Origin of the sequence: Nocardioides albus (genome assembly GCF_014648255.1) — a bacterium.
In the GTDB taxonomy this organism is placed as follows: Bacteria; Actinomycetota; Actinomycetes; order Propionibacteriales; family Nocardioidaceae; genus Nocardioides; species Nocardioides albus.
On sequence record NZ_BMQT01000002.1, the window covers coordinates 341,894 to 454,440 of the forward strand.

The following is a 112,547-nucleotide window of genomic DNA, read 5'->3' on the forward strand; positions in this document are numbered from 1 at the left end:
GGGCGCGAAGCCTGCAACGGCAGATCGCCCGCGGCCGTCGGTTCGCGGCGACGATGCATCGCGCCCACCCGGTGCCCGCCGGCTGGCAGGACTGGCTCGAGCCGGACACCACCGTCTGCCGATGCGAGGAGACGACGCTCGGCGAGATCTGCGCCGCCACGAAGGAGCTCGGCGCCACCGACGCCCGCACGGTCAAGCTGCTGGCCCGCCCGGGGATGGGCTGGTGCCAGGGCCGGGTCTGCGGTTTCGCTGCGGCGAAGCTGGCCATACCGGTCGGCGAAGCGCTGACCGCATCGGACCTCGCTCCGCTCGCCAAGCGTACGTTCGCAGCGCCCGTGTCCCTGGAGACGCTCGCAACCACGCCGACCGAGAGCGACAGTGCCACGTCACATGACAATGACGCATAGGATCTCCCTGTCCGGAACCAGGAGATGACAGTGTCGGTGCACATCAAGAATCTGCAGCAGCTCGAGAAGGTCAGCCTGCGCGAACGCGTCTCGCGGGCGCTCCGCGCGGCGATCGTGTCCGGCGAGCTCGAACCCGGGGAGGTCTACTCCGCTCCGGCGCTCGGGGCAAAGTTCGGTGTCTCGGCGACTCCGGTGCGTGAAGCGATGCTCGATCTGGTGCGGGAGAACCTGGTGACGACGGTGCCCAACAAGGGTTACCGCATCACCACGATGGACGAAGCGGACCTGGACGACATCACCGAGCTGCGGATGCTGATCGAACCTCCGCTGGCTGCCAAGGTCACCGCGGAGATCCCGGCCGAGGACATGCCGAAGCTGCGGGACCTGGCGCGCGCGATCGTGGACGGTGCGCTCGCCGGCGATCTGGTGGCCTACACCGATGCCGACCATGCCTTCCATCTCCAGCTCCTGGACTACGTGGGGAACGCACGCGTCAGTGCCCTGATCGCCGACCTTCGGGCGCACACCCGCCTCTACGGCCTGTCCTCCCTGGATGGTGGCGAGCTCGAGGAGTCAGCCAGGGAGCACGACCTCATCCTGGACGCGATCGAGGCGAACGACCCAGACGCGGTCGAACGGCTGATGCGGGCACACATCAGTCAGACCCGCGGCCGCTGGGCGCGACCCGAAGGGTCCTGACCCCGACCGCGCCGGTGTCAAGCGGCCCCACGCGCGACATAGCGCGGTCATGCGGCGCCGATCACAGTCAAACGCGGTCTACGGGTTAGGTTCTGCGGCGGAAATCCCCCAGATCTTGGAGTTTTGATGTCAGACCTGTCGTACCAAATGCTCACGCTGGTGGCCTACATGGTCGCCATGCTGGGCATCGGCGCCTGGGCATACCGGCGCACCTCGAATCTCGACGACTACATGCTGGGCGGCCGTGATCTCGGCCCGATGGTGAGCGCGTTGAGCGCGGGTGCCTCGGACATGTCCGGGTGGTTGCTCATGGGCCTTCCCGGCGCGATCTATGCGACCGGGCTGATGGAGGGCTGGATCGCTGTCGGTCTGACCGTCGGTGCCTGGCTCAACTGGAAGATCGTGGCGCCGCGGCTGCGGACGTACACCGAGGTCTCGGGTGACTCGATCACCGTGCCCAGCTTCCTGGAGAACCGGCTCAAGGACTCCTCGCGTCTGCTGCGGATGGCCTCCGGGGCAGTCATCCTGGTGTTCTTCACCTTCTACGTGTCCTCGGGCATCGTCGCCGGCGGCGTCTTCTTCGAGAGCTCGTTCAACACCGACTTCCACACCGGCATGCTCGTGGTGACCGCTGTCGTCGTGGCGTACACGCTCTTCGGTGGCTTCCTCGCGGTCTCCTACACCGACTTCGTGCAAGGCACGATCATGCTGCTCGCCCTGATCCTGGTGCCGGTCGTCGGTGTCTTCGCGACCGGCGGACCCGCCGAGACTCTGGACAGCATCCGTGCCGTCGACCCGTCGCGGCTGAGCATGGTCGAGGGGGCGACGTTCCTCGGTGTCGTCTCGGCGCTGGCGTGGGGGCTGGGCTACTTCGGTCAACCGCACATCATCGTCCGGTTCATGGCCCTGCGTTCGGCAGGTGAGGCCGCCTCCGCGCGACGTATCGGCATCGGTTGGATGCTGCTGAGCCTCTTCGGTGCGGTCGGCACCGCCTTGGTGGGCATCGCCTACTACCAGCAGAACCCCGACGCGACGCTCACGGACCCGGAGGCGGTCTTCATCGCCCTGGGTCAGATCCTCTTCCACCCGCTCATCGCGGGCATCATGCTGGCCGCCGTGCTCGCGGCGATCATGAGCACGATCTCCTCCCAGCTCCTGGTGACCTCCTCGGCTCTGGTCGAGGACCTCTACAAGGCCGTCTTCAAGAACGACGCCTCCGACCGTCAGCTGGTCATGTTCGGCCGGCTTGCCGTGCTCGGGATCGCCGTCGTGGCCGCGGTCCTCGCCTGGCCGCAGAGGGGCACCGTCCTCGACCTGGTCGGTTACGCGTGGGCGGGCTTCGGTGGCTCCTTCGGCCCGATCATCCTGCTGGCGCTGTGGTGGCGGAAGCTCACCGCGGCCGGCGCGCTGGCCGGTCTGGTCGTCGGCGCGGTGACGGTCGTCGTGTGGGGAAACATCGACGCGCTCAGCTCGCAGATGTACGAGATCGTGCCGGGCTTCGTCCTCAACATGATCGTCGCAGTGGGTGTCAGCTTGCTGACGTACCGGGAGAACCCGGCGATCGAGGCCGAGTTCGACGAGGCGATCCGGCTGCTCGACGCCGACGGACCGCGCGAAAAGCCGGCGCAGGTCTGATCCGACAGGCCCGGGATCTCGTAGAAACCACGATCCCGGGCCCGATGGCGTACTGTTGATCTTGTTGAAGGGACGGCTCTGTAAGCCGTCCTTGCCGCACACCACGTCGCGGCTTGTATCTTTTATCTGGTTTTCGGTTCGCTGGACAATCAGCACAGATGGATGTCTTCAGCGGCTCGGGGCACAGTGCCTCTTGCACCGAACAAAGGAAAAGATCATGGCTCAGGGCACCGTCAAGTGGTTCAACGCTGACAAGGGCTTCGGCTTCATCGCGCAGGACGGTGGCGGCGAGGACGTGTTCGTTCACTTCTCCGCTATCCAGACCAACGGTTACAAGTCGCTCGACGAGAACCAGAAGGTCGAGTTCGACGTCACCGCCGGCCCCAAGGGCCCGCAGGCCGAGAACGTCCGCGTTTCCTGATTTAACGCGAAGGCCCCGACTGCTTCGGCAGTCGGGGCCTTCGTGCATTTGTGGGGCATGATCACGTACGCCGCCCGCCGGGCTCCCACTGATGGACCTCGATCGCGCTGAACCGACCGGGGGAGAGGACCTGCAGCGCGGCGTCTGCAGAGGCCGCCTCGAGCAGCACGGCCGCCCCGACGACCACGGCGCCGTCGTCGGACAGGAGCGGTCCGCAGGCGATCAGCTCGTCGCCGTGCGGCAGGTCGACCGGGTCGGTCGCCGGTTCCGCAAACCCGAGGACGAGGTAGCGATCGGCGTCGGGCCGGCCCTCGCCGAACTCCCACATGGTGCGGCCGAGCGTGTTCTGCCAGCGGCGCAGCAGCACATCCCGATAGGCCCCTGCCTGGTAGCCGGGCTCCTCGAAGGCGAAGGCACGAGCCGCAGCCGCGTCCGGAAGGTCGAGGATGTGCACGCTCCCGGTCAGCGTCTCGTCGCTGGTGAACGTCGGTCCGCGGGCGATCATCGTCGCCGCGAACCGGTCCATGTAGGTCCAATGCTCCTCGACCATCTCTGTGCGCAGCGGCGTCGAACCTGGGCGGTCGCGGTGGTAGCAGAAGAACTCCATGGGCTGAGACTCACCCGCCCCGCCGTCCCGCGCAATCGGTTATCTCAACGGGTCCGTAGGCTGGGCGGCCAGGAGGGCTGACATGGTGACCGATCGCGATCGAAACGAACAAGGACGGGCGCAACAGGCTCGGCCGCGTGACGCGCTCGGCCGTCCTCTGCCGTACGGCGCGGCCGGCGTCGAGCCCATCTCCGAGGAGCCGCTCCCTCCCGACGAGACCCTGGCCTACGCCCGCCGGCTGCTGGACGACGGGCGCCCCTTCGCGGCCCACGAGGCTCTCGAGGTCCGGTGGAAGTCGTGCCCGGAGGAGGAGCGCGAGCTGTGGCAGGGCCTCGCTCAGCTGTGTGTCGGCCTGACCCACCACGAGCGCGGCAACACGGTCGGCGCGTCCCGGCTCATCGAGCGCGCGGCGGGTCGGCTCGAGAGGTACGAGCGGGGTGCTGGCCCGACGTACGGTCTCGACCTCGGTGCGCTCATCGCGTGCTGCCGGGATCGGCTGCTCGGCGCCTGAGCACTACCCCTTCTGCGGCATAGACCCCACGGGCTGTTGACCGCGGAGGTCCTCGCCGTGCTTTGGTGGATCCATGAGCCGCACGGTCGATGTCGACTATCTGGTGGTGGGTGCCGGCGCCATGGGGATGGCGTTCACAGACGCTCTGATCGAGCATGCCGACGTGCGGGTGGCGATGGTCGATCGGCGCCACGGTGGCAGCGGACACTGGCTCGAGGCGTATCCCTTCGTCCGGCTGCATCAGGCCTCCGCCTTCTACGGCGTAGCCTCGACCCTGCTCGGCGGCGGGCACCTGCAGCAGCGCGGACCCGAGGAAGGTCTTCAGGAGCGGGCGAACCAGGCTGAGATCTGCGCCTACTACGCCCGGGTCCTCGACGGGATGGTGGAGTCGGGCAAGGTCCAGTTCTTCCCGAACTGCGAGTACGTCGGCGACAGCGCCGTGGTCTCGCACATCTCGGGGGAGCGTCTCGAGATGCCCGGGGCTCGGATCGTCGACGCCCGCTACCTGGCCCCCAGCATTCCCGCCGAGAAGCCGCCGCCGTTCGGCGTCGGCGAGGGTGCCCGGGTGCTGACGGTCAACGATCTCGCACGGCTCGAGGCGACGCCGAGCCAGTACGTCGTCGTCGGATCCGGCAAGACCGCGACCGACGCGTGCATCTGGCTGCTCTCGCGTGGCGTCGACCCTGACGCGATCTGCTGGGTGCGGCCCCGGGACCCGTGGATGATCAACCGGGCCCTCGTCCAGCCGGATCCCGCGATCTTCCTCGGCATGGCCGCCGACACGATGCAGCTCGCCGAGAGGTCGACGTCGCTCGAGGACCTGTTCCTCCGGCTCGAGGACGCGGGCATCATGCTCCGCATCGACCGCGCTGTCATGCCGACGATGGCCAAGGCGCCGACGCTGGCGACGTGGGAGCTCGAGCAGCTGCGTACTCTCGAGAACGTGGTACGCCGCGGCCACCTCCGACACGTCGACCGCGGCAGCCTCATCTTCGCCGACGGATCGCTCGCGGTCGCCGCCGACGCTCTGGTCGTGCACTGCGCGGCCGACGGCCTGAAGTATCCGCCTCTGCTCCCGGTCTGGCGCCCCGAGGCGATCACGCTGCAGCCGATCCGGGCCGGCTTCCCCTGCTTCGGCGCCGCGGTCACCGGCTATGTCGAGGCCACCCGCGACGTAGACGCCGAGAAGAACAGGCTCTGCCCGCCGAGCCCGTTCCCCGACACGATGGCGACCTGGGCGATGATGAACGTCCTGGGCACCCAGGCAGCCATGTCCTTCTCGTCCGAGCCGGACATCAAGGCGTGGTCGGAAGGGGTAGCCCTCAACCCGGCTCGGGTGCCGCCCGGTTATCCCGGATCCGCAGCCCTCGACGACGCGCGCGAACGCCTGGCGCGGCACACCATACCCGCTCTCACCCAGCTGGCCCAGCTGGCCGCAACGATCTGAGCCCGCGACCATCGGGCGGCGGCCGGACTTGGCGTGTCGCTATACGCCGATCTGGGGGAGCTCCATCTCAGCCGGCTTCTCCACCGACGCCGAGTCCAGCTCCGGAAGCAACCGGTCCAGCCACCTCGGCAGCCACCAGTTCGCGTCGCCCAGGAGCTTCATGGTGGCGGGGACCAGGATCAGCCGTACGACGGTGGCGTCGAGGAAGATGGCGGTGGCCAGGCCGACGCCCATCATCTTCACCACCGGGTCGCTGCCGAGGACGAAGCCGGAGAAGACCGCGACCATGATCAGTGCGGCTGCGGTGATGGTGCGGCCGGTGCCGGCGATCCCTTCGATGACGGCGCGGGTGTTGTCGCCGTGGCGGCGGTACTGCTCGCGCACGCGCGACAGCAGGAACACCTCGTAGTCCATGGAGAGCCCGAACAGGATCGCGAACATGAACAGCGGGATGAACGACACGATCGGCACCGTCGACTCCACGCCGATCAGGCCGGCCGCCCAGCCCCACTGGAAGACCATGACGAGCACGCCGTACGCCGCACCGACGCTCAGCAGGTTCAGCACGACTGCCTTCAGCGGCACCAGCACCGACCGGAACAGCACGGCGAGCAGGAGGAACGACAGCAGCAGTACGGCCGCCACGAAGCGCGGCATCCGCTCCTGCACCCGGTCACCGAGGTCGGCGAAGGTCGCTGTCTGACCGCCGACATGGGCGGTCGCCGAGCTGCCGTCGAGGACCGTCGGGAAGACCTCGCTGCGCAGCCTCGTGACGGTCTCCTGGGTGGCGACGTCCTGGGGCGACGTGGTCGGCTGCGCCACCAGCGTGGCCACTCCTGCGGAAAGATCGATGATCGGTTCGCCGACCGCGGTGATGCCCGGGTCGGCGGCCACCGCCTCGGCCAGCGGCGCCACGACGGACTTGTCCTGCGAGATGTCGACCGCGATCACCAGCGGCCCGTTGGCCCCGGGCCCGAAACCCTCGGCGATCAGGTCGTACGCACGGCGTTCGGTCCTCGACTCGGGCTTGGTCCCGTCGTCCGGGAAGCCCAGATTGAGCGCGAGAACAGGTGCGGCCAGGGCGATCATGAAGACCGCTCCGCCGACAAGGTACGCCGTCGCGTTGCGGGTCACGTGAGCACCCCACCGGTACCAGCCGGTGCTGGGTCGGTGAGCCCCATCCCGTCGCCGGCGTCCGTTGATCCACTGGCCTTTGAGTCGCTGGCCCGCCAGCCCGAGCAGTGCCGGCAGCAAGGTGACCGAGGCGAGCACCATCACGAGCACCATCGCGGAGATGGCGACCCCACCACCGGTCACGAACGGGATCCCCGCGACGAGCAACCCGAGGATCGCCACCACGACCGTGCCGCCGGCGAAGATCACGGCCTGTCCTGCGGTTGCCAGGGCTCGGCCGACCGCTTCGGGGACGGGCATCCCCGCAGCCAGGTTCTCGCGGTGCCGGGTGACCAGGAAGAGCGCATAGTCGATGCCGACGCCGAGCCCGACCATGGCCGCGAGCTCAGGAGCCCACGCCGGGATGTCGATCAGGTACGTCACCAGCTTCATCGAGGTGATCCCGATGACCAGGCCGAACAGCGCCATCCCGATCGGCAGCCCCATCGCGACGAAGGAGCCGAAGGCGATCAGCAGGACGATCATCGCGACGAGGATCCCCGCCACCTCGCCGAGCCCGGTGGGGGCCTCCTCGAACGCGAAGAACAGGTCGCCGCCGGTCTCCAGCGTCAGCGACGACTCCTCACGCAGGTCGGCGACGGCGTCCTTGAGGTTGTCCAGGTCGGAGGCCTCGAGCTCCTCGACCGCCGGGTACTGCACCCGTACGAGCGCGATGTCACCGTCCGGCGAGACGCTGCTCGTCGTACCCAGCACGTGCGGGAGCTCCGCGAGGGCCGCCTCGATGGGTGCCACCTGTGTCGTGGCGTCGGGCGCTTCGAGCACGACGTGGGCGCTGACCCCGCCCTCGTCGGCTTGGGCCTCGGAGAGCAGCTCCGCGGCTTGGTAGGAGTCGAGGCCGGGGGCCTCGAAGCTCTCCTCGAGCTCGCGCCCGAACGCGGCGGAGGAGGCGATGACGACGAGCGCGAGAACGACCCAGGCACCGATGGCGGTCCAGGGACGGGACGCGGCTGACCGGCCGAGCCGGTAGAGGAAGTTGGACATGACTCCACCGTGGCCCGGCGACGAACGATCCACATCGGGCCAAGGAGTGGGGAGCTCCTTGGCCGAAAGTACGAGGTGAGCATCGTGCTTGTGCCCCGTACGAGGAGGCCGTCGGCTCGCTAGGGTCGAGAGGTGGTGACCGCCTTCGTCCGCTCAGTTCTCGCCGAGCCCCGTGCTCCGGACCCGCCGGCGCGGATGTGGTGGGACTGGGCCCTGGTCGGCGCCCTGCTGGTCACGGCCGCGGGCGAGGCGATCTTCCGGTCCGACGTACCGTGGCGCCCCTTGGCCACCGTGGTCGCGTTCCTGGTGATCCCGGTCCTGCTCTTTCGGCGTACTCATCCACTCCTGGCGACAGCGGTCGGCTTCGGCGGCGGCGCGATGGTGCTGCAGATCCCGACGATCCTCGACGGCGTCGACGAGGTGGGGCTCAACACCATGGCGTGCGTCCTGCTGTTGCCTTACTCCTTGTATCGCTGGGCATCAGGACGCGAGGCTCTGATCGGTACGGCGATCGTCGCGGTCCCGGTGACTCTGGGACTCGCCGCGACCGAGAACGTCGGGGACCTGATCGGCGGCGCCACCGTGGTGATCGCGTCGTTCGCCCTCGGGGCGGCGATGCGCTACCGCGCGGTTGCGCGCCAGCGCGAGGTCCAGCAGGTTCGTACGCTCGAGCGCGGTGAGCTCGCCCGCGAGCTGCACGACACCGTCGCCCACCACGTCTCCGCCATCGCGATCCAGGCCCAGGCGGGGCGGGCGGTGGCGGCCACCGACCCGGCTCTGGCGGTCGAGGCGCTGGCCGTGATCGAGGCCGAGGCGTCGCGTACGTTGTCCGAGATGCGCACGATGGTCCGTGTGCTCCGCGACGGCGACGACGCGGCCGACGCTGTGCCAGCTGAATACGGACCGCAGCGGGGCATCGGCGACCTGGACGAGCTGGCCCGGATGAGCCCCCTGGTGCAGGTGCAGTGCGTGGGCGATCTCGCCGACCTGCCGCAGCCGGTCGAGGTATCGGTGTACCGAATCTGTCAGGAGTCGGTCACCAACGCGATCCGGCACGCCCTCTACCCCACGAGGGTCACCGTGGAGGTCCGGGGCGAGGCGGACGTCGTAGAGCTGCGTGTGCACGACGATGGAGAAGCCGCCCGCCTCTCGACCAACGTGGGCTACGGCCTGCTCGGGATGGCTGAGCGGGCCAAGCTCCTCGGCGGCGTGTGCCAGGCCGGGCCGGACCCGGCCGGTGGCTGGACCGTCGAGGCGACCCTGCCGCGCGAGGTGTCGTGGTGACCAGCCAGGGGACCATCCGGGTGGTCGTCGCCGACGACCAGCTCCTGGTGCGAACCGGCCTGACGATGATCCTCAACGCGCAGCCCGGGATCGAGGTCGTCGGCGAGGCGATCGATGGTCATCAGGCGGTGGCGATGGCGCGTGAGCTGCGTCCCGACGTCTGCCTCTTCGACATCCGGATGCCCGGGATCGACGGCGTCGAGGCCACCCGCCGGCTCGCCGGCCCCGGCGTCGAGGACCCCCTCGCCATCGTGGTCATCACCACCTTCGATCTCGACGAGTACGTCCACGGGGCCCTCAAGGCCGGCGCGCGAGGCTTCCTGCTCAAGGATGCCGGGACCGAGCTGCTGGTCCAGGCGATCCATGCAGCCGCGAACGGCGACGCGCTCATCTCGCCCAACATCACCCGCCGCCTGCTCGCCACGCTGGCCGGCCTGGAGCGAGCCACCCCGCCGGCCCAGCCGATCGAGCCGCTCACCGAGCGCGAGGAGGAGGTCCTGCTCACGGTCGCGCGCGGACGTACCAATGCAGAGATCGCCGAGGAGCTGAACATCACCCTGAGCACGGTGAAGAGCCATGTCGCCGCGCTGATGAACAAGCTCGGCGCCCGCAACCGCGTCGAGGTCGCGATGTGGGCCTACGAGACCAAGCGCGTGAAGGGGGATGGCGATGGCTCAGGGCGATGACTCCGAGACCGGGAGCGCGGACTGGAGTCACACGCGGGCCTACCTGCAGAGCGACCCGACCAAGTGGAACAGCCTCTCCTGGGTCGCCGCCCGCACCCTCATCGAGTCGGTCAACGACGTCCTGGGACGCGGTGCGCAGGGGCTCGTGGAGAACCTGCGTGCGCACTGGACGAAGAAGGACGCGCCCCTGACGATCCCTGCCTTCGGGGTCTCGAGATTCCTCGTCATCGGCGACACCGGTGAGCAGGACCCCTCCCAGTACGTCGTCGCGCCCGCCCTGGCGCGAGCCGCGCGCGAGAGCTCGGAGCGGGAGCGTGCCGGGTTCGTACTCGTCCTGAGCGACGTGATCTACCCCTCCGGCAACGTCAACGACTACGTGGACGGGTTCTACAAGCCATACCGCTCGAACCGGGTGCCGGACCTCGAGGCGCCTCTCGACGTGCGCGACAAGTTCTCGCTTCCCGAGAACGTCCCGGTCTACGCGATGCCAGGCAACCACGACTGGTACGACGGCCTCTACGGCTTCGCCCACCAGTTCCTGTACGCGGCGGACGCACCGCCGACCTGGCCCAGCCATCTCCTGGCACCGTCGTTCGACGACACGTTGGGGCGATGGTGCTGGATCCGGGATCGTTTCGGCCGCATCATGTGGCGCACGCCCAGCGAACCCGCCGGCAGAGCAGCGCCGGCGCGGTGGGGCGAACCAGCCCCGGACGGCGAGCCGGCACCAGAAGCCCCGCTGCAGCAGGCGCCGTACTTCGTGATCGAGACCGAGCACGTGGACCTGGTGTGCATCGACACCGGCATCGACGGGGCCATCGACGGCCCGCAGTACGACTGGTTGAGCTCGCTCGGCGGCGAGAAGCCGAAGATCCTGATGACCGGCAAGCCGCTGCTCGTCAACGGTGAGCGCCGGAAGGGTGAGGTGTCCGGACGACCCGGCGAGACCGTCTACGACGTCGTGGCCCACAGACGGCGCCGCTATGTCGCGACGGTGGGCGGTGACACCCACAACTTCCAGCTGTACGACCCGAGCAGCCCGGACAGCTCCCGCGACGGCCTGTGGCACATCGTCAGCGGCGGTGGCGGCGCGTACACGCACGCCACCCATCCCATCCGGGCGGCCACCTCGGACGCGCGGACCGATGCGCGCTTTCGACCGACCCGGCTCTTCCCGCGATCGGCCGAGTCCCTGGCGTACTTCGCCCAGCAGCTGGTTCCCAGCGTCTGGCGGCTGTTGCTGACCGTCGTGCTGTTCGGCGGGGGAGTGGTCCTGGGCCGGTGGCTCGCCGAGACGGGGTGGAGCGGTGCCGGCGGCGCGGCCATCGCCGCGATGATCGTGCTGATGCTGCTGCACCAGGTGCCGCAGCGTCCCGGTCGCAGTCATTTCGTACGCCACCTGCTCCTGCGCCTCGAAGCGCTGGTCGCGGGGGTGCTGGCGACGCTGTTTCTGCACGATTACCTGCCTGACGCGGCAGGGGAGCTGCTCGTGCTGTTCGGGTCGAGCACCCTGTGGATCTGCCTCAACGCCTGGTGCATGCGCTGGTCGAGATGGTGGAGCCCTGTCGAACGGGTGCCCGGGTGGTATCACGTCGCGTTTGCGTGCGTACTGGCCGCGCTCGCGGCCCTGGCACTGGTGCCCTGGGGCTTGTCCGACGTCGGCCAAGACGCACGTACGGTGTCCTGGTGGCTGGTCGTCGCGGTCGGTATCTACGTCGTCGTAGCGATCGCCGGGTGGCGGAGACGGATCGTCGACGACGTCCACGGCGACAGCGCCGAACGCTGGCTCAAACGCTCGGTCGTGTGGGCCCTGCTCGCTCAAGCGGCCGTCGTGTCGGGCGAGATGCTGCGGGTGCTGAGCGGCGAAGGGTTGACCTTGCTCTTCGCCAGCGGCCTGCTCGGACTGCTGCCGTGGGCGGCGATCGCGCTGGTGGTGCTCGCGGCGCTGCTGGCCCCGGACCTCCTCACCCGCCACCTGCGCCACGACCCCGTACGCAGGGCGCAGGCGTGGCTCCGCTGGCGGCGCTGGCTGGCTCAGCCCCTCGTGTTCCTCGCACCGCCGGTGACGCTGACGCTCTGGTGGCGGATCGCCGACGCTGTCGACTCAGCGTGGATGCGGGCAGCCTTCGCTCTGCCGGCGCTCATCGTGGTGACCGCAGTCGCCATGCTGGTCGTCGACTGGCTCCGACGGGAGCACCAGCGCCTCTACATGCCGCTGCTGATCGTCGCCATCCTCGCCGTCGGGGTGCTCCTGCTGGGGGCGGCGGTCCCGGGCCTGCACGACGTACCGGGCTTCTCGGGGCCCGCCCAACTCGCGAACGAGCTCAGCACGTGGTGGCCGGCCATGGCGGTCGCCGCGGCCCTCTTCACCGCAGTCGCGATCGCCGCTGCCGTCCTCCTCGCCCACCTGGTGTTCCTCGGCGCCTACTCGCTGATCGCCGACCCCAAGGCGTGGGTGAGTCCCCGCTACCGCCCGGGCGGCCCGACGCCCTACGACTTCATCAGCCAGGCAGCCGCGACGGCCATCATCGACGCCGAGCACGATCGGATGGGTGCCCAACCCGCCGTGGTCGACGTCGTCGGCCGGCGAACCAGACGTCGCGCACAGATCGCCTTCCCCGGCCTGAACCCGCCCTTCGGGCCCATCCAGAAGTTCGTCTCCGAGATCTACTCCCTCGACGAGCCGCCGTTCTTCAAGCACTTCCTCGAGTTCGAGACCTCACCGACCGAGGTCGTGGTGAAGATCCACCGCGTCCGTGGCGACCAGCCGGTCGAGATCGAAGAGGTGGCGAGGATCGGTCTCACGGCTGCGGCCGCCAGGCGTGACTGATCGCTCTCGGCGCGAGTCACGCTGACATGGATTCATCTGCATAGCCGGCCCGAGGCGCGGATCGGCTCTCGGAGGATCCCGGCCGACGAGGAGGAGGCTCTCCTCGGGCGGGTGCTGCGAGCTCAGCGAGCGTCGCGCTTCGCCTGTCGCTTGCGTCCCGCCGCGCTGCTGGCCGCATCCTTCTTGACCCCGCCGGTCGTCTTCTTTGCCGTGGCCCGCCGTGCCTTGGTCGGCTCCGGCACCTCAGCTGCCGCGGTCGTCATGGCCGGACCTGAACCCTTCGGCTTGGCGGCCTCGAGGCGTGATGCCTTCAGCTCCGCCGCGGCCTCAGACGCCTGCTTCGCGACCGCCTTGCTCACTGACGCGAGGGCTGTTTCGAAGACCTCGGCCTTGGCGCGGTCGCGCTGGTTCTTGGGATAGCTGAACCCGCGTCCACCACGCTTGACCACATGGCCTCGCGCGTTGCGTCGATAGATCGTCACGTACTTCGCCCGCGTCTCACGGATCCTGGCGTGCAGGGCGAGCAGCTCTTCCTCGTCGAGATCGACCAACGCCTGCTTCGAGGTCTCGGCGAGGAGCTGCTGCTCTGCCTCGCTCATCGAATTGAGCACTGCCTGGTTCATGGTTCCCCTTCCATGGCCACCTCGCGAGGTGATGCCTGCCATCATGCCGCAGCGACGAGGTTGGTGGCCTCACTTCGCCCACATCGGTAGCTCCCGATCGGACCGGTGGCGGCGAGCCGATCCGGCGTTCGGGGTGCAGGCACGCTCGGAGACGCCTCGTCCTGCGCGTCACCGTAGTCACTTCACCAGCTGTAGCTCCTCGACCCGCAGCTCTGATCCCTCCCGTAGCGGCTCCCACACGCCGGTCGGCTCGAAGCCGTGGACGACATAGAGCCGGCGCGCGACGTGGTTGCCCTCGGTCACGTGCAGACGTACGTCGAGGTCGCGGTCGCGGCACCAGCTCACCAGATCGGTGAGGAGCCCGGCGGCGTACCCACGGCCGCGTGCCTCGGGCGCCGTCCACATGCCCCAGACATCGGTGACGGCGCTGTCCGGGGGAGTGAAGATGCCACCCATCGCCACTCCTCGGCCGTCTTCCAGCACCAGCAGGATCAGTCCTGGCCCCTCGGCCCGCTGCCGCCAGAAGTCCTCCGTGAGTCCCTGGGTCTCGGCGAGTGTTCTTCTGAAGGCGTCGGGTGAGTCGGCCAGCGCCCGCAGGCTGACGTTGCGTAAGAGCGACCAGTCATCAGCGGTGATGGTGCATACCTCGACGTTCATGACACCGAGTGGACAGCAACCCCGTCGGTATTGCCACCAGTTTTCGAGACCGTCTCGACACCGAAGGACGCGCCTACCGGCGTAAGACTGTGACACCTAATCTGACTGTGTGGGGAGAACAGGCGGCCGGCCGGCGCGGGTCGAGGACGTGCACGAGCTTGCCCTTGGCATGCCTCACGTCCGCGTCAACGCGGGGACCCAGAGCAGGCCCATCTATCAGGTGGGTGGAAAGTCGTTCGTCTTCTTCCGGAACCCGCGTCCTGACGCGTTCGACCCGGACACCGGGCAGCGTTACGACGACGTCATCGTCTTCTGGGTGCCTGGCGAGGGTGACAAGCTGGCGATGGTGCAGGACGAGTCCTCGCCGTTCTTCACCACTCCGCATTTCGACGGTCACCTGTCGGTTCTGGTCCGAGCGAGCCGGCTCGGGGAGATCAGCTATGACGAGCTCGCCGAGGTCGTGCAGGAGGCTTGGCTCTCGCGCGCGTCAGCTCGCCGAAGAGCGGCCTGGCTCAGGGAATACCTACCGGACTAAACAGAGGCTGAGAACAGTCGGTCGTTGTTCGACGCAGCGCCTCAGCCGTCGAACGCCTCGACCAGCTCAGCTGGGGCGGCGGCAAGCCAGGCGTCGACCAGTAGGTCGCGGAGGTCGCCCGGGGCGATGACGCTGAGCTCGATGAGCACGGCGGGGTAGTTGTTGAAGTGCTCGATGGAGAAGACGCCGTCGATGCCGGCGGCGAGGACGCCTTCCTTCTCGTGCAGGTCAGCGGTGTTGACCGCGAGGATCGGCGGCGCGGGCGGGGTCTGGTCGTCGAAGCGTTTTAGGTCGGCTTTGCTGAACGGGCGCAGCCAGGCGATGCTCTTGCCGCGTACCGACCAGGTCGGGTTCCCGTAGCGCTCGCCCTCGGTGACCTCGGGGAGCTCATCGATGACCCGAGCGACGTCTTGGAGCGTTGCCATTCTTGGAGGCTAGTCTCCGTCAGGCGGCAAGTGTGAGCGGTGGGCCGAGGTCTTCGCTGATGTCGATTGTGCCGGTCGGGGTGACGACGTACTCGTAGCCGTGGGGGCTGCACCACCTGTAGGTGCCTGCACGGATCCGGTGGTAGCGCCACCCGTGATGCGTCTTCATCCGGTGGTGCTGTCGGCAGAGGGGAGTCAGGTTGTGGCTGCTGGTCTTGCCGCCGGCGGCGTAGGGGGCTCGGTGGTCGAGGTCGCAATGTTCGGCGCGGGCTTGGCAGTAGGGGAAGGAGCACTTCTCATGGATCAGTTCGGCTTGACGCCGCTGCCGGGCGGTCGGGACGTACCCGGCTGCTTCGACGTTGTCGGCCAGGTCGACCACGATGACCGGCTTCACGATGGTGCCAGGAGTGGTGGCCCACTGCTCGAGGCGTTCGATGGTGACCAGGCCGCGGGTGTTGGCGAGGCGGACCAGGCCAGTGCCGGCCAGGTCGCGGGTGTCGGTGTGGATGACGAGCTCGACCACTCGGGTGACGCCGGGGACACCGTCGAAGGAACCGGAGTTGTACGCCCGTCCCAGCACCCCGAGCGCGGCGGCTCGCCGCACGTCCAGGCTGGCGTGGGCGTAGTCATCCTCGTCGAGGAGGCCGTGCGCGATCGAGGCAACCGCCTGCTCCAGGTCCAGGGCGTCGGCCGCGTCGAGAACGCCGTCCAGATAGCCCAGCGCCAGCACGGCTTGGCCTTGCTCGGCACCGGTGCCGACGAACGGGGTGGCCTCGTGGGTGGTGATCGTGACGGAGCGGTGCTCGACGCCTTCGGACTCGGCGACGGCAGCAGCGACATCGGGTTCGAACAGCGCAGCGGCCTGGGTGATGGCGCGCTCCAGCTGGACCGGCCCCATCGTGTGGGCGTACGGCCCGATCTGCTTGTCCACCCAGGTCACGACCTCACGATCGAGGCGTCGGGTGAGGTCGGCGATCCGACGGGCCCGCCAGGCCAGGAGTGACCCGTCGAGGATCCGGGCCCAGACGTGCTTGAGCCGGTAGCGCAGCTCGACCGCATCGCCCAGGAACTTCTTCCCTGCATGCGTCGAGCGACCCAGGACCGCGGAGAACTCGACCGCTGCCGCCTCGGAGATCAAGGGGGCTCCGGGGCCCGCCAGGGGCAGCATTCGGTCGCCGAACACGTCTCCGTCCAGTCCTGCTACTTCTTGGGGAGAGTCGACAGAATGCAGCGCTGCGAACCGTGCGGCGGCGATCAACACATCCCGTTCAGCCTGCTCCGCGACCGCCCGCGACGTACGCACCGCAGCCAGCAGATCGCTGGTGGTGTCGTCCGGGTCGAGGAGCGCTTCCATAGCCGACATTTTACCAGTCGGCACCGACAAGAATGACCTGTATTGACCCTGGTCAAATGGCATATAGACGCCATTTTTGAGGTTGGTTTGGCGGGGATGCGCCACGCGTACGCAGGTAAGGTCGGTGCGATGACGTCCACGATCGATTCCGTCGCATCTAGGCTGCTCCGGACCCGGGCGGTGGTCCGCGCGCCGATCTGGCTCTATCGGCACCGGGTCGGGTGGCTCCTCGGATCCCGGGTGTTGATGCTCGAGCACACCGGTCGACGGTCAGGAGTTCCGCGGTATGTCTGCCTCGAGGTCGTCGAGCGGCCGAGCGCGGACGATATCGTGGTGGTGAGCGGGTTCGGCACCGGGGCGCAGTGGTATCAGAACCTCCGGGCCGAGCCGTCGTGTCGCGTCAGCATCGGGACGCGCACCAACGTCGCAGCCCGGGCACGATTCCTCTCCGAGGAGGAGTCCGCCGCCGCGCTGGGTCGCTATCAGCAGGCGCACCCGAAGGCTTGGCAGCGGCTGCGCGGTGCGATCGAGGCGGCGGTCGGTCACGAGGTCGATGGACTGCCGATGGTGAACCTGAAGCTCCTAGGAGACTGACATGCGTCGCAAGTGGCTGTGGTTGCTGAAGAACACGCTCAACCGGGTCACGACCCGGGCGGCTCGCTCAGGCCACGGGCCGTTCTCGCTCGTTCGTCACGTGGGCCGGAAGTCGGGGAAGACGTACGAGACGCCGATCATCGTCGCGCGGATTCCGGAGGGGTTCATCGCGGAGCTGACGTACGGCGAGGACGTCAACTGGTATCGCAACATCGTCGCGGCCGGAGGGTGTGAGGTGCTGGTCGACGGGCAGTGGCACCAGGTCTCCGCGATCGAGCCCTATCCGTCCGAGGCCGGTCGGGACGCTTTCGGGTATCCGGCCAAGCTGGTGTTGCAGGTTCTGCAGCGGCACGAGTTCAGGCTGTTGCGTACGTCCTGATCCTGTAGCAAACCAGGTCACGTTGCTGAAGCGCAGGTGAGAGGATCGCCAGGTGATTCCTGCAATCTGTCTCGTTCGATCCGCCGAGCTCAGTGCCGCACCCTATGCGTACGCGTCGGTCGTGGATAGTGGCGTGCGCCTGGTCTTCCTGGCGGGAGCGTGCCCTCTCGAGAAGGACGGGACGACCGCGGCCGTGGGTGACTACGCGGGCCAGGCTGCGAAGTGCATCGAGACTCTGCGCGAGGCTCTCAGGGAAGTGGGCGCAACGCTGGAGGACGTGGTGAACACCCGGGTCCTGGTGGCGTCTTCGCAGCGGTCGGATCTCGTCGCGGTGTGGGAGATCGTGAAGGACGCGTTCGGGGATCATGACGTGCCCAGCACGCTGATGGGTGTGACAGTGCTGGGCTATGAGGATCAACTGGTCGAGATCGAGGCCATTGCTGCGGTTTCCGACTGACGACCGTCAGGTTCCTCACCACCCGGTGGAAAGTCGCGGCGGTCAGGGGTTGGGGTCGAGGTGGGGGAAGCTGCGGTTGAGCGCCCAGTCGATCCGTACGCGCTGGCTGCGGTCCATCTGGAGGCTGGGGACGACCTCGGGATACAGCCATTCGGCGTGGGTGTTCTCGGCCGACGGAGCGGGCTCGCCGGCGAGATAGCGGGCGGCGTAGATGATGGAGCACTCCTGACGTACCTCGCCGTTGGTGGTGTTCTCGATGCGGTGGCGCGGGTCGGTCCAGATGCCGACCAGGCCGGTCACCTCGATGGTGATGCCGGTCTCCTCGTACGTCTCGCGGACTGCGCAGGCCGTCAGCGACTCACCGGGCTCCATCGCGCCGCCCGGCATCGTCCAGTTGCCGGTGTCGGTGCGGCGGATCAGCAGGATCCTGCCAGGGTCGTCGAGGACGAATGCGGCGGCGCTGGGCCGGATGCTGTTCACCGCGGGAGCCGAGGGATCGTTGTGCCAGTCGACTCGTCGGCCCGTGCTGCTCACCTCAGGGGAGCGAGGGCGTGGCGGACGTACAGAAGCATCGAATGTCGGCCGAGATCCCACGGCGACGAGAGTAGCCGAATTTGCCGGGGTCAAGTGCAGAGAAGCAACGCCACGCCGGTCGGGCAGCCACCTAGCTCGTGACGGCGCCGACCGCGGCCGACTGGACCGTACGCCGATACTTGCCGAGCACGCCGCGCGCGTACCTCGGGGGGAGCGGCTCCCAGCCGACCTTCCTCCGCTCCAGCTCCTCGGCGTCCACCCCGACCTCGAGGGTGCGGTTGACGACGTCGAGGACGATGGGGTCGCCGTCGCGGACGAAGGCGATCGGGCCGGCGTCGACGGCTTCTGGGGCGATGTGGCCGACGCAGAGACCCGTGGTTCCTCCTGAGAACCGGCCGTCGGTGATCAACAGGACATCCTTCCCGAGACCAGCGCCCTTGATGGCTCCGGTGATGGCAAGCATCTCCCGCATGCCCGGGCCGCCCTTCGGGCCCTCGTTCCGAATGACCACGACGTCGCCCGCGACGATGAGCCCCGCTTCGAGGGCGTCCATCGCGGCCCGCTCCCCGTCGAAGACACGGGCAGTGCCGCGGAAGACGGTGTCGTCGAAGCCAGCTGTCTTGACGACTGCACCCTCAGGGGCGAGCGAGCCCTTCAGGATGGTGAGACCACCGGTGCGGTGGATCGGCCGCTCGAAGGAATGGATCACGTCGTCGTCGAGCGCGGGCGGGCTCAGCTCCGCGAGGTTCTCCGCCATGGTCTTCCCGGTCACCGTGAGGCAGTCGCCGTGGAGCAGTCCCGCGTCCAGGAGCGCCTTCATCACGACCGGGATCCCGCCGATCTTGTCGACGTCGTTCATGACGTACTTGCCGTAGGGCTTGAGGTCGGCGAGGTGCGGGACCTTCTCTCCGATCCGGGTGAAGTCGTCAAGGGTCAGGTCGACCTCAGCCTCGTTGGCGATGGCCAACAGGTGCAGCACGGCGTTGGTGGAACCACCGAGCGCCATCACGACGGCGATGGCGTTCTCGAAGGCCTCCTTGGTCATGATCTGGCGCGCGGTGATGCCCTTCCGCAGCAGCCCGACCACCGCTTCGCCCGAGCGGTGGGCGAAGCCGTCGCGGCGTCGGTCGACTGCGGGAGGCGCGGCCGAGCCGGGCAATGACATGCCGAGCGCCTCGGCGACAGCAGCCATCGTGTTGGCGGTGTACATACCCCCGCAGGCGCCCTCGCCAGGACAGATCGCCTTCTCGATGCGGGTGACCTCATCGCGACTCATCTTCCCGGCGATACAGGCCCCGACCGCTTCGAAGGCGTCGATGATCGTGACGTCGCGGCCGTCGACCTGCCCGGGCATGGTCGAGCCGGCGTAGAGGAAGACCGAGGCGAGATCGAGCCGGGCAGCGGCCATCAACATGCCGGGCAGCGACTTGTCACAGCCGGCGAGCAGCACGGAGCCGTCGAGCCGCTCGGCGCTCATCACGGTCTCGACCGAGTCGGCGATGATCTCGCGGGAGACCAGCGAGAAGTGCATGCCCTCGTGGCCCATCGAGATCCCGTCGGAGACCGAGATGGTGCCGAACTCCAGCGGATAACCGCCGGCCGCGTGCACGCCGTTCTTCACCGCCTTCGCGAGCCGGTCGAGGGACAGGTTGCACGGGGTGATCTCGTTCCACGACGACGCGACGCCGATCTGCGGTTTCGCGAAGTCGTCGTCGCCGAGGCCGACGGCCCGCAACATGCCTCGGGCAGCGGTGGCCTCCAGGCCATCGGTGACTGCGCGCGACCTGGGTTTGATGTCAGGGGTGTCGGGGCTGAGAGGGTTCACAGGTACGAGGCTAACCGGGTGTGATGCCCTTGGGCATGAGCGCAACCGCGCGAGGTTTGGAGTCGGAGATCTGGACCCACAGGGTCCGTGGAGAGGATGAGCTCAGTGAGCGAGAGCGAGACGCCGACTTCCGACGAGTTGGTGCAAGCCCGAGCGCGTCTGCGGGAGACGCAGCGTGACCACGCCCGCACCTTGTACGGCGAGCATCTGACCTCGTACGCGGAGACGCCAGGGTTCGCCAGCCGACTCGAGGAAGAGATCGAGGCGTGTATGGGACCCGTTGGGGAGGTGTTTGGAGCCGGTCTCTCTGGCGACTTGGAGGAGGACGCCTTCTGGCTGGCGGTGGACTCTATGCTGTTTCAGGCGGAGAAGCCGAAGATGTCCCTGGCTCAGCGGTATCTGAAGTTCCAGCGAAACCTTCCGGACCAGGCCCGCGACCTGCTTGACAGATGGGTCGAGAGCCAGACGGGGATGCGGTTCTTCGAGGTCACGCACTCCGACGGACCCTCGGGATCACTCGTCGAGCTCGGCACTGGGAAGGCGTACGCATCGGTCTTCCCGCGCTACGGGCGATGGGACGAGAGCGGGCTTCGTCGCGGTGACTACGTCGCGGCGCGGCTGCTTCCGGTGGGCGATGAATGGATGCCGACGACGACGTTGCACGCGTTTCCGAAAGAGGAGCGCTCGGAAATCCTCGCGATCGCTGAGGAGCTTGCTGCGAACATACGCGGCGAATGAGCCTGGGGAGGGTTGTCCGAACCTGGCTCGGACAACCCTCCCCAGGTAGCGGAGTGCGTCAGTCGAGTGCTGTGCCTTCGCCCGCGTCGTCGACGCCGGTCGGCAGGGTCTCGATGTACTCCTCCGACGGTCCGAAGTCCGGGTCGGGGTGTAGCTCGACGTGCGTCGCCGGGTGGGTGAGGTCGAGAACGGACACCTGGTTCGTCCCGGGACGCCACAAGGGCGCGGGGGCGTACAGGCGGCGCTGGGGGCCGCGGCTCCACAGGCGGCCGAGCAGGGTGCCGTTGAGCCAGACGAACCGGTCGCCGTCGCCGGGGACGGCGAGCCATCCGTCGGCGGGTGCTTCGACGTCGATGTCGGCATGGGGGATGCCGTTGAGATCGGGGGAGTCCCAGCGGTCGAGGGCTGCGGGGTGGTGGTCCCAGCCGTGGACGAGGCGCCGGTCGACCTGGACACCGCCGAGGATCCCCTTGTGCTCACCGAGCAGCGGGCCGTAGTTGACGCGGCCGAGCGCCTCGACGACCAGGGTCAGGTCGGCGACCCGGCCGAGGCCGGGGAGCGTCAGCACCGCAGGCTCGGCGTCGTCACGCTCGAGGAGGCCGAGCGTGCGACCGTCGAGGAAGGCGTACGCCCGGTCGTGCAGTCCGCGCACGGTGAGATGGACGTCGTGGCTCGGGAGCGTGACCGAGGAGCGGTACGTCACCAGGCCGGTGTCGATGCCGTGCTCCTCGAAGCTCAGCGGAGCCGCAGTGCGCGTCGCCGGCCCGCGGGTCACCAGGGACAACAGGTCGCTGCCACCTGACAGCGGCGCCGAGGTGAACGCGTGACGGGGACCAGTCGGCGGCAGCGTGGGCAGCGCGTCGACCGTGCGCCCGGTGGCGGGCGCCAGGATGTCCCGGTAGACCCGGAACTTCTCCGTGACTCGCCCGTCCTCGCCGATCGGGGCGTCGGAGTCGTAGCTGGTGACCGTGGGCTGGATCCGGCGGCCGTCGTGGTTGGCGCCCGCCCAGAGGCCGAAGTTGGTGCCGCCGTGAGCCATGTAGACGCTGACCGAGCCGCCGAGGTCGACGATCTCGCGCAGCGTCGCGGCGGCGCTCTCGGGGGAGCGTACGTGGTGGTTCTCGCCCCAGTGGTCGAACCAGCCGTTCCAGAACTCGGCGCACAGGAACGGCTCGCCCGGCCGCCGCGAAGCCAGCATCGAGCGGGCCTCGTCGGCGCGACTTCCGAAGGTCGCCGAGGCGAGGGTGCCGTCGACCATGCCGGCGTCGAGCATGACCTCGGTCGGGCCGTCGGCGGTGTAGAGCAGCTCGGTGATGCCACGATCGAGGAGTCCCTGGCGGAGCCAACGGAGATGGGCGGCGTCGTCGCCGTAGGAGCCGTACTCGTTCTCCACCTGCACCGCCACGACCGGCCCGCCGTGAGCAGCCTGCAGCGGGACGAGGTGGGGGAGCAGGACGTCGAACCAGCGTGAGACCGCGTCCTGGTAGACCGGATCGCTGCTGCGTGGCGCCCGGGTGCGGGCGGTCAACCAGGACGGCAGTCCGCCGTTGGTCCACTCGGCGCAGATGTACGGCCCGGGGCGCACGATCACGTCGAGCCCGAGGTCGCCGGCGAGGGTGATGAAGCGGGCCAGGTCGCGGGGCCCGGTGAAGTCCGGGGAGCCCTCGTCCTGCTCGTGAAAGTTCCAGGCGACGTAGGTGTCGACGGTGTTGAACCCGGTCGCGGCGACCCGGCGCAGCCGGTCCTCCCACTGGTCGGGGTGGATGCGGAAGTAGTGGATGGATCCGGACAGGATCCGGTGGGGGACGCCGCGCTTCAGGAACTCGCCGTCATGCCAGGTCATCGTGGGGCTCACCCACCCGAGGGTATGACAACTTTTGCGCAAAACGTGTTCAATCCGCGCAAAACTCTGCATGATGGACAGACCTCGTCAGGCCCACCCCACCATCGGGAGTCACGATGCCGAAGCGTTTCCCCACAGCCCTCCTCGCGTCCGTGACGGCATTCGCCGGCGTGGTCGCCATCGCGCCCGAGAGCCACGCGGCTCCCACGGGCGCGTTCACGTTGACCTCGCCGATGCTGAGCGTGCAGGTGGCCGAGGACTTCCCGGCTGTGCTCGGCTACCGGCATACGGCCGGTGGGGAGATCGGCGGCGCAACCATCCCGCCGACCTCCGTACGCATCAACGGCACCGCACACACAGCGACCGTGACCGGCGAGCAGGTCGACGCCGACACGGCGACCTACCACCTGACCTTCGCCGACCTGCCCGGCGTCGAGCTCGACGCGAAGCTCGAGGTGGCCGGCGACGTCGTCACCTTCGCGATCACCGACGTGAAAGACACCGTCGAGCACCGCGTCGGCACCCTCGACATCCCCGGGCACGACCTCCTCTCGGTCAGCTCGGACCAGGCCGGTGCGACGGTGAGCACCGCCGTCGTGAGCGCGGACCGCACCAAGAACGGCGACACCCACACCGAGGTCACCACGGACCTGGCCACGACCGAGAAGCCGGTCGGATCGGCGTACGCCATCGTCGACACCGATCGGCTGGCCGCCGCGATCGAGACCAACTCGGTCTACGACCAGAGCGGCGGCGACTCGACCAACGAGCGCGGCCGGATCTGGCGCAGCGTGAGCGCCACCGACAACGGCCGCCGGGTCGGGCTGTGGAGCGGCCAGTGGACCTACCGGGCGACCGGGTCGCCCTACGCCGAGGAGCTCCCGTGGGCGAAGGTGACCATCGCCCACGACGCCAACGGTGACCAGGCCGTCGACTGGCAGGACGGCGCGATCGCGCTGCGCGACATCCAGCGGCCGATGAACGGCGCGGAGGAGACGCCCGAGCGGGTGGTCACCCACATCCCGTTCAACTTCGCCAGCCAGGCGACGCATCCGTTCCTGCGTACGCTCGATGACGTCAAGCGGGTCTCGCTGGCCACCGACGGGCTCGGGCAGCTGGCCGTGCTGAAGGGCTACGGCTCCGAGGGCCACGACTCCGCGCACCCCGACTACGGCGGCAACTACAACACCCGCGCCGGCGGGCTCGACGACCTCAACACCCTGGCCCGTGAGGGCGAGAAGTGGGGCGCCGACTTCGGCGTCCACGTCAACGCGACCGAGGCCTATCCCGAGGCCAAGACCTTCAACGAGACCGTGGTGAACGAGGGCAGCCCCGGCTGGGACTGGATCGACCAGTCCTACTACATCGACCAGCGCACCGACCTGGCGACCAGGAACATCGTCGACCGCTTCGCTCGGCTGCGCCGCGAGACGCACCCGAACCTCGACTTCCTCTACATCGACGTCTACTACTCCTTCGGCTGGCTCCAGGAGCGACTCGCCCGCGAGCTGCGCGGGCAGGGCTGGAACATCGGCACCGAGTGGTCCTATCACTTCGAGGAGGACGCGCTCTGGTCCCACTGGGCCAACGACGAGTCCTATGGTGGGGCGACCAACAAGGGCCTGAACAGCCAGATGATCCGGTTCGTACGCAACGGGCAGAAGGACACCTGGAACCCGGACAAGCTGCTCGGGCACACCGAGATCGTCGAGTTCGAGGGCTGGACCGGCGAGAACGACATCGACGCCTTCTACGACAACATCTGGCGGCGGAACCTGCCGACCAAGTATCTCCAGAAGAACCCGATCCTGCGCTGGAGCCCGGACGAGATCGTCCAGGACGGCGGCGTACGCGTGGTCAACTCGGGCAAGACCGAGGCGACCCGGAAGATCTATCAGGACGGCGATCTGGTGCTCGACGGCGATGCCTACCTCCTCCCGTGGGAGGCCAAGGCCGGGGCACGCCCCGGCGGGGCGAAGCTCTACCACTACAACGCCGACGGCGGGTCGACCACCTGGAACCTGGCCCGCGCCTGGAGCCGGAGCGAGCGGCTCCGTGTCTACGAGCTCACCGAGCAGGGCCGGGTCGAGGCGGGCAGCGTGCCGGTGCGTGGTGGCAAGGTCACGCTCGACGCGAAGGCGGGGACGGCGTACGTCCTGACCGAGTCCTCCGACACCTCGCCCGACGCACGGTGGGGTCAGGGCAGCCACGTTGTCGATCCCGGCTTCAACGCCGGCGACCTCGACGCCTGGCGCCCGAGCGGACCGGCCACGACCGGACGGACCTCGACCGGTCAGCAGGTCGCCGTGCTGGGTGCAGGGGAGCAGGCTTCGATCAGCCAGCGGCTCCACGGCCTGAAGGGCGGACGCAACGCTCTGGGCGTCTGGGTGGAGGTCGAGCCCGGCCACAGCCGCGCCGCCACGGTCACGGTCACCTCCGGCAAGAAGACCTACACCAACCATGTCGAACGATCGACCGCGAAGAACCTGGTCGCTGCCGACGAGCTGCACAGCACCTACTTCCAGCGTGTGGAGGTCCCCTTCGACGTCGGCCGGGACGGTACGGCGACCGTCGAGATCTCTGCGGAGGCAGGCTCTGGCGCGGTGCGCATCGATGACGTACGTGTCGTCGCGCGCGGCCGTGGCCTGCGGGCCGCCCCCGAGGCGAAGATCATCGTCGAGGAGGACTTCGAAGAGGTCGTCCAGGGCTGGTCGCCGTTCGTCAAAGGCACCTCCGGAGGCGTCACCGACCCGCGTACCCACCTCGCCGAGCGGCACGAGCCGTTCACGCAGAGCGGCTGGAACGGCAAGGTCACCGATGACGTGATCAGGGGCGACTGGTCGCTCAAGTCCCATGCCGAGAACGGCGGCCTCGTCTACCGAACGGTCCCACAGACCGCACGCTTCGAGCCCGGGCACCGTTACCGGGTCTCCTTCGACCACCAGACCGAGCGGGCCGACGACTACGAGTGGGTCACCGGCTACGACTCCGTCGCGAGCGGCGACCCGCGCACGGTCGAGGTCGGTGCTCGCCCGATCGGCAAGCAGGTCGAGACGGCCCGGTTCAGCGAGGAGTTCGTGGCCGGCGGCTGCGGCGACTACTGGGTCGGTCTGCGGACCGCCGACGACAACGGCGCGAACGGCGACATCAGCATCGACGACTTCACCGTCGAGGACCTCGGTGCGGCCGCCGACCCGCCTGCCTGCGCGACCCTCGCCGTCGACGCCGGCGACGAGAAGCTGCTGCCGGGTGCGGCGGCCGAGGTCACCACCACGCTGACCAGCGACGAGGCCTCGGAGACCGGCGCCGGGACGGTCGGTCTCGAGGTGCCGGAGGGCTGGACGGCGGACGCCACCACGCCCGCGGCCTTCGACTCGCTCGCTCCCGGGAAGAGCCACTCGGTAACCTGGAAGGTCACGCCGCCGGCCGACGCGGCCGAGTCGAGCCATCAGCTCACCGCCTCTGCGACGTACGACTTCGGTGGCGAGACGCGCACGGTGACCCGCTCGGCGACGGTGCAGACCGCGCCGCCCCCGCCGGCCGCGGACACCTACGCCAGCGATCTCGGCTGGATCTCAGCCACCAACGGCTGGGGGCCGGTCGAGCGCGACACCAGCGTGGGGGAGAACGGCGCCGGCGACGGCCGGCCGATCACGCTCGCCGGCAAGGTCTACGCCAAGGGGCTGGGTACGCATGCGGTCTCCAAGGTTCGCTACTACCTCGCCGGCAACTGCAACAGCTTCACCGCAGACGTCGGGGTGGACGATGCCCAGACTTCGCGGGGCTCGGTGAGGTTCTCCGTGGTCGCGGACGGGACGACGGTCGCCGAGACCGGCACCCTGGGGCCGGCCAGTGCCACCGTTCCGATCACCGCCGACATCACCGGCGCCGACTACGTCGACCTGGTCGTCGGAGATGCCGGTGACGGGAACGGCAACGACCACGCCGACTGGGCCGACGCGACCTTCCACTGCGCCGACTAATTCCTGGCCAGGCCCTTAGGCTGTCCGGGACCCAGAAAGAGGCCCATGAGACAACAGCGACTCAACCAACTGCTCGAGCTGATCAGCGAGCGCGGGCACGTCTCGATCGCGGAGGTGGAGACCGCGCTCGGCATCTCGGCTGCGACCGCGCGCCGCGACATCGGCCACCTCGCCGAGCAGCGGCTGGTCACCCGGACGCACGGTGGCGCGACGGCGCTCGGCTCGGCGTACGAGCTCCCGCTGCAGTACAAGATCAGCCGGCAGGCGGACGCCAAGCTCGCGATCGCGACGGTGGTCGCCGACCTGCTCGTGCCGGGGGAGACGGTGGCGCTCAACGGCGGGACGACCACCAGCGAGGTGGCGCGCGCGATCGGGCGCCGCCCGGACCTCGCCGAGGACGGCAGCATCACCGTGGTCACCAACGCGCTCAACATCGCCTACGAGCTCTCGATCCGGCCCAACGTGAACATCGTGGTCACCGGCGGAGCCGCCCGGACCCAGTCGTACGAGCTGGTCGGCCCGCTGAGCGAGGGGGTGCTGTCGAAGATCAACATCGACACCGCGATCCTCGGTGTCGACGGCATCAGCACTCGCGCCGGACTCACCACGATCCACCCTGCCGAGGCCAAGATCAGCGCGGACTTCATCGCGGCGGCGCAGCGCACCATCGTCGTGGCCGACAGTACGAAGCTCGAACATCCGACGTTTGCGCGCATCCGCGACCTCTCGAGCGTCTCCATGCTCGTCACCGACCGTCCTGTTCCCGAGCCGCTCACCAAGGCACTGGCTGAGGTCGGAGCGGAGATCGTGGTCACGAGTGATCAAAAATGAGCACTTGAGACCGTTTGTTGACATAAACGCTCAAAAAGTTGGATGATTCGGGTTCAGCCGGCAATACATCGGAGGGTGAACCGACACCATGACCGCATCCGCACCGACGACGCATCTCGCCGCCGAGATAGCGACCCAGCCTGCCAACTGGATGGCCGCCCGGGGCACCGCCGAGCGCTACGCCCAGGCGTTGCCGAAGGCAGGGGAGAAGGTCGCGGTCATCGGATGCGGGACCTCGCTCTACATGGCACAGGCCTACGCCGCGCTCCGTGAGGGTCATGGTCTCGGCGTCACCGACGCCTGGACGCCGACCGAGGCTCGGATCGACCGGGGCTATGACCGGTTGCTGGCGATCACCCGCTCCGGGACCACGACCGAGGTCGTCGACCTGCTCGCCGACGTCCAGGGCAAGATCCCGGCGACGGTTATCTCGTCCTCGCCCGGCACCCCGGCCCTCGAGCTGGCCGAGCCGATCCTCACGCCCGAGGTCGACGAGCGGTCGGTGGTCCAGACCCGCTTCGCCACCACCACACTGGCCATGCTGCGCTGGCATCTCGGCCAGGACCTGAGCCGTGCCGCCGAGCAGGCCCAGCAGATCATCGACGCCGGCGAGAGCGGGTTCGGCCCGGAGCTGACCGCCGAGCAGATCACCTTCGTCGGTCGAGGCTGGACCAACGGGGTGGCGCAGGAGGCGGCGCTCAAGCTGCGGGAGTCCGCGCAGCTGTGGACCGAGTCGTACCCGATGATGGAGTACCGGCACGGCCCGCTCTCCATCAGCGCCCCCGGCCGGGTCGTGTGGGCCTTGGGCGACCTGGTGCCGGGCTTCGCCGAGGACGTCGCGACCACCGGCGCAGACCTCCTGCACGAGGAGATCGACCCGCTGGCCGAGCTGGTGCGCGTGCATCTGCTCTGCGTGGCGCGCGCCCGCGGCGCCGGGCTCGACCCCGACGCCCCGCGCAACCTCACGCGCTCGATCATCCTGAGCCCGCCTGCCGCACAGTCGGCGTGACGTCGATGAGCCAGGCACCTCAATCGCGAAGGCGTGCCACCGATCGGACTCTCGCCCTCGCGTTCGACGTCGGCGGCACCTCGGTGCGGGGCGCGGTCGTCGGTGTCGACGATGTGGTGATGGCCGAGTCGCGGGTGGCCACCCGGACGGGTCCGGCAGTGCTCGACGACATCGCACAGCTGGCCGAGCGGCTGCTCGCCGGGCTGGGCCCGGCGGACCGGGTCGAGGTCGCCGGGGTCGGGGTCGCCTTCCCCGGCCTCGTCGACACGGAGTCCGGGACCTCCCTCAAAGCGGTCAACCTCGGTCTCGTCGACACCCCGGTCGCAGCCCCGCTGGCAGAGCGTCTGGGCCTTCCGGTCGCGGTGTCGCACGACACAGCCGCTGCCGCTGGTGCGATCTGGGCGGATGCCGGATCCCCGGCGTCCGCGCTGGTCGCCGTGCTCGGGACGGGCGTCGCCGCCGTGACGTACGTCGAGGGCAGGCCGATCGTCGGCTCGTCCGGGCAGGCCGGAGAGCTCGGCCACCTGGTGGTCGACCCGACCGGCCCGCTGTGCAGCTGCGGGCTGCGTGGCTGCGTGGAGGCGCGCGCGGGCGCTCGCGGCATGCTGGAGACGTACGCGGCCCTGGGCGGCGACACCGCTGTCACCGGTGTCGCCCAGCTGGTTGCGCGGGCCGGTCAGGATCGGCTCGCCGCCCAGGTCTGGTCCGAGGCGATCACCGCCCTCGCCGACGGCTTCCTGGCGGTAGGAGCGTTGCTCGCGCCTGGCGAGATCCTTCTGGGCGGCGGCGTCGCGGACGCCGGCTCGGACCTGCTCGACCCGCTGCAGGCCCGGATGCGCGAGCGCGCCGGCGTCACCGCAGTCCCGCCCGTACGCCTCTCCGCCCTCGGCGGTCGAGCCGGCCTGGTCGGCGCGGCCCGACTGGCACTGGCCTCGATCGGGCCACGTTCGGAGGAGGGAAGCGGATGATCCTCACCGTCACGCTGAACCCGGCGATCGACGTGACCTACCGGCTGCCTCGGCTGACCGTCGGTGAGGTCCATCGGGTCGCCGAGGTGTCCACCAGGCTCGGCGGAAAGGGTGTGAACGTCGCCCGGGTGCTGCACCAGCTGGGGGAGCCGACCCACGCCGTCGGGCTCGCCGACAACGACTTCGGGAGAGCGCTCGCGCGCGAGCTGCCGGCGACCTTCCTGCCCGAGCTGGACGACGTACGCCGCACCCTGGTCGTCGTCGCCGAGTCGACGACCTCGCTGTGGGAGCCCGGGCATCAGACAGCGCCCGGGGCTGACCGACGGCTGCTCGACCTCCTCGCCGACCGGATCGGCGAGGCCACGGCGCTCACCGTCTCGGGCAGCCTGGCGCCCGGGGTGCCGACCGACCTGCCGGCGCGGATCGCCCGCCTCGCGGCAGCCGCCGGCGTTCCGGCGATCCTCGACCTCGACGACGCCGCCCTGGCGGCGGCGGTCGGAACCGGCGCCGTCCTGACGCCCAACGAGGACGAGGCAGCGCGTCTGCTCGGGCATCATCCGGAGGACCCGGTCGCGGCCGTCGTCGAGCTCGCCGAACGCCACGGTGGCCCGGTCGTGCTGACCCGCGGCCGTGATGGTCTGCTGGCGTACGCCGACGGCGCCGTGTGGGAGGTGCGTCCTCCCGCCGGGGTCAGCGGGAACCCGACCGGCGCCGGTGACGCGGCTGCCGCCGGGCTCGCCCGCGGCCTCGCCGCCGGCAGCGCCTGGCCGGAGATCCTGCGCGACGCAGCGGCACTGGGCGCTGCCGCGGTGGTCGTGCCGATGGCCGGCGAGATCGACCCCGACGCGTACAGCTCGTTCCGGACCGAGGTCTCCGTCGAACGCATCGACCTGAGGGGCGTCTGAGATGCCTCTGGTCCCGATGTCGCTGCTGCTCGACAACGCCCGTGGAACCGGGGGCGGGCTGGGCGCGATGAACGTCATCCAGCTCGAGCTGGCCGAGGCGATCGTCGCCGGCGCGGAGCAGGCCGGCCGCCCGGTGGTGCTCCAGATCTCCGAGAACACCGCCGACTACCGAGGCGCCCTGGCACCGCTGCTGCGGGCGAGCATCGCGATCGCGGAGCGCGCCACGGTGCCGGTCTGCGTACATCTCGATCATGCGACCAGGGTCGAGCTCGTCGAGGAGGCCGTCGAGCTGGGCTGTCCCTCGGTGATGTTCGACGCCTCGAAGCTCGACTACGACTCGAACGTGGCGGCCACGGCCAAGGTCGCGGCCTGGTGTCATGAGCGCGGCGCCTCCATCGAGTCCGAGCTCGGCGAGGTGGGTGGCAAGGACGGCGTGCACGCACCAGGGGTCCGCACCCAGCCGGAGGAGGCCAGGGCGTACGTCGAGGCCACCGGTGTCGACGCGCTCGCAGTCGCCGTCGGCTCCTCCCATGCGATGACGACGCGGACCGCCAGCCTCGACAACGAGCTCATCGCTCGGCTCGCCGACGCCGTCGACGTGCCGCTCGTGCTGCACGGCTCCTCCGGGGTGCCTGACGAGGGAATCGTCGCAGCCATCCGTGCCGGGATGACCAAGGTCAACATCGCGACCCACCTCAACGCCACCTTCACCCGTGCTGTTCGCGCGGCACTGACCGACGAGCAGAAGATCGACCCGCGCAAGTACCTCGGCGTCGGCCGCGACGCGGTGGCCGGCGAGGCCGCGCGTCTGCTCGCGTTGATCGGCGGACCGAGGGTGGACAGGGCAGTCTGACTCAGCCGCGGTCGCGGCGTACTCCCTGGTAGATGCACCGACGCACGATCCAAGGCTGCAGGACGGTGTTGATCGTCCACGCGGGGAAGCGGAACGGGCGTCCGTTGGGCGCGAAGACTTGGAGCCCGTCTCGCTGAACGCCGATCACCGAGCCCCAGCGGCGCCGGGGTGGCTGGTAGCTGTCGAGCGGCCTCCCCTCGAGAACTGCCTTGATGTTGCGAGCGAGGAGTCGGTCGGCGCGGTTCCTCGCGGAGGATCTCAGCTCGTCGGTGGCCGCGACATCGCCCACCGCGAAGACGCCGCTCTGCCCCTTGACCTGGAGATTCGGATCCACCACGACGAACCCGCGGTCGTCGAGGATCTCCGCGGGAAGCCAGCCGGTGTTGGGGTGCACGCGGCCGATGGCCCAGAGGACCGCGTCGGCCTTCGCCGGTGGTTGGCCGGTGCTCCACGTGACCGCGTCGCTGGTGATCTCGTCCCCGACGAAGCCACGCGGAAGCTCGGCACGATGGCCCGGGTGCAGCCCGACGCCCCTCTCGACAAGACGCCTCTCCAGGCTCTGCCACGTCTTTCGATGGTGCTGGGGGAGGGCGCGCTCACCCGAGTAGTAGAGGTCGACCCGCTTGTCCGGCCACCGGCCGCTGATGTTGGCCGCACTGCTGACAGCCGCTGCGCCACCGCCGATGACGATCACCGAGGCCGCTCTCCGCAGCTGTTGGTGGACATGCTGCAGGTCGGCATCGATCTGGTCGTCCGTCTGGAAGCCCGGTTTTCTCCAGAATCCGTTGGTGACCCCCGTCGAGATCACCAGCAGGTCGTACGGCTCAGGGCGGGTCGTGCCGTCCGGCCGCTCGACATGGACGACCCTGTGGGTGAGGTCGAGACCGACGAGAGTGCCGTGAATGACGTCGGCCCGATCAAGTCCGCGGAACCGGTCGAACGAGACCCGGTAGTCGCGCTCCCACTCGGCCGGTCTGCTGACTCGAGCGCCGAGCTCTTGGCCGCTGATCAGCCCTGGTTTGGTGGAGATCCCGACGACGTCGGCGTGCTTCGAGAGGCGTACCGCTGTCAGGACACCCGTGTCGCCGAGCCCCGCGATGATGACCCGCTTGCTCACCGGTCGAACGTAGTGGACCTTCCGAAGAATTGGAACATGTTCTAACTGGCGTCGATGGTCAGGCGTCAGCCCCGAGCGTGTGGAGCAGGCCGGTGACGGCGGCCGCAGCGGCGCGGGGGTCCTGGGCGCGGATGGCGTCGAAGACGGCGGCGTGCTCGTCGGCGAGCTCGTCGGTCTCGTCGTCGAGGTGGATCATCGTGCGCAAGGTGCCCTCGAAGCCCGCGTAGAGCTCGATGAGCAGCGGGTTGTGGGTCGCGGTGACCACGCCGAGGTGGAACTCCGCGTCGGCGTCGGCGAAGGCCTCGGCATCCCCGGCCGCGGCCGCCGCGGCGCGCCGCTCCATGAGGGCGGTCAGCGCCCGTACGTCGTCCTCAGAGCGCCGCTCGGCAGCCAGGGCCGCGGCCTGGGTCTCGATCGCCTGGCGGACCTCGAGGACATGCTGCAGGTCGACCCGGCTGACCTGACGTCGCATCATCGCTGCCACCTCGTTGGCGGCGGCGACATAGGTCCCGTCCCCGCGTCGCACCTCGAGCACGCCGGTGTGGGCCAGCGCTCGTACGGCCTCGCGCACCGTGTTGCGGCTGACGCCCAGTGCGGCGGCCAGCTCGGGCTCCGGCGGGATTCGGGTGCCGACGGCCCACTCGCCGGTGGCGAGGAGATCTCCCATGCCGTCGATCGCCTGGTCGACCAGGGAGCGAGGAGTGGTGGTGGAGAGCGGCACGGTGCCGTCCTTTCATCCAATCATCCGATGTCTGGCATCCTAGGGGGTGTGACCTCCCGACTCCAGTCCCGCCCCGACTCACCGACATCGAACACAGCCGCACGGTCGACGCTGTGGCTGTTGGTCGCGGTGCTGCTGGTGGCGGCGAACCTGCGCGGCGGCATCACGTCCCTCGGTGCCCTGCTCGACAGCCTCGACGGGCTCTCGGCCGGCACCAGGTCCTTTCTGACCTCGCTGCCGGTGCTCTGCTTCGCGCTCGTCGGTGCGACCGGGATGACGCTGGCGCGCCGGCTCGGCGTACATCGCGGCATCGGTGTCGCGCTCGGTCTGCTGGTGGCCGGGCTGCTGGTCCGGGTGATCGGCGACCCCTGGCTCCTGCTCGTCGGCACGTTCATCGCGTGCGCCGGGATCGCCCTCGCCAACGTGCTGCTTCCCGCCGTGGTCAAGGACGGGTTTCCTCACCGGGTCGGAACGGTCACCGGTGCCTACAGTGCGGTGATGTCGCTGGGGGCGGCGACCGCCGCCGGCGTCACCGTGCCGATCGCGGACGCGGCCGGAAGCTGGCGGGTCGGCCTCGGCGTCTGGGCGCTGCTCGCCGTCGTGGCCCTGGTCGCGTGGCTGCCCTACCTGCGCGAACGCGAGGTGCGCAGCGGCGGCCGGGCCCGGGTCTCGTTGTGGCGGGAGCCGGTGGCATGGGCCGTGACGCTCCTCTTCGGCACCCAGTCGCTCTTCGCGTACGTCGTGATGAGCTGGCTGCCGAGCATCTATGCCGACGCCGGCTTCGACCACGCCACAGCCGGACTGCTGCTCGCGGTCAGCATCCTCGTCGGCGTACCTGTCTACTTCCTCGCCCCGACGCTCGCGATCCGGGCGTCCTCGCAGGGACACCTGATCGCCTTTCTGACCGCGCTGCTGGCGGTCGGGTTCGCGGGCCTGCTGCTCGCTCCCGTCGCGGGCGCCTGGCTCTGGGCAGTGCTGCTCGGCGTGGGCGGCGCGGTCTTCCCCGTCGTCCTGACCCTGTTCAGCATCCGCACCGCGACCACCGCCGGCACCACCGCGCTCTCCTCGATGTCGCAGAGCATCGGCTACCTGCTCGCCGCCGGTGGCCCGTTCGTCGTCGGCCTGCTGCGCGAGTCCACTGGCTCGTGGTCGGTGCCGATCATGCTCCTGCTGGGCCTCGCGGTCGTCCAGGTCTGCGCGGGGTATGTCGCGGGCCGTCCGGTCGTCATCGGAGCCCGGAGCGAGGACTGAGTCGTCGGCCTCGAGGTGGCCGACACGGTTGTTCCTCAGGCGCACACCGCGACGATCGGCGATACTGCAGGACATGACCGCAACCGCCGAAAAGCCGGATCGGGTCGGACTCTCCGTCGTGGCGGCGGTCGTCGTCATCGCGGCCGAGATCGTGCGGCTGGTGATCCTGAGCCAGATCCGCTGGGAGCTCGGCTACCCGGAGGAGTACGCGGTCGAGGGCGTGCTGTTCACGTTCGTCTACCTGACGTACGCGGCGATGCTGATCTGGCGCGGACGGAGCATCGTACGCAAGCTCCTCGCACCGCTCCTGCTGGTCCCGTCCTGGCTCTTCGACTGTTACTGGCTCGTCGCCGACTTCCTCCAGGCGCGAGGCTCGTTCGATCTGCCGCTGGGGGAGTGGTGGCTGTGGGTGGTCCGTTTCCTCGTCGTGTTCATCACGGTGTGCCTGGTGGCTGCGTGGGGCGTTGCTCGACGCCGCGGTGTCCTGTGGCTGCTCGGTCTCGTCGTGCCGGTGCTGCTGACGATCGCCTGGCTGAAGTGGTCGTGGCGACTCTACGAGGCGCTCGCTGGTGAGATCTTCGTTTACGACCTGATAGCGGTCGTCCCGACCGTTGTCATCACGCTGCTCGGCTGCCTCGCCTGCTGGGGCGTCGAGGCATTGACGCATCGGCGGGCCTGAGGTCAGGGGCGTGCGCCTGAGTTCTTTGCGTTCTTCGGCAATTCAGGGTCGATCGGGGTGACCCGGACGCCGAGCGCGGCGTGGGCGTAGCTGGCCAGCTGCTGCTCTGCGCGCTCCAGGGTCAGTGACGAGTTGTGGGCGAGCAGATGGAGGCCGAAGGCGTCCTCGAGTGCGACGAAGTTCCGGGCGATCGCCTCGGCCGAGTCGGTCAACGTGAAGACGTCGGTCGCGCGGCCGACCTCGAGCACTGCGGTGTAGAGCGAGACCTCGCGGTCGAAGAGCAGCGTCATCAGGGTGGCGTGCATCGGGCTGCGGCTCGCGTTGACCGAGATCTCGTCGAGGACCTGGCTCAGCAGAAGGTCCTCACCTCGGGGAAGACCCGAGTACATCAGGCGTCCGAGCTTCTCGGCGGGGGACAGGTCGCCCTCGATCGCCCGCTGCCGGGACCAGTAGTAGCGGTCGGTCGCGGCCTGGTGGGCGGCCTCGATGAGGCCGTCGAGCTCGGGGTAGTAGTAGGCGATCAGGCGCGGTGAGATGCCGGCCTCGGCGGCGATGTTCTTCATCGTGGCGCCGGCCAAGCCGTGGGTGGCGATCACGGTCAGTGTTGCCGCGGTCAGATGTTCGCGCCGAGCGGCCTGGTCCTTGCGTCGAGCCATGCTCAACCGTAACGCGTATGTGAAATCTGCGGGCGAATGATTGACACCTGGTGTGGCGGGGCTCATATTTGCGGTGAAGCGCAAAGAAAGGACTTGCTTGTGCGTACCCACCAGGATTGGCGAGAGATCGCCGCCGAGGTCAGCCCCCGGACGCGTCCGTTCGTCGGAGGCCGTTCCATCGACACCGCGGAGGGCTCCTTCGAGAACCGAAACCCCGCGTCCGGCGCCCTGATCACCGAGGTCGCCGACGCGGGCGAAGCAGGTGTCGACGCCGCCGTGCGGGCGGCGCGGGCTGCGTACGACGGCGGCGGCTGGTCGCGGGCGGGCGTCGCCTTCCGCCGGGAGCGGATGCTGCGTTTCGCCGACCTCCTCGCCGAGCACGCCGCCGAGCTGGCGGTGCTGGACTCGCTCGACATGGGCAAGCGGGTGGTGGATGCCTACGACCTCGACCTGCCGTTCTCGGTCAACCTCTTCCGCTACTACGCCGAGGCGATCGACAAGATCAACGACGAGGTCGCCCCGACCCCGCCGGGCACCACGGCGCTGATCCGTCGGGTGCCGCTCGGTGTCGTCGGTGCGGTCGTGCCGTGGAACTACCCGGTCGACATGCTCGCCTGGAAGGTCGCGCCCGCAATGGCGGCGGGAAACAGTGTCGTCCTCAAGCCAGCCGAACAGTCGCCCTCCTCCGCGCTGCGGATCGCCGAGCTCGCCGCCGAGGCCGGGATCCCCGATGGCGTCCTCAACGTCGTCCCCGGCCTGGGGGAGACCACCGGACGGGCCCTTGGGCTCCACCCCGACGTGGACGTGCTCGCCTTCACCGGCTCGACCGAGGTGGGAGCGTACTTCCTGCAGTACGCCAGCCAGTCGAACCTCAAGCAGATCTGGCTCGAGTGCGGCGGCAAGAGCCCGCACGTCGTCTTCGCGGACGCCGAGGACCTCGCCACCACCGCCAAGCAGACCGCGCTCGGCATCTGGTTCAACCAGGGTGCGGTCTGCTCCGCCCACTCCAGGGTCCTTGTCCAGCGCGAGGTCCATGAGGAGTTCGTCGACCTCGTCGCCAAGGAGGCAGCCGCGTACGCCCCCGGCGACCCGCTCGACCCGGCCGCCGGGATGGGCGCGATCGTCTCGCCCGAGCAGACCGACCGGATCATGGAGTTCGTCGACGGTGCCCCGGCCTCAGGAGCCCGTCTGGTCACCGGCGGGGAGCGGATCACTCGCGACGGCAGCGACTGCTACGTCCAGCCCACCGTCTTCGACGATGTCGACCCGGGCTCCGCCCTCGCCCGCGAGGAGGTCTTCGGGCCGGTCCTGGCGATCTCCGCCTTCGACACCGAGGACGAGGCGGTCGCGCTCGCCAACGACACCCCGTTCGGGCTGGCCGCCTCGGTCGCGACCGGCAGCCTGAGTCGTGCCCACCGGCTCGCCGAGCGGATCCATGCCGGCACGGTGACCGTGAACGGCGTCGACGCCTTCAGCGCCTGGACCCCGTTCGGTGGGTTCAAGGGATCCGGGTTCGGACGGGACCTCTCGCTTCACGCTCTCGACAAGTACGTCGGTCTCAAGACCGTCTGGATCAACCACTGACCTCCCGCCCACCAGCCAGGGACACACCATGACGCAGATCAACCAGCCGACCGCGCTCGCGGCCGAGCAACAGTCACATCTACGCAAGACGCTGCGACGCTTCGACATCATCTTCCTGCTCATCGCCGCCGTCGTCGGCCTCGAGACCCTTGGCCAGGTCTCGGTCTACGGCGCCGAGGCGTTCACCTGGGCGCTCGTGCTCGCGGTCTTCTTCCTCGTGCCGTACGGCCTGATCTTCGCCGAGACCGGCGCCGCGTTCAGCGAGGAGGGCGGGGCCTACACCTGGGTCCGGGACGCCTTCGGTCGCCCGGCCGCTGCGGTGGCGGCGATCCTCACCTGGATCACGCAGCCGGTGTGGGTCGGCGGCTCGATGGCCTTCCTCGCCGCCGAGACCGTGAGCGTCTACATCACGCCGCTCGAGCACGGGTCGGTCGGCGACTACGTCTTCAAGATCGTGTTCATCTGGATCACCGTCGTCGCGGCGATCGCCAGCCTCAGCAAGGGCAAGTGGCTGCCGACCAGCGGCGCGATCCTCAAGGTCAGCCTGCTCGCCTTCTTCGTGCTGACCACGATCATCTACGCCGCGCAGAACGGCGTGGTCGACCTGAGCGGCAGCGACTTCAGCCCGACCCTGCTCGGCCTGTTCGGATCGGTGCCGATCCTGCTCTTCGCCTACCTCGGCTTCGAGTCCTCCAACAGCGCGGCCGGCGAGATGGAGAACCCCGCCCGCGACGTACCGGTCTCGATCTTCCGCTCCTGCCTGACTGCTGCGATCTGCTACCTGGTGCCGATCTTCGCGATCCTGCTCGTCGTCCCCAGCGAGGACATCACCGGCATCGGCGGCCTCCTCGACGCCGTCGGCACCGTCTACTCGGTCTACGGGGCCGCCGCCGAGCCGCTGCTCACGCTCACCGCGGTCGTCTTCGTCTACATCCTGATGAGCCAGGGCGCGGCGTGGATGATCATCTCCGACCGGATGCAGGCGATGACAGCGGCCGACGGCTCCTTCTTCGGCGGCTTCTTCGGCCGCTTCCACGAGGGCCTCGGTACGCCGGTGCGGGTCAACATGCTCTCCGGCGTCGTCGCCACGGTGTTCCTGCTCGTCGCGATGCAGGTGACCGGTTCCGGCGCCTCGATCTTCGGGGTCGTGCTCACCATCTCGATCTCGACCTTCCTGCTCAGCTACCTGCTGGTCATCCCGGCGGCGATCCGGCTGCGCACCCGCTACCCCGACCGCCCGCGCCCCTTCCGCGTGCCGGTATCCGACCGCGGCTTCGCGCTGCTCGGCTGGCTCGCCTTCGCCTGGGTCCTGCTCGGCTCCTGGGTCGCGGTGTTCCCCGGCACCCTCGAGCGGCTGTTCGGCGAGGCGTACCCGTTCAAGGAGATCTGGGGTGTCAGCCAAGTGACCTTCGAGGTCTTCACGCTCGGCACCCTCGGCTGCCTGCTGCTGCTGTGCGGCATCGGGTACGTCCGAGGTGCCCGCGTCCGCGCCGAGGTCGGCGCCCCTGTCCCGTCCGTTCCCACCGAGGAGCCCACCCGATGACCGCGTACGACATCCTGTTCGAGCCCGTGCAGATCGGGCCGTTCACCACGAAGAACCGCTTCTACCAGGTGCCCCACTGCAACGGCATGGGCTATCGGGACCCCAGCGCCCAGGCGGCGATGCGCAAGATCAAGGCCGAGGGCGGCTGGTCGGTGGTGTGCACCGAGCAGGTGGAGATCCACGCGACCTCCGACATCGCGCCCTTCATCGAGCTGCGGATCTGGGACGACCAGGACCTGCCCGCGCTCACGCGGATCGCCGACGCGATCCACGAGGGCGGCGGCCTGGCCGGCATCGAGCTCGCCCACAACGGCATGAACGCGCCGAACCAGCTCAGCCGCGAGACCCCGCTCGGCCCCGCGAACCTCCCGGTCGCCCCCGACACCATCGCGCCGGTCCAGGCCCGCGCCATGTCGCTGCAGGACATCGAGGATCTGCGGCGCTGGCACCGCAATGCCGTACGCCGCTCCCTCGAGGCCGGCTACGACGTCGTCTACGTCTACGGCGCCCACGGCTACGGCACCCCGCACCACTTCCTCTCGCGGCGCTACAACGACCGCACCGACGCGTACGGCGGTTCGCTCGAGAACCGGATGCGGCTGCTGCGCGAGCTGCTCGAGGACACCATCGACGAGGTCGCCGGCCGGGCCGCAGTGGCCTGCCGGATCACGGTCGAGGAGGAGATCGACGGGGGCATCACCCGCGAGGACATCGAGGGCGTGCTGCGCGAGCTCGGTGAGCTGCCCGACCTGTGGGACTTCGCGATGGGCAGCTGGGAGGGTGACTCGGTCACCTCGCGGTTCGCGCCCGAGGGCCGCCAGGAGGAGTTCGTCGCCGGGCTGAAGAAGCTCACCTCCAAGCCCGTCGTCGGCGTCGGCCGGTTCACCTCGCCGGACGCGATGGTGCGCCAGGTCAAGGCCGGCATCCTCGACCTGATCGGCGCCGCGCGCCCGTCGATCGCGGACCCGTTCTTGCCGAACAAGATCCGCGACGGCCGACTCAACCTGATCCGGGAGTGCATCGGCTGCAACATCTGCGTCTCCGGCGACCTCACCATGTCGCCGATCCGCTGCACCCAGAACCCGAGCATGGGGGAGGAGTGGCGCCGCGGCTGGCACCCGGAGCGGATCCGGGCCAAGGAGAGCGACTCCCGCATCCTCGTCGTCGGCGCCGGTCCGTCCGGCCTGGAGGCGGCCCGGGCGCTCGGCGTACGCGGCTACGACGTCGTGCTGGCCGAGGCCGGCCGCGACCTCGGCGGCCGGGTGACGGCCGAGTCCAAGCTGCCCGGGCTCTCGGCCTGGGGCCGGGTCAAGGAGTACCGCGAGGCCGTCCTCGCCGAGCTCCCCAACGTCGAGATCTACCGCGAGAGCCCGATGACCGCCGAGGACATCGTCGAGTTCGGCTTCGAGCACGTCATCACCGCGACCGGTGCCACCTGGCGTACGGACGGGGTCGCCCGCTTCCACACCGCCGCGATGCCGATCGCCGAGGGTGCGCAGGTGCTCGGGCCCGACGACCTCTTCGTCGGACGTCTGCCCGACGGCAAGAAGGTCGTCGTCTACGACGACGACCACTACTACCTTGGTGGAGTCGTCGCCGAGCTGCTCGTCCAGAAGGGCTACGACGTCTCGATCGTCACCACCGGTTCGCAGGTGTCGTCGTGGACCAACAACACCTTCGAGATCAACCGGATCCAGCGACGCCTGATCGAGAACGGCATCACCCGGGTGACCGACCACGCCGTCACGGCGGTCGGGGTCGGCGGCGTCCGGGTCAAGGACGTCTACGCCGGTCTCGAGCGTGACCTCGACTGCGACGCCGTCGTCATGGTGACCGCCCGCCTGCCCCGCGAGGAGCTCTACCACGACCTCGTCGCCCGTCGCGACGCCGGCGAGCTCGCCTCCGTACGCGGCATCGGCGACTCCTGGGGCCCCGGCACCATCGCGGCCGCCGTCTGGTCCGGCCGCCGTGCCGCCGAGGAGTTCGACGCCGTCCTGCCCTCCAACGACGAGGTGCCGTTCCGGCGCGAGGTGACCCAGCTGGCCTGAACACCTTCCGGGTCCTCGCGACCGTCAGGTACGGCGGGGAGTTCTGCACCAGCTACGCGCTGGTAACCCATGCCGAGCTCCCCGTCGTATGTCAGGGTCAGTAGATCTCGGGGCGAGCGTCGGTCCAGATGACACCGCCGTGAAGGTCCGCGTCGGCGATCCCAGCGGCGAGATCGATGGTGCAGGTGACGACGGCCGGGCCGCCGGAGTCGTGGCGGGGCGCCTCGCAGACGACGGTGCCGTCGGGTGCGATCACCCGGCTGCGGCCGAACATGGCCGCCTCGCCGTCACCGCCGGCCTGGTTGACGGTGATCCACCACTGGCCGTTGGCGAGGGCGTTGGCCGGGTGCAGCAGATCCCACCAGCTCTCGGCGCCGGTTTCATAGGCGGCGGGCATCACCACCAGTCGGGCGCCGCGGTCGCGCAGCGCGCGGGCGTAGCCCGGGTGGTCGCCGTCGAAACAGATCGCCATCCCGACGTTGCCGAACGGCTCGGTGTCGAGGACCGTCGCCTCGGAGCCTGGGGTGAAGACGGCGTCCTCGGCGGTGGCGCGGTAAAGGTGTGCCTTGTGGTGCCGAGCAACGATCTCCCCGGCTGGGTCGTACACCACCGTCGTGTTGTACGTAGCCCCGTCGGCCAGCTCGGGAACCGACCCGGCGAACAGCCAGATGCCCTGCGTGCGCGCGGCCTCCGCGAGCCGTTCGCTGCGCGGGCCGGGCACCGGCTCGGCCGCCTCTGTGACGATCTCGCCCAGCCGCGAGGCGTCGTAGCCGCTGGCCCACAGCTCCGGGAGGACGACCAGGTCAGCGCCCAGGTCGGCGGCCTCGGCGATCAGCTCCATCGCTCTGTCGAGGTTGGTGGCCGAAGCGCCGGGCGCGGCGTGCCACTGGACCAACCCGATCGTGACGCGGTCCTGCATGAGGGGTGCCTCCTGAAGAAGTGGGTGAACCCCTCATCACAGGCCGCGGCCGAGGCGATGTCAACGAGCCTCGGGATCTGATTTGCCGATGCAGAGCAACGAAAACCGGTGTTGGTCGGCGACGGCGGTGTGGGCCTACCGTGATCTGGATCACGGGTCTCGGGCCCCACCCCGGAGCCGGCGTCCCAGGAAGGACATTTCGATGCAGCAAGACGCGGTCGAGGCCACCATGACGGTCGAGAAGCGCACGATCGACCACATCCCCGTGACCGAACGGCACGGGCGTGCTCGAGACCTGTTCACGATCTGGTTCGGCTCCAACATCATGCTGCTGACGGTGGCCACCGGTGTGGTCGCGACCGCCGTCTACGGCCTGCCGGTCTGGGCCGCGGCCGTCGCGCTCGTCATCGGCCACGCGATCGGCGGCGTGGTGATGGCGCTGCACGCCGCGCAGGGCCCGCAGATGGGCGTCCCGCAGATGCTACAGACCCGGGCGCAGTTCGGCTCGTACGGAAGCCTGCTGGTCGTCGTCCTGGTGATCTTCATGTACGTCGGCTTCTTCGCCTCCAACATGGTCCTCGGCGGCCAGGCGGTCTCCAGCCTGTTCGGGCTCGACGAGACCGTCTCGATCATCGTGATCGGCCTGGTCAGCGTGGTCGGCGCGGTGGTCGGATACCGGATGATCCACGCGCTGACCGGCTTGATGAGCCTGGTCTCGGGCCTCGTCCTGATCCTCGCGTTCGTCTGGATGATCGGCATCCACGAGCTGCCCGCCGGCACGTTCCACACCGACGGCGCCACCATGGTCGGCTTCATGGGCACGATCTCTCTTGCTGCGCTGTGGCAGATCGCCTACGCGCCGTACGTCTCCGACTACACCCGCTACATGCCGCGTGACACGGGCGTGCGCCCGGCCTTCTGGGCGACGTACGCAGGTGCCGTCCTCGGCTCGCTGTTCCCGATGCTCCTCGGCGCCATCGTCGGTGCCGCGCTGCCCGAGGCCGACACGGTCACCGGGCTGCAGGACCTGACCACCGGCGTCGGTGGCCCGATCATCGCCGTCTTCGGCATCGGCATCGCCTGCACCAACGCGATGAACCTCTACTGCGGCGCGCTGTCCACGATCACCGTCGGCCAGACGATCTTCCCGAGGTGGGTCCCCGGTGCCTCGGCGCGGGCGGTCGTCTCCGCGGTCCTGTTCGCCGGTGCGGTGGTGATGGCCCTCGTCGGCAAGGACAACTTCCTGGTCAACTTCACCAACTTCATGCTCCTGCTGCTCTGCGTGCTGGTGCCGTGGACCGCGGTCAACCTGGTCGACTACTACGTGCTCAAGCACGGCGAGTACGACATCGACTCGCTCTTCGAGCGCGACGGCGGCCGCTACGGCCGGTTCAACCTGATCGCGGTCGCCTGCTACTTCCTCGGCATCCTGGTCCAGATCCCGTTCCTGAGCACCGCGATGTACGTCGGGCCGTTCGCCGAGAAGCTCGGCGGCGTCGACATCTCCTGGATCGTCGGCCTGGCCGTGATCAGCCCGCTCTACCTGTTCCTGATGAAGCGCTTCACTCGCTTCACCGGCCACCGTCAGGTGGTCGAGGCGGGCGGCGTCGCATGAGCGCCGAGAGCACGACCTATGACTACCTGATCGTCGGCGGAGGCACCTCCGGCAGCCTGCTCGCCGCCCGCCTGAGCGAGGACCCCGACGTCACCGTCGGGCTCCTCGAGTGGGGCCCGGACGACGAGCACGAGCCCCGCGCCCGCGAGCTGCGGCGCTGGGCGGAGATGCTCGAGGGCGAGTACGACCTCGACTACCGCAGCGTCGAGCAGGAGCGAGGCAACTCGGCGATCCGCCAGGCCCGCCTGCGGATCCTCGGCGGCTGCTCCGACGGCAACACGATGATCTCGTGGCGTACGCTCGCCGCCGACCTCGACGAGTGGGTCGAGCGTGGAGCCGCCGGGTGGTCCCCGGAGGCCGTCCAGCCCTACTACGACCGGTTGCAGACCCCGATCCAGCCGGTGGCCGAGCAGGACCGCAACCCGATGGTGGCCGACATGGTCGCCGCCGCGGCGACGGCGCTGGACATCCCGCTCCAGGACGCCTGGAACGACGGCCGCCTCGATAAGCGCGCCGAGGGTGCCGGCTTCTTCGAGGTCGGCTACACGCCCGAGGGGAACGTCCGCTCCTCGACGTCCATCCACTACCTGCACCCCGCCCGCGCGGCGCGCGCGAACCTGCGGGTCGTCCTCGGGACCCGGGTGGAGCGCGTCGACGTCGTCGACGGGGTGGCCACCGGCGTACGGGCTCGGGTCGACGGCGAGCTGATCGACTTCACCGCGCGGCGCGAGGTGATCCTGTGCTGCGGGGCGATCGACACGCCCCGGCTGCTGCAGCTCTCCGGCATCGGTCCCCGCGCGGCCCTCGAGGAGGCCGGCGTGCCGGTGGTCCTCGACCTGCCCGGCGTGGGGGAGAACCTCATGGACCACGCCGAGGGCCTGGTCGTCTGGGAGCTGAAGGAGTCGCCGCCGGCGACCTGCGCGAGCGGCTGGGACGCCGGTGCGCTGGTCAGCGTCATGGAGCCCGACAACCGCCCCGACGTCCTCATGCACTTCCCGGTCGAGCCGTGGGCCGTCCACGCCGAGGCGTACGGCGCCCGGCTGCCCGAGCGCATCGTCTCGATCGCGCCGAACGTGGCACGGCCCGCCTCACGCGGCCGCGTCTGGATCACCTCGGCCGACCCGGACGCGGCGCCGTCGATCGACTACCGCTACTTCACCGATCCCGAGGGCCGGGACGAGGCCGTTCTCGTGGCGGGCGTACGTCTGGCCCGGCGGATCGCCGAGGCCGAGCCCTTCGCATCACGGCTCGTACGCGAGGTCTTCCCGGGCCCGGACGTGCAGACCGACGAGCAGATCAGCGAGGTCGCCCGGGCCACGCACCAGACCGTCTACCACGTCAGCGGGACCTGCGCGATCGGCGCGGACGAGGACCCGCTGGCAGTGCTCGACCCGTCGCTGCGGGTGCGCGGCGTGGAGGGCCTGCGCGTCGTGGACGCCTCGGTGTTCCCGCAGTTGGTCGCCACCAACCCGGTCGTCACGGTCATGATGGTGGCCGAGCGCGCCGCGGACCTGATCCGCGGCGCGCGCTGACCGCTCAGGCTCCGCGCAGTTCCTCGGCCAGCTCGGCGACGATGGCGAGCTGGTGCGAGAGCGTCCTCGCGGACGGCTGCTGGGCGATGAAGGTCTCCTCGAACGGATCGACGACCTCGGTGCGGATCCCGGACAGCGTCTCGACGATCGCGAGGCCGCAGAAGGGCACCTCGGACTCGGCGTACCCGCCCTCGTGGACGGCGACCACGCGGCCGCCGCAGACCTCGTCGGCGAGCTCCATGACCAGCGCGGTCATCTGGCGGAAGCTGTCGGCGTAGAGCAGCTGGCGGGCCAGCGGATCGACCATGTTGGCGTCGAGGCCGCTGGCGATGACGATCAGCTCGGGCGCGAAGTCGCGGACCGCGGGCAGGACGATGTCGCGCATCGCGGCCAGGTAGGTCTCGTGGCCCGAGCCCGGGGGCAGCGGCACGTTGAGGTTGAAGCCGAGCCCGGCGCCGCGGCCGCGGTCGGTGGTCGCGCCGGTGTCGACAGGGAAGCAGTTCTCCTGGTGGATCGAGACGGTCAGGACGTCGTCGCGCTCGTAGTAGACCGCCTCCGTGCCGTTGCCGTGGTGCACGTCCCAGTCGATGATCGCGACGCGGCCGAGACCGTGCGTGGCCTTGGCCGCCTCGACGGCGATCGCGATGTTGGCCAGCAGGCAGAACCCCAGGCCCTCCTCGGGCAGGGCGTGATGGCCCGGCGGGCGGGAGAGCGCGTAGGCGTTGCGGTAGCGGCCGGTCACCACGTCGGAGACCGCGCGCTTGGCGAGGCCGGCGGAGAGGGAGGCGATCTCGAAGCCGCCGTGCGAGAACAGGGCCTCGGCGCCGATCTCGCCACCCCGGCCCGCGCTGAGCTCCTCGAACCGGTCCAGGTACGCCGCCGGGTGCACGCGCAACAGGTCCTCGCGCGTCGCCGGCTCCGCGCTGAACACATCGAGCCGCTCGGTCAGACCGGAGACGTCGAGCAACGACTTGAACCGGCGCTTCGACTCCGGTGACTCGGGGTGGCCGCCGGTCGCGAGCGGCTGGAGCCACCCACCGACCGGCAGGAACAGAACGGCCTCACCGGTGCTGTGCCACAGGCAGCGTTCGTCGTGGTAGAAAGCCGTCCCCGCGGCTGTCATCACGCACGCGCCTGTCGGTCGTACGCCGCATAGCTGCGCTGGGTCGCGATGTGGCCGGCGACGTGCTTGGCGTCGTGCCACACGCCCCAGATGAAGCTCGAGCCGCGGCGGGATAGCCAGGGGAGACCGACGAAGTAGACGCCGGGCTCGGTGGAGACGCCGCGGCGGTGGGCCGGGCGGCCGTTCTCGTCGAGCGCGTCGACCTGGAGCCAGCCGTAGTCGGTCGCGAAGCCGGTCGCCCAGATCACCGTGGTGATGCCTGCCTCGGCCATGTCGACGGACCGCAGGGGTGTGGTCGCAGCTGAAGGGGCGGGGCCGAGCTCACGGGCCGAGGGCTCCTCGGGCAGGTCGATGCCGTTGCGGGTGACGTACTCGTCGGCGGCGTCGAGGAGGGCGAGGTAGTTGGCGTCGCCCTGGGCGATGTTCTCGGCCAGGTCCTCGCGGAAGCTGAGCGTGCCGCCGTCGTAGGTGTCCGTCATGCCGACGAGCTGGATCCCGCTCGCCTCGAGGGCGCGGAAGTCGATGGTGTGGCCGCCGCGTGCGCCGCTGACGGCGATCGTGACGTGCTCCGCGCCGGCGGCCGGGGTCTCCAGGTCCCACAGGCCGAGGACGCCGAGCCACCAGCAGAAGTCGCGGCCGCGGTAGCTGCGCGGGGGACGGTCGTGCGGGCCGACCGAGAGGTGGACCTGGCGGCCGGAGCGCTGCAGCTCGTCGGCGATCTGGACACCGGAGGAGCCGGCGCCGACGACGAGGACGTTGCCCTCGGGAAGCTGGTCGGGGTTGCGGTAGTCGCTCGAGTGCATCTGCAGGGTGACCGCGCCGTCGGGGACGATCGGCGGGTAGACCGGCCGCTGGAACGGGCCGGTCGCGGCCACGACGAACCGCGCGTCGATCACGCCCTCGGAGGTCTCGACCCGGAAGCCCGGCCGGCCCTCGTTGCGGGTCACCGAGGTGACCTCGACGCCGGTCCTGACCGGAGCGGCGATCTTCTCGGCGTACGCCTCGAAATAGGCCGCGACCTGGTCCTTGGTCGCGAACGCGTCCGCGTCGACGTCCTGGAACTCCAGGCCCGGGAATCGGTCGTGCCAGGCCGGGCCGTTCGCGACGAGCGAGTCCCAGCGCATCGTGCGCCAGCGCTCGGCGATCCGGTCACGCTCCAGCACGAGGTGGGGTACGCCGTTGTCGCTCAGGTGCTCGCTCATCGCCACGCCGGCCTGGCCGGCGCCGACGACGAGGACCTCGATCTGTTCGTTGGACATACCCGAAATCCTGAGCCGCCTCGTTGCTCGTGTCCAACAGATGTTGTTGGCCTTATCCATCGGATCGATCGATGCAGAGCTCGCCGACGGCCATTGCATCTGATTCATTGACGATAGTCCTTGGAAACATCTGTTGGACACATGCTCTGCGACGAGGTGGACTGGTCTTCGTGGAGACCAACAAGAGCATCGTCGTCGGCGGACACACCCGGATCCGCCCGTTCAACACCAGCGTCACCTATCCCGAGCAGAACCTCGACAACGACCTGTGCCAGGCCGTCGTCGCGGGCAACACCGTCTACGTACGCGGCCAGATCGGGCAGGACCTGGACACCAGCGAGTCGGTCGGCATCGGCGACGTCGAGGCGCAGACCGAGCAGGCGATGGCCAACATCAAGATGCTGCTCGAGGAGTCCGGTGCCGAGATGGAGCACTTGGTCAAGCTCACCATCTACATCGTCGACCCGCGCTACCGCGAGACGGTCTACCGGACGATCGGCCGCTGGACGAAGGGCGTGCACCCGATCTCCACCGGCATCGTGATCTCGGCCCTGGCCCGCCCGGAGTGGCTGGTCGAGGTCGACGCGATCGCGGTCATCCCCGAGGTGGCCAAGTGACCTTCTCCGTCCTCGCCACCGACGGCAACGGCGCCGTCGGCATCGCCGTCACCTCCTCCAGCCCGGCCGTCGCCGCGCGCTGCATCCACCTGCGTCCCGGAGTCGGCGGCGCCTCGTCGCAGAACATCACCGACCCGCGGCTGGGCACCGAGCTGCTCGAAGCGCTCGCTTCGGGCCTCGATGCCCGGGCGGCGCTCGCCTCGGTCACCCAGGGTCGCGAGCACATCGACCACCGCCAGCTGACCGTGCTCGGCCTCGACGGCGCCGGCGCGGCGTACAGCGGATCGGGGTCGCTCGGCGTCCACCACCACGCCGTCGCGCCCCAGGTCGTCGCCGCCGGCAACCTGCTGGCCGGCACCGAGGTCGTCGACGCCGTCGTCGCCGGCTTCGAGTCCGCGACCGGGGATCTGGAGGAGCGGCTGCTGGCCGCCCTCGAGGCCGGACTGGCAGCCGGCGGCGAGGCCGGACCACTGCACTCGGCCGGCCTCTCGGTCGTAAGCGACGTCGCCTGGCGGGTCACCGACCTGCGGGTCGACTGGAGCGACCACCCGGTCGAGGACCTCCGCGACCTGCTGAAGGTCTGGATGCCGCAGCGCGACGACTACGTCACCCGCGGCCTCGACCCCACCACGGCACCGTCCTACGGCGTGCCCGGGGACGAGTGAGTCGATGACCACCTCGAAGCAGTACGCCGCGACCACCGTCGGCAGCGACGCCGAGCGCCTCGTCCGGCTCTCCGAGCAACTGCACGCCAACCCCGAGACCGCCTGGGAGGAGCACAGCTCCTCGCGCTGGGTCGCGGAGTCGCTCGAGGAGGCAGGGTTCACCGTCACCCCGGCCTACCTCGGCCTGGAGACCGCGTTCCTGGCGACCTTCGGCAACGGCCCGTTCCGCCTCGGCCTCTGCGCGGAGTACGACGCGCTCCCCGGCCTCGGTCATGCCTGCGGCCACAACCTGATCTCCGCGATCACCGTCGGCGCCGCCCGCGCGCTCGCCCCGCTGGCCGACGCCGCGGGGCTCACCATCGAGGTCTACGGCACCCCCGCCGAGGAGGGCGGTGGCGGCAAGATCGAGCTGCTCGAGCGCGGCGCCTTCGCCGGCCTGGACCTGGCCATGATGGCCCACCCCGCTCCCGTCGACGTCGCCGAGGCCGAGCCGTTCGCGGTCTCCCACTCGCACGTCGAGTACCGCGGCAAGGCGGCCCACGCGGCGGCCTATCCCGAGCAAGGCGTCAACGCCGCCGACGCCTTCACCATCGCCCAGGTCGCGATCGGCCTGCTCCGCCAGCAGCTGCCGCCGACAGTGCGCGTGCACGGCGTGATGACCAACGGGGGAGAGGCGCCCAACGCCATCCCCGCGCGGACCGAGGGCCGCTGGTACGTCCGCGCCGAGAGCCTCGCCCAGCTCGCCGAGACCGAGGAGAAGGTCTGGCGCTGCTTCGAGGCCGGCGCGCTCGCCACCGGCGCGAAGCTCACCGTCGAACCGGAGAGCAAGCCGTACGCCGAGTTCCGCACCTTCGCGCCCGCGCTGGCGGCGTACCGGCGCAATGCCGAGGAGATCGGTCGGGTCTTCGACCCGGGCACGCCTGCCCGCCGGATGAACCGCGCCTCCACCGACATGGGCAACGTCTCCCAGGTCGTGAACGCGATCCACCCCTACGTCGGCATCAACTCCGGGACCGCCCTCAACCACCAGCCCGAGTTCGCCGCGCACTGCGTCGGCGGGGACGCCGAGAAGGCGATCCTCGACGCCGCGACCGCGCTGGCATGGACCGCGCTCGACGTGGCCGAGGAGGCGACGGCACGATGACCACCCTCGACGCCCCGCCCACCCGCACGGAACACGATTCGCTCGGCGCGTTCGAGGTCCCCGCGACGGCGTACTGGGGCGTGCACACCGCCCGCGCGCTGCGGAATTTCCCCATCAGCGGCACCACGGTCGGGACCCACCGCTCGCTCGTCGCGGCACTCGGCGCGGTCAAGCTCGCGGCCGCCCGCGCAAACCACGATCTCGGTCTGCTCGACGACCGCAGGTACGACGCGATCGCCGCCGCCGCGCAGGAGGTCCGCGACGGCGCCCTCGACGACCAGTTCGTCGTCGACGTGATCCAGGGTGGCGCCGGGACCTCGACCAACATGAACGCCAACGAGGTCGTCGCCAACCGTGCCCTGGAGATCCTCGGTCTGCCGTTCGGCAGCTACGACGAGATCCATCCCCTGGACCACGTGAACCGCTGCCAGTCGACCAACGACGTCTACCCGACCGCAGTGCGCCTCGCCCTGGTCGGCGCGATCGACCGCCTGGCCGAGGCGACCGCGGCCCTCGCCGACTCGTTCGCCCGCAAGGCGGCCGAGTTCCGCGCCGTCCCCAAGATCGGCCGTACGCAGCTCCAGGACGCCGTCCCGATGACGGTCGGCCAGGAGCTCGGCGCCTTCGCCACCACGCTGCGCGAGGAGCTGGCTCGGCTGGCCGACTCACGCATGCTGCTGTGCGAGATCAACCTCGGGGCCACCGCGATCGGCACCGGGATCACCGCCCACCCCGACTACCGACGGCTCGCCGTCCAGCACCTCGCCGAGATCACTGGCCTGCCGGTCATCGGCGCCGGTGACCTCGTGGAGGCGACCAGCGACACCGGCGCCTTCGTGCAGGTCTCCAGCGTGCTGAAGCGGATCGTCGTCAAGGCCTCCAAGATCTGCAACGACCTGCGGCTGCTCAGCTCCGGTCCTCAGGCCGGCCTCGGCGAGCTCCGGCTCCCAGCCCGCCAGGCCGGGTCGAGCATCATGCCCGGCAAGGTCAACCCGGTCATCCCGGAGATGGTCAACCAGGTCGCCTTCTGGGTGATCGGCAACGACCTCACCGTCACCATGGCGGCCGAGGGCGGCCAGCTCCAGCTCAACGCGTTCGAGCCGGTCATGGGCCACGGCCTGCTCCAGGGGTTCGGCTGGACCGCGGCGGCCTTCGACTCGCTGCGTGAGATGTGCGTGGACGGGATCACCGTCGACGCAGCCGCGCTCGCGGCCGCGGCCGCCACCAACGCCGGCCTCGCGACCGCACTGACCCCGCTGCTCGGCTACGCGAGGTCCGCGGAGATCGCCAAGGCCGCGCTCAGCGGCGAGGGCGCGGTTCGGGATCTGGCCCTGGCCACCGGCGTCATCGACCCGGTTGTGCTCGACGCCCTGCTGCGGCCCGAGACGCTCGCGAACCTCGACGTGCCCGGCCCCAACGTCGCGACACGGGAGTAAGAGATCGCGCAGCCTCGTGGTTCGGGCAAGATGACTCGCATGGCCGAGCCGTCCTTCACCCTGACCCAGCTGCGCTACTTCGCCGCGGCCGCGGAGCTGGGCAGCATGACCGCCGCGTCGCGGCAGCTCGTGGTCTCGCAGTCGGCCGTCTCCACGGCGGTGGCGCAGCTGGAGAAGGAGCTGGGCGTCCAGCTGCTGCTGCGCCACCACGCCCGCGGCCTGACGCTCACCTCGGCAGGCGAGGAGTTCTACCGCGAGCTGCGCAGCTATCTGGTGCACACCAACGAGCTGGTCGAGGTCGCGCGTTCCGCCGGGCAGGCGCTCGTCGGCGACCTCGCCATCGGCTGCTTCGCCACGCTTGGCCCCTTCGAGCTGCCGCGACTCCTGGCCGCCTGCGAGCAGGATCATCCCGGCATCCACGTCTCCGTCGTCGAGGACGAGCACGCGGCGCTCAAGCAGGCGCTGCGCTCGGGCCGCTGCGAGCTGGCGCTCCTGTACGGCTACGACCTCGACGACGACATCGACCACGTCCGGGTCGGACTCGCCGCTCCGTACGTCCTCGTCGGCAAGGGCCACCGGCTGGCCCGCCGCAAGAAGGTCGCGCTCGCCGAGCTCGAGGAGGAGCCGATGGTGCTGCTGGACCTGCCGCACAGCGGCCATTACTTCGAGAGCCTCATCGAGTCGGCTGGCTTCCGCCCCGAGATCCGCCACCGCAGCGCCGGCTTCGAGACGGTCCGGGCGATGGTCGCGAACGGTCAGGGGTGGTCGGTCCTCAACCAGCGCCCGGCCAGCGACACGACGTACGACGGTGCTCAGGTCGTGACCCTCGAGATCAGCGATCCGATCGAGCCGCTCGAGGTCGTGCTGGCCTCGATGAAGGGCGTACGCCTCACCGCCCGCGCGCAGGCGTTCGTCCGCTCCTCGGGCCGCGCAGCACGACGGCGGGAAGGCCGCTGAGCATCCCCCGTCGAGTCGGCCTGAACTGACAGCGAACCCCGCCGAGTCGGCGCGTCATGACCCGCCGACTCGGCAGGGATTGCCAGCTCTTCGCAGTTGAGGGTGTAGCGCGCGGCGGCGCTTCGGTGGCCGAGTAGGGGTCGAGGTCTCCCGAGGATGGGGGTGACTATGATCTCGAGCTCGAAGTGCTCGGGCAGCGGTTGGAGCCCGATCGGGCGATTCTCCGGGGGCCGGGTTGTCGAGCCCGACAGATGGTGTCGCCGCTGCGGATGCCAGGGCGCGGCCAGGGACACGGTGGTCCGGTGGTTGGCGCACGAGCCGTTCGGGTGGCTGCCCACGGTGTTGGAGGTCAGCCTCCGCCGATACCGTTGTAACGCCGCCTCCGACGACCCGGGAACACGGACCGACGACGCGCCGCGAGCCGTCAGTCAGTCGCCGACGCTGCCGTCGATCATCTCGCGCAGGATGTCCGCGTGGCCGGCGTGCCGGGCGGTCTCCACGATCACGTGCAGGTACATCCACGTCAGCTCCCTGCCCCGCGGTGTGGTGACCGCGTAGTCGAGGCTGTGCTGGGCGGCGATCTCGCGGGAGCGGTCGCACTCCGCCTGGTAGGCGGCGATGACGTCGTCGAGCTTCTCGTCCGGCTCCAGCCGCAAGTCGGCCTCCGGGTCTGCGTCGGTCCACGGCGGCGTGGGCAGCTCCGCGGCGGGGAGCTGCCCGATCTGCTCGGCGAACCCACCCAGTTCCACCCATCGCAGGTGTTTGATCAGGCCGCCGAGGTTGGTGCCGGTCGGCACCGGGCTGCGCCGGGCGTCCTCCTCCGACACCCCACGGGCCTTGCGCACGACGGCGTCGCGCAGGTAATCCAGGAACGTCTCCAGCTGCTCGCGCTCGCTGGCGGCGACCACGCTGCCGAGGATCTCACCGGGTCTAGGCATGGCCCGAACGTAGCACGCGGGCCGCCCCTCGCACCGGGGCTATTTTGGGCTCTTCGCAGTCGCAGTTGAGGGTGTAGTCCGGTCGGCAGCACCGGCTGACGGAGCTGTTCGCGGCCGACGCCCACGTCGAGGTCGAAGCCACCTGGGGCATCTACCAGCGGATGATCGCCGCCTACAGTGAGCCCGACCGAACCCGGCTGGCGGCTTCCGATCCCAACTACACCCTCGATTGTGAAGAGCCGGAATGCCGTCAGGATGAGCCGACTCGGCGGTGGTTCAGGCGTGCGAGGCGAGCGCCATCTCGCTCGGTGCGAGCGTGCGACCGCGCGTGAGCAGGTAGTAGACGGGCGCCGTGACGACCAGGCCCAGGATCCAGCTCAGGTCGGCGCCGTTGAGCTTGTCCGCGACCGGCCCGGTGTAGAGCGGCGTCGCCATGAACGGGATCTGGACGAGGATGCCGATCACGTAGGCGAGGATCGCCTGGCCGTTGAAGCGGCCGTAGATACCGCCGTCGGCCGCGAAGATCGAGTCGAGGTCGTAGTTGCCGCGGTGGATCAGGTAGAAGTCGATCAGGTTGATCGCGGTCCACGGGACCAGCACGACGAGCAGCGCGAGCACGATGTCGACGAAGTACGAGATGAAGTTGCTCGAGACACCGATGGCGAAGTACGTCGAGGCGGCCATGACGACCAGCGAGAGCACCACGCGGCTGCGAGCGGTCGGGATCCAGCTGGCGACGAACGTCTGCACGCAGGTGATGATCGAGAGCACCGTGCCGTAGAGGTTGAGCGCGTTGTGGCTGATCACCGAGAGCAGGAAGAGCACGAGCAGCGGGGTGCCGAACGCCCCGGTGGTGTCGCGGACCCCGGTCATGACCTCGACGCCGGGTGTCATCGCCAGCGCGACGATGGCACCGAAGGTGAACGGCAGGATCGAGCCGAGGGTGCAGCCGAGGTAGGTGGCGGTGAAGGTCGCCTTCACCCCGACGCTCGCCGGCAGGTAGCGGGAGTAGTCCGAGACGTACGGAGCGAAGGCGATCTGCCACAGCGCGCCGAGCGACACGGTCGCGAGGAAGCCGGCGGTGGTGTACTCACCCTGCGTCCAGAAGCCCGCGGGCACACCGGCGACGAAGATCGCGACCGTGCCGAGCACGATGGCGATGCCGAGCACCCAGGTGGCGACCTTGTTGAGCGAGTGGATCACCTTGTAGCCGATCACCGCGATCAGGCCGGAGCCGAGCGCACCGATGACGATGCCCGCCCCGACCGGGATCGGCTCGGCGATCCCGTGCAGGGACTGGCCGGCGAGGACGATGTTGGAGGCGAAGAACGCCAGGTACATCACGGCCGCGATCACGACGACGATCAGCGCCCCGTAGGAGCCGAACTGGCCGCGGCTCTGGATCATCTGCGGGATGCCCATCTGCGGGCCCTGTGCCGAGTGCAGCGCCATGAACACGCCGCCCACGAGGTGGCCGACCACGATCGCGACGACGCACCAGAAAAGGTCGAGGCCGAAGACGGTGACGCCGGCGGCACCCGTGACGACGGGCAGGGGAGCGATGTTCGTCCCGAACCACAGGGTGAACAGGTCGCGCACCTTGCCATGGCGGTCCTCGGGTGGGACGTAGCCGATGGTGTGCTTCTCGACGACTGGCTGGTCTGGCATGTTTCGTTTCTCCAAAGGTGTGAGGCGCCCCACCATGGTCGTGACCGGAATGTTCCTCTGGCAAACGAATCCTTTTGGGCTAGAGCATCGGCAATACCGATGACTCCCTCGGGTCAGGTGGCCCGGATAGATTGTCGGGGTGAGGATCACGGTCGTACGCGGGGACATCACCGAGCAGCAGGTCGACGCCGTCGTGAACGCCGCCAACTCCTCGCTCCTGGGCGGGGGAGGGGTGGACGGGGCGATCCATCGGCGGGGTGGTCCGGCGATCCTCGAAGAGTGCCGGCGCGTGCGCGCCGGGCATCTCGGCGGCGGTCTGCCGGTCGGTCAGGCGGTGGCGACGACCGCCGGCAAGCTTCCGGCGCGGTGGGTGATCCACACGGTCGGCCCGGTCTACACAGACGGCCAGGACAATGCCGCCCTGCTGGCGTCGTGCTTTCGGGAGTCGCTTCGAGTCGCCGACGAGCTGGGGGCTCGGACGGTGGCGTTCCCGGCGATCTCGACCGGCGTTTACCGCTACCCGCTCGACGAGGCTGCGTACATCTCGCTGTGGACGCTCGCCCGCACACCGACGGACGCCGAGGAGGTGCGGCTGGTGCTCTTCGACCAGGAGGCGTACGCCGCCTTCGACCGTGCCCGCGAAGCCCTCGATCCGTCCGACGAGGAGGTCGAGGCCGAGCTGCGGAAGGTGCCGGAGGAGAGGTGGCGAGACGTCTTCGAGGCCGCCGACGGGCTCACCGCCGACGACCGCGACTTCGCCTGGGGCGGCGGCCAGAAGACGGAGAGCGGTGCGATCCAGATGCCGTATCCGGTCTACAGCGACCGGGTCCGTCAGCTCTACCGTTCGCTTCCCGGCGCCGGCATCGACTGGATGAAATGGATGCGAGGCAACCCGCTCGTCCGCGACCCCAGCCGCCTGGCCGGCGCGCCGGTCGCCGATGCCGCTCGCCTCGCGACCGTCTGTGTTCGCGGCGAGCGGTTCAACGACGGCGTCTTCGGTCGTGCCGTCCAGGACGGCACGGTGGATGCGATCATCGCGCGGCTGCGTACCTGGTGCGAGACTGAACGCTGACGGGCCACGGCCTTTGTCTCGGGATCGGAAGTGAACTCATGCGCACTCGTGTCGTCGCCGGTGTTGTGATCGTGCTGCTGGCGATGGCGGCTGCTGGTGTCTGGAAGTGGCAGAGCGGCTTGACGCCGCACTATGAGAAGGCCACCGTGTGCGGCATCCGGTCGGCGCTCGTCGAGGACCTGTTCGGTACGGACCGGTTCGTGGAGAGCTACGGGTTCGGGCGACGCTGCTCAGCAGTCATCGGTGGGCCCGGGTCGGAGAACGGCGAAGTCGAGTTCATGCTGCACACGGACGACGAGTCGAGCTGGCCGAGGCGACTCCGAACGGTCGAGTCGAGCCCTCACCGGATCAGCTTCAACGGCGGCCGTGGCGGATACGGGCGCGTCGATGACAGCCTCGAGGGCACCTGGATGTGCTCGCGCTACTGGCCGGGCCTGTCAGCCATCTCGGTGTGGGCGTCCTCCGAGGTCGATGGGTCAGAGCAGGCTTTCGGGAAGGTGCTCAGAGCGGCAGTCGAGTACGCCGCCGGCTGTGACGCCGACCCGCTGGACGGGCCGTTCGAGGCGTGGGCAGATCCGACCGCATGCGGCATGAGCACCACGAGGGTCGTGTCGGTGCTCGGGACGAAGCTCCTCCGCGGGGCAGACCCCGATCCCCTGCCGCTCGGTGATCAGATGAGCTGGGTCTGTTCCTTGGTCACCGACAGCGTCGACGGGGACGTCGGAAGCATCGTCGCCGCGGTATCGGTCGAGCAGAACGACTGGGAGGACGAGCACCGGCGGATCAGGGCGGCCGAGGACTCCTTCGCGCTCGCCGGTGGGCAGGCGTACGTCGATGCTGGTGGCCCCGCCGGGAGGGCGTTCTGGGCATGTGATCTGGGGCCGGAGGTCGCGGGCGGTGGCGTGGTCGTGAGCATCGGTGCCGCCGGGGTTTCGGATCGGCCGGTCTCTGGGGGTGATCTTCGGGCAATGGTTGCGGAGGTTGCTGGCGATGTTGGTTGTGGGGTCTCCTGATGTCGGTGGTCGAGCTTGTCGTGACCCCCTTTTTGCCCCGCTGGTCGAGCCGCCGGAGCCGCTAGGCGGAGGCGTGTCGAGACCAACACGGTTCCCTGCCGGATCGTCTGGCCACCGGTGGTCGAGCTTGTCGACCCCTCCCTGCCGGCAGGGTTTCTTCTTGGCTGGTGTGGGCCGCCGACCCGAGTTCTACGGTCTTCTCGACGAACCCCGGAGTAAAGGACGGCCTTCGGCCGCCGGCTTCGCCGGCCGCTACCGCGGTCCTTGACACCGGGGCCCGTCGAGAAAATATTTGGCTGGCTATCGGGGCGGCGGCCCGGGTGTGGCGCAGCGGAATCATGCTTCGGAGCGGTGCTGTTTTCGGGGCGGAAGGGTGGCCCTTCGGGCCACTTAACGTCCACAGGTCTGATGCTCGTTCGCTGACCGCGAAAAGGTGGTTGACCTGGGAAAATAGATGGATTCCTGGGTTTGCGAAGGGTAGAATCAGACCCATCACGACACGCCTTCGAACACTCGGAAGGGAGGGGGTGGCGATGAGGCTGGACGGCAGCATCGATCACTGGGGCACCAACCCCGCTGATGCGATCGGAGCGGCTCTTGACGCCATCGAAACCTCCCTTGCTGGGTTGCTTGCGATGGACCCGGACTATTGGCGCACCAGCCAGAAGAAGGACTTCCTGGCCCGGGTCGAGAAACTCCAAGCCCAGCAGGCCGCGTTGAGGCTGCGGGTCCTGGCTTCCTCTGGTGACATTGCTGCTGAGACCGGTGACAAGGACGCCTCGGCCTGGATGCGGGCCGAGCTGTTGGTCGACAAGGGCGCGGCTCGGTCGCAGATCAAGCTCGCTGTTGCCGTGGCTCGGTATGAGCTGGTCGCTGCCGGCTTGGCTGAGGGTGTCGTCTCCCAGGCCAAGGCCAAGGTGATCACCAAGGCACTCGACAAGATCAAGACCGATCCCATCGCCACCGGCGAGGACCTGGTCCTGGCGGAGAAGCTGCTGGTCGAGTACGCCACCCAGATGACCGCCAACGAGCTGCGGATCGTGGGCAAACGGATCCTGGTCGAGGTCGACCCTGTCCGGTTCGAGGATGCCGAGGCCAAAGCACTCCTGGCCGAGGAAGAACGTGCCCAGCAGAAGACCGCGCTACGGGTCTGGGACAACCACGACGGCACCATCGGGTTCGACGGTGTGCTGCCGACCGCGATCGGGATGCGGTTCAAACGGCAGGTCGAGGCCTGGGCACAGCCCCGCAAACAACAACTGGTGGAGAAGGGTGCTCCGCTGCCTCCGTGGGAACGGTTGATGGGCCAGGGCTTCGCTCGGCTGTTGGAGACCATCGACCCGTCTGCGCTGCCCCTCCATGGCGGCGACGCGACCGTGGTCAACGTGGTGATCTCCCTCGAGAACCTCCGCAAAGAGCTCGGGACCGCGACCCTAGGGTTCGACGAGACCAACGGCACCACCATCACCGCCGCCGAAGCGCGTCGGATGGCGTGCGACGCCACCATCATCCCCTGGGTCCTGGGCGGTGACAGCGTGGTCCTCGACGCCGGCAGGGAGAGCAGGTTCTTCCAACCCATCCAACGCAAAGCCATGCGGTTACAGCAGAAGTGCTGCCAAGCCGAGGGCTGCGACATGCCCCCGGAATGGTGCGAGCCCACCACCTCAACCCCTGGGCCGCCGGCGGAAGAACGGACCTGAACGACGGGGTCCTGTTGTGCCCGCATCATCACCGGCTGGCGCACGCCCCGGGATTCACACATGAGCGCCTGCCCGACGGCACCATCCGGTTCACCCGACGGCGCTGAGCGAAAGTCTGCGTCTGCTAGTTCTCGACCGATCCGAACCCGCGGAGACGGAGGTTGTCCCTTATCTCGCTGAGCTTCGCGCTCGTCGCCGCGGTGGGCTCCGTCGCCTGTGCAGCAAGTCGGAGGGCTTTGTCGATCTCGCTGAGTTTCGCGGAGGACACGGTGGCGGCTCGCTCGATCAGGTCGTCGCGGGACAGGGTGGTCAGCCACGTACAAGGGGTGGATCCCGAGCGCGGGAAAGCGAACCGAAGCACGCCTTCGAAGGGCAGCCCTTCATCGGCGCCTATCGCCACCTCGATGCCCAGGCCGGCCATGTCGACACCCGCAGGGGCGACGACCTGCATCACCTGGATCCCGGACGCGTTGTCTCCCGACAGCAGGACGAACAGCCGCCGCTCGTCGAGCTCCACCCACCAGACTTCGCCACGTTGCACAGGTCCTCCTGACCTAGGACGGCAGGCCGGTCACAGCGTAGACCCTGCCCGCTGGCCGTGAACGCTGCGTCGGATTCCCGCCGGACGTCGCTGGAGGAGCGCCCTAGTTTCGAGTCATGGACACGCATGTCGACATCGATCCGGCCATCCTCTACTTCGGCACGCCCGTGGCGGTGCTTTCGACGCTGAACCAGGACGGCACGACCAACTTGATGCCGATGTCGTCGGTCTTCTGGCTGGGGCGTACGGCGGTTCTCGGGATCGGTGCTTCGTCGCAGACGGCGCTCAACCTGACGGATCGGCCTGAGATCGTCATCAACCTGCCCAGCGTCGACCTGGTGACCGAGGTCGACCGGCTCGCGCTGACGACGGGCAACGCGGCGATGTCGGCGGGCAAGGCCGCACGCGGATATGTGCACGTGGCCGACAAGTATGGGCATGCCGGGCTCACCGCGTACGGGTCCGACACGGTCCTGCCTACGTCGGTCGCGGAGTGCCCGGTGCACATCGAGGGAACGGTTGCGGCGCTCCACGAGCTGCGGGAACCGAAGCTCGTCGCTGTGGAGGTCGCGGTGAGTGCGGTCCGAGTCATGCCCGAGCTACGCCTCGAGGGCCACCCCAACCGGATCGACCCGGACCGCTGGAGACCCTTGGTGATGAGCTTTCAGCACTTCTACGGCCTCGGTGATCGTGTCCACCCGTCCCGGTTGGCGAGCATCGACGAGGAGCTCTACCGCTGACCGGGTCGATCGGTCAGAAGGAAGCCGGAGACCAGCGGGCCGAGCTCGTCGGCGGCGGTCACCAGGCCCAGGTGGCCGTCGTCGTAGACGTGCAGCGTCGCGTCGGGGAGAAGGAGACGCAGGATCCGGGCGTTGACCAGCGGGATGATCGGGTCGTCGCGGCCGGCGAGGATCAGCGTCGGCTGGCGCACGAGAGGCAGCCCGGGGAGGCTCGACCACCCCGCACCGGCAAGGAGCTGCAGCAGATACCCGCGGCGTGAGCCGATCCGGGACTGGTCGTGCAGCAGTCTGGCGGCAAGGTCCGGTTCCTCGCGCATCCTGCCGCCGTACAGCTCGGCGGCGATCGACCGGGCGTAGTCAGGGTCCAGGTAGCGCTGCGGGGTGAGCATCTTGGCGAGGACCCGCGGGTGCGCAGGCACCATCAACGCACCCGTCGCCGTGGCGGCCAGGACGAGCCGACGACACCGGCGCGGGTTCTGGAACGCCACCTGCTGAGCCAGGCCGCCGCCCCAGGAGATGCCGAGGACATCGAACCGCTCGTAGCCCAGGCGGTCCAGCAACCTGGTGAGGAACCAGGCGAGGGACGCGAAGCTGTACGGGATCCGAGGTGTCGGCGATCCTCCCACGCCGGGCACGTCGAAGGAGACGACCTCGATGCGCGGGTCCACGCGATCGACGAAGGGTTGCAGGAGGTCGAGACTGGCACCGATCCCGTTGCACAGGACCAGCGGGGGACCGGAGCCGGTCCCCGGTCGCACCCCGACGCGGATCCGCTGACCGAGCATGCTGACGTGGCGCAGCCTCGTCGACGCCACGGCACTCATTTGTCGAAGACGTAGGTGCCGGGGGCCTCGGCCAGCGGCTGCAGGCGGATCGAACCGAGCTCCTTCGGGGCCGGCTTCAGCTCCCCGCTCCGCTCGTCGAGCCAGCGGGAGACGTCGGGCCACCAGCTGCCTTCGTGGGTCTCGGCACCCTTGAGCCAGGTCCGAGAGTCAGGGCCGTGCTCGTCGTTGGTGTGGAAGCTGGCCTTGGGGTTGCCCGGTGGGTTCACCAGGGCCGCGATGTGGCCGCTGGTCGAGAGCACGAACCGGGTCTCGCCGCCGAACAGCTGCGTCGTCCGATAGCAGTTCTCCCATGGGGTGATGTGGTCGGCGACGCCGGCCACGATGTAGGAGTCGACGCTCACCTGGCCGAGGTCGATCGGCACCCCGAGCACCGACAGGCCGCCGGGCTCGGTGAGCTGGTTCTCCATGGCCAGGTCGACGAAGTCGTGGTGCAACGCTGCCGTCATCCGGGTGGTGTCGGCGTTCCAGAACAGGATGTCGAAGGCCGGCGGACGCTTCCCGAGCAGGTAGTTGTTGACCCAATAGCTCCAGATCAGGTCGTTGGGCCGTAGCCACGCGAAGACCTCGGCCAGGGATCGGCCGTCGAGGTAGCCCTTGCGAGCGGAGCGGGCCTTCGCCTGCTCGGCGATCCGCGGGTCGGCCAGCGCGGAGATGGTGCCGGCGCCTCGGTTGTCGATCACGGTCACCGCCAGCAGGACGCCGGCCAGCCGGTCCTGCCGGCCGATGCCGGCCAGGTAGGCCGCCACGATGCTCGCCAGGATCCCCCCGGAGCAGATGCCTGCGAGCGCCGTTCGAGCGCTGCCGGTGATCTCCTCGACCGCATCGAGCGCCTCCAGGATGGACGCCACATAGGTGTCGAAGCCCCAGTCGGCGTGACGGAGGTCCGGGTTTCGCCAGGAGATGACGAACATCTGCCGGTGCTGCTGGACGCTGTACTCCACCAGGCTGCGCCCGGGAGCGAGATCGATGGCGTAGAACTTGTTGATCGTCGGCGGGACGATCAAGACGGGTACGTCATAGACCTCGTCGCACTGCGGCTCGTACTGGATCAGCTCCAGGACGTCGTTGCGGAACACCACCGCCCCAGGGGTGCCTGCGATGTTCTCGCCGAGGGTGAACCCGGAGGTCTCCACCATCTCGGGGATCCGCGGTGCGCTGGCGAGATCCTTGACCAGCTGCCGCGCGCCGCGCGCCAGGCTGAGGCCAGCGGTGTCGATGACGGCCTTGGCAGATGCCGGGTTCACCAGAGGTACGTTGCTCGGCGAGCCGGCCTCGACCAGGTTCTCGACGAGGAACCGCACCCGCTCCCGGTCACGGCTGTCTAGGTCGGCGTCGGCGACCAGCTTCTCGAGCGTGTCGCCCCCGGCGAGATAGAGCTGCATGAGCCGCCTGAGCAGCGGGTTCTCGGTCCAGCCGGTGTCCGCGAACCGCCGGTCTCCGCGCCGCGGGGCGACGTCGGATCCGCCGGTCACTATCCGGAGGGTCTCGGCGCCGAGACCTCCCAACCTGCGTACGGTGGTGCGCGGCTTGCGGACCAGCGAGGCGGCCCACTTGGCTGTCGAGCGGTCAGGTACGAGACGGCGTATCGGGCCGAGGGCGGCGTCGACCAGCAGCACGTCGAGCGGCGCCGAGGTGTCGGCGAGCCGGGTGTTCTCGGTCGTGCTCATCCCGCTGCCGTGTCTGCGCTCGCCGGCGCGATGATCTCGCGCTTCAGGATCTTCCCGGTCGGTCCCTTTGGCAGCGCGTCGAGGATCCAGACCTGACGCGGGTACTTGTACGCAGCGACCTGCTGCTTCACGAAGTCCTGGAGCTCGGGGCCGGTGACGGTCGCCCCCGCACGCAGGGAGACCGCGGCGCCGACCTCTTCGCCGAGGTCCGGGTGCGGGATGCCGATCACGGCGGCCTCGGCGACCTCGGGGTGCTCGTAGAACACCTCCTCGATCTCGCGCGGGTAGATGTTGAAACCACCGCGGATCACCAGGTCCTTCAACCGGTCGACCACGAAGAAGAACCCGTCCTCGTTGACGCGTCCCAGGTCCCCGGTCCGGAACCAGCCGTCCTCGGCCAGCACCGCTCGGGTGGCATCGGGCTTGTTCCAGTAGCCCTTCATCACGTTGTGACCACGGATCGCCAGCTCCCCGACCTCGCCCGTCGCGACCTCCTGCCCATCGTTGCCGACCGCGCGCATCTCGACCCCGGACACCGGCCGACCGATCGAGCCGGCCTTCCGGTCACCTCCGGGGCGGTTGAACGAGGCGACCGGTGAGGTCTCGGAGAGTCCGTAACCCTCGAGCACCTCACAGCCGAACTGCTTCTCGAAGCGATGCAGGACCTCGACCGGAAGGGCGGCTCCGCCGGAGACGCAGATGCGGAGGTCGGGAAGCTCGGGGGCGTCCGGGACGCCGAGGAGGGCGGCGTACATGGTCGGGACCCCGGCGAACATGGTGGCGTGGTCCCGCTCCAGCATCGCGAGCGCGGTCGCGGGGTCGAAACGGGGGAGCAGCAACAGGGTGGCACCGGTGGACATGGCGGTGTTCAGCGTGACCGTCTGTCCGAACGCGTGGAAGAGCGGGAGGCCGCCGAAGACCACGTCGTCGCTGGTGAGCCGCAGCAGATCGGACTGGGTCACCGCGATGTTGCTGATCAGGTTGTCGTGGGTGAGCTCGGCCCCCTTGGGGCTTCCGGTGGTGCCCGAGGTGTAGAGGATCACCGCGGTGTCGCCGGCCGCTCGGTCGATCACGGCGTCGCTGGGTTCGTGGCTCGCGAGCAGCTCTGCGAACCCCGTCGGGTCGACCTCGATGACCTCCGTGCCGGTCTGCTCGGCCCCGGCCTGTGCCTCGGCGATCATGCCGTGCCAGGCAAAGTTCAGCTCGGCGCCGGAGTCGGAGAGGTAGTAGGCCACCTCGCGGGCCTTGAACAGCGGGTTCATCGGCACGACGACACCGCCGGCACGGAGGATGCCGTAATAGATCGCGGCGAACTGGGGGACGTTGGGCAGCATGACCCCGACTCGGTCGCCGGGAGTGAGGCCGCGCGCCACCAGCAGACCGGCCACCCGAGCGCTCGCATCCGCCAGCTCTTGATAGCTGACCGTGAGGTCGTCGAGCTTCAACGCCGTGCGTTCCGGCTGCTCCTGGGCTTTGTCGGTGAAGAGCTGTGCGATGTTCATTGCGGTCCTCGGGCTAACGGACGATCGGGTCTGTCCAGCATGTCGTCGCGGCCCCATTTCCGCTTCGGTCGGCTGCACGAACTTTCTCCCGCGGATTGTGTGCTGGGGCACAGTTTTCGTCATGAACCCACGCTCGAGGTCATCCGATTTATGCCGTCTGACCTGCGGTTATGTCCGCGTCCCGGTGACCCGCCCGTAGTGCGAGGGTAAAGATGTGGTTGGGTAGTTCCGGATTTTCGAACGTAAGACGAATGGTCGTGGAGGTGTTCTGAGGGCGTGTGGGACTTCATCGAGGAACGACATAGACAGATCCTTTACGACGGTTTTCAACACGTCTATCTCGTGGTGCTGGCGGTCGTCGCGGCCACGTTTATCGCCGTTCTCATCGCGATGTTAGTCACCAAGATCCCGCGCTTGAGCGGCGTCACCAACATGCTCAGCGCGATCGGTCTGACCATCCCCGGCTTCGCCTTGGTCGGGCTGCTGATGCCGGCCACCGGCATCGGCAACACCACCGCCTTCATCTGTGTCTGCTTCTACGCTGTGCTGCCGATCCTGCGCAACGCGGTCGTCGGCCTCCAGGGGGTCGAGCCGGTGCTGCTCGAGTCGGCTCGCGGCATGGGCATGGGGGAGGCCGCGGTCATGGCCCGCGTACGCCTCCCGCTGGCCTGGCCCGTGATCCTCGCCGGCATCCGGGTCTCGCTGCAGATGTCGATGGGCGTCGCGGCGATCGCGGCGTACGTCCTCGGGCCCGGGCTGGGGAGCTACATCTTCAGCGGCCTTGCCCAGATCGGCGGCAAGAACGCCCTCAACTACGCGCTGGTCGGGACGCTCGGCGTCGTCGTGCTGGCGTTGATCCTCGACCTGTTGCTCGTGCTCGTCGGGCGCGTGACCATTCCGAAGGGAATCCGAGTCTGATGACCACCACACCTGCACCCACCCCCAACGAGGTCAGCGACCTCAGCGACGTCAGCGGCATCGAGATCGAGCTCGACGGGGTGACGAAGCGGTATCCCGGACAGAAGGCGGCCGCCGTCGACTCGCTGAGCCTGACCGTGCCGGCCGGCGAGATGGTCATGTTCGTCGGGCCGTCGGGATGCGGCAAGACCACCTCGCTGAAGATGATCAACCGGCTGATCAAGCCCACCTCCGGCACGATCCGGCTCGGTGGCGAGGACATCTCGGGCCGCAGCTCCGACGAGCTGCGCCGCCACATCGGCTACGTCATCCAGGGTGGCTCGCTCTTCCCGCACATGACGGTCGCGACCAACATCGCGATCGTGCCGAGGCTGTTGGGCTGGAGCAAGTCGCGGATCGCCGAGCGCGTCGACGAGCTGCTCGATCTGGTCGGCCTCGAGCCCGGCCGTTACCGCGACCGCTATCCACGTGAGCTCTCCGGCGGCCAGCAGCAGCGGGTCGGCGTGGCGCGCGGGCTCGCCGCCGATCCGCCCGTGATCCTCATGGACGAGCCCTTCGGTGCGGTCGACCCGATCACCCGGCAACGGCTCCAGGACGAGCTGCTCGGCATCCAGCGCGAGCTGCACAAGACGATCGTCATGGTCACCCACGACATCGACGAGGCGATCAAGCTCGGCGACCGGGTGCTGATCCTCCAGGAGGGTGGGCACATCGCGCAGTACGACACCCCCGAGCGGATCCTCGCCGCGCCCGCCAACGACTTCGTCGACGACTTCGTCGGCTCCGGTGCGGCGCTCAAGCAGCTCACCCTGTCCCGGGTCAGCGACATCGACCTCCAGGAGACGACCACCGCCACGGTCGGCGGATCCGGTGCGGAGGCGATCGCCCGGGCCAAGGCCGCCGGCGACGGCAGCGTCGTGATCCTCGACTCCCGGCGGCGACCGGTCGCCTGGCGGTTCCTGCGGGAGCTCGCCCGCCACGAGACGATCCAGGACGGGGACCGCGAGAAGCTGGTGACCCTCGACGAGCGCTCGACCCTCAACGACGCCCTCGATGTCATGCTCGCCTCGAGCTTCGGCGGCGGGATCGTCTGCGACGCCCGCGACCAGTATCTCGGGGTGGTCTTCTTCGACAGCGTCACCGACCACATGCGTACGGTGGAGCGGACGGTCGCCCGCGAGGTGGCCGCCGAGGAAGCGGCAGCCGATCGCGGGCAGGTCGAGGCATGACCACCACCCTGGACCCGACCGTCGTCGCCCCAGAGAAGACCGTACGCCGCTCCCGGCTCCGGCCTGCCGGTGGCGAGAGCGCGGCCATGCTGATGGTGCTGCCGATCATGGTCGCCGCCCTGTTCATCGGCTACGTGATCTGGCGCCAGACGGCGGAGCTGGACTCGATCGAGGAGTCCGCGCTGGCCTGGCCGGCGATCTGGTCGCAGCTTGGCGAACACATCGTGATCACCCTGGTCTCCTCGGCGATCGTGGTCCTCATCGCGGTGCCGCTGGGCATCCTGCTGACCCGTGGCCGGGCCAGGGCGATCGCCCCGGCTGTCGTCGCCGTCGCCAACGCCGGCCAGGCGGCGCCCTCGATCGGGCTGATCGTGCTGCTCGCGATCTGGCTGGGCTTCGGCTTCTGGACCGCCGTGCTCGGGCTGGTGATCTACGGGCTGCTGCCGGTGCTGCGCAACACCATCACCGGGCTGCAGGGCGTGGATCCGACCTTGGTGGAGGCGGGCCGGGGCATCGGGATGTCGGCACCGCAGGTCCTACTACGCGTCGAGCTCCCGCTCGCGCTGCCGGTGATCATGGCCGGCATCCGCACCGCGCTGGTGCTCGTCGTCGGCACCGCGGCGCTGGTGACCTTCATCGGCGCCGGCGGCCTCGGCGACGCGCTGACCTCGGGGATCAACCTCTTCCGGTTCCCGGTCATGGTCTCCGCGGCTCTGCTGATCGCACTGCTGGCGCTCCTCATCGAGTGGGTGGGCCGAGTGCTCGAGACCGTCCTGCGACCGAAGGGGATCTGATGAGGCTCAAGCGAATCACCCTGGCGATCACCACCGCGGTCGTCGCCGTCGCCCTGTCCGGGTGCAGCATCGGCCTGGGCACCGCAGGCGGTCTCACCAAGTCCGGTGCGCTGGTGGGTCCCGTCGAAGGGATCGACCTCGAAGGAGCCAGCTTCTCGGTCGGCTCGAAGAACTTCACCGAGCAGATCCTGCTCGGCAAGATGACGGTGATCCTGCTCAAGTCTGCCGGCGCCGAGGTCCAGGACCTCACCAACATCCCGGGCAGCGCGGCCGCCCGCGAGGCCCAGCTGGCCGGACAGGTGGAGATCACCTGGGAATACACCGGCACCGCCTGGCTGACCTATCTCAACAACGCGAAGCCGATCCCGGACGAGCGCAAGCAGTATGTCGCCACCCGTGACGCCGACCTGCGTGAGAACGACCTGGTCTGGCTTCCGCCCGCGCCGTTGAACAACACCTACACGATGGCGATCAGCGCGGAGAGCGCGAAGAAGTACGGCATCACGAAGCTCTCGGAGATGAGCAAGGTGCCGCCGGCGGAGCGTACGTTCTGCGTCGAGTCGGAGTTCACCAACCGGCCCGACGGGTTGGAGGGGATGCTCGAGACCTACGGCCTGCCGCTGGGCAGCCCCCAGGGGATCCCGAGGAAGAACCTGCGTACGCTGCAGACCGGCGCGATCTACGACGCGACCGCCAAGGGACAGTGCACCTTCGGCGAAGTGTTCACCACCGACGGCCGGATCGAGGCGCTCGACCTGACGGCGCTCGAGGACGACCGCAGCTTCTTCCCGAAGTACAACGCGGCCGTGGTCCTACCCGAGCAGCTGCTCGAGAAGCACCCCGAGCTCGAGAAGCTGTTCGAGCCGGTGTCGGCGATGCTGACCAACGAGGTGATCGCCGGGCTCAACGCGGAGGTCGACGTCGAGGGACGTGACCCCGCCGAGGTCGCCTGGGACTGGCTGCGCCAGGAGGGTTTCGTCAGCTGACGGCTCAGCCCGCTGCGGCGGCCGCCTTGATCTCCTCGAACTGCGCGCCCATCCGGGCGGCGAGGGCCTCGGCGGCACGCAGCGGGCGGACCATCACCTTGAAGTCGACGATCCGGCCGTCCTCGTCGTAGGTGACGAAGTCGCAGCCGTTGAGCTCGAGGCCGTCGACCGTGGCGGTGAACTCGTAGGCGTGGTGGGCGTCGTCGTGGATCTCGCGGACGTAGGTGAAGTCCTCGAACACCTTCACCACGGCGCGCAGGATCGCGGCGGTGATCGCCCGGCCGGGGTACGGCTTGAACGCGACCGGGCTGGTGAACACGACGTCGTCGGCGAGCATCGCCTCCACGGCGTCCATGTCCTTGGCCTCGATCGCCTCACGGAAGGTGGTCATCTGGGCTCCTCTGGGTCGACTGCTGGGAGAGAGCCTAGAGGGACGTGTGGTGCGGCGTCCGCTCAATCCTCCGGCCGCTGTTGAGGGAGTGGCCGATGCCGATCCCCACTGCCGCCGGGACGAGGACGAGGCCGGCGATCAACGGTGTCAGGTTCACCAGATCGCTCCACAGCACGTCGAGGTCGCGACCTTCCTCGACCCAGATCCGAACCGGGCCGCTGAGTCCGACCACGACGGCGATCACCGCCCAGCGCACGAAGACGACGGGCAGGCGACTCGCGTGGTAGCCGTCCCACAGGCCCCAGAGCCCCGAGACGGTGAGCAGCAGGGCGAAGAAGATCAGGCCTGCGCCGATGTCTGCGTCCTCGGTCGGGAAGAGCCTGGTCACCACGATCGAGAACAGGAGGCTGCCGCCGAGGAGCGCGGCGAGGCGTACGAAGAGCTTCATGTCTCCAGACTCCCCGATCGCGGGCGCGGATGCATGAGTGCGAGTACTCAGAGGTCGGGTTCGCTAGGTTCAAGGGCGTGAACAGCTCAGCGGGTCGTCGTGCTCTGGTGGTCGGTGCGGGGATCGGAGGACTCACCGCGGCGCTCGCGCTGTCCCGGGTGGGGTGGCAGGTGACCGTGCTGGAGCGTACGCCGGAGCTGGGCGAGGTGGGGGCCGGTCTCTCGATCTGGCCACAGGCCTGGAAGATCCTGGCCGACCTCGGGGTCGCGGATCGCCTCGTGGACGGGACCCGGCCGGCGATCCAGGCGGGGCTGCGGCGGCCCGACGGACGCTGGCTGGCGAAGGTGGGTGCCGACGCCGCCGAGCGGACCCCGGTGATGGTGCATCGGGCCCGGCTGCACGAGGCGCTGGTGGCCGAGCTGGAGACGCGCGATGGGGTGGAGGTACGCACCGGGGTGACCGTCACCGGTCTGAGCGATCTCGACGATCTCGACCGCGTCGATCCCCGCGGCCCGGCCGATGTGGTGGTCGCCGCCGACGGGATCCGCAGCACGATCAGGAACGAGCTGCACCAGCGCGAGGACGTACGTTATGCCGGCTACACCGCCTACCGCGGCGTCACCGCGGAGCCGGTGCCGGGTGAGGCCTCGACCACGGGCGGGGAGACCTGGGGGACCGGGGTGCGGGTCGGCTATGTCCCGCTGGTGGATGGCCGGACCTATTGGTTCGTCACCGCCAACCGACCGGAGGGGGAGACCGGCGGGGACCATCACGCCGACGTCATCGCGCTCGTCGGCGACTGGCACGACCCGATCCCGCAGCTGTTGGCGGCGACGCCGCCGAGCGCCGTCCTCCGCGGTGACATCTGTGACCTGCGGCTGCCGTTGAAGCGGTTCGACCACGGGCGGGTCGTGCTCCTCGGCGATGCCGCGCATGCGACGACCCCCAACCTCGGCCAGGGTGCGTGTGCCGCGATCGAGGACGCTGCCGTCCTGGCCGCGCAGCTCGCCGGGCATGCTCGTGTCGAGAGTGCGCTGGTGGCGTACGACCGGACTCGGCGGCCGGCGACCTCTCGGCTGGTGCGGGCGTCCCGGCTGGTCGGGGCGCTCGGTCAGATCGACAACGGCCCGGCGGTGGCGGTCCGTGACGCAGGGCTCGGCGCGATCGCGGGACTGCTGAGCAGGTAGTCGTCACAGCGCCGTCTCGGCTCACATCCGGGCCCGCGATTTCGGCCGCAATCTGTTTCTCAACGCCACGTTGTTCCTCGTCCTGTGCGTGGCCGGCCTCGTGCTCCTACGCGGCGCCGAACAGGGGCAGGCACGGCTCCAGACCGCTGACCTCGATCTCGCTGCGGTCGTTGAGCTCCCACCGTTCCCGGCCGAGCCGGAGGCGGTGGGAGACGACCACCTCACCGTCGCGTACGTCACGGGAGATGCCGTCCGGCTCGTAGCCGAGCTTGGTGGAGACCCCGACGGAGGCGGCGTTGTCGGGGAATGCCTCGGAGGTGGCGTAGGCGGCGCCGAGGTGGTCGAAGGCGAGGGTCAGAGCGCCGAGGCGGGCCTCGGTGCCGTAGCCACGGCGGTGGTGGGGTAGTCCGAGCCAGGAGGCGGTGCTCACCTCGCGGCGTTCGGCGAACTCGGTCGCCGAGACCCACACGATCCCGATGGGCTCGGTGTCGAGGAAGATGGTCAGGCCGAGGCTCCAGTCGCCCGGCTTCCACCCGCCCCGGCTCGCCCAGGCGCTACGTAGCACGTGGCGGGCCCGCTCCAGAGGCGGCCGCTCGGCCCACGGAGTCAGAAAGGGACGGTCTCCCGGATCGTGCACGCCGTCCGCAGCGACGTGGGCCAGACGTACGAGCTCGTCGTCGGAGGGGAGCCGCAGCTCCAGGCGCGGGGTCCGGATCACCAGGCCGAAGAACGGCCACACCTCAGTCGGGGTCATCCGCCCATCATTCGAGAGCGCGTACGCCCGCGGCAACCGGTTATCGCGGCTCGGCGCCGCTCTGGCCTCGCACGTGTTCGAGGAGGTCGGCGGCTGCCGAGGTGTAGCGGTCGACCTCCTCGCCGCTGTCGCAGGTGCACAGCACGATGGTCACCTCGTCGGCGCGTGGCCAGATCGCCTCCCAGGTGGCACCCGCATGCTCCCAACGGAGCAGCCGCTCGAGGTCGTGGGTCATCGGGGAGGCTCCTGGTTGATTGTCGACAATCCGACCGGCTACTACTGTAGGCCAGCGTTGGCCGGCTGTCAGCCGACGGCCGGGCGCTGACCGGGAGGCTGATGCGGCATGGATTCAGAACCGAACGAGGCACGAGTCGTCGCGGACGTGCCGAAGGGGCTCCTCGTCGCCGGTCAGTGGGTCGAGGCCGGCAACGGTGCGACCTTCGACGTCTTCGACCCCTCGACCGGGGAGGTGCTGTGCGCGGTTGCCGACGCGACCCCCGAGGACGGCCGCCGTGCGCTCGACGCCGCGGCCGGCGCGCAGAAAGAGTTCGCCGCCACCGCGCCGCGGGCCCGGGCGGACATGCTCGTGGCCGCCTTCGACCTCCTGCACGAGCGGATCGAGGACCTCGCGCTGCTGATGACGCTCGAGATGGGCAAGCCGCTGGCCGAAGCGCGAGGCGAGATCGCGTACGCCGCTGAGTTCTTCCGTCACTTCGCCGAGGAGGCGGTGCGGATCGAGGGCGGCTACCAGACCGCGCCCGCCGGCGGCTCGCGGTTCCTCATCACGAAGCAGCCGGTCGGCCCTGCGCTGCTGATCACGCCGTGGAACTTCCCGATGGCGATGGGGACCCGCAAGATCGGGCCGGCGATCGCGGCCGGCTGCACGAGCATCATCAAGCCGGCGCAGCAGACGCCGCTGTCGATGCTCGCGCTGGGGGAGGTCCTGCGCGAGGCCGGTGTGCCTGAGGGGGTCGTCAACATTCTGCCGACCACGCGGCCGGGGGAGATCACCGAGCCGTTGCTGCGTTCCGGCGTCATCCGCAAGCTCTCGTTCACCGGTTCCACCGGGGTCGGGCGACAGCTGCTCGCCCAGAGTGCGGAGCAGGTGCTGCGTACGTCCATGGAGCTCGGCGGCAACGCCGGCTTCGTCGTCCTCGAGGACGCCGACATCGACGAGGCGGTCGCGGGCGCGATGGCGGCGAAGATGCGCAACACGGGGGAGGCGTGCACGGCCGCCAACCGGATCTTCGTGCAGCGCTCGGTCATCGACGAGTTCGGCGACCGGCTCGCCAAGGCGATGTCCGAGCTGCCCGTCGGTCGCGGGGTGGAGGAGGGCGTACGCGTCGGGCCCCTCATCGACGAGAAGGCCAGAGAGAAGGTGCAGACCCTCGTCGACGACGCGGTGGCCGGCGGTGCACGGGTGCTGACGGGTGGCGCGGCTCCCGACGGGCCGGGTTACTTCTACCCGCCGACCGTGCTCACCGGCGTCCCTGCGTCCGCGAAGATGGCCAGCGAGGAGATCTTCGGCCCGGTCGCACCGCTCACGCCGTTCGACACCGAGGACGAGGTGGTCGCGGCCGTCAACGACACCGAGTACGGCCTGGTCAACTACGTCTTCACCAACGACCTGCGTCGCGGCCTCCGGGTCGCCGAGGCGCTCGAGTCCGGGATGGTCGGGCTCAACCAGGGCGTCGTCTCCAACCCCGCCGCGCCCTTCGGCGGCGTGAAGGCCTCGGGGCTGGGGCGGGAGGGCGGGCGTGCTGGGATCGAGGAGTACCTCGAGACCAAGTACGTCGGGATCGCGATGTGACGCGAGGCGTGAACTAGACGTAGCCCTCGTCGTCGTCATCGGCATGGACGAGGCGCCGTAGCGCCTCCTCCAGGTGCTGCTCGACGCGTCTGCGGGTCAGCTTCACATCGCCGGCCTCGATGGCGTCGACGATCTGGCGGTGCTCCTCGACCAGCTCAAGCGGCTGCTGGTAGGCGTTCGCCAAGGCGGTCAGGCACATCCTCGTCTCGACGATCAGGGTCTGCTGCATCCGGGCCAGGCGTCGGCTGCCGGAGCACTGCACCAGCACGTCGTGGAAGTGGAGGTCGGCGTCGCTCAGCGCAGTCGGGTCACCCAGCTCGAGGGAGTCAGCCACCGCGTCGCACGCTGCGCGGAGCTCGCGCAGCGCAGCCGGGACCTGCGCGCGAGCGATCATCGAGGCGGCGGCCCCCTCGACGGCTGCCCGGGCGAGATAGACGTCGCGGATGTCGGCCTCGTCGAGCTCGATCACGAAGAGACCCCGGTTGGGCTCGCTGCGGAGCAGGCCCTCCTGGACCAGCCGCTGCATCGCCTCGCGCAAGGGGCCGCGGCTGACCCCGAACTGAGCCGACAGCGTGGCCTCGCTCAGCTGTGCCCCCGGCTGCAGGCTGCGCTTCATGATCGCCGTGCGGAGCTGGCGAGCGATGAGCGAGGCCGTCGACTCCCGGTGCACGGGTTCGAAGCTCGATGTCACTGTCAACGTGGTCTCCGATGGGCGGCCGAGAAAGAGCTCGATTGTTGACAATCATTGTATGTGTCAGTCGGGGTCGAGCGGACGGACTTCGGGCGGGCCGGGCACGTGTGACGCGCCCGGCCCGCCTGTCCGTGTCCGCCGGTCAGACGGTCTTGTCCAGCTCGGCGAGCTCCGCCTCGGACTCCGGCGTACCCGGGATCTCGGTGCCCCGGATCGACTTGCCCGCCGTCTCGACGACGAAGAACAGCGCGATCAGACCGACCACCGACCCGGCGATCATGTAGTAGGCCGGCATCAGCACATCACCGGTGGCTTCGATCAGGGAGTTGTTGACGTACAGCGCCGTGCCGCCGAAGGCGGCGGTGGAGATGTTGTAGCCGATCGCCATCCCGCCGTAGCGCACCTGCGAGGGGAACATCGCCGGGAAGGTCGCCGAGATCGTCGCCAGCTGGGCGACGTAGACGATCCCCAGGACCGTGAACCCGAGGACCGCCGGCCAGAAGCCCTGACCGATCAGCAGGAACATCGGGACCGAGAGCACGATCAGACCGATGAAGGAGCCGCCCCACAACGGTTTGCGGCCGACCTTGTCCGAGAGCGCTCCGGCGATCGGCAGGAAGATCAGCATCGCGACCTGTCCGAAGATGACCAGGAGGTCGGCGTCGGTGCTGCTGAAGCCGGCTTCTTCCTGCAGGTAGGTCGCCATGTAGGCGAGGAGGGTGTAGTTGGCGATGTTGAGCGCTGCGACCAGGCCGATCAGCGTGAGGATCGGCTTCCAGAACAGCGCGAAGAGCTCTTTCAGTGCGGCTCCGGCGCCACTCTCGACGGCGTCGTGCGTCTCGAGCTCCTGGAAGACCGGCGTCTCCTCGAGCTTGGTCCGGATGTAGAGGCCGATGAGACCGATCGGTCCACCGATCAGGAACGGGATGCGCCAGCCCCACTCTGTCATGGCGTCCTGGCCGATGATCGACTCGGTGGTGAACACGACGGCGATGGCGGCGGTGAAGCCGACGATGGTGCCGAACTCCAGGAAGCTGCCGTAGAAACCGCGCTTCTTGTCGGGAGCGCACTCGGCCATGTAGGTCGCTGCGCCGCCGTACTCGCCGCCGGTCGAGAAGCCCTGGATCACTCGGAGCACCACGAGCAGGACCACGGCCCAGACGCCGATCGAGTCGTACGTCGGGAGCAGGCCGACACAGAACGTGGCGGCCGCCATCAGGATGATCGTCATCGCCAGGACGCGCTGGCGCCCGATGCGGTCGCCGAGCGGGCCCCAGAAGATGCCGCCGAGCGGGCGCAGGATGAACGAGATCGCGAAGGTAAGCGCCGTTCCCGTGAAGCCCCGCTCGGGGAAGAAGTTGGCGGTGATCTCGGTGGCGACGTAGGCGAAGGCGCCGTAGTCGAACCACTCTGTCGCATTGCCGACCGCTGAGCCGGTGATGGCTCTTCGGAGCTTCGACTTATCCGGTTGTGCCTCGTTGGAGGGGATGGTTGGGGTTCCTGACATTTCTTCTCACCTATTCGGTGTGATTGATGGCTGGGGACCGCGTTTGACCCACTGTGTCGACTGTAGGGTTGTCAACAATTTGCGCCACGTCAGCGCTGTCTTTGCGCTCTGGCGAGAGAGCGCTGAAGGTGGCACAGGGTGTGACGGATGATTTATGTAAAGCCAGCACGCTACCCGAAGAGAGCTCTGGAGAGGCATAGGGGGAGGGGCACCCCGGCGAGTCGCACGGCTCATCAGGATTGTTGACGATCCGCAACCAGCCTCCTACCGTGGCCCCGAACCATTGCCGAGGTACCCAGCGCGACGGAGGATTTCTTGGAGACGTCCCGGCGCCCTGTGATCACGATTCTCTGCCCGCCCGACGGTGACAGACCCCGCGGGATGGAGCTGCTCGAGACCGACGCCGAGCTCACCTACACCGATGCCGCCGGTCTCGCCGACGCGCTCGACGGGGCCGACGCGCTGCTGCTGTGGGACTACTTCTCCGATGCCGTCCGCGATGCCTGGCCAAGCGGCGGCTCGCTGCGGTGGGTCCACGTCGCCGCGGCCGGGGTCGACAAGCTGCTCTTCCCGGAGCTGGTCGACTCCGAGGTGGTCGTCACCAACGCTCGCGGGATCTTCGACCGGGCGATGGCAGAGTTCGTGCTCGGCTCGATCCTGGCCGTGGCCAAGGGCATCCACGTCAGCCACGACCTCCAGGCGGCCCGCCGGTGGCATCGCCGCGAGACCCGGCTGATCAGCGCCCAGACCACGCTGGTGGTCGGCGTCGGCTCGATCGGCCGCGAGACGGCTCGGTTGCTGCGTGCGGTCGGGATGGACGTACGCGGTGCCGGCCGCACCGCCCGCGGCGGCGACCCCGACTTCGGCGAGATCGTCGCGAGCGCCGACCTGGTCTCACACGTGGGCTGGGCCGACCATGTGGTCGTCGCCGCCCCGTTGACAGCTGAGACCCAGGGTCTGATCAGCAAGGAGGTCCTCGCGGCGATGAAGCCGGGGAGTCACCTGGTCAACGTCGGGCGCGGGGCGATCATCGACGAGGGGGCGCTCGTCGCCGCGCTCGGCGACGGCCCGCTCGCGGCCGCCTCGCTCGACGTCTTCGAGGTCGAGCCGCTCCCCGCCGAGAGTCCGCTGTGGACGATGCCGGGGGTCGCGGTCTCGGCGCACATGTCCGGTGACTACACGGGCTGGCGAGAGGGGCTGGCGGACCAGTTCATCGACAACGCCCAGCGCTGGCTGAGCGGTCGACCGCTGCTGAACGTCGTCGACAAGCGGCGCGGTTTCGTCGTCGGGTAGAGGGCGGAGGCACATCCCGGCCGCGACCGGACGGCGGGCTGATAGACGACTGGGAGCCGTATGGACCGGGTATCGGTCGGATGTCCGGATTTCCGTCGATAGGGTTTGGTCATGTCTTGGTTGGAGTGCAACACCCATCACTGGGACGACTGGTCGCTGGAGGAGCTCGTCGAGGCCAAGCAGGGGCAGCGGGTGAGCCTCGTGGTCCCGGCGCGCAACGAGGCCGCAACCGTGGGTGACCTGGTCAGCACGCTGCGGACCAGTCTGATGGAGACCGCCGACCTGGTCGACGAGCTGGTGGTCATCGACTCCGACTCCTCCGACGACACCGCACGGATCGCCTCCGACGCGGGCGCGGAGGTCTACGCCTCGGCCTCGATCCGGCCGGACCTCGGCTCCTACCCCGGCAAGGGCGAGGCGATGTGGAAGTCGCAGTTCGTGACCACCGGTGAGCTCATCGTCTTCATGGACGCCGACCTGACCGACTGGGACACCCACTTCGTACGCGGCCTGGTCGGCCCGCTTGTCAACAATCCGACGATCGAGCTGGTCAAGGGGTTCTACCGGCGCCCCGGCGAGCACGGCCTCGACGGCGGCCGGGTCACCGAGCTCGTCGCCCGCCCGCTGCTGGCCCTGCATCGCCGGCCGCTGCGCGACCTGATCCAGCCGCTGGCGGGGGAGTGGTCGATCCGGCGCTCGCTGTTCGAGAAGCTGCGGGTCCCCGTCGGCTACGGGGTCGAGCTCGCGGCCCTCATCGACACCCTGGACACCCGCGGGATGGACGCGATCGCCCAGGTCGACCTCGGTCGGCGCGACCACAGTCACCAGGATCTCTTCGACCTCGGCCTGATGGCGACGCAGATCCTGGGCATGATGTCGCGTCGGCTCGGCACCGGTCCGGCGGGTGATGACGTCGAGATGCGGCAGTACATCCCGAACGACGGCTCGACCAAGGTGCTGGACCGGTCCGTGAGCCTGCTGGAGCGGCCGCCGCTGCGCGATGGTTCAGGCGGTATGGTCGCCTGATGCTGCGCCTCGGACGACACGAATTCGGTGATGACGAAGCGCTGATGATGGCGATCGTCAACCGCACCCCGGACTCGTTCTTCGACAAGGGAGCGACCTGGGCCGAGGACGCGGCCTTCGAACGCGTACGCCTGGTCGCCTCCCAGGGCGCGGAGATCGTCGACATCGGCGGCATCAAGGCGGCGCCGGGGGCCGAGATCGACGCCGCGGAGGAGAAGGCCCGGGTGGTCGACTTCGTCGCCCGGGTGCGCGAGGAGTTTCCGGAGTTGGTCATCTCGGTGGACACCTGGCGTGCCGAGGTCGGCGACGCGGTGTGCGCGGCGGGCGCTGACCTGATCAACGATGCCTGGGGCGGCGCCGACCCGGAGCTCGTCGACGTCGCCGCGGCCCACGGCGCTGCCATCGTCTGCACCCACACCGGCGGCGTGACGCCGCGGACCCGGCCCTACCGGATCGAGTACGACGACGTGGTCCGCGACGCGATCGACTCGACCCTCGGCTACGCCCAGCGTGCGCTGGACGCCGGCGTCGCGAAGGACTCGATCGTGATCGACCCGGCCCACGACTTCGGCAAGAACACCTTCCACTCTCTCGAGATCACCCGCCGGCTCGGGGAGATGGTCGAGACCGGGTGGCCGGTGCTGGTTTCCCTGTCCAACAAGGACTTCGTCGGGGAGACCCTCGACCAGCCGGTCGGAGAGCGCCTCCTCGGCACCCTGGCCGCGACCTCGGTCTGCGCGCTGGCCGGTGCCCGCATCTACCGGGTTCATCAGGTGCCGGAGACCCGGCAGACCGTCGACATGGTCTGGACGATCGCCGGCCGGCGACGCCCGAAGCGAGCGATCAGGGGGTTGCAGTGACACGGGTGGCGCTGGTTCCGGGATGTCTGGCGCTGCTGCCGGAGTACGCCTCGCTGGACGACCCCGTCGAGGAGCTTCGCGCCGCCTGCCTGGCCGCGGTGGCGTGGCTGGGCGAGGAGGTGCGCGTGGTCGCCGGCGCGCAGGGCACCCGGGTGGCCTCCGCGCTGCTGGCCGCGGTGGGTTCGGCTCCGGTGAGCGGGGCAGAGGCGGCGTACCTCATCGTCGGCAACGGCTCTGCTCGTCGCAGCGAGAAGGCGCCTGGCCACCTGGACCCGCGGGCCGCCGAGTTCGACGAGATGCTCGGCAGGTCGCTGGCGACGCCCGACGCCGACGCGCTCGGCGGGCTGGACCGCGCGCTGGCCGCCGAACTGTGGGCCGACGTCGACCCGATCGCGGTGTCGGCCGACCTGCTGCGCGGGGTCGACACGGTGGCGATCGACTACGACGCCGACCCGTACGGGGTGCGTTACTGGGTCGCCCGCTGGGCCCCGCGGGCGTAGTCCACCCACCAGCGGGCCTTGTAGATCTGCCCGCCCGGAAGCGTGCGCGAGTCGGTCGGACGATGCATCCGCACCGTCGAGGTGCACCAGGTGCAGGGGTTGCCGGGCTCGGTCTTGGTCGTGATGACCTGCCCGGTGGCCGGGTTGGTGGTGACCGACTTGACCCCCGCGACGTCGATCGTCTCCGCGCCGGGATAGTCGTCGTGGAAGGTCCCGGTGGCCTTGTCGACCTGGTAGACGCGGGATCCGGTGGTGACCCAGAGCCGGTCGGGACGGTGAGGGACCAGCTGGAGATCGTGGCCCCAAGCCGTCGGCAACGGATGAGTCACCGCGCGGGTGATGGTCGGCTCGGCCCGGGTGCCGCCGATGCTCAACCCCACCAGCTCGTGGTCGCCGAGTGTCCACAGCAACCGGGTGGTCGGATCCCAGACGGCGCCGTGGGCTCCAGCCAGCGGAAGCTGGGTGTACGCGGCGGAGCGCCGTCCCTGTGAGGCGGTGTAGATCCGTACCCAGCCGCCCGTGCTCGCCGTGACCGCGACGTTGCCGCTCGGCAGCAGCTCGATGCTGTGGGCGTTGTCGGCCCGACCGACGTCGGCGGCCCAGTAAGATCCGCGGCCGGTCGGGTAGGGGACCACGGCGGCGAGGCCGTAGGAGTCGGTGGTCAGCAGGTAGCGGCGCCCGTCACGGTGGCGCAGCTTGGCCTCGTCGGGCAGACCCCAGTTGTCGGTGAGGTCGCCGAAGCCCTCGGCGGCGGTGGGCTTCCAGGCCCACCTCTCGGCGCCGCTGGTCCAGTCGACGTCGTTGGCGTCCAGGACGATGATCCGGTCGCTCGCCTGGTCGGTGACGACTATGTCGTACGGGCTGGCGTTGGCGCCGCCGGTGGCGCTCGCCGGCTGCGCGGCGGCCGGAGCAGCGGCGACTGGCGTGATCGAGGTGACCAGGGCGAAGGCTGTGGAGATGATGGCGGCGGCGGTCAGATGGGGGACTGGCAGGCGCATGGACCCTCCCGGAGAATGGCTGGTCCATCCAGGGAAGCGAGGCCACATGAGCGCCGGATGAACTCCGGCGACCCTCTAGTTGATCAGGTCGGTAAGCCCTGCCGCATACGCCTGCGGGGTCACGTCGCCGATCACGACCGACTGCAGGATGAAGCCGGGAAGCAGGCCGGTGAGCACCATCGCGATCTTCTCGGGATCGGCGCCCTCGCGGAACTGCCCCGCGTCGATGGCGGCCTCGGCATAGCTGCGCCACGCAGCACGGATGCCGCGCGCCTCGGGGGCCATCAGCGCGAGGAACTCGGGGTCGCGGGCGGCTTCGGCCCAGGTCTGCAGGGCGATGCGAGGCAGGTTGATCCCGAGCTGCTCGGAGAGGTCCAAGAGATGCTGGGTGGCTGCTTCGAGCGCCCGTTCGGGCGGGGGGAGGGTCTGGCCCGATCCGGCCTCGGGGACGAGCCTGTTGATCGCGTCCCTGATGCCGGTCACCCCCGACGAGGCGATCGCGTGAATGATCTCGTGCTTCCCGCGGAAGTAGGTGTAGACCGAGCCGGCGGAGAGACCGGACTCTTCGACCACGGCGGCCATCGTCGTCTTGTGGAAGCCGTCGCGCTCCACGCAGCGCAGCGTCGCCGCGATGATCTGCTGGCGCTTCTCGGTGCGGTGCTCGTCACTGACCTTGGGCATGGGACGAAGCGTACCCGAAAAGAAAACGAATGCTCGTTCTTGATAAATCGGCGCAGGAGGAGGACAGTTCTGTCCAAAGAGAATGAACATTCGTTTTGTAAGGAACCCGCCATGTCCACGTCAGTGAAAGCCGTGATCGGGATCAGCCTCGGTCTGGTCACCCTGCTCACCTTGCTCATCTCCGCGTTCGCCTGGCCCGCCAGCGAGATGGAGCCCAGATCGCTACCGCTGGTCGTCGCCGGCCCCGAAGCCGTCGTCACCCAGATCGAGACCCAGCTCGCCACCACCGCGGGGGAGGACGCCTTCGAGGTCACTGCGGTCGCGGACCGCGAAGCCGCGGTCGAGTCGATCGAGAACCGGGAGGCGTACGGTGCGATCCTCGCCGGTCCTGAAGGTCAAGAGGTCCTGGTCGCCTCTGCTGCCAGCGCCAACGTCGCCCAGCAGCTCACCCAGATGGCGACCGCCTTGGGAGCCGAGACCGGTGTCCAGCCCACGGTCACCGACGTCGTACCGAGCGCGAAGGACGACCCACGCGGCATCGTCTTCGGCGCGTCCGCACTGCCGTTGGTGATCGGCGGCATCATGGCCGGTGCCATCACCTCGCTGGTCCTGAGCCGCACCCGAGACCGGGTCGCGGCCGCCTTCCTGATCGCCATCGGTGGCGGGCTGGTGATGACCGGCGTCGTCCAGGGCTGGCTCGGCGCTCTGGAAGGCAGCTACCTCGCCAACGCCGGGGTCGTCGCGCTGGGCATCCTGGCCGTCGCGCTCCCGATCATCGGCCTGCGCCACCTCATCGGCCCGGCCGGAGTCGGCATCGTAGCGCTGCTCATCCTGCTGGTCGGAAACCCGATCTCTGGGATCACCTCCGCGCCGGAGATGGTTCCGTTCGGATGGCTCGGCCAGCTGATGCCTCCCGGCGCAGCCGGATCGGCGCTGCGCGGCTTCTCCTTCTTCGACGGCGCCGGAACCGCTACGCCGCTGCTCGTCCTGGCCTGCTGGGCCGGCGTGGGGCTCCTCCTGACCGTGATCCCGCACCGCGAGAAGGGCGAGGTCGAGCCGGAGGGAGCCGCACGGACCACGCGTGACGCGGAAGCCGCGGCACGGTAAATTCGTAGGGATGAGTCATCCACACGAGCCGGTCGGCGAGTGGTGGCGCGACCAGGTTGCCGCGCTCCACCGCTGGGGCCGGCTCGTGCTGCGCGACGAGGATGACTCGGTCCACCAGATGCGTGTGACCGTACGCAGGCTGCGCAGCGTCCTGGCGACCTACCGCCCCTACCTCGACGCGGACTGGACGGAGTCGCTCCGGGCGGAGCTGAAGTGGCTCGCCGACCTCCTCGGAGACGTACGCGACGCAGAGGTGCTCCGTAAGCGGCTCCGCCGGTGGGCGGCCGAGCACGGTCCGGGTCCGTCCGGTATCGACGCGCTCCGGGCCGTGCTCGCCGAGCAGCAGACCGTGGGGCGCGCTCGGTTGCTGCCCGAGCTCGACGGGGAGCGCTACCGTGCGCTGATCGCCCGCCTCGCCGCACCGGCTGGCCTGCCCTGGTCAGGGAGTCCTCCGGGCAAGAAGGCGCTCCGCAAGCGCCTTCGCCGCGGCTGGAGGCGGCTGGAAGCCGCTGTCGACAGGGCCGACCGCGCCGCCGGCGCCGGTCGCCGGCGCGAGCAGCTCCACGAGGTGCGCAAGAAGGCCAAGCGCACCCGCTACGCGGCCGAGTCGCTGCGCGAGGTCTTCGACAAGGACGCCGAGCGTCTCAGCGATGCCGCCAGGTCGATCCAGTCGGCCCTCGGAGACCTCAACGACTCCGCGGTCATGATCTGGGCGATCGAGGACATCCCCGGGCGCGACGACGCACTCCGCGAGTTCCTCGAGGCCGAGGAGGCCGCCGCCGAAGCCGCCGAGAAGAAGTTCGCCTCCGTCTGGAAGAAGGCGAACCGCTCGAAGGTCCACGGTTGGCTGATTCCCTGAGTCCGTGGATCAGCCGACCGGGAAGTCGAAGTAGGTGTCCGGGTAGGGCTCCTCGATCAGCGAGTAGTGCCACCACTCGTGCTCGTAGCGGCTGAACCCGCATGACTCCATCACCGAGCACAGGTACGCCCGATTGCGCGCCGCGACCTCGGAGACCCCGGCCGCGCCGTGGTGGGAGATCTCGTCCATCAGGTCGTGGTCACCACCCATGTCCAGCTGTGCTCCCGTGGCCAGGGAGAAGAGGGTCAGGTCGACGGTGCTGCCGCGGCTGTGGCCGGACCTCGTGGCGACGTACCCCTTCTCGAACATCTCCGGGCGGGTGATCCTCGGATAGTGGATTCGCTTGCGCTCGTCGGTATCAGGGGAGGGCTCGTCGGCCCAGCGCAGGAAGGCGTCGACGGCGCGCTGGGGGCGGTACCCGTCCCACAGCAGGATCCCGAAGCCGAGGGCAGCGGCCTTGTCCTGCGCCTGGGCGAGTGCTGCGCCCAGCTCGCGGGTGCCGACGATTCGGTTCACCAGGTAGCCGTCGACAGGCTTGCCGGTGAAGTTGTCCCAGGTGGCGTACTTGCTGTCCCAGCGGATGCCAGGCACCAGGTCGTCGACGAAGGCGAATCCGTCCCTCATCGAGCCACCTCGTCCAGGGCCAGTGCGATCGCGCGGTCGAGAAGCTGGGTCATCGAGATTCCGGCCGCGGCCATCATCCGCGGATAGCGGCTGTAGGAGGTGAGTCCGGGCAGGGTGTTGACCTCGTTGAGCACCACGGTGCCGTCCGGCTCGAGGAACATGTCGACCCGCGCCAGACCGCGGCAGCCCAGCGCGCGATAGACCCGCTGCGCTTCGGTCTTGACCAGCTCCTGCGCCTCTTCGGGGATGTCGGCCGGGACGATGAAGGTCGCGTTCTCCGAGCCGGCCTCGGGGGCGTCCTCCTGGTGGATCTTGAAGAAGCCGTGCGAGAGCGCGACGTGGTCGACCTCTCCGGTGACCAGCTCGGACCCGTTCCCGAGGATCGCGCAGCCGATCTCCTCGGCGACGACCCCTTCCTCGATGAGCACCTTCTCGTCGTACTGCCGTGCGGTCGCCACCGCGTCAGCCAGCTCCTCGGCCGAGGTCACCTTGCTGACGCCGAAGGACGATCCGGAGCGGGCCGGCTTCACGAAGACCGGGTAGGGGAGTACGCCGGGATCGCCCAGGGGCAGCACCGTGTCACCGGCGTCGAGGATCCAGAAGTTCGGTGTCCGGATCCCGGCCTCGCCGACGACCGTGTAGGTCAGCGACTTGTCCATGCACAGCGCCGAGCTCTGGACGTCGCAACCGACGTACGGGATCCCGGAGAGCTCGAGGAGGCCCTGGATCGCGCCGTCCTCCCCGAGCTTGCCGTGCAGGATCGGGATCACGACGTCGAGCCGGATCGTCTCGTAGCTGCCGCCGTGGCTGCTCTGGTCGAGGACGAGCAACCCGTGGACGCTGCGATCGGGGGAGAGCACGACCGGGCGGTGCGCGCCGTCCTCCCAGCTCGCCTCGGGCCCGTCGCACAGGCGCCAGTCGCCGCTCTTGGTGATGCCGATCCAGTAAGCCTCGTACGTGTCGGTGTCGAGGTGCTTCGCGACCTCGTGGGCAGACTTCACCGAGACGGGGTGCTCCTCGAAGACGCCACCGAAGAGGACGCCGACCTTGACCTTGGACATCTTGGGCTCAGACATGTTGAAACCTGCTTCCGAATTCACGACAGTTGATGATGGAGTTCTCGACCGTGTCCGCGAGGGCGTGGTCGGTGAGATAGGCGATGTGTGGGCTGACCAGCACGTTCGGCATCTCTTGGAGTCGCGCCAGCCAGGCGTTGGGGAGCTCTCGCCCCCTCAGGTCGGCATAGAAGATGCCTTCCTCGCCCTCGACGACGTCCAGGGCCGCCCCGCCCAGCCGGCCCTCCTCGAGGGCTGCGATGAGCGCCGGCGTCTCGATGAGCGCGCCGCGGCCGGTGTTGATGACGTACGCACCGGGCCGCATGCGGGCGATGCGCCGCCGGTCGAGAAGGTGGTGCGACTCCTCGCTGAGCCGCGCATGGAGCGTGACGATGTCGCTGCGCTCGACGAGGGTGTCGAGGTCGACGTGCTCGATACCCACGGCTGCGGGGCGTGCCCGGGTGTCATGGGCGAGCACCTCGCACCCGAAGCCCTGCAACCGGTCGATGACGGCCGCCCCGATCCGGCCGGTCCCGACCACACCGACGGTCAGGTCGCGCAGCTCGCGGCCGCGCACCGCTCCTGGGCGGTAGTCGTGGGCGTCGGTGCGCCGGATCGTGGCTTTCGCTGCGCGCACCGACATCAGCATCAGCATCAACGTGTAGTCGGCTACCGAGTCGGGTGAATAGGCGACGTTTCCGACCGTTATCCCGATGCTCGTGGCGAATTCGACGTCGATATGGTTGACTCCGACGCTCCGTGTCGAGACATATTGGACGCCGGCCCTTTTCAGGGCCAAGAGCGTGTCGTTCGATATCGGTGTCTTATGGCTTACGCTCACGCAGCGGATTCCGCGGGCGAGGTCGGCGTTGTCAGCCGTCACCGCCTCGGGTGTGATGGTCAGGGAGACGCTGTGCGTCGGTGCCAGCGACCCGAAGAGGGCTTCCTCGTCGGGCGCGCAGCCGTAGACCACGATCCTGAAGGTCGGTGAGATCGTGGTCGTCTGTATTGGTTGGTGGTAGGTCATCCCGGCCAGCAAACATCAGGTTCGGTTGCGGGCTCGTATGGGATTTCCGATATGTCGACGATAGGTAGCCCGCCGATGTCGGCGCGGCTATCGTCCGCATATCGATTAGCGCATACGCGCCGACAACACGTGATCTCGAAGACTGATGGGATGATTCCCCTCAGCTTGGACGAAATAGCATCGCTGGTCGGCGGGAAGGTCGTCGGCGACGGTTCGGTGACGGTGAGCGCCCCGGCTGTCATCGACGGCCGGGCGGCAGAGCCGGGTGGTCTCTTCGTCGCGTTCGCCGGTGAGCACACGGACGGTCACGAGTACGCATCCCAGGCGGCCGCGACCGGCGCCGTCGCCGCCCTCGGCACGCGCCCGACGGCTCTCCCGACCATCGTCGTCGATGACGCACAGGCCGCACTCCAACACCTGGCTGCTCACGTCGTCGCACTGCTGCGAGAGGAGCTGACCGTGGTCGCGGTCACCGGCTCCCAAGGCAAGACCAGCACCAAGGACATGATCGAGGCGGTGCTGTCGAGCGAAGCACCGACCGTGGCGACCTCCGGTTCGTTCAACAACGAGCTCGGCGTACCTCTCACCATGCTGCGCGCCGATGCGACCACGAGGTTCCTGGTGCTCGAGATGGGTGCCCGACACATCGGGGACATCGCCGCGCTGACCAGCCTGGTCGCGCCGGACGTCGCCGTCGTCACCAACGTCGGTTGCGCCCACCTGGGTGAGTTCGGGTCACGCGAGGCGATCGCTGTGGCCAAGAGCGAGCTGGTGCGCGGACTGGCCGCCGACGGCACGGCCGTGCTCAATGCAGACGACCCGAGGGTGCTCGCGATGGCCGAGCTCACCGACGGCCCGGTCCTGACCTTCGGCGCCGGCGGTCGAGCGAGCGTACGCGTCTGCGACCTGTCCCTGGACCGTGTCGGCCGGCCGTCGTTCACCCTGTGGCACGAGGGTGACAGCGCATCGGTGACCCTTCCCCTGGTCGGTGCGCACTGGACGCCCAACGCGGCGGCAGCCGTGGCCGTGGGACTGGCCGCCGGCGTACCCCTCGAGCAGGCCGCGGCCGCGCTCGACACCGCCTCCATCTCGAAGTGGCGCATGGAGCGTCGCGCCCTTTCCAACGGCGCGACGCTCCTCAACGACTCCTACAACGCCAACCCGGATTCCACCCGCGCCGCCCTCGACGCCCTGGCCTCGATCGACGCCAAGCGCCGCATCGCTGTGCTAGGCGAGATGCTCGAGCTGGGCGAAGCCAGCCTCGCTGCACACCACGAGATCGGGACGTACGCAGCCACCCGGGCCGACCTCGTCCTCGCCATCGGCGAGGCCGCCGCCGTCATCGCCGAGGGCGCGGGGGAGAAGGCCCTCGCACTGCCCGACAACGCCGCCGCCATCGACTGGCTGCGGACCCACCTGCGCACTGGTGACGTCGTGCTCGTCAAGGCCTCCCGCGGAGCCCGCCTCGACCAGGTCGCCGCCGCCCTCGACACCGAAAGGTGAAACTCGCCATCCGAATGCCGAAGTCTCTTCGCTACCTGCGCGCCTCGTGGATATGGCGGGCTCATCTGAGTGAGTTGAGCGGCCGCTGAGTGGGACGTCAGGGGGTCGGCTCGAACGTCGGCATCACCTGATTGATCAGCTCATCGGTTTGATCTCGATCCACCAGTCCGCGGTTGAACGACCACAAGACGGTGATCAAGTTGCTGTCATTCACAGTCCCGTAGTCGTCCAGCCACTCGGCCGAGTTCTCGCCACGAACGTGGTAGAACCTGACGCCGCCGAGGGTCACGTCGGGGAGGCGCTTGACGTCGTCCATGCCACCGCTCTTGTGGAACTTCACCGCCGTCTCAGCGGCATTGTCGATGGCGTCGGGGGTGTCGATAGCGACCCTCGAAGCGAAGATCCCTCGGCCAACCCTGACGCCCCCTTCGCGTTGAGGGGGAGCCTGCAAAGCGGACCCTGTGGCCACCTTCTCGACCTCCCAGTCTGGCGGGACAAGGAACTGGCCACCGTCGTCTGCAGCCGTGTGCCAGCCAGCGTTCGGATCGGCCGAACTCGCCGACTGCTCACTGGACGGACTGCTGTTCGAGGTAGTTGCGCCCTCGTCCGGATCGTCAGCTGAACCACAAGCGCTCAGGGATACACCAAGAAGGCCGACGGCGGCAATGACGGAGGTCGAAACTATGTGGCGGGTCCGCGCCCGAGTCGTCGGCATGGAGGCGAGCGTAGCGATTCGAGGTCGATGCAATGTAACGCAATGCTGAATCAGGCTTCGCTTTGCCGTCGACAGCATGAAGAACATGCTTGTCGACCTCAAGGTTGACGTCGACAAGCTGCGGGTGGAATCGCCTCGGGCGGGGCTTCTCGGGCAGGGTGCAAGCGGCGAGTCGCTCAAGACTCGACTGGACCTGGCGAGCGACCGATTCAGCAGCACGTTGTCGCATCTCTCCGATGCGCTGATCAGGAACTTTCGGGCCAACGTCGGACGGCAGACTCGCTGCAGTCGGCGCCGGCTATCGAGGAAAAGACGAGCCGCCAGTTGATGTCACCGAGATACTGGTGGAGGGCTTGAGCGTGCGCCGGTCTGCCCGCTAAGGCGATGGACTGATGTCGAAGCCGGCCCGATCGGTCCACGTCTCGGCGGGGACGGTGAGTCCGTCTCCGTCAGGATGACGGTTCGAAGGTTGGCATTACCTGATTGAGCATCTCGTCGGTTTCCTTGCGGTCGACCAGCCCGCGGTTGAACGTCCACAAGATACTGATCAGCCTGCCGTCTCTGACGGTCCCGTATGTGTCGAGCCACCGCGCTGAATCCTCGCCACGGACGTGATAAAACCTGACGCCACCGAGTGTAATGTCGGGGAGCCGCTCGACCTTATCCATGTTTTCGCCCTTGTGAAACGCGAGTGCAGTCTCCGCGGCGTCGTCGATGGCAGTGGAAGACTCCATGGTTAGGCTTGAGCCGAAGCTACCGCCACCCACACGGACGCCGCCTTCGCGTAGGGGCGGGGCCTGCAGTTCGGGCCCGCCGGCGCCATGTTCGACGTCCCAGTCTGGCGGCACGAGGAACTGGCCGCCTTCTACCTCGGCCGCGTGCCAGCCAGCTTTCGGATCAGCTGAACTCGCCGACTGCCCACTGGACGGGCTGTTGGACGGCGTGGTAGTGCCTTCGTGTGGATTGTCAGCCGAGCCGCATGCGCTCAGCGTCACGCCGAGAATGGCGACGACAGCAACGGCGGAGGTCGAAACTAGGTGGCGGGTCCGTGCCCGAGTCGTCGGCATGGGGTGAGCGTAGCGACCCGAGGTCAACGCCGCGAGATGCAACGCTGGAACCGGGCGGCCTTGCCGTGGACAGGCGGTGGCGATTATTGCAAAATGTGCGCGAGAGGGTTGATGGGTCCCGGGCCAGTGCCTCTGTTGGCAGTGCTTGGTCGACGTTTCAACGCCATGCGTCAATCGAGGGGGACTCCGTGGGGAGCGGAAAAGAGACCAAGGTCGACCATGAGGTCGTCGACCGCATGAAGAATGTGTTGATCGAGATGAAGGTCGAGGTCGACAAGCCGCGGGTGGATACGCCTCGTGCGGGCCTTCTCGGGCAGGGCGCGAGCGGCGAGTCACTTAAGAAGCAGTTAGACCTGGCGAGCGAGCGGATCAGCAGCTCGCTGTCGCAGCTCTCCGATGCGGTGATCAAGTTCTACGACGGCACGGACCGCGCTGCCAAGGAGATGACCAGCGCGGATGAGGACGCCGGCGACTGGGGCCGAGTCCTGGACGCCGGTGTGGCGATGGTGAGTCAACCACTCCATATGGGCTTGGGCAAGGACGATCGTCCCGACGCGCTACCCATCCCGATCCCGTTCCTGCCGATCCCCCCTGAGCTGCTCCAAGAGATGCAGTCGCGCGCCGAGATCGTGGGCACCTCGTCCGGAGAGGACGGTGCGTGATGGCGACCCTAGATGGTGGCGGTGTCGGCCGGGTCAAAGGGCCGCACATGATTCGGCTGCAGCAATACTTGCTCGCGGCCGATGCGGCGGACATCGACGCTTACATCACCAGCTGGCGTCGGTCTGAACGAACTTTCCAGCTTGCTGCGCAGCAGTTCACCATGCTGGCGAAGGCATGCAGTGATGCCTTCGCCGAGTCCTCGTACACCGCGCAGGCAGCCGCGTCGTCCTACAATGCAGCTGCCGCACAGATGACGGAGAAGGCCGCCGTCATCGGTCAGGCATGCAGAGCCATGAACGTGGTCTCCGAGCGCTACGACCAGGCCAAGCAGAAGTACGACTTCCACGAGGGCAGGCTGCCGACGTCTCACGGCCCCGCACCGAGCGCATCCGACCCTGCGTACACGACCGAGGGTTACACCGGTGCCGAGAAGGCGCGTCGGGAGACTGCGTTGGGTGACGCGAAGGCGAACCACGCGAAGGACGCTCAGGCGATCGCTGATGCTGAGCGGGATGCGGCCTTCCAGTGCCAGCAGATCGATGACGGCAACCAGGAGGCCGAGCCGAAGGTGCGGGCGATCACGGAGCCGCCGTCGGCGTCGTCCGGGACGAACGGCAGCGGCAGCTCGGGCTCTTCGTCGGGCGGTTACGCGAGCCCGGGGTCGCGCAGCGCGGTGGCCGCGGCTCAGGCCAAGTACGACTCGGTGAACCCTGGGACGCTGTACGCGGAGGGCGAGGGACACCAGATCCGGGCCGAGCAGATGGAGATCATCAAGCAGGCCCATGCCGAGAACATCCCGGAGTGGGACAACTCTGCCGGAATGTGGGTCAACTCGGACGGCTCCCAGGCACCGGCGACGAGCTACGCCAGCGTCGAGACGGCCGAAGGTCTGGCGCCCCTCGGTGGTGGCGCCGGCGGAGCCGCAGCGCTTGGGATCGGACTCGGCGGTGCCGGGCTCGCGGTCGGCGCTGCAGCTGCGTTGAAGGCCAGGTTCGGCGCCGGAGCGGCCGCTGCAGCAGGCAAGGTCAGCGCTGCCAGCAGCCCGGCGAAGGCCGCCACTGCGGGGCGGACGGCCGGGACGGCAGCGAGGGCCGGAGCCCCGGGGCAGGCGGCACGATCGGGTGGCGCTGGCGCTGGCGCGCGTGGTGCAGGAGGTGCGGGCGGCCGATCCGCAACTGGTGCCGGCAGCCGAAGCCAGATGCGAGGCGCAGGCGCAGGTGCGGGCGGCCGTGGCGGCCGAGGGAAGGACAAGCAGAGCGGCGATCCGGATGTCGACTTCATGGCCGACTACTCATCGGACTACAGCGACGAAGAGTATGAACGTCTTCTCGCCCAGAAGCGGTTCGACGACGAGCAGAAGCGGCAGCTAGGTACTCCCGCAGACGGTTAGCCCGAGACGGTGACATGGCTTGACGCAGTCGCGTCTGCGCCAAGCCATGCCACCGACCCACCGGTTTCGGGTGAGGCGTGGCGGTTGCTCCTGACGCAGCGTCGAGGCATGACCACAACACCTCGTGATGCCACCACCGCTATCGCCGAGCAGCAGCGTGCGCTCCTCGAGCGTCTGCCGTTCGCCGACACCGAGGACTTCGACGATGCCGGCCGCGGCCTCGTCGGACGTCGCGAACCCAACGCCGTCACTGCCGAGGACGGCAGGGTGGTGTGGGACAATGACACCTACGACTTCATCGAGGGTGATGCCCCCGACACGGTCAACCCGAGCCTGTGGCGGCAGTCGACGCTGGTCGCGACGGACGGGCTCTACGAGGTCGTCCCGGGTCTCTACCAGGTGCGCGGTCTGGACCTGTCGAACATCAGCTTCGTCGAGGGCGAGACCGGGGTGATCGTGATCGACCCGCTGATCTCGACCGAGACCGCAGCGGCTGCGCTCGCGCTCTACCGGGAGCACCGTGGCGATCGGCCGGTGACCGGGGTCATCTACACCCACTGTCACGTCGACCACTTCGGCGGCGTCAAAGGCGTCACCACTCAGGAGGACGTCGATGCCGGACGGGTCCCCGTGCTCGCGCCCGAGGGGTTCGTCGAGCACGCCGTCTCGGAGAACGTCTACGCCGGCACGGCGATGGGGCGACGTGCCGGCTACATGTACGGCGCCGCGCTGCCGCGTAGCGCCCAGGGCGCGCTCGGAGCGGGGCTCGGGCAGACCACGTCGACCGGCACAGTCACGCTGATCCCGCCGACTCTCGAGATCACGACCACCGGTCAGGAAGAGGTCATCGACGGCGTACGGATCGTCTTCCAGATGGCGCCGGGCACCGAGGCCCCGGCGGAGATGCTGTTCTACTTCCCCGACCTCAAGGCCCTGTGCGCGGCTGAGGACGCGACTCACAACCTGCACAACCTCCTCACCCTGCGAGGTGCGCTGGTCCGCGACCCGCACGTGTGGTCGAAGTACCTGACGGAGACCATCGACCTGTTCGGTGGCGAGGTCGAGGTCGTCTTCGCCTCCCACCACTGGCCGACCTGGGGCAAGGAGCGCGTGGTCGACTTCCTCTCGCTGCAGCGTGACCTCTACGCCTACCTGCACGATCAGACCTTGCGGATGCTCAACAAGGGACTGGTCGGTTCGGAGATCGCCGAGCAGATCACCTTGCCGCCGGCCCTGGAGAACGCGTGGTCCACCCGCGGCTACTACGGCTCGGTGAGCCACAACGTGAAGGCGATCTACCAGCGCTACCTCGGCTGGTTCGACGGCAACCCGGCCCACCTGTGGGAGCACACCCCGGTCGAGAAGGCCAAGCGCTACGTCGCCCTCGGCGGTGGCGCGGACGCCGTCGTCACGCACGGACAGGCGGCGTACGACGAGGGTGACTACCGCTGGGCGGCCGAGGTGCTCAGCCACGTGGTCTTCGCCGAACCGGACCACGCAGCGGCCCGCGAACTGCTGGCCGACACCCTCGAGCAGCTCGGCTACGGCTCGGAGAACGGCACCTGGCGCAACTTCTACCTCTCCGGCGCCTACGAGCTCCGCAACGGCCAGTTCGGCACGCCGACGGTCACCGCGTCCCCCGACATGGTCGCCCAGCTCAGCCCCGACATGCTCTTCGACGCGATGGCCGTCCAGGTCAACGGCCCGGAGGCATGGGACGAGAAGCTCAGCATCGACGTGGTGATCACCGACACCGACGAGCGCTACCGTCTCCGCCTCGCCAACGGCGTGCTGACCTACAGCTCCGCCCCGCAGACCGGCGATGCCGATGCCACGCTGACGACGAAGCGACGCAGCCTGCCCGCCCTCGCGGTCGGCACACCCACTCCCGACCGGCTTGCCCAGGCGGGGATCGAGATCGCCGGCGACGGCTCCGTGCTGGAACGGCTCACCGCCGTGCTCGACCCGGGCGATCCCGACTTCGCCATCGTCACGCCCTGAGGGTCTCTCAGCCGGTCTCGACCGGCTCGGCCACCGATGGTCGAGCCGGTAGGTCGTGGCGAGCCGATCGACGACGCCTTGCGCCTGGCCGCCACCACGGCCACGACAGGATCGCGGCGACGGTGGCGCCGGCCGCGTTGAGGAGCACGTCATCGACCGACGAGACCCGGTCCAGCAGCAGGGCGTACTGGAGCACCTCGATCGTCACCGAGCCGGCGACGGCCAACGCGAGGACCCGCCACACCGAGCGCAGCGCGCGGAAGCGGATGGGTCCGAAGAAGCCCAGCGGTGCGAAGAGCAACAGGTTGCCGACGATGCCGAACCGGCCCATGGTCGGGAGGTCCGCGAACGGCTCGAGGCTGACGGAGCCGGTGACGAGGCCGGCCATGCTGCCCGGCACCATCGTCATCATCACCCCGGGCACGGTGCCGTAGACGATGGCGACCTCGGCCAGCGACGTACGCCACGCCCGCGGCCACGGGACGCCGAGGCCCCGGCGCAGCAGGGCCAGGATCGGCACCGCCAGCGCTGCCACCGGGAGCGCGAGCACCGTGAGGATGACGATGCCGGTCTCGGTGAGCGAACCTGATCCGTTCACGATCATCGGTGTGCTCCTTCCCTCTGGTTGCGTCTTCTCATGTACAGGTCGAAGGCCCGATAGACGATAGGCCGCAGCGGCAGGTCCCACTCGCCGACGTACCTGACCGCCCGTCCGCCGGTGCCGACCTTGAACTGGACCAGCCCGACGTGCGGATCGTCGGCCGACAGCGTCGGGGTGATGCCGCGCAGGTCGTACACGTCGCAGCCGGCGGCCAGCGAGTCGCGGATCATCGCCCACTGGCAGGCGTTGGAGCCGCGTACGTCCCGTTTCGTGCCCGACGAGGCGCCGTAGACGTACCAGGCGTGGCCGCCGACGCGGACGTAGACCATCGCGGCCACCAGATCGCCTTCGTGATGGGCGAGGTAGAGCGTGATGCGCCCGTCGTCCTCGGTGGAGAGAGCGGCGAACATCTTCTCGAAATAGGCCAGCGGCCGCGGGGTGAACCGGTCGCGCTCGGCGGTGTGGACGTAGAGGTCGTGGAACGCCTTCAGGTCCTCGCCGCCGGTCGAGGTGGTGACCTCGACGCCGGCCTTGGCTGCCTTCTTGATGTTGCGCCGCCAGAGCTGGTTCATCCCGGCGAGCACGTCGTCCTCGGCGCGCGCGGTCCCGTCCGGATGGCGTAGGGGGACCTCGTACGTGAACTGCGGCTGCCCTGCTCCGAACCCGCTCTCGGGGTTCTGCTGGATCCAGCCGGAGTCGCGCAGGTATCGCGTCACGTCGGCGCCGACAGGATCGGTGTGCCCGGGGAGGTCGGTCAGGCGGGTGACTTGCGGGTCGGCGATGCCCTCCTTGACCTGAACGGCGCTCCAGGTGCGGGTGCGCACCGGGGGAGCGACGCGGATCGCGAAGGCGCCCTGCGAGCGTAGGTAGGAGACCAGCGGCGAGAGCCAGTCGGTGAGCCCGCCGGCCCAGTCGATGTCCGGCCCCCACGGAAGGTACGCCAGCGTGTAGCCCAGCCGCGGCACCGGCCGGTGCAGCACCAGCCCGGTCCCGGCGAGCCGATCACCGGCGAACCAACCCAGCGACTCGCCGCGCCACTCGGTCTTCACCGCGGCCCAGGCCGGGGTCTGCTGGAAGCTGACCGAGCTCCGTGACCTGATGTGGTCGAGGTGCTCGGCGGAACTGATCGGTCTGACGGTGAAGGGCACCCTGCCAGTCAACCGGTCTCGGTGTCGTCAGGACGTATGCCGTTTCGGATACGTCGGCGATATGTCATCGACTTAGGATCATTGGCATGCGGGTGCTGGTGGTCGAGGACGAGCCGTTGATGGCTGGGGCGATCCGGGACGGGTTGCGGCTGGAGGCGATCGCCGCTGACATCGCCGGCGACGGCGAGACGGCGCTGGAGATGCTGAGCGTCAACGCCTACGACATCGCCGTGCTCGACCGCGACATCCCCGGACCCTCGGGCGACGAGATCGCGAAGCGCATCGTCGCCTCCGGGACCGGGATGCCCATCCTGATGCTCACCGCCGCCGACCGGCTCGATGACAAGGCCTCGGGCTTCGAGCTGGGCGCCGACGACTACCTGACCAAGCCGTTCGAGCTGCGCGAGCTTGTGCTGCGGCTGCGGGCCCTCGACCGGCGGCGCGCCCACAACCGGCCACCGGTGCGGGAGATCGCCGGGCTGCGGATCGACCCGTTCCGGCGCGAGGTCTACCGCGAGGGCCGTTACGTCGCCCTGACCCGCAAGCAGTTCGCGGTCCTCGAGGTGCTCGCCGCTGCCGAGGGCGGCGTGGTCAGCGCTGAGGAGCTGCTGGAGCGGGCGTGGGACGAGAACGCCGACCCGTTCACGAACGCCGTACGCATCACCGTCTCCGCCCTGCGCAAGCGGCTCGGCGAGCCGGCGATCATCGCGACCGTGCCGGGCGTGGGATACCGCATCGATGTCGACGCCTAGCGACACGGGCTCCAGACGCCCCGGGCTGAGCGTCAGGCTCAAGCTGACGTTGAGCTATGCCGGGGTCATCGTGGTCACCGGTGTCCTGCTCCTCGCCGTGGTGTGGGTCTTCCTGCTGCGCTACGTCCCCGACGGGGTGTGGATGGAGTGGCCGCAGCGGCCGGGGAGCCCGAGTGCTCCCTTCGTCCCGAATCGCTCTGACCTGGAGCGTGCCTTCGTGCCGCGGGCGGCGGCGATGATGGGGTTCCTCGTCGTGTTCGGCCTGGTGGGAGGGTGGATCCTCGCCGGCCGGATGTTGGCGCCGCTGACCAGGATCACCGAGGCCACGCGTACGGCAGCGGACGGCTCGCTCTCGCACCGGATCGAGCTCGAGGGCCCCGGTGACGAGTTCCGTGAGCTCGCCGACGGGTTCGACGACATGCTGGCGAAGCTGGAGGCGCAGGTGGCCGAGCAGCAGCGGTTCGCGGCCAACGCCTCCCACGAGCTGCGTACGCCGCTGGCGATCACCCAGACGTTGCTCGATGTCGCCGGCAAGGATCCGAACCGCGACGTCGAGGAGCTCGTCGACCGGCTGCGCCTGATCAACGCGCGCGCGATCGACCTCACCGAGGCTCTTCTCGTGCTCAGTCGCGCCGACCAGCGCTCCTTCGTCCGCGAGCCGGTCGACCTGTCGCTGGTCGCCGAGGAGGCGGTCGAGACGCTGCTGCCGCTCGCCGAGCAGCGCGGAGTCCGGATCGAGACCTCCGGTGACCAGGCGTCGGTCACCGGCTCGCCCGCCCTGCTGCTGCAGGTCGCGACCAACCTGATCCACAACGCGATCGTCCACAACCTGCCCGAGGCCGGGTCGGTGTCGGTCACCGTCGTCGCGACGGAGAAGAGCGTGGTTCTCGCCGTCGCGAACACCGGTGAGGAGCTCCCTCGTGAGCTCGTCGCCACGCTCACCGAGCCGTTCCAGCGAGGCACGCAGCGCATCCACGGAGACCAGGCCGGCGTCGGTCTCGGCCTGGCGATCGTCAAGAGCATCACCCGCGCCCACGACGGCAATCTCGCGGTACTCGCCCGTCCCGGCGGTGGGCTACGGGTCTCGGTCGAGCTGCCTCGGACGCGCTAGCAACGAGGTTGTGAAGCTGAGAGTGGTCTATAGGTCACTCTCAGCTTCACAACCTCGTCAACGTGGTGTCGCGCCCGTGCGCAGCAGGTCCAGGGTGCGCGGCTCGATGAGGGTCGAGAGGGTGACCACGCTGGTCGAGCGGACGACGGCGTGGGACTGGTCGATGCGGACGAGCACCTCCTGCAGCTTCGCGTGCGATCCGGTCGCGACCTTGCAGAAGACGTCGAACGAGCCGGTGGTGACGTAGGCCTCGAGCACCTCGGGGATCTCGGCGAGGTCGCGGCGTACGTCCTCGAGGGCACCCTGGGAGATCTCCAGGGTCACGAACGCCTGCACGGTGTGGCCGGCGGCGGCCGGGTCGATCGTAGGCGCCCAGTCGCGGATCACGCCGGCCTCGGCCAGCTTGCGCAGCCGGCTCTGCACGGTGGCGCGGGCGACGCCGGCGACTCTGGAGAGCTCGAGGTCGCCGACGCGCGGGTGGGCGTGCAGCGTCTCCAGGAGGATCAGATCGAGGCCATCGAGTTTCATGGCGCGATCATAGTCAAAGTGTCTAGTGGGATGCGGGTATTGCTGGCCGGATCTGACATATTGACCAGTGTCCAGTGGTCAACTTGTTTGGTGTGACTCGGCCCACTTGACTTGCCCGCATGACGCTTGCAGACACCCTGACCAACCAAGAGAAGCTCGCCGGACTCGGGCTGGCCGAGCTGGAGCAGCTCGTCGGCCTGGTGGCCTACGACGACACCTCTGACCCGTTCCCGGTCACCGGCTGGGACGCGGTCGTTTGGGCGGTCGGCAACGCCACCCAGACCGCCCACTTCTTCCAGAGCGCTTTCGGGATGGAGCTGGTCGCCTACTCCGGTCCCGAGACCGGCAACCGCGACCACCACTCCTACGTGCTGCGCAGCGGGGGAGTGCGGTTCGTGATCAAGGGCGGCGTCGCGCCGGACAGCGAGATCATCGCCCACCACGCCCGCCACGGTGACGGCGTCGTCGACATCGCCCTCGAGGTGCCCGACGTCGACCGCTGCATCGAGCACGCCCGCAAGCAGGGCGCCCGCGTCCTGGAAGAGCCCCACGACGTGAGCGACGAGCACGGCACCGTACGCATCGCCGCCATCGCCACCTACGGCGAGACCCGCCATACGCTGATCGACCGGTCCGGCTACCAGGGTCCCTACCTGCCCGGCTACATCGCCCGCACCTCGACGCTGAAGAAGCCTGAGGGCGCCCCCAAACGCCTCTTCCAGGCGCTCGACCACGTCGTCGGCAACGTCGAGCTCGGCAAGATGGATCAGTGGGTCGACTTCTACGGTCGAGTCATGGGGTTCACCAACATGGCTGAGTTCATCGGCGACGACATCGCCACCGACTACTCCGCGCTGATGTCGAAGGTCGTGGCCAACGGCAACCACCGGGTGAAGTTCCCGCTCAATGAGCCGGCGATCGCCAAGAAGAAGTCGCAGATCGACGAATACCTGGAGTTCTACCAGGGCCCCGGCGCCCAGCACCTCGCGCTCGCCACCGGCGACATCCTGGCCACCGTCGACGCGCTGCGCGACGCCGGGATCGAGTTCCTCAACACCCCCGACTCCTACTACGAGGACCCCGAGCTGCGCGCCCGGATCGGTGAGGTGCGGGTGCCGATCGAGGAGCTGCAGAAGCGCGGCATCCTGGTCGACCGCGACGAGGACGGCTACCTGCTGCAGATCTTCACCAAGCCGATCGGCGACCGCCCCACGGTCTTCTTCGAGCTGATCGAGCGACACGGCTCGCTCGGCTTCGGCAAGGGCAACTTCAAGGCCCTCTTCGAGGCGATCGAGCGCGAGCAGGAGGTCCGCGGCAACTTCTGACCCCTCGCCGAGTCTTCACCTTTGGCGAGCCGAGTCTGTAGTTGTGGGCGACGAAACTCTAGTTTCGTCGCCCACTTCTGCAGTCTCGGCTCGCCATTTGTGCGAACTCGGCGGTGGGGGTCAGGTGGCCTGGCTGGCGAGGCGGACGGGGGCGTTGCCGGCGCCGTAGCCGTCGTAGCGGTCGCGGCGCTCGACGAGCTCGAAGAAGACCTCACCGACGGTCTCGGTGTAGCAGTGCAGGTACTCCCCGTCGGCGTCGCGGTCGTAGAGGAGGTCGAGATCGCGGAGGGTGTCGACGAGGTCCTCGGCCAGACCGAAGCGGGCGACCAGGTCGTCGTAGTAGTTGCCCGGCACCTCGAGCGGCCTCAGTCCGCGCTCGCGGGCGGCCGTGACGACGCCGATGATGTCGTGGCAGGCGAGCGCGATGTGCTGGGCGTGGCCCTGCTGATCGGTCGGGAGCTGTCCGCTCGGGAGCAGGTTGAGCGGAAGGCGTACGCCGCCGGCGGGCGAGCTCATCACCTGGCTCCGGACGAGGCCGGCCGGGCCGGCGACCTCCTGGCTCGGCTGCGGGGTCAGCGACAGCACGCTGGTGTAGAAGAGGACCGCCTCGTCGAAGCTGTGCCAGGGCTGGACCAGGTTGACGTGGTCGATCCGCACGGCGTGTCCGTCGGTGCTCGAGACCCCGCCGTCGAACTCGCCGGCCCAGTCCTCCGCGTGCGAGAGGAAGACCTCGGTGCCGTCGGGGGAGGTGAAGGCGCGCAGGGCCTGCTCGCCGGCGTACGTCCGGCGGTGGACCGGTGGCGCCATCAGTCGGGCGGCGCGCTCGGCGGCCGGGTCGGAGTCGGCGACGTCGAAGCCGACCGCGGCGATGTGCGGCGCGGGGGAGGCGCTCGGCACGTCGTTGCACACCACACGAGCCGCACCCCAGGTCCACAGCCGCACCTGCTTGCTGCGGTGACGGCCGCCGAAGTCGAAGCCGAGCTGCTCGAGCAGCACCTCGACGCCGGAGGTGTCGGACGCCTTGATCTCGACGAAGTCGAAGGCCTCCGGTGCGGCGACCTCGGGCAGCCGGGGGAGCGGGCCTCCGGTTCGGCTTGCCTCCTCGCCGAGTAGTTCGGCGGTGCGGTCGGCGAGCCAGCGCAGGGAACGCTGGGCCTGGCGGGCGGTGCGGGTCGGGTCGGTCTGGCGGAAGGTGTCGTTGAAGACCTCCAGCGACAGCGGCCCCTCGTAGCCGGCGCGGAAGACGTGAGCGAGGAAGGTGGGCAGGGCGAAGCTGCCCTCGCCGGGGAAGAGCCGGTGGTGGCGGCTCCAGGAGAGCACGTCCATGCTGAGTGCGGGAGCGTCGGCGAGCTGCAGGAAGAAGATCTTCTCCGCCGGGATCTCCTCGATCTGCTTGGGGTCGTGGCCGCGCGAGAGGATGTGGAAGCTGTCCAGGCAGATCCCGACGTTGGGGTGGTCGGCGAGCTCGACGATGCGCCACGAGCGTCGGTAGTCGTCGACGAACCGTCCCCAGGCCAATGCCTCGTAGGCGAGCCGGATGTCGTACGTCGCCGCCAGATCGCCCAGTCGGCGCAGCTGTCCGGCGGAGACCTCGTCGTCGTCGACGGTCGCGGTGCCGACGTTGCTGCACACCAGCATCAGGTCGATCCCGAGCCGCTGCATGAGCTGGAACTTCGCCTCGGCGCGGCGGAGGACGTCCGCGAAGACCGACTCGTCGACGCCTTCGGCGTCACGGAACGGCTGATAGAGGTCGAGGGTGAGCCCCAACCGGTCGGCGAGCGCCCGGATCTCTTCGGGGGACTGAGGTGCGGCGATGAGGTCGGGCTCGAAGATCTCGATCGCGTCGAAGCCTGCTTCGGCCGCGGCGTACATCTTCTGGGCCAGGCCGCCGCTGAGACAGACGGTAGCGATCGAGGTGCGCATGGTTCTCCGTTCGTGATTAATGTACGAAACGGTACATACATTGATCCGCGTTGGGAAGTGGGCCGTGCTCTAGGCTCGGGGCATGGTCGACACCCAACAGTCCGTCGAGAAGTCGGAAGAGCGGATGCGAGATGCCGAACGCACCCGAGCCGAGCTGCTCGAGGTCGCGACCGAGGTGTTCTCCGAGCAGGGCTACTCGGGTGCGCGGGTCGACGAGATCGCGGAGCGCACCCGCACGACCAAGCGGATGATCTACTACTACTTCGGTGGCAAGGAGGGGCTCTACCTGGCCGTCCTCGAGGCCGCCTATCGTCGCATCCGTGAGGCCGAGCAGAGCTTGCATGCCGACCATCTGGCTCCGGTGGATGCGGTGCGCAGGATCGCCGAGCTGACCTTCGACCACCATCACGACCATCCGGCCTTCATCCGTCTCGTCTCGGTCGAGAACATCCACCACGGACAGCACCTGGGCAAGGTCGAGTCGCTGCGCGACCTCGGCACCCCGGCCGCCTCCCTCCTCGACGACGTCCTCGCCCGCGGCCGGGCCTCGGGAGAGCTCCGCGGCGACGTCGACGCGATCGACGTGCACATGCTGATCAGCTCCTACTGCGTCTTCCAGGTCGCCAACGCCGCCACCTTCGGCTTCCTCTTCGGCCGCGACATGCTCGCCCCCGACGTCCGCGACCGCCATCGCCGCATCCTCGGCGACATCGTCGTCGGCTGGCTCTCCGCCTAGCAGCCGTCCCCGCTCGGCCGAGACGTCACGTACGTCGGCCGAGCCGTCACGTACGTCGGCCGAGACGTCACGTACGTCGGCCGAGTTGGCAACGTGCTGCCAACTCGGCCGACGCGAGTGACGCCTCGGCCGACGCGAGCGACGTTTCGGCGTGGGGGTTGACGAGTCGGCGCGAGGTGTGATCCCCTTCACTGTCGTAACGTACTAGTTCGTACATTAAGGATCATCCGGATGAAGTCTTCGTTTCTCGTCGGTCTGATCGGCGCGGGTGTCGGCCCCTCGCTGAGCCCGGCGCTGCACATGCGCGAGGCGAAGGAGCACGGGTTGTCCTACGTGTACAAGACGCTCGACATCACCGAGCTGGGTGTCCCTGCCGAGGGTGTGGGTGAGCTGATGAACGATGCGCGACGACTCGGGTTCGACGCGCTCAACATCACCCATCCGTGCAAGGAGCTCGTGATCGAGCACCTCGACCGGCTGGACGAGACGGCGGCTCGCCTGGGCGCGGTCAACACCGTGGTCTTCACCGACGAGGGAGCCGTCGGCTACAACACCGACACGACCGGGTTCGGCCATGCGCTGCGTACCGGAATGCCGGGGGCGCCGCTCGGCACCGTCGTGCAGCTCGGCGCCGGAGGAGCGGGCTCGGCCGTCGCTCACGCGCTTGTGACCCAGGGCGTGGACAGGCTGGTGATCGCCGACACCGACCTCGACCGTGCCCAGGCGCGCGCCGAGGAGATCCGCCGCCACCACCCCGACAGCGCAGTCGAGGCGAGCCATGTCGACAAGCTGGTCGCCCTCCTCCCCGAGGCCGACGGACTGGTCAACTGCACCCCGGTGGGCATGGCCGACCACCCTGGTACGCCCCTGGAGACGAGTCTCCTCCGCCCCGATCTGTGGGTGGCGGACATCGTCTACCGGCCGCTGGACACCGCGCTGCTCCAGGCTGCGCGCGAAGTCGGCTGCCGGACGCTGCACGGAGGCCACATGGCGGTCTACCAGGCCGTCGACGCCTTCCGACTGATCACCGGCATCGATCCCGATGCCGAGCGGATGCTCGCCCACCTGCGCGAGCTCGCCACGGCCGGCTGACCGTGAACCTGAACTGAACATCCCCCACCCCGCCCGCGGTCAGGGACCGCGGACCTACCCGAGGAGGACCCGATGGCGGGACCTGACATCGAGAACAGCGAAGGCAAGACCCCGATCAGAGCCGCGCTGGCCAGCTTCATGGGCAGCGCCGTGGAGTACTATGACTTCTTCATCTTCGGCTCCGCCGCCGCCCTGATCTTTCCGCACGTCTTCTTCCCGAGCGCCGGTGATGCCGCGCTGGTGATGTCGTTCGCGACCTTCGCGTTCGCCTACGTCGCCCGGCCGGTCGGTGCGGTCTTCGTCGGTCACTTCGGCGACCGGATCGGCCGCCGCAAGGTGCTGATGTTCACCCTCCTGCTGATGGGTGGCGGCACGTTCCTGATCGGCTGTCTGCCGACCTTCGACCAGGTCGGCTGGATCGCACCTGGGCTGCTGGTGTTCTGCCGGCTGCTGCAGGGCCTCTCTGCCGCCGGCGAGCAGGCAGGTGCCAGCTCGCTCACGCTCGAGCACGCGCCGGACGACAAGCGCTCCTTCTACACCTCCTGGACCCTGACCGGCACCCAGGGCGGCCAGATCCTGGCCGCGCTCATCTTCATCCCGGTGGTCGCGCTGCCCGACGACATCAAGTACAGCATCGGCTGGCGGATCCCGTTCTGGCTCTCCGCGATCGTGGTGCTAGTGGCCTTCTTCATCCGCGCCCGCCTCAACGAGACGCCCGAGTTCGAGGAGGCCAAGGCCAACAACGAGGTTGCCAAGCTGCCCCTCGCAGTGCTGCTGCGCGACCACTGGGTCGACGTGCTGCGGGTCGTCTGCTGCGCCTTCATCGCGGCCGTCTCCACGGTGTTCGGCAACCTCGCCATCGCCTATGGAGTCGAGATCGGCATGGTCGAGTCGATCACGCTGTGGCTGGTGGTGGCCGCCAACGTCGTCGCGCTGTTCACCCAGCCGCTGTTCGGCCGGCTCGCCGACCGGATCGGGCGCAAGCCCGTCTTCATCTACGGGGCCGTGTCCAGCGCGGTGATGATGCCCTTCTACCTGCTCTCGATGAGCCAGAGCAACGAGCTGCTCGTCTTCGCGCTCGCGATCCTCACCTTCTCCTTCGGATACGCGGCTGCCAACGCGGTCTGGCCCTCGTTCTATGGCGAGATGTTCTCGACCCCGGTGCGCTTCTCCGGCGTCGCGATCGGCACCCAGATCGGCTTCCTGCTGGCCGGGTTCACACCGTCGATCGTTACCGCTCTGGGCGGCGTGAAGGAGGGCGGCTGGGTCGTCACCGCGGGCTACACCGCAGTGGTCTGCCTCGTCGCGACGGTCGCTGCGCTGACCGCACGCGAGACCAAGGACGTACGCACCGCCGACCTCGGGATGCGGCCGGCTGCGACACCGCAGGGCGCGACGGTCTGACGCCTGGCGGCCCCGCCGGTCGAGCCGCCGGAGCCGCTAGGCGGAGGCGTGTCGAGACCAACACGGTCCCATCGGCGCTCGATGGGGCTGTGTTGGTCGACACGCTCGGCCGCAGGCGGCCTCGCGGCTCGACCAGCGGTGTCAGAGCCCGCGGCGGTGGCGGTTGCGGCGGCGTACGACATCCTTCAGGTCCGCCACCGGGCCGAGGTGGCCGAGCTTCTCGGGGTTGGTGACCGAGCGGATCCGCTGGACCTGTCCGTCGAGCACGTCGAGGGTCCAGGTGCCGAGGATGGCGCCGTCGGCGTCGCGCAGGATGGCGCCGGGCTCGCCGTTGAGCTCGCGTTCCTCCAGGCGGGCACCGATGGCGAGCAGCGGCGGCACCGCGGCCACCAGGATGCGTGCCGCCTTCTCCGCGCCGAACCGGCCACCGGAGCCGCCGGCCACGCCACCACCGTCGTTGACGGTCTCCACGTCAGCTGCCAACAGCTCCCGGAGCCGGTCGATGTCGCCGTCGCGAAGCGCCTCGAAGAACCGGCTGGAGAGCTCGACCCGTTTACGTCGATCGGCCTCGAACCGCGGCTTGCCCTCGTCCATGTGGCGGCGGGCGCGCGAGGCGAGCTGGCGGCAGGCAGCCTCGGAGCGGTCGACCGCGGCGGCGATGTCGGCGAAACCGAAGTGAAAGACCTCGCGCAGTACGAAGACTGCCCGCTCCAGCGGGCTGAGCCGCTCGAGGAGCAGCAGCGCGGCCATCGACACGGAGTCGGCCAGCTCGGTCGCGCGCTCCGGGCTGGCGTAGAGATCCGCGTGCTCGTCGACCCGGGTGTCGGTCGGCAGAGGCTCGGGGAACCACGGCCCGACGTACGCCTCTCGTCGGACCCGTGCCGAGCGCAGCACGTCCAGGGATATCCGAGTGACCACCGTGGACAGGTACGCCTTGAGCGAGTCGGGCTCGGTCGAGGTCCCCGCCATCCGCAGCCAGGTCTCCTGCACCGCGTCCTCGGCCTCGCTCACGCTGCCCAGGATCCGGTAGGCGATCGAGAACAGCAGCGGTCGCAGCTCCTCGAACTCGGCTTCAGGTGTCATGAATGATCCTCCTCGATCCATCTTGCCCTCTAGGACGAGACAGCGCGCGGGACCGTGACATCGAGGCCTCGCCAGGCTGTCTCACTAGGCTGCTGCCGTGGGACACCTCATCGCGGCCGGTCCGCGCCATTCGCTCGGCTTGCGCGAGGACGGCACGGTCCTCGCCACGGGCACCGGCGCGACGGGGGAGGGGCGCGTCGATGGCTGGACTGATGTCGTCGAGGTGGCGGCCGGCAACGTGCACACCGCTTCGAACACCGGACGGTCCCACAGCGTCGGGCTCCGATCCGACGGCACCGTGGTGGCGGCGGGCTGGAACAACGACGGCCAGTGCGATGTGGGCGGCTGGCGCGAGGTGACCGCTGTGGCCGCAGGCTGGCGGCGCACCCTGGGGCTGCGAGCCGACGGAACGGTGGTCGCCGTGGGGAGGCGAGCCGAGGGTGCCTGCGAGGTGAGCTCGTGGCGCGAGATCGTCGCGCTGGCCTGCGGCGACTGGCACTCGGTCGGCCTCAGGGCTGACGGAATCGCGACTGCGGTGGGTAACGATCGCCGGGGGCAGTGCGCTGTCGGTGGATGGGGTGACCTGGTCGCCGTGGCGGCCGGCTACCTTCACACGGTCGGCATGACCAGCGCCGGGCGCGTGCTCGCGGTCGGCGATCGCAGCGCCGGGGCGTGCGGCGTCGAGAGCTGGCGCGATGTCGTAGCGGTGGCCGCCGGGAGCTACCACACCGTCGCCGTCACCGCGGACGGCCGAGCTTCGGCCGTCGGTGGCAACGACGCCGGGCAGTGCGATGTCGCCGACTGGCGCGAGATCGTCGCGGTGGCCGCGGGATCTCGGCACACGCTCGGACTGCGGGCAGACGGGACCGTCGTCGCGGCCGGGAGCACCGAGCACGGTCAGTGCGACGTGGCCGGATGGCCGCCGATCCGGATGCCGGGCTTGAGGATCAGCCGACCCAGACGAAGGCCGCCAGACCGGCGTACGCGAGGTTCACGACGCCCCGGGTGATGACGCCGCCGGTGGTGGCGCTCGCCCGCGTCGCACCGGAGGTGTGGCGGAGGTCGTCGAGGTGGACGACGGTGTAGGCGAGAAACATCAGCACAGCGACCCCGGCGGCCCACGCGCGGGTGGCCGGCACCAGCAGACCGATCGCGATCGCGACCTCGGCCACCCCGGAGGCGTAAACCGTCGCGCGCTTGGCCGGCCACCACTCGGGGACCAGCGGTTCGACCTTGGCCGGGGTGACCAGGTGAGCCACCCCGACGACGACCAGCAGCGCGGCCAGCAGCCAGGCAACGACCGTACTCACAGACTCGGCTCCTCCAACGCCGTGCGCGCTGCCGCCTGAACCCGTGCGCTGCGGGAACGATCATTGAAGCCGAACGCGGATCCCGGGCGACGAGCCTCCATCGACAGTGCCCAGACCGTGCTGCGGCAGACCAGCTCCTTGATCTTCGCTGCCGGCACGCCACGGACACGGCCCGCGACCGCAGTGTCGTCGCGACGGGAGAGGTTCACCAGGCCCAGACCCCGGCCGATACTGATGCACTGGCCGACGAAGCCGATGCCGACCGGCTTCGGGGTCGCACCGGCGAGCCGAGCGAGCACCGTCTCCCCGGCCAGCGGCCCGAGCTGGTTGGCGGCCTGGCAACTCATCCGGTACGCCACTCCCGACGGTGCCGCGGCATCCCCGGTCGCGATGATCCGGTCGTCGTCGACGCTGGTGAGGGTCTCGTCGGTGACCAGTCGGCCGAGCTCGTCGGTGGACAGCCCGCTCGCGCGCGCCAGGTTCGGCGCAGTGAACCCGGCGGTCCAGATCGTGACCGAGCTGGGCAGCTCCCGGCCGTCGTCGAGGCGTACGCCGCCGTCGATGACCTCCGCCACCCGGGCGCCCTCGACGATGCCGACTCCGAGCCGTCGCAGGTCGCGCTCGGCCACCGCACGACCCTTCTCGTGCAGCCACGGCCCGAGTCTTTCTCCGCAGATCAGAGCGACGTTTCGGCCCGCCTCGGCGAGCTCGGAGGAGACCTCGATGCCGGTCGGGCCGCCGCCGACGACGACCACCGGGGCGTCGGACGCCGTCGTCTCCAGCGCGGCCTTCAGCCGAGTCGCCTCCTCGTAGGTCGAGACCCCGAAGGCGTGCTCCGCGGCGCCGGTCACCCGGGTGGTGCCTGCACTGCCGATGGCGTAGACGAGGTAGTCGTACGCCACCTCCTGCCCACTCCCGAGCGCGACGGTCCGCCCGGCCGCATCGATGGTGGTCACCGTGTCGACCACCAGCCGCACGCGCGGGCTGAGCACGTCGGCGTAGGCCACGACGGCCTCCGAGGAGCCGACGAGCAGCTCGTGCAGCCGGATCCGCTCGACGAAGTGCTCGCGCGGATTGACCAGGGTGATCGCGATGTCCTCGCGCTTGGTGAGTCGGTTGGCGGCCATCACGCCGGCATATCCACCGCCGACGACCACCACCTGCGGCTTGCTCGTCCGGTTTTCCTGCTTGTCGAGGTTCATACCGCTAGGACACCGGCGATCGCCGATCCGTGACAGGTCGAAGCGAAACGAGCCTGGCGGTGGATCAGGCCAGAGCGGCGACGGCGTCGGCCAGAGCGTCGACTGACCGGGCGCGCTCCGGAAGGCTGCCGTCGGGGTTCAGGCTGAGCTGGAAGCCCATGAAGGCGGCGTCGATGACGTGGGCTGCCCGTTCGGCGACGGCGGGATCCACTCCGGACTTGCCCAGGTGGGCGATGAGACCGTCCATCCACAGTGTGTTGGCCTCGCGGACCGCCGAGACGTACGGCTCCCTCCCGAAGAGACCGAGCGCGGCCGCCTCCACATAGATCCTGCTGCACCGGTCACCCTCCATCACCGCCCAGAGGTCGTAGACAGCGGAACGCAGGTCCGTGGAGGGTTCGAGCGCGGCGACTTCGGCGACCGACCGCTCGTTGGACGTGCGGAGCACGTCGGCGACCAGCTGGTCCTTGGTGCCGAAGTGGTAGAGCAGGACCCGGTTGCTGGTGCTCAGCTCGGCGGCGAGCGGGCGCAGGCTCAGGCCGATCAGTCCGTGCTCGTGGACGTAGTCGGTCGCCAGCTCTGCCCAGGCAGCACGGCGCTGCGGATCCTTGGCGGGCGCGGTACGCGCGGTCGTCATGCGGTGACTGTAACAACTGGCCACAGCCATTTGTATCAGCTGCAACAATTTTGTACCACTTGCAACAATTTTGTTCCCCAAGCCCTTGACCTCGCCCTCCATGTCCGCGCAGGATCAACTGCAGTTCACCCGCGGTTGCCTGTTGAGCAACCCGACCTCGGAGGTTGCATGAGCCAGATCTACATCGACGGGCGCTGGTTGCCCGCGCAGTCGGGCGACCAGCGGGAGATCCGCTGCCCCGCCGACGGCACGGTCGTCGGAACCGTTGCGGAGGCTGGAGCAGCGGACACCCGCGCCGCGATCGCCGCGGCGCGGAACGCCTTCGACAGCGGCGGGTGGCCGGCGACGCCGGCGCGGGAGCGGGGCGACCTGCTGCTGAGGGTCGCCGACCTGCTCGAGCGGGACACCGCGATCATCGCCCGTGCCGAGTCGCTCGACACCGGGAAGCGGCTGGTCGAGAGCGAGTACGACGTGGCCGACGTGGTCTCGGTCTTCCGTCACTTCGGACACGTCGCCACCGAGGAAGCCGGCCGCGTGATCGACACCGGCGACCCGAGCGTGAAGAGCCGGATCGTGCACGAGCCGGTCGGCGTCTGTGGCCTGATCACCCCGTGGAACTACCCGCTGCTCCAGGTGGCCTGGAAGGTCGCGCCGTGCCTGGCCGCGGGCAACACGTTCGTGCTCAAGCCCAGCGAGCTGACCCCGCACTCGGCGATCCATCTGATGAAGGTGCTCGACGAGGCCGGGCTCCCGGCGGGCGTCGCCAACCTGGTCCTCGGCGAGGGCCCGACCGCGGGCGCCCCGTTGTCCGAGGACCCGCGCATCGACCTGGTCTCCTTCACGGGCGGCCTGGCCACCGGGAAGCGCCTCATGGTGAACGCTGCGGACACGGTGAAGCGGATCGCGCTCGAGCTCGGCGGCAAGAACCCGAACATCGTCTTCGCCGACGCCGACCTCGAGACCGCGCTCGACTTCGCGCTCACCGCGGTGTTCCTGCACTCCGGTCAGGTCTGCTCCGCCGGTGCCCGCCTGATCATCCAGGACTCCATCAAGGAGAAGTTCGTCGACGAGCTCGTCGCCCGCGCCGAGCAGATCCGCCTCGGCGGACCGTTCGACGAGAACGCCGAGACCGGCCCGCTGACCAGCAGCGCCCACCGCGACAAGGTCGAGGCCTACGTCGCCAAGGGTCTGGCCGAGGGCGCGACCCTCCGCACCGGTGGCAAGCGCCCCGACGACCCTGCGCTGGCCGACGGCTTCTACTACCTGCCGACCATCCTCGATGACTGCACCACCGAGATGAGCGTGACCCAGGACGAGTCCTTCGGACCGGTCCTCACCGTGGAGACCTTCACCGATGAGGACGACGCCGTCCGGATCGCCAACGACTCCATCTACGGTCTCGCCGGAGCGGTCTGGACCTCCGACGCCGGCCGCGCCGAGCGGGTCGCCGCCAGGCTCCGGATGGGCACGGTGTGGATCAACGACTACCACCCGTACGTCGCCCAGGCCGAGTGGGGCGGCTACAAGCAGTCCGGGATCGGCCGCGAGCTCGGCCAGGCCGGGCTGGAGGAATACCGCGAGACCAAGCACATCTGGCACAACATCGACCCGAGCCCGCAGCACTGGTTCGCGCCCCGCGCCCAGGAGACCGGCACAGCGAAGGAGAACTGAGATGACCGCGACGTACGACTACGTGATCGTCGGCGGCGGCTCGGCCGGCTCGGCCCTCGCCAACCGGCTCAGCGCAGACCCCGGGACGCAGGTGCTGGTGCTGGAGGCCGGTCACAGCGACTTCAAGATCGACCCCTTCATCCACATGCCCGCGGCGCTGCCGTTCCCGATCGGCTCGAAGCTCTACGACTGGGGCTACGAGACCGACCCCGAGCCCCACCTGGGTGGCCGCAAGGTCTACCACGCCCGCGGCAAGGTGCTGGGCGGATCGAGCTCGATCAACGGGATGATCTTCCAGCGCGGCAACCCGATGGACTTCGAGCGTTGGGCGGCCGACCCGGGCATGGAGACCTGGGACTACCGCCACTGCTTGCCCTACTTCAAGCGCATGGAGAGCCGCTTCCTCGAGGACGGCACCTCCGGTGCCGACCAGTGGCGCGGAGGCTCCGGGCCGCTCCACCTGGAGCGCGGTCCCGCGACCAACCCGCTGTTCTCGGCGTTCTTCGAGGCCGCCCAAGAGGCCGGCTACCCGCTCACCGACGACGTCAACGGCTACCGTCAGGAGGGCTTCGCCCCCTTCGACCGCAACGTGAAGGACGGCCGCCGCTGGTCGGCCGCCAGGGCCTATCTGCACCCGGTGATGAACCGTCCCAACCTCACCGTCGAGACGTTCGCGCACGCGACCAAGATCCGCTTCGACACCTCCGGCGACGTCCCGCGGGTGACCGGCGTGGACTACGTCCGGGGCGTCGGCCGGGCGCGCAAGGACCACTTCGTCCGCGCCAAGGAGATCATCTGCTGCGGCGGCGCGATCAACACCCCGCAGCTGCTCCAGCTCTCCGGCGTGGGAGAGGAGTCGCTGCTTCGCGAGCACGGGATCGATGTCGTCACGAACCTCCCCGGTGTGGGCGAGAACCTCCAGGACCATCTCGAGGTCTACATCCAGTACGCCTCCAAGCAGCCCGTCTCGATCGCCCCCGGCCTGGTGTGGCACCAGCGGCCCAAGATCGCCTGGCAGTGGCTCTTCCAGAAGAAGGGCCTGGGGGCGACCAACCACTTCGAGGGTGGCGGCTTCGCGCGGTCCAACGAGGACGTGGACTGGCCCAACCTGATGTTCCACTTCCTGCCGATCGCGATCCGCTACGACGGCTCGATGGCTCCTGGTCAAGAGAAGGGCCAGCACGGCTACCAGGTCCACATCGGCCCGATGTACGCCGACACCCGCGGCCACGTCCGGATCAAGTCCGACGACCCCTTCGAGCACCCCTCGATGCTGTTCAACTACCTCTCCACGCCCAACGACCGCCGCGAGTGGGTCGAGGCGGTGCGGGTGGCCCGCAACATCCTCAACCAGCCCGCCTTCGCCTCCTTCAACGCAGGAGAGATGTCGCCGGGCCCGTCGGTGGAGACCGACGAGGAGATCCTCGAGTGGGTCCGCAAGGACGCCGAGACCGCGCTGCACCCCTCGTGCACCGCGGCGATGGGCACCGGCGAGCTGGCGGTGACAGACCCGACCACGATGAAGGTGCACGGCACCGAGGGGCTGCGGGTCGTGGACGCGAGCGTCTTCCCCTATGTCACCAACGGCAACATCTACGCACCGGTGATGATGGTCGCGGAGAAGGCCGCCGACCTGATCGCGGGCAACACTCCGCTGGCACCCTCCGACGTCCCCTACTACCGCCACCGTGACGACTCGCCGCTGTGGCCGGCAGGGGACCCGCGCAACCAGTCTTGAGACCCAACCGTGACCCGAACCGGCGCCGGGTGGACTAGCCTGCCGGGCACCCCAACCGGAGGAGACAGCTCATGCCGGACACGATCGACCCGTCGCGTATGCCCTTGGGTGAACCCGCCGCGGACCCAGACGAGATCCCCACGACCAAGGCGGAGCTGAACAAGACGGTCTTCTTCGGCTCTGCTGGGGTGGTGGTCGCGTTCACGCTCTTCACCCTGCTCGCGCCCGACACCGCGGGCACCGCGATCGGGCATGTCGTCGGGTGGATCTCGACGTACTTCGGCTGGTGGTATTTCGCGCTCGCCGCGGCGTTGATCGCATTCGTCCTGTTCATCTGTCTGTCTCGCTACGGGCGGATCCGGCTCGGGCCGGAGGAGTCCCGGCCGGAGTACTCGCTGTTCACCTGGACCGCGATGCTCTTCGCCGCCGGGATCGGCGCCGACCTGATGTTCTACTCCGTCGCCGAGCCGGTCGCGCAGTACCTCACCCCGCCCACCGGCGAGGGCGGCACCGTCGACGCCGCCGAGCAGGCGGTCAGCTGGACGCTGTTCCACTACGGGCTGTCCGGCTGGGCGATGTACGCCGTCATGGGCATGGCACTGGGCTACTTCTCCTTCCGCCACGGGATGCCGCTCTCGATCCGGTCGGCGCTCTATCCGATCTTCGGCAAGCGGGTCCGCGGCCGGCTCGGTGACGGCATCGACCTGGCCGCCGTGCTCGGCACGATCTTCGGCATCGCGACCTCGCTCGGTATCTCGATCGCCCTGCTCAACGCCGGTCTGAACGTTCTCTTCGGCATCCCCGAGGGCCGCGCCGCCCAGGTCGGGCTGGTCGTGGTCGCGGTGCTGCTCGGCACCATCTCGGCGGTCTCGGGGGTCGACAAGGGCATCCGCCGACTCTCCGAGCTCAACGTGCTGCTCTCGCTCACACTGATGCTCTACGTGCTCTTCTCCGACAACACCGCGTTCCTGCTCAACTCGCTGGTGATGAACCTGGGTGACTACCTGGTGAACCTGCCCGGGATGAGCTTCGACACGATGCCCTACGACACCGTCGAGAACCCTGACGTCGGCGTCTGGAAGAACCTGTGGACCCTCTTCTTCTGGGCCTGGTGGGTGGCCTGGTCGCCGTTCGTCGGGCTGTTCCTGGCGCGGATCTCGCGGGGCCGGACGATCCGGCAGTTCCTGGTCGGCGTGATGATGATCCCGTTCGGCTTCATCCTGCTGTGGGTCTCGATCTTCGGCAACAGCGCCCTGGGCCGGATCCGCGGCGGCGACGCCGAGTTCGGCGAGCTGACCAACGCCAACTACGCGCAGGGCTTCTACGCCTTCCTCGACAACTATCCCGGTGCGATCGCGCTGGTCGCGCTCGCGACCCTGACCGGGTTCCTCTACTACGTGACGTCCGCCGACTCCGGTGCGCTGGTGATGGGCAACTTCACCTCCCGTCTGCCGCACCCGATGGCCGACTGCTCGATCCCGGTACGCATCTTCTGGTCGGTCGCGATCGGTGCGCTGACCCTCGCGCTGATGTTCGCGGGTGGCGATGCGTGGCTGACGACGCTGACGAACGCCACGATCATCATGGGGCTGCCGTTCTCGATCGTCCTCGCCCTGGTCGCCGTCGGGCTCCACCGCTCGCTACGGCTGGAGTCGCTCAAGTCCACCAGCGCGAGGTACGCCCTGCCGGCCGCCATCTCCTCGGCGCGCCTGGTGGGAGCGGCCGATGGTGGCGTACGTCCCTCGTTGTCGCAGCGGCTGCGCCGCTCGGTCAACTATCCCACCGCGCGAGACACCGAGCGCTTCATCCAGACGGTCGCGACACCTGTGCTGGAAGAGGTCGCCGCCGAGCTCTGCACGCACGGGCTCACCTCGGTCGTGACCGAGACCAAGGCCGTGCGCGGCGTCCACGGGGTCCAGCTCCACACCGATCTCGAGGACGCCCCCGCGTTCGTCTACAAGCTCACCCCGCTGCCGTGCCCTGCCCCGACGTTCGCGGTCGGCCGGGTCAGCGGCGAGGTCTACTTCCGCACGGAGGTCCACCTCGCCGAGGGCACCCAGGGCTACGACGTCAACGACTACTCGCGTGAGCAGCTCATGGGCGACGTGCTCGACCAGTACGAGCGGCACCTCTCCTACCTCCACCTGGTCCAGCAGGAGAACCTGCCGGCAGAGGTGCCCGAGGCGCCGGAGGAGGCGACCAAGCCCTGATGGTCGTGCGGCTGGGAGCGGCCAATCGGCCGCCCCCAGCCGCACGCCCTCAGCGGACCAGGTCGTTCAGGTCGATCTTGAGCTGGAACGGCTGCGGCACGTCGAGCCGGTCGCGGAAGATCCCGGTCGGGACGTAGGCGTTGGTCAGCTCGTCACGCTCATAGACGTGGACCGCCGGCGCCCCGTCCTCGTTCTCGATGCGCCAATAATGGGAGATGCCCGCCT

106 protein-coding genes and 2 pseudogenes (2 of these 108 running past the window's edge) are annotated in these 112,547 nt (G+C 69.1%); 65 read left to right on the forward strand and 43 right to left on the reverse strand.

Annotation, left to right across the window (positions count from 1 at the left end; genetic code table 11):
* The 4 genes from IEY84_RS04900 to IEY84_RS04915 form a co-directional block, all read left to right on the forward strand.
* Positions 1–407 carry the final stretch of an NAD(P)/FAD-dependent oxidoreductase gene (locus IEY84_RS04900; protein WP_183545023.1) on the forward strand. It extends 1,066 nt beyond the left edge of the window, so the window shows 407 of its 1,473 coding nt (coding positions 1,067–1,473); its start codon lies off the left edge, out of view; the stop codon is at positions 405–407.
* Positions 408–431: 24 nt separating this feature from the next.
* Positions 432–1,106 (forward strand): GntR family transcriptional regulator, encoded by a 675-nt coding sequence (locus tag IEY84_RS04905; protein WP_183545021.1) that lies wholly within the window; start codon positions 432–434, stop codon positions 1,104–1,106.
* 126 nt (positions 1,107–1,232) lie between these two features.
* Positions 1,233–2,741 (forward strand): sodium/proline symporter PutP, encoded by a 1,509-nt coding sequence (putP, locus tag IEY84_RS04910; RefSeq protein ID WP_183545019.1) that lies wholly within the window; start codon positions 1,233–1,235, stop codon positions 2,739–2,741.
* A 217-nt stretch (positions 2,742–2,958) separates the two neighbouring features.
* Positions 2,959–3,162, forward strand: a complete 204-nt coding sequence (locus IEY84_RS04915; protein WP_045547499.1) for a cold-shock protein — start codon at positions 2,959–2,961, stop codon at positions 3,160–3,162.
* Between the two features lie 61 nt (positions 3,163–3,223).
* Here the strand turns inward: IEY84_RS04915 and IEY84_RS04920 are convergent, their stop codons facing one another.
* Positions 3,224–3,769 (reverse strand): YciI family protein, encoded by a 546-nt coding sequence (locus IEY84_RS04920; protein WP_183545017.1) that lies wholly within the window; start codon positions 3,767–3,769, stop codon positions 3,224–3,226.
* Between the two features lie 82 nt (positions 3,770–3,851).
* Between IEY84_RS04920 and IEY84_RS04925 the strand changes: the two genes are divergently transcribed.
* Together IEY84_RS04925 and IEY84_RS04930 are read left to right on the forward strand one after the other, a co-directional pair.
* The gene (locus IEY84_RS04925; protein WP_183545015.1) at positions 3,852–4,280 is read left to right on the forward strand and encodes a DUF309 domain-containing protein; all 429 of its coding nucleotides are present in this window, start codon (positions 3,852–3,854) and stop codon (positions 4,278–4,280) included.
* 73 nt (positions 4,281–4,353) lie between these two features.
* Positions 4,354–5,727 (forward strand): NAD(P)/FAD-dependent oxidoreductase, encoded by a 1,374-nt coding sequence (locus tag IEY84_RS04930; RefSeq protein WP_183545013.1) that lies wholly within the window; start codon positions 4,354–4,356, stop codon positions 5,725–5,727.
* 39 nt (positions 5,728–5,766) lie between these two features.
* Here IEY84_RS04930 and IEY84_RS04935 read toward each other — a convergent pair whose 3' ends face one another.
* Entirely contained in the window at positions 5,767–7,902 is a 2,136-nt protein-coding gene (locus IEY84_RS04935) for an MMPL family transporter (protein WP_183545011.1), read from the reverse strand.
* Between the two features lie 132 nt (positions 7,903–8,034).
* Here IEY84_RS04935 and IEY84_RS04940 point away from each other — a divergent pair, with 132 nt between their 5' ends.
* From IEY84_RS04940 to IEY84_RS04950, 3 genes are read left to right on the forward strand one after another with little or no spacing between them, the layout of a single operon-like run.
* On the forward strand, positions 8,035–9,186 hold the full coding sequence (locus IEY84_RS04940) for a sensor histidine kinase (RefSeq protein WP_183545009.1): 1,152 nt from the start codon (positions 8,035–8,037) through the stop codon (positions 9,184–9,186).
* A complete protein-coding gene (locus IEY84_RS04945) occupies positions 9,183–9,872 on the forward strand; it encodes a response regulator (protein ID WP_268244434.1) in 690 nt (229 codons plus the stop codon). Before IEY84_RS04940 ends, IEY84_RS04945 begins: the two co-directional genes overlap by 4 nt.
* The gene (locus IEY84_RS04950) at positions 9,856–12,702 is read left to right on the forward strand and encodes a metallophosphoesterase (protein ID WP_183545005.1); all 2,847 of its coding nucleotides are present in this window, start codon (positions 9,856–9,858) and stop codon (positions 12,700–12,702) included. Before IEY84_RS04945 ends, IEY84_RS04950 begins: the two co-directional genes overlap by 17 nt.
* A 122-nt stretch (positions 12,703–12,824) precedes the next feature.
* Here the strand turns inward: IEY84_RS04950 and IEY84_RS04955 are convergent, their stop codons facing one another.
* A complete protein-coding gene (locus tag IEY84_RS04955) occupies positions 12,825–13,325 on the reverse strand; it encodes a hypothetical protein (protein ID WP_183545003.1) in 501 nt (166 codons plus the stop codon).
* Positions 13,326–13,502: 177 nt separating this feature from the next.
* Positions 13,503–13,982 (reverse strand): GNAT family N-acetyltransferase, encoded by a 480-nt coding sequence (locus IEY84_RS04960; RefSeq protein WP_183545001.1) that lies wholly within the window; start codon positions 13,980–13,982, stop codon positions 13,503–13,505.
* Positions 13,983–14,091: 109 nt separating this feature from the next.
* On the opposite strand from IEY84_RS04960, the gene IEY84_RS04965 reads away from it, so the two are divergent.
* Positions 14,092–14,517, forward strand: a complete 426-nt coding sequence (locus tag IEY84_RS04965) for an MmcQ/YjbR family DNA-binding protein (RefSeq protein WP_229788353.1) — start codon at positions 14,092–14,094, stop codon at positions 14,515–14,517.
* A gap of 41 nt (positions 14,518–14,558) precedes the next feature.
* Here the strand turns inward: IEY84_RS04965 and IEY84_RS04970 are convergent, their stop codons facing one another.
* Together IEY84_RS04970 and IEY84_RS04975 are read right to left on the reverse strand one after the other, a co-directional pair.
* Positions 14,559–14,942 (reverse strand): MmcQ/YjbR family DNA-binding protein, encoded by a 384-nt coding sequence (locus tag IEY84_RS04970; protein WP_183544999.1) that lies wholly within the window; start codon positions 14,940–14,942, stop codon positions 14,559–14,561.
* A 19-nt stretch (positions 14,943–14,961) separates the two neighbouring features.
* Positions 14,962–16,296, reverse strand: coding sequence for an HNH endonuclease signature motif containing protein (locus IEY84_RS04975; protein WP_183544996.1), 1,335 nt, complete (start codon positions 16,294–16,296; stop codon positions 14,962–14,964).
* 129 nt (positions 16,297–16,425) lie between these two features.
* Here IEY84_RS04975 and IEY84_RS04980 point away from each other — a divergent pair, with 129 nt between their 5' ends.
* From IEY84_RS04980 to IEY84_RS04990, 3 genes are read left to right on the forward strand one after another with little or no spacing between them, the layout of a single operon-like run.
* Positions 16,426–16,890 carry a nitroreductase family deazaflavin-dependent oxidoreductase gene (locus IEY84_RS04980; RefSeq protein WP_183544994.1) on the forward strand — a complete coding sequence of 155 codons (465 nt, stop codon included), beginning with the start codon at positions 16,426–16,428 and terminating at the stop codon, positions 16,888–16,890.
* A 1-nt stretch (position 16,891) separates the two neighbouring features.
* Positions 16,892–17,269: a nitroreductase family deazaflavin-dependent oxidoreductase gene (locus IEY84_RS04985; RefSeq protein ID WP_183544988.1), complete on the forward strand. Its 378-nt coding sequence runs from the start codon at positions 16,892–16,894 to the stop codon at positions 17,267–17,269.
* 52 nt (positions 17,270–17,321) lie between these two features.
* Positions 17,322–17,726, forward strand: a complete 405-nt coding sequence (locus tag IEY84_RS04990) for a RidA family protein (RefSeq protein ID WP_183544982.1) — start codon at positions 17,322–17,324, stop codon at positions 17,724–17,726.
* 42 nt (positions 17,727–17,768) lie between these two features.
* Here IEY84_RS04990 and IEY84_RS04995 read toward each other — a convergent pair whose 3' ends face one another.
* A complete protein-coding gene (locus IEY84_RS04995; RefSeq protein ID WP_229788355.1) occupies positions 17,769–18,206 on the reverse strand; it encodes an NUDIX hydrolase in 438 nt (145 codons plus the stop codon).
* Positions 18,207–18,390: 184 nt separating this feature from the next.
* Positions 18,391–20,085: a dihydroxy-acid dehydratase gene (ilvD, locus tag IEY84_RS05000; protein ID WP_183544978.1), complete on the reverse strand. Its 1,695-nt coding sequence runs from the start codon at positions 20,083–20,085 to the stop codon at positions 18,391–18,393.
* Between the two features lie 105 nt (positions 20,086–20,190).
* Between ilvD and IEY84_RS05005 the strand changes: the two genes are divergently transcribed.
* Positions 20,191–20,823 carry a hypothetical protein gene (locus IEY84_RS05005; RefSeq protein ID WP_183544976.1) on the forward strand — a complete coding sequence of 211 codons (633 nt, stop codon included), beginning with the start codon at positions 20,191–20,193 and terminating at the stop codon, positions 20,821–20,823.
* A gap of 58 nt (positions 20,824–20,881) precedes the next feature.
* Here the strand turns inward: IEY84_RS05005 and IEY84_RS05010 are convergent, their stop codons facing one another.
* Entirely contained in the window at positions 20,882–22,678 is a 1,797-nt protein-coding gene (locus tag IEY84_RS05010) for a glycoside hydrolase family 35 protein (RefSeq protein ID WP_183544974.1), read from the reverse strand.
* Positions 22,679–22,782: 104 nt separating this feature from the next.
* Here IEY84_RS05010 and IEY84_RS05015 point away from each other — a divergent pair, with 104 nt between their 5' ends.
* From IEY84_RS05015 to IEY84_RS05040, 6 genes are all read left to right on the forward strand, one after another.
* Complete coding sequence (locus IEY84_RS05015) at positions 22,783–26,649, forward strand: endo-alpha-N-acetylgalactosaminidase family protein (RefSeq protein WP_183544972.1); 3,867 nt, start codon at positions 22,783–22,785, stop codon at positions 26,647–26,649.
* A 45-nt stretch (positions 26,650–26,694) separates the two neighbouring features.
* The gene (locus IEY84_RS05020; RefSeq protein WP_183544970.1) at positions 26,695–27,480 is read left to right on the forward strand and encodes a DeoR/GlpR family DNA-binding transcription regulator; all 786 of its coding nucleotides are present in this window, start codon (positions 26,695–26,697) and stop codon (positions 27,478–27,480) included.
* A gap of 88 nt (positions 27,481–27,568) precedes the next feature.
* Positions 27,569–28,489: an SIS domain-containing protein gene (locus tag IEY84_RS05025; protein ID WP_183544968.1), complete on the forward strand. Its 921-nt coding sequence runs from the start codon at positions 27,569–27,571 to the stop codon at positions 28,487–28,489.
* Between the two features lie 5 nt (positions 28,490–28,494).
* On the forward strand, positions 28,495–29,457 hold the full coding sequence (locus tag IEY84_RS05030; RefSeq protein ID WP_183544966.1) for an ROK family protein: 963 nt from the start codon (positions 28,495–28,497) through the stop codon (positions 29,455–29,457).
* Positions 29,454–30,362, forward strand: a complete 909-nt coding sequence (locus tag IEY84_RS05035; protein ID WP_183544965.1) for a 1-phosphofructokinase family hexose kinase — start codon at positions 29,454–29,456, stop codon at positions 30,360–30,362. Before IEY84_RS05030 ends, IEY84_RS05035 begins: the two co-directional genes overlap by 4 nt.
* Position 30,363: 1 nt before the next feature.
* Positions 30,364–31,215, forward strand: coding sequence for a class II fructose-bisphosphate aldolase (locus IEY84_RS05040; protein ID WP_183544963.1), 852 nt, complete (start codon positions 30,364–30,366; stop codon positions 31,213–31,215).
* Position 31,216: 1 nt separating this feature from the next.
* On the opposite strand, the gene IEY84_RS05045 is transcribed toward IEY84_RS05040, so the two are convergent.
* Positions 31,217–32,332 (reverse strand): FAD-dependent oxidoreductase, encoded by a 1,116-nt coding sequence (locus tag IEY84_RS05045; protein WP_229788356.1) that lies wholly within the window; start codon positions 32,330–32,332, stop codon positions 31,217–31,219.
* 58 nt (positions 32,333–32,390) lie between these two features.
* Entirely contained in the window at positions 32,391–33,053 is a 663-nt protein-coding gene (locus IEY84_RS05050; protein ID WP_183544961.1) for a FadR/GntR family transcriptional regulator, read from the reverse strand.
* 48 nt (positions 33,054–33,101) lie between these two features.
* Here IEY84_RS05050 and IEY84_RS05055 point away from each other — a divergent pair, with 48 nt between their 5' ends.
* Positions 33,102–34,304, forward strand: a complete 1,203-nt coding sequence (locus IEY84_RS05055) for an MFS transporter (protein WP_183544959.1) — start codon at positions 33,102–33,104, stop codon at positions 34,302–34,304.
* Between the two features lie 73 nt (positions 34,305–34,377).
* Entirely contained in the window at positions 34,378–34,983 is a 606-nt protein-coding gene (locus tag IEY84_RS05060) for a hypothetical protein (protein ID WP_183544957.1), read from the forward strand.
* Between the two features lie 2 nt (positions 34,984–34,985).
* Here the strand turns inward: IEY84_RS05060 and IEY84_RS05065 are convergent, their stop codons facing one another.
* Positions 34,986–35,639 (reverse strand): TetR/AcrR family transcriptional regulator, encoded by a 654-nt coding sequence (locus tag IEY84_RS05065; RefSeq protein WP_183544955.1) that lies wholly within the window; start codon positions 35,637–35,639, stop codon positions 34,986–34,988.
* A gap of 99 nt (positions 35,640–35,738) precedes the next feature.
* Here IEY84_RS05065 and IEY84_RS05070 point away from each other — a divergent pair, with 99 nt between their 5' ends.
* Genes IEY84_RS05070 through IEY84_RS05080 form a run of 3 tightly spaced genes read left to right on the forward strand, consistent with a single transcriptional unit; the run spans position 35,739 to position 40,814 of the window.
* Complete coding sequence (locus IEY84_RS05070) at positions 35,739–37,223, forward strand: aldehyde dehydrogenase family protein (RefSeq protein ID WP_221208737.1); 1,485 nt, start codon at positions 35,739–35,741, stop codon at positions 37,221–37,223.
* A gap of 28 nt (positions 37,224–37,251) precedes the next feature.
* Positions 37,252–38,766, forward strand: coding sequence for an APC family permease (locus IEY84_RS05075; RefSeq protein WP_183544951.1), 1,515 nt, complete (start codon positions 37,252–37,254; stop codon positions 38,764–38,766).
* Entirely contained in the window at positions 38,763–40,814 is a 2,052-nt protein-coding gene (locus IEY84_RS05080; protein ID WP_183544949.1) for an oxidoreductase, read from the forward strand. Before IEY84_RS05075 ends, IEY84_RS05080 begins: the two co-directional genes overlap by 4 nt.
* Before the next feature lie 97 nt (positions 40,815–40,911).
* On the opposite strand, the gene IEY84_RS05085 is transcribed toward IEY84_RS05080, so the two are convergent.
* The gene (locus IEY84_RS05085) at positions 40,912–41,733 is read right to left on the reverse strand and encodes a carbon-nitrogen hydrolase family protein (protein ID WP_183544947.1); all 822 of its coding nucleotides are present in this window, start codon (positions 41,731–41,733) and stop codon (positions 40,912–40,914) included.
* A gap of 202 nt (positions 41,734–41,935) precedes the next feature.
* Here IEY84_RS05085 and IEY84_RS05090 point away from each other — a divergent pair, with 202 nt between their 5' ends.
* Positions 41,936–43,348, forward strand: coding sequence for a purine-cytosine permease family protein (locus tag IEY84_RS05090; protein WP_183544945.1), 1,413 nt, complete (start codon positions 41,936–41,938; stop codon positions 43,346–43,348).
* Positions 43,345–44,880, forward strand: coding sequence for a GMC family oxidoreductase (locus tag IEY84_RS05095; protein ID WP_183544943.1), 1,536 nt, complete (start codon positions 43,345–43,347; stop codon positions 44,878–44,880). The genes IEY84_RS05090 and IEY84_RS05095 overlap by 4 nt, the downstream gene beginning before the upstream one ends.
* A gap of 4 nt (positions 44,881–44,884) precedes the next feature.
* On the opposite strand, the gene IEY84_RS05100 is transcribed toward IEY84_RS05095, so the two are convergent.
* A complete protein-coding gene (locus IEY84_RS05100; RefSeq protein ID WP_183544941.1) occupies positions 44,885–46,003 on the reverse strand; it encodes a histone deacetylase-like amidohydrolase in 1,119 nt (372 codons plus the stop codon).
* Positions 46,003–47,262, reverse strand: a complete 1,260-nt coding sequence (locus tag IEY84_RS05105; RefSeq protein ID WP_183544939.1) for a flavin-containing monooxygenase — start codon at positions 47,260–47,262, stop codon at positions 46,003–46,005. The genes IEY84_RS05100 and IEY84_RS05105 overlap by 1 nt, the downstream gene beginning before the upstream one ends.
* A gap of 170 nt (positions 47,263–47,432) precedes the next feature.
* Between IEY84_RS05105 and IEY84_RS05110 the strand changes: the two genes are divergently transcribed.
* The 6 genes and pseudogenes from IEY84_RS05110 to IEY84_RS05135 all read left to right on the forward strand — a co-directional run.
* Entirely contained in the window at positions 47,433–47,879 is a 447-nt protein-coding gene (locus tag IEY84_RS05110) for a RidA family protein (RefSeq protein WP_183544938.1), read from the forward strand.
* Positions 47,876–48,544 carry a DUF1028 domain-containing protein gene (locus tag IEY84_RS05115; protein WP_183544936.1) on the forward strand — a complete coding sequence of 223 codons (669 nt, stop codon included), beginning with the start codon at positions 47,876–47,878 and terminating at the stop codon, positions 48,542–48,544. The genes IEY84_RS05110 and IEY84_RS05115 overlap by 4 nt, the downstream gene beginning before the upstream one ends.
* Positions 48,545–48,548: 4 nt before the next feature.
* Positions 48,549–49,688 carry a M20 family metallopeptidase gene (locus tag IEY84_RS05120; RefSeq protein ID WP_183544933.1) on the forward strand — a complete coding sequence of 380 codons (1,140 nt, stop codon included), beginning with the start codon at positions 48,549–48,551 and terminating at the stop codon, positions 49,686–49,688.
* Positions 49,685–51,124 carry an aspartate ammonia-lyase gene (locus IEY84_RS05125; protein ID WP_183544931.1) on the forward strand — a complete coding sequence of 480 codons (1,440 nt, stop codon included), beginning with the start codon at positions 49,685–49,687 and terminating at the stop codon, positions 51,122–51,124. Before IEY84_RS05120 ends, IEY84_RS05125 begins: the two co-directional genes overlap by 4 nt.
* A 39-nt stretch (positions 51,125–51,163) precedes the next feature.
* Positions 51,164–52,081: a LysR family transcriptional regulator gene (locus IEY84_RS05130; protein WP_183544929.1), complete on the forward strand. Its 918-nt coding sequence runs from the start codon at positions 51,164–51,166 to the stop codon at positions 52,079–52,081.
* 170 nt (positions 52,082–52,251) lie between these two features.
* Positions 52,252–52,453 (forward strand): annotated as a pseudogene (locus IEY84_RS05135) (ISL3 family transposase); the annotation flags it as partial.
* Positions 52,454–52,509: 56 nt separating this feature from the next.
* Here the strand turns inward: IEY84_RS05135 and IEY84_RS05140 are convergent.
* Positions 52,510–53,019 carry a DinB family protein gene (locus IEY84_RS05140; RefSeq protein ID WP_183544927.1) on the reverse strand — a complete coding sequence of 170 codons (510 nt, stop codon included), beginning with the start codon at positions 53,017–53,019 and terminating at the stop codon, positions 52,510–52,512.
* Between the two features lie 276 nt (positions 53,020–53,295).
* Positions 53,296–54,687: a purine-cytosine permease family protein gene (locus tag IEY84_RS05145; RefSeq protein ID WP_183544925.1), complete on the reverse strand. Its 1,392-nt coding sequence runs from the start codon at positions 54,685–54,687 to the stop codon at positions 53,296–53,298.
* Positions 54,688–54,826: 139 nt separating this feature from the next.
* Between IEY84_RS05145 and IEY84_RS26610 the strand changes: the two are divergent.
* From IEY84_RS26610 to IEY84_RS26620, 5 genes and pseudogenes are all read left to right on the forward strand, one after another.
* Positions 54,827–55,324 (forward strand): annotated as a pseudogene (locus IEY84_RS26610) (O-acetyl-ADP-ribose deacetylase); the annotation flags it as partial.
* Positions 55,325–55,375: 51 nt separating this feature from the next.
* The gene (locus tag IEY84_RS26615) at positions 55,376–55,759 is read left to right on the forward strand and encodes a DUF6508 domain-containing protein (protein ID WP_229788395.1); all 384 of its coding nucleotides are present in this window, start codon (positions 55,376–55,378) and stop codon (positions 55,757–55,759) included.
* 38 nt (positions 55,760–55,797) lie between these two features.
* On the forward strand, positions 55,798–56,772 hold the full coding sequence (locus IEY84_RS05155) for a hypothetical protein (RefSeq protein ID WP_183544921.1): 975 nt from the start codon (positions 55,798–55,800) through the stop codon (positions 56,770–56,772).
* A 533-nt stretch (positions 56,773–57,305) separates the two neighbouring features.
* Positions 57,306–58,472, forward strand: a complete 1,167-nt coding sequence (locus IEY84_RS05160) for a 13E12 repeat family protein (RefSeq protein WP_229788360.1) — start codon at positions 57,306–57,308, stop codon at positions 58,470–58,472.
* The gene (locus IEY84_RS26620) at positions 58,418–58,579 is read left to right on the forward strand and encodes an HNH endonuclease signature motif containing protein (RefSeq protein WP_229788361.1); all 162 of its coding nucleotides are present in this window, start codon (positions 58,418–58,420) and stop codon (positions 58,577–58,579) included. Before IEY84_RS05160 ends, IEY84_RS26620 begins: the two co-directional genes overlap by 55 nt.
* 17 nt (positions 58,580–58,596) lie before the next feature.
* Here IEY84_RS26620 and IEY84_RS05165 read toward each other — a convergent pair whose 3' ends face one another.
* Complete coding sequence (locus tag IEY84_RS05165; RefSeq protein WP_183544919.1) at positions 58,597–59,013, reverse strand: putative type II toxin-antitoxin system PemK/MazF family toxin; 417 nt, start codon at positions 59,011–59,013, stop codon at positions 58,597–58,599.
* Positions 59,014–59,129: 116 nt separating this feature from the next.
* Between IEY84_RS05165 and IEY84_RS05170 the strand changes: the two genes are divergently transcribed.
* Complete coding sequence (locus tag IEY84_RS05170) at positions 59,130–59,753, forward strand: flavin reductase family protein (protein WP_183544916.1); 624 nt, start codon at positions 59,130–59,132, stop codon at positions 59,751–59,753.
* Here IEY84_RS05170 and phaZ read toward each other — a convergent pair.
* The 3 genes from phaZ to IEY84_RS05185 are packed head-to-tail and all read right to left on the reverse strand — an operon-like array spanning position 59,744 to position 63,767.
* Complete coding sequence (gene phaZ / locus IEY84_RS05175) at positions 59,744–60,568, reverse strand: poly(3-hydroxyalkanoate) depolymerase (RefSeq protein WP_221208736.1); 825 nt, start codon at positions 60,566–60,568, stop codon at positions 59,744–59,746. The two genes, IEY84_RS05170 and phaZ, sit on opposite strands and share 10 nt — an antisense overlap.
* 5 nt (positions 60,569–60,573) lie before the next feature.
* On the reverse strand, positions 60,574–62,265 hold the full coding sequence (locus IEY84_RS05180) for a PHA/PHB synthase family protein (protein WP_183544912.1): 1,692 nt from the start codon (positions 62,263–62,265) through the stop codon (positions 60,574–60,576).
* Positions 62,262–63,767 carry a long-chain-fatty-acid--CoA ligase gene (locus tag IEY84_RS05185; protein WP_183544910.1) on the reverse strand — a complete coding sequence of 502 codons (1,506 nt, stop codon included), beginning with the start codon at positions 63,765–63,767 and terminating at the stop codon, positions 62,262–62,264. The genes IEY84_RS05180 and IEY84_RS05185 overlap by 4 nt, the downstream gene beginning before the upstream one ends.
* 276 nt (positions 63,768–64,043) lie before the next feature.
* Between IEY84_RS05185 and IEY84_RS05190 the strand changes: the two genes are divergently transcribed.
* From IEY84_RS05190 to IEY84_RS05205, 4 genes are read left to right on the forward strand one after another with little or no spacing between them, the layout of a single operon-like run.
* Positions 64,044–64,685, forward strand: a complete 642-nt coding sequence (locus tag IEY84_RS05190) for an ABC transporter permease (RefSeq protein ID WP_183544908.1) — start codon at positions 64,044–64,046, stop codon at positions 64,683–64,685.
* Positions 64,685–65,914, forward strand: coding sequence for an ABC transporter ATP-binding protein (locus tag IEY84_RS05195; RefSeq protein WP_183544906.1), 1,230 nt, complete (start codon positions 64,685–64,687; stop codon positions 65,912–65,914). Before IEY84_RS05190 ends, IEY84_RS05195 begins: the two co-directional genes overlap by 1 nt.
* Complete coding sequence (locus IEY84_RS05200; protein WP_183544904.1) at positions 65,911–66,708, forward strand: ABC transporter permease; 798 nt, start codon at positions 65,911–65,913, stop codon at positions 66,706–66,708. The genes IEY84_RS05195 and IEY84_RS05200 overlap by 4 nt, the downstream gene beginning before the upstream one ends.
* Positions 66,708–67,694, forward strand: a complete 987-nt coding sequence (locus tag IEY84_RS05205) for a glycine betaine ABC transporter substrate-binding protein (protein ID WP_183544902.1) — start codon at positions 66,708–66,710, stop codon at positions 67,692–67,694. The genes IEY84_RS05200 and IEY84_RS05205 overlap by 1 nt, the downstream gene beginning before the upstream one ends.
* A gap of 4 nt (positions 67,695–67,698) precedes the next feature.
* On the opposite strand, the gene IEY84_RS05210 is transcribed toward IEY84_RS05205, so the two are convergent.
* Both IEY84_RS05210 and IEY84_RS05215 read right to left on the reverse strand, forming a co-directional pair.
* Positions 67,699–68,085 (reverse strand): nuclear transport factor 2 family protein, encoded by a 387-nt coding sequence (locus IEY84_RS05210; protein WP_183544900.1) that lies wholly within the window; start codon positions 68,083–68,085, stop codon positions 67,699–67,701.
* Between the two features lie 34 nt (positions 68,086–68,119).
* Positions 68,120–68,533 (reverse strand): hypothetical protein, encoded by a 414-nt coding sequence (locus IEY84_RS05215; protein WP_183544898.1) that lies wholly within the window; start codon positions 68,531–68,533, stop codon positions 68,120–68,122.
* Positions 68,534–68,610: 77 nt separating this feature from the next.
* Between IEY84_RS05215 and IEY84_RS05220 the strand changes: the two genes are divergently transcribed.
* Positions 68,611–69,720 (forward strand): FAD-dependent oxidoreductase, encoded by a 1,110-nt coding sequence (locus IEY84_RS05220; protein WP_229788364.1) that lies wholly within the window; start codon positions 68,611–68,613, stop codon positions 69,718–69,720.
* Positions 69,721–69,826: 106 nt separating this feature from the next.
* Here IEY84_RS05220 and IEY84_RS05225 read toward each other — a convergent pair whose 3' ends face one another.
* On the reverse strand, positions 69,827–70,474 hold the full coding sequence (locus IEY84_RS05225) for a GNAT family N-acetyltransferase (protein WP_183544894.1): 648 nt from the start codon (positions 70,472–70,474) through the stop codon (positions 69,827–69,829).
* Positions 70,475–70,514: 40 nt separating this feature from the next.
* Positions 70,515–70,709 (reverse strand): hypothetical protein, encoded by a 195-nt coding sequence (locus tag IEY84_RS05230; RefSeq protein WP_183544892.1) that lies wholly within the window; start codon positions 70,707–70,709, stop codon positions 70,515–70,517.
* Positions 70,710–70,817: 108 nt separating this feature from the next.
* Between IEY84_RS05230 and IEY84_RS05235 the strand changes: the two genes are divergently transcribed.
* The gene (locus IEY84_RS05235) at positions 70,818–72,284 is read left to right on the forward strand and encodes an NAD-dependent succinate-semialdehyde dehydrogenase (protein ID WP_183544890.1); all 1,467 of its coding nucleotides are present in this window, start codon (positions 70,818–70,820) and stop codon (positions 72,282–72,284) included.
* A gap of 13 nt (positions 72,285–72,297) precedes the next feature.
* Here IEY84_RS05235 and IEY84_RS05240 read toward each other — a convergent pair whose 3' ends face one another.
* Together IEY84_RS05240 and IEY84_RS05245 are read right to left on the reverse strand one after the other, a co-directional pair.
* Positions 72,298–72,975, reverse strand: a complete 678-nt coding sequence (locus IEY84_RS05240) for a GntR family transcriptional regulator (protein WP_229788396.1) — start codon at positions 72,973–72,975, stop codon at positions 72,298–72,300.
* Between the two features lie 142 nt (positions 72,976–73,117).
* On the reverse strand, positions 73,118–74,482 hold the full coding sequence (locus IEY84_RS05245) for an MFS transporter (RefSeq protein ID WP_183544888.1): 1,365 nt from the start codon (positions 74,480–74,482) through the stop codon (positions 73,118–73,120).
* A 381-nt stretch (positions 74,483–74,863) separates the two neighbouring features.
* On the opposite strand from IEY84_RS05245, the gene IEY84_RS05250 reads away from it, so the two are divergent.
* From IEY84_RS05250 to IEY84_RS05265, 4 genes are all read left to right on the forward strand, one after another.
* On the forward strand, positions 74,864–75,775 hold the full coding sequence (locus IEY84_RS05250) for a D-2-hydroxyacid dehydrogenase (protein WP_183544886.1): 912 nt from the start codon (positions 74,864–74,866) through the stop codon (positions 75,773–75,775).
* Positions 75,776–75,886: 111 nt separating this feature from the next.
* Positions 75,887–76,801, forward strand: a complete 915-nt coding sequence (locus tag IEY84_RS05255) for a glucosyl-3-phosphoglycerate synthase (RefSeq protein WP_229788365.1) — start codon at positions 75,887–75,889, stop codon at positions 76,799–76,801.
* Positions 76,801–77,661: a dihydropteroate synthase gene (gene folP / locus IEY84_RS05260; RefSeq protein WP_183544884.1), complete on the forward strand. Its 861-nt coding sequence runs from the start codon at positions 76,801–76,803 to the stop codon at positions 77,659–77,661. Before IEY84_RS05255 ends, folP begins: the two co-directional genes overlap by 1 nt.
* Complete coding sequence (locus tag IEY84_RS05265; protein ID WP_183544882.1) at positions 77,658–78,161, forward strand: class III extradiol ring-cleavage dioxygenase family protein; 504 nt, start codon at positions 77,658–77,660, stop codon at positions 78,159–78,161. The genes folP and IEY84_RS05265 overlap by 4 nt, the downstream gene beginning before the upstream one ends.
* On the opposite strand, the gene IEY84_RS05270 is transcribed toward IEY84_RS05265, so the two are convergent.
* Both IEY84_RS05270 and IEY84_RS05275 read right to left on the reverse strand, forming a co-directional pair.
* A complete protein-coding gene (locus IEY84_RS05270) occupies positions 78,128–79,159 on the reverse strand; it encodes a DUF6528 family protein (RefSeq protein ID WP_183544880.1) in 1,032 nt (343 codons plus the stop codon). The genes IEY84_RS05265 and IEY84_RS05270 overlap by 34 nt on opposite strands.
* 75 nt (positions 79,160–79,234) lie before the next feature.
* Positions 79,235–79,840, reverse strand: a complete 606-nt coding sequence (locus IEY84_RS05275; RefSeq protein ID WP_183544878.1) for a TetR/AcrR family transcriptional regulator — start codon at positions 79,838–79,840, stop codon at positions 79,235–79,237.
* Positions 79,841–79,951: 111 nt separating this feature from the next.
* On the opposite strand from IEY84_RS05275, the gene IEY84_RS05280 reads away from it, so the two are divergent.
* The gene (locus IEY84_RS05280; RefSeq protein ID WP_183544876.1) at positions 79,952–80,947 is read left to right on the forward strand and encodes a hypothetical protein; all 996 of its coding nucleotides are present in this window, start codon (positions 79,952–79,954) and stop codon (positions 80,945–80,947) included.
* A 10-nt stretch (positions 80,948–80,957) separates the two neighbouring features.
* Positions 80,958–81,806, forward strand: coding sequence for a CHAD domain-containing protein (locus IEY84_RS05285; RefSeq protein WP_183544874.1), 849 nt, complete (start codon positions 80,958–80,960; stop codon positions 81,804–81,806).
* Between the two features lie 9 nt (positions 81,807–81,815).
* Here the strand turns inward: IEY84_RS05285 and vanX are convergent, their stop codons facing one another.
* From vanX to IEY84_RS05300, 3 genes are read right to left on the reverse strand one after another with little or no spacing between them, the layout of a single operon-like run.
* On the reverse strand, positions 81,816–82,430 hold the full coding sequence (vanX, locus tag IEY84_RS05290; protein WP_183544872.1) for a D-Ala-D-Ala dipeptidase VanX: 615 nt from the start codon (positions 82,428–82,430) through the stop codon (positions 81,816–81,818).
* On the reverse strand, positions 82,427–83,491 hold the full coding sequence (vanA, locus tag IEY84_RS05295) for a D-alanine--(R)-lactate ligase (protein WP_183545399.1): 1,065 nt from the start codon (positions 83,489–83,491) through the stop codon (positions 82,427–82,429). Before vanA ends, vanX begins: the two co-directional genes overlap by 4 nt.
* 7 nt (positions 83,492–83,498) lie before the next feature.
* Positions 83,499–84,512 carry a D-isomer specific 2-hydroxyacid dehydrogenase family protein gene (locus IEY84_RS05300; protein ID WP_183544870.1) on the reverse strand — a complete coding sequence of 338 codons (1,014 nt, stop codon included), beginning with the start codon at positions 84,510–84,512 and terminating at the stop codon, positions 83,499–83,501.
* Positions 84,513–84,677: 165 nt separating this feature from the next.
* Here IEY84_RS05300 and IEY84_RS05305 point away from each other — a divergent pair, with 165 nt between their 5' ends.
* Positions 84,678–86,015, forward strand: coding sequence for a UDP-N-acetylmuramoyl-tripeptide--D-alanyl-D-alanine ligase (locus tag IEY84_RS05305; RefSeq protein WP_229788367.1), 1,338 nt, complete (start codon positions 84,678–84,680; stop codon positions 86,013–86,015).
* 97 nt (positions 86,016–86,112) lie between these two features.
* Here the strand turns inward: IEY84_RS05305 and IEY84_RS05310 are convergent, their stop codons facing one another.
* Both IEY84_RS05310 and IEY84_RS05315 read right to left on the reverse strand, forming a co-directional pair.
* Positions 86,113–86,817, reverse strand: a complete 705-nt coding sequence (locus IEY84_RS05310) for a hypothetical protein (protein ID WP_183544867.1) — start codon at positions 86,815–86,817, stop codon at positions 86,113–86,115.
* 362 nt (positions 86,818–87,179) lie between these two features.
* Positions 87,180–87,797: a hypothetical protein gene (locus tag IEY84_RS05315; RefSeq protein ID WP_183544866.1), complete on the reverse strand. Its 618-nt coding sequence runs from the start codon at positions 87,795–87,797 to the stop codon at positions 87,180–87,182.
* Between IEY84_RS05315 and IEY84_RS05320 the strand changes: the two genes are divergently transcribed.
* The 3 genes from IEY84_RS05320 (at position 87,779) to IEY84_RS05330 (ending at position 91,851) form a co-directional block, all read left to right on the forward strand.
* Positions 87,779–88,459 (forward strand): hypothetical protein, encoded by a 681-nt coding sequence (locus tag IEY84_RS05320; protein ID WP_183544865.1) that lies wholly within the window; start codon positions 87,779–87,781, stop codon positions 88,457–88,459. The genes IEY84_RS05315 and IEY84_RS05320 overlap by 19 nt on opposite strands.
* On the forward strand, positions 88,459–89,850 hold the full coding sequence (locus IEY84_RS05325) for a hypothetical protein (RefSeq protein ID WP_183544864.1): 1,392 nt from the start codon (positions 88,459–88,461) through the stop codon (positions 89,848–89,850). The genes IEY84_RS05320 and IEY84_RS05325 overlap by 1 nt, the downstream gene beginning before the upstream one ends.
* A gap of 108 nt (positions 89,851–89,958) precedes the next feature.
* Positions 89,959–91,851, forward strand: a complete 1,893-nt coding sequence (locus IEY84_RS05330; RefSeq protein ID WP_183544863.1) for an alkyl/aryl-sulfatase — start codon at positions 89,959–89,961, stop codon at positions 91,849–91,851.
* A gap of 7 nt (positions 91,852–91,858) precedes the next feature.
* Here IEY84_RS05330 and IEY84_RS05335 read toward each other — a convergent pair whose 3' ends face one another.
* Entirely contained in the window at positions 91,859–92,455 is a 597-nt protein-coding gene (locus IEY84_RS05335; RefSeq protein WP_183544861.1) for a VanZ family protein, read from the reverse strand.
* On the reverse strand, positions 92,452–93,600 hold the full coding sequence (locus tag IEY84_RS05340; protein ID WP_183544859.1) for a lipid II:glycine glycyltransferase FemX: 1,149 nt from the start codon (positions 93,598–93,600) through the stop codon (positions 92,452–92,454). Before IEY84_RS05340 ends, IEY84_RS05335 begins: the two co-directional genes overlap by 4 nt.
* Before the next feature lie 86 nt (positions 93,601–93,686).
* Between IEY84_RS05340 and IEY84_RS05345 the strand changes: the two genes are divergently transcribed.
* On the forward strand, positions 93,687–94,352 hold the full coding sequence (locus tag IEY84_RS05345) for a response regulator transcription factor (protein ID WP_183544857.1): 666 nt from the start codon (positions 93,687–93,689) through the stop codon (positions 94,350–94,352).
* Entirely contained in the window at positions 94,339–95,463 is a 1,125-nt protein-coding gene (locus IEY84_RS05350) for a sensor histidine kinase (protein ID WP_183544855.1), read from the forward strand. Before IEY84_RS05345 ends, IEY84_RS05350 begins: the two co-directional genes overlap by 14 nt.
* Before the next feature lie 57 nt (positions 95,464–95,520).
* Here the strand turns inward: IEY84_RS05350 and IEY84_RS05355 are convergent, their stop codons facing one another.
* A complete protein-coding gene (locus IEY84_RS05355; protein ID WP_183544853.1) occupies positions 95,521–95,991 on the reverse strand; it encodes an Lrp/AsnC family transcriptional regulator in 471 nt (156 codons plus the stop codon).
* Between the two features lie 119 nt (positions 95,992–96,110).
* Here IEY84_RS05355 and hppD point away from each other — a divergent pair, with 119 nt between their 5' ends.
* Positions 96,111–97,316 carry a 4-hydroxyphenylpyruvate dioxygenase gene (hppD, locus tag IEY84_RS05360; RefSeq protein WP_183544851.1) on the forward strand — a complete coding sequence of 402 codons (1,206 nt, stop codon included), beginning with the start codon at positions 96,111–96,113 and terminating at the stop codon, positions 97,314–97,316.
* Between the two features lie 120 nt (positions 97,317–97,436).
* On the opposite strand, the gene IEY84_RS05365 is transcribed toward hppD, so the two are convergent.
* Positions 97,437–99,239, reverse strand: coding sequence for a bifunctional sugar phosphate isomerase/epimerase/4-hydroxyphenylpyruvate dioxygenase family protein (locus tag IEY84_RS05365; protein WP_183544849.1), 1,803 nt, complete (start codon positions 99,237–99,239; stop codon positions 97,437–97,439).
* 82 nt (positions 99,240–99,321) lie between these two features.
* Between IEY84_RS05365 and IEY84_RS05370 the strand changes: the two genes are divergently transcribed.
* The 3 genes from IEY84_RS05370 to IEY84_RS05380 all read left to right on the forward strand — a co-directional run bounded on the left by IEY84_RS05370 (position 99,322) and on the right by IEY84_RS05380 (position 102,471).
* A complete protein-coding gene (locus IEY84_RS05370) occupies positions 99,322–99,975 on the forward strand; it encodes a TetR/AcrR family transcriptional regulator (protein WP_183544847.1) in 654 nt (217 codons plus the stop codon).
* Positions 99,976–100,206: 231 nt separating this feature from the next.
* A complete protein-coding gene (locus tag IEY84_RS05375) occupies positions 100,207–101,067 on the forward strand; it encodes a shikimate dehydrogenase (RefSeq protein WP_183544845.1) in 861 nt (286 codons plus the stop codon).
* Between the two features lie 72 nt (positions 101,068–101,139).
* Complete coding sequence (locus IEY84_RS05380; RefSeq protein ID WP_183544843.1) at positions 101,140–102,471, forward strand: MFS transporter; 1,332 nt, start codon at positions 101,140–101,142, stop codon at positions 102,469–102,471.
* A 141-nt stretch (positions 102,472–102,612) separates the two neighbouring features.
* Here the strand turns inward: IEY84_RS05380 and IEY84_RS05385 are convergent, their stop codons facing one another.
* On the reverse strand, positions 102,613–103,554 hold the full coding sequence (locus IEY84_RS05385) for an RNA polymerase sigma-70 factor (protein WP_183544841.1): 942 nt from the start codon (positions 103,552–103,554) through the stop codon (positions 102,613–102,615).
* 97 nt (positions 103,555–103,651) lie between these two features.
* Between IEY84_RS05385 and IEY84_RS05390 the strand changes: the two genes are divergently transcribed.
* Positions 103,652–104,563 carry an RCC1 domain-containing protein gene (locus tag IEY84_RS05390; RefSeq protein WP_183544839.1) on the forward strand — a complete coding sequence of 304 codons (912 nt, stop codon included), beginning with the start codon at positions 103,652–103,654 and terminating at the stop codon, positions 104,561–104,563.
* On the opposite strand, the gene IEY84_RS05395 is transcribed toward IEY84_RS05390, so the two are convergent.
* The 3 genes from IEY84_RS05395 to IEY84_RS05405 form a co-directional block, all read right to left on the reverse strand.
* Positions 104,502–104,864 (reverse strand): DoxX family protein, encoded by a 363-nt coding sequence (locus IEY84_RS05395; protein ID WP_183544837.1) that lies wholly within the window; start codon positions 104,862–104,864, stop codon positions 104,502–104,504. The two genes, IEY84_RS05390 and IEY84_RS05395, sit on opposite strands and share 62 nt — an antisense overlap.
* Positions 104,861–106,066, reverse strand: coding sequence for an NAD(P)/FAD-dependent oxidoreductase (locus IEY84_RS05400; protein WP_183544835.1), 1,206 nt, complete (start codon positions 106,064–106,066; stop codon positions 104,861–104,863). The genes IEY84_RS05395 and IEY84_RS05400 overlap by 4 nt, the downstream gene beginning before the upstream one ends.
* Positions 106,067–106,130: 64 nt before the next feature.
* Positions 106,131–106,703 carry a TetR/AcrR family transcriptional regulator gene (locus IEY84_RS05405; RefSeq protein ID WP_183544833.1) on the reverse strand — a complete coding sequence of 191 codons (573 nt, stop codon included), beginning with the start codon at positions 106,701–106,703 and terminating at the stop codon, positions 106,131–106,133.
* A 168-nt stretch (positions 106,704–106,871) separates the two neighbouring features.
* On the opposite strand from IEY84_RS05405, the gene IEY84_RS05410 reads away from it, so the two are divergent.
* From IEY84_RS05410 to betT, 3 genes are all read left to right on the forward strand, one after another.
* Positions 106,872–108,374 (forward strand): aldehyde dehydrogenase family protein, encoded by a 1,503-nt coding sequence (locus IEY84_RS05410; protein WP_183544831.1) that lies wholly within the window; start codon positions 106,872–106,874, stop codon positions 108,372–108,374.
* Between the two features lies 1 nt (position 108,375).
* Entirely contained in the window at positions 108,376–110,112 is a 1,737-nt protein-coding gene (gene betA, locus IEY84_RS05415; protein ID WP_183544829.1) for a choline dehydrogenase, read from the forward strand.
* Positions 110,113–110,183: 71 nt separating this feature from the next.
* On the forward strand, positions 110,184–112,322 hold the full coding sequence (gene betT, locus IEY84_RS05420) for a choline BCCT transporter BetT (protein WP_229788369.1): 2,139 nt from the start codon (positions 110,184–110,186) through the stop codon (positions 112,320–112,322).
* 49 nt (positions 112,323–112,371) lie between these two features.
* Here the strand turns inward: betT and IEY84_RS05425 are convergent, their stop codons facing one another.
* Positions 112,372–112,547: the end of a Uma2 family endonuclease gene (locus tag IEY84_RS05425; RefSeq protein ID WP_183544821.1), read on the reverse strand. 394 nt of this gene lie beyond the right edge of the window; only the last 176 of its 570 coding nucleotides appear in the window; its start codon lies off the right edge, out of view; the stop codon is at positions 112,372–112,374.

Bases quoted from the DNA above. Each gene is read 5' to 3' on its own strand.
- IEY84_RS04905 (WP_183545021.1), top strand. From the start codon at position 432: ATGACAGTGTCGGTGCACATCAAGAATCTGCAGCAGCTCGAGAAGGTC.
- putP (WP_183545019.1), top strand. From the start codon at position 1,233: ATGTCAGACCTGTCGTACCAAATGCTCACGCTGGTGGCCTACATGGTC.
- IEY84_RS04915 (WP_045547499.1), top strand. From the start codon at position 2,959: ATGGCTCAGGGCACCGTCAAGTGGTTCAACGCTGACAAGGGCTTCGGC.
- IEY84_RS04920 (WP_183545017.1), bottom strand. From the start codon at position 3,769: ATGGAGTTCTTCTGCTACCACCGCGACCGCCCAGGTTCGACGCCGCTG.
- IEY84_RS04925 (WP_183545015.1), top strand. From the start codon at position 3,852: ATGGTGACCGATCGCGATCGAAACGAACAAGGACGGGCGCAACAGGCT.
- IEY84_RS04930 (WP_183545013.1), top strand. From the start codon at position 4,354: ATGAGCCGCACGGTCGATGTCGACTATCTGGTGGTGGGTGCCGGCGCC.
- IEY84_RS04935 (WP_183545011.1), bottom strand. From the start codon at position 7,902: ATGTCCAACTTCCTCTACCGGCTCGGCCGGTCAGCCGCGTCCCGTCCC.
- IEY84_RS04950 (WP_183545005.1), top strand. From the start codon at position 9,856: ATGGCTCAGGGCGATGACTCCGAGACCGGGAGCGCGGACTGGAGTCAC.
- IEY84_RS04955 (WP_183545003.1), bottom strand. From the start codon at position 13,325: ATGAACCAGGCAGTGCTCAATTCGATGAGCGAGGCAGAGCAGCAGCTC.
- IEY84_RS04960 (WP_183545001.1), bottom strand. From the start codon at position 13,982: ATGAACGTCGAGGTATGCACCATCACCGCTGATGACTGGTCGCTCTTA.
- IEY84_RS04970 (WP_183544999.1), bottom strand. From the start codon at position 14,942: ATGGCAACGCTCCAAGACGTCGCTCGGGTCATCGATGAGCTCCCCGAG.
- IEY84_RS04975 (WP_183544996.1), bottom strand. From the start codon at position 16,296: ATGGAAGCGCTCCTCGACCCGGACGACACCACCAGCGATCTGCTGGCT.
- IEY84_RS04980 (WP_183544994.1), top strand. From the start codon at position 16,426: ATGACGTCCACGATCGATTCCGTCGCATCTAGGCTGCTCCGGACCCGG.
- IEY84_RS04985 (WP_183544988.1), top strand. From the start codon at position 16,892: ATGCGTCGCAAGTGGCTGTGGTTGCTGAAGAACACGCTCAACCGGGTC.
- IEY84_RS05015 (WP_183544972.1), top strand. From the start codon at position 22,783: ATGCCGAAGCGTTTCCCCACAGCCCTCCTCGCGTCCGTGACGGCATTC.
- IEY84_RS05020 (WP_183544970.1), top strand. From the start codon at position 26,695: ATGAGACAACAGCGACTCAACCAACTGCTCGAGCTGATCAGCGAGCGC.
- IEY84_RS05025 (WP_183544968.1), top strand. From the start codon at position 27,569: ATGACCGCATCCGCACCGACGACGCATCTCGCCGCCGAGATAGCGACC.
- IEY84_RS05030 (WP_183544966.1), top strand. From the start codon at position 28,495: ATGAGCCAGGCACCTCAATCGCGAAGGCGTGCCACCGATCGGACTCTC.
- IEY84_RS05035 (WP_183544965.1), top strand. From the start codon at position 29,454: ATGATCCTCACCGTCACGCTGAACCCGGCGATCGACGTGACCTACCGG.
- IEY84_RS05040 (WP_183544963.1), top strand. From the start codon at position 30,364: ATGCCTCTGGTCCCGATGTCGCTGCTGCTCGACAACGCCCGTGGAACC.
- IEY84_RS05060 (WP_183544957.1), top strand. From the start codon at position 34,378: ATGACCGCAACCGCCGAAAAGCCGGATCGGGTCGGACTCTCCGTCGTG.
- IEY84_RS05065 (WP_183544955.1), bottom strand. From the start codon at position 35,639: ATGGCTCGACGCAAGGACCAGGCCGCTCGGCGCGAACATCTGACCGCG.
- IEY84_RS05075 (WP_183544951.1), top strand. From the start codon at position 37,252: ATGACGCAGATCAACCAGCCGACCGCGCTCGCGGCCGAGCAACAGTCA.
- IEY84_RS05080 (WP_183544949.1), top strand. From the start codon at position 38,763: ATGACCGCGTACGACATCCTGTTCGAGCCCGTGCAGATCGGGCCGTTC.
- IEY84_RS05085 (WP_183544947.1), bottom strand. From the start codon at position 41,733: ATGCAGGACCGCGTCACGATCGGGTTGGTCCAGTGGCACGCCGCGCCC.
- IEY84_RS05090 (WP_183544945.1), top strand. From the start codon at position 41,936: ATGCAGCAAGACGCGGTCGAGGCCACCATGACGGTCGAGAAGCGCACG.
- IEY84_RS05095 (WP_183544943.1), top strand. From the start codon at position 43,345: ATGAGCGCCGAGAGCACGACCTATGACTACCTGATCGTCGGCGGAGGC.
- IEY84_RS05100 (WP_183544941.1), bottom strand. From the start codon at position 46,003: ATGACAGCCGCGGGGACGGCTTTCTACCACGACGAACGCTGCCTGTGG.
- IEY84_RS05105 (WP_183544939.1), bottom strand. From the start codon at position 47,262: ATGTCCAACGAACAGATCGAGGTCCTCGTCGTCGGCGCCGGCCAGGCC.
- IEY84_RS05120 (WP_183544933.1), top strand. From the start codon at position 48,549: ATGACCACCTCGAAGCAGTACGCCGCGACCACCGTCGGCAGCGACGCC.
- IEY84_RS05125 (WP_183544931.1), top strand. From the start codon at position 49,685: ATGACCACCCTCGACGCCCCGCCCACCCGCACGGAACACGATTCGCTC.
- IEY84_RS05130 (WP_183544929.1), top strand. From the start codon at position 51,164: ATGGCCGAGCCGTCCTTCACCCTGACCCAGCTGCGCTACTTCGCCGCG.
- IEY84_RS05140 (WP_183544927.1), bottom strand. From the start codon at position 53,019: ATGCCTAGACCCGGTGAGATCCTCGGCAGCGTGGTCGCCGCCAGCGAG.
- IEY84_RS05145 (WP_183544925.1), bottom strand. From the start codon at position 54,687: ATGCCAGACCAGCCAGTCGTCGAGAAGCACACCATCGGCTACGTCCCA.
- IEY84_RS05155 (WP_183544921.1), top strand. From the start codon at position 55,798: ATGCGCACTCGTGTCGTCGCCGGTGTTGTGATCGTGCTGCTGGCGATG.
- IEY84_RS05160 (WP_229788360.1), top strand. From the start codon at position 57,306: ATGAGGCTGGACGGCAGCATCGATCACTGGGGCACCAACCCCGCTGAT.
- IEY84_RS26620 (WP_229788361.1), top strand. From the start codon at position 58,418: ATGGTGCGAGCCCACCACCTCAACCCCTGGGCCGCCGGCGGAAGAACG.
- IEY84_RS05170 (WP_183544916.1), top strand. From the start codon at position 59,130: ATGGACACGCATGTCGACATCGATCCGGCCATCCTCTACTTCGGCACG.
- IEY84_RS05180 (WP_183544912.1), bottom strand. From the start codon at position 62,265: ATGAGCACGACCGAGAACACCCGGCTCGCCGACACCTCGGCGCCGCTC.
- IEY84_RS05185 (WP_183544910.1), bottom strand. From the start codon at position 63,767: ATGAACATCGCACAGCTCTTCACCGACAAAGCCCAGGAGCAGCCGGAA.
- IEY84_RS05195 (WP_183544906.1), top strand. From the start codon at position 64,685: ATGACCACCACACCTGCACCCACCCCCAACGAGGTCAGCGACCTCAGC.
- IEY84_RS05200 (WP_183544904.1), top strand. From the start codon at position 65,911: ATGACCACCACCCTGGACCCGACCGTCGTCGCCCCAGAGAAGACCGTA.
- IEY84_RS05205 (WP_183544902.1), top strand. From the start codon at position 66,708: ATGAGGCTCAAGCGAATCACCCTGGCGATCACCACCGCGGTCGTCGCC.
- IEY84_RS05210 (WP_183544900.1), bottom strand. From the start codon at position 68,085: ATGACCACCTTCCGTGAGGCGATCGAGGCCAAGGACATGGACGCCGTG.
- IEY84_RS05215 (WP_183544898.1), bottom strand. From the start codon at position 68,533: ATGAAGCTCTTCGTACGCCTCGCCGCGCTCCTCGGCGGCAGCCTCCTG.
- IEY84_RS05225 (WP_183544894.1), bottom strand. From the start codon at position 70,474: ATGACCCCGACTGAGGTGTGGCCGTTCTTCGGCCTGGTGATCCGGACC.
- IEY84_RS05230 (WP_183544892.1), bottom strand. From the start codon at position 70,709: ATGACCCACGACCTCGAGCGGCTGCTCCGTTGGGAGCATGCGGGTGCC.
- IEY84_RS05235 (WP_183544890.1), top strand. From the start codon at position 70,818: ATGGATTCAGAACCGAACGAGGCACGAGTCGTCGCGGACGTGCCGAAG.
- IEY84_RS05245 (WP_183544888.1), bottom strand. From the start codon at position 74,482: ATGTCAGGAACCCCAACCATCCCCTCCAACGAGGCACAACCGGATAAG.
- IEY84_RS05250 (WP_183544886.1), top strand. From the start codon at position 74,864: ATGGAGCTGCTCGAGACCGACGCCGAGCTCACCTACACCGATGCCGCC.
- IEY84_RS05255 (WP_229788365.1), top strand. From the start codon at position 75,887: ATGTCTTGGTTGGAGTGCAACACCCATCACTGGGACGACTGGTCGCTG.
- folP (WP_183544884.1), top strand. From the start codon at position 76,801: ATGCTGCGCCTCGGACGACACGAATTCGGTGATGACGAAGCGCTGATG.
- IEY84_RS05270 (WP_183544880.1), bottom strand. From the start codon at position 79,159: ATGCGCCTGCCAGTCCCCCATCTGACCGCCGCCGCCATCATCTCCACA.
- IEY84_RS05275 (WP_183544878.1), bottom strand. From the start codon at position 79,840: ATGCCCAAGGTCAGTGACGAGCACCGCACCGAGAAGCGCCAGCAGATC.
- IEY84_RS05280 (WP_183544876.1), top strand. From the start codon at position 79,952: ATGTCCACGTCAGTGAAAGCCGTGATCGGGATCAGCCTCGGTCTGGTC.
- IEY84_RS05285 (WP_183544874.1), top strand. From the start codon at position 80,958: ATGAGTCATCCACACGAGCCGGTCGGCGAGTGGTGGCGCGACCAGGTT.
- vanX (WP_183544872.1), bottom strand. From the start codon at position 82,430: ATGAGGGACGGATTCGCCTTCGTCGACGACCTGGTGCCTGGCATCCGC.
- vanA (WP_183545399.1), bottom strand. From the start codon at position 83,491: ATGTCCAAGGTCAAGGTCGGCGTCCTCTTCGGTGGCGTCTTCGAGGAG.
- IEY84_RS05300 (WP_183544870.1), bottom strand. From the start codon at position 84,512: ATGACCTACCACCAACCAATACAGACGACCACGATCTCACCGACCTTC.
- IEY84_RS05310 (WP_183544867.1), bottom strand. From the start codon at position 86,817: ATGTTCTTCATGCTGTCGACGGCAAAGCGAAGCCTGATTCAGCATTGC.
- IEY84_RS05315 (WP_183544866.1), bottom strand. From the start codon at position 87,797: ATGCCGACGACTCGGGCACGGACCCGCCACCTAGTTTCGACCTCCGCC.
- IEY84_RS05325 (WP_183544864.1), top strand. From the start codon at position 88,459: ATGGCGACCCTAGATGGTGGCGGTGTCGGCCGGGTCAAAGGGCCGCAC.
- IEY84_RS05330 (WP_183544863.1), top strand. From the start codon at position 89,959: ATGACCACAACACCTCGTGATGCCACCACCGCTATCGCCGAGCAGCAG.
- IEY84_RS05335 (WP_183544861.1), bottom strand. From the start codon at position 92,455: ATGATCGTGAACGGATCAGGTTCGCTCACCGAGACCGGCATCGTCATC.
- IEY84_RS05345 (WP_183544857.1), top strand. From the start codon at position 93,687: ATGCGGGTGCTGGTGGTCGAGGACGAGCCGTTGATGGCTGGGGCGATC.
- IEY84_RS05350 (WP_183544855.1), top strand. From the start codon at position 94,339: ATGTCGACGCCTAGCGACACGGGCTCCAGACGCCCCGGGCTGAGCGTC.
- IEY84_RS05355 (WP_183544853.1), bottom strand. From the start codon at position 95,991: ATGAAACTCGATGGCCTCGATCTGATCCTCCTGGAGACGCTGCACGCC.
- hppD (WP_183544851.1), top strand. From the start codon at position 96,111: ATGACGCTTGCAGACACCCTGACCAACCAAGAGAAGCTCGCCGGACTC.
- IEY84_RS05365 (WP_183544849.1), bottom strand. From the start codon at position 99,239: ATGCGCACCTCGATCGCTACCGTCTGTCTCAGCGGCGGCCTGGCCCAG.
- IEY84_RS05370 (WP_183544847.1), top strand. From the start codon at position 99,322: ATGGTCGACACCCAACAGTCCGTCGAGAAGTCGGAAGAGCGGATGCGA.
- IEY84_RS05375 (WP_183544845.1), top strand. From the start codon at position 100,207: ATGAAGTCTTCGTTTCTCGTCGGTCTGATCGGCGCGGGTGTCGGCCCC.
- IEY84_RS05380 (WP_183544843.1), top strand. From the start codon at position 101,140: ATGGCGGGACCTGACATCGAGAACAGCGAAGGCAAGACCCCGATCAGA.
- IEY84_RS05385 (WP_183544841.1), bottom strand. From the start codon at position 103,554: ATGACACCTGAAGCCGAGTTCGAGGAGCTGCGACCGCTGCTGTTCTCG.
- IEY84_RS05400 (WP_183544835.1), bottom strand. From the start codon at position 106,066: ATGAACCTCGACAAGCAGGAAAACCGGACGAGCAAGCCGCAGGTGGTG.
- IEY84_RS05405 (WP_183544833.1), bottom strand. From the start codon at position 106,703: ATGACGACCGCGCGTACCGCGCCCGCCAAGGATCCGCAGCGCCGTGCT.
- IEY84_RS05410 (WP_183544831.1), top strand. From the start codon at position 106,872: ATGAGCCAGATCTACATCGACGGGCGCTGGTTGCCCGCGCAGTCGGGC.
- betA (WP_183544829.1), top strand. From the start codon at position 108,376: ATGACCGCGACGTACGACTACGTGATCGTCGGCGGCGGCTCGGCCGGC.
- betT (WP_229788369.1), top strand. From the start codon at position 110,184: ATGCCGGACACGATCGACCCGTCGCGTATGCCCTTGGGTGAACCCGCC.